Annotated in this window: 105 protein-coding genes and 2 pseudogenes (1 of these 107 only partly in view); 53 read left to right on the forward strand and 54 right to left on the reverse strand. The window is 73.3% G+C overall.

What is annotated here, in order from left to right; translation table 11 throughout:
• On the reverse strand, window positions 1–185 hold a 185-nt coding region (locus ABD332_RS60145; RefSeq protein WP_425552309.1), incomplete at its 3' end, for a helix-turn-helix domain-containing protein.
• Between ABD332_RS60145 and tnpA the strand changes: the two are divergent.
• A pseudogene (tnpA, locus tag ABD332_RS30140) lies at window positions 150–567 on the forward strand (IS200/IS605 family transposase). The gene ABD332_RS60145 and the pseudogene tnpA sit on opposite strands and share 36 nt — an antisense overlap.
• On the opposite strand, the gene ABD332_RS30145 reads toward tnpA, so the two are convergent.
• The 4 genes from ABD332_RS30145 to ABD332_RS30160 form a co-directional block, all read right to left on the reverse strand.
• Entirely contained in the window at window positions 564–1,043 is a 480-nt protein-coding gene (locus ABD332_RS30145) for an SMI1/KNR4 family protein (RefSeq protein ID WP_344505711.1), read from the reverse strand. The pseudogene tnpA and the gene ABD332_RS30145 sit on opposite strands and share 4 nt — an antisense overlap.
• 335 nt (window positions 1,044–1,378) lie before the next feature.
• Window positions 1,379–1,810 (reverse strand): GntR family transcriptional regulator, encoded by a 432-nt coding sequence (locus ABD332_RS30150; RefSeq protein WP_344505712.1) that lies wholly within the window; start codon window positions 1,808–1,810, stop codon window positions 1,379–1,381.
• Entirely contained in the window at window positions 1,807–2,595 is a 789-nt protein-coding gene (locus ABD332_RS30155; RefSeq protein WP_344505713.1) for a hypothetical protein, read from the reverse strand. The genes ABD332_RS30150 and ABD332_RS30155 overlap by 4 nt, the downstream gene beginning before the upstream one ends.
• A 56-nt stretch (window positions 2,596–2,651) precedes the next feature.
• Entirely contained in the window at window positions 2,652–3,023 is a 372-nt protein-coding gene (locus tag ABD332_RS30160; RefSeq protein ID WP_344505714.1) for a winged helix-turn-helix transcriptional regulator, read from the reverse strand.
• A gap of 154 nt (window positions 3,024–3,177) precedes the next feature.
• Here ABD332_RS30160 and ABD332_RS30165 point away from each other — a divergent pair, with 154 nt between their 5' ends.
• From ABD332_RS30165 to ABD332_RS30180, 4 genes are all read left to right on the forward strand, one after another.
• Window positions 3,178–3,735, forward strand: a complete 558-nt coding sequence (locus ABD332_RS30165) for an NADPH-dependent FMN reductase (RefSeq protein WP_344505715.1) — start codon at window positions 3,178–3,180, stop codon at window positions 3,733–3,735.
• A 176-nt stretch (window positions 3,736–3,911) separates the two neighbouring features.
• On the forward strand, window positions 3,912–5,195 hold the full coding sequence (locus ABD332_RS30170; protein ID WP_344505716.1) for an ABC transporter substrate-binding protein: 1,284 nt from the start codon (window positions 3,912–3,914) through the stop codon (window positions 5,193–5,195).
• 2 nt (window positions 5,196–5,197) lie between these two features.
• The gene (locus ABD332_RS30175) at window positions 5,198–6,040 is read left to right on the forward strand and encodes a carbohydrate ABC transporter permease (RefSeq protein ID WP_344505717.1); all 843 of its coding nucleotides are present in this window, start codon (window positions 5,198–5,200) and stop codon (window positions 6,038–6,040) included.
• On the forward strand, window positions 6,037–6,828 hold the full coding sequence (locus tag ABD332_RS30180; protein WP_344505718.1) for a carbohydrate ABC transporter permease: 792 nt from the start codon (window positions 6,037–6,039) through the stop codon (window positions 6,826–6,828). Before ABD332_RS30175 ends, ABD332_RS30180 begins: the two co-directional genes overlap by 4 nt.
• A gap of 50 nt (window positions 6,829–6,878) precedes the next feature.
• On the opposite strand, the gene ABD332_RS30185 is transcribed toward ABD332_RS30180, so the two are convergent.
• From ABD332_RS30185 to ABD332_RS30205, 5 genes are all read right to left on the reverse strand, one after another.
• The gene (locus tag ABD332_RS30185) at window positions 6,879–7,325 is read right to left on the reverse strand and encodes a hypothetical protein (protein ID WP_344505719.1); all 447 of its coding nucleotides are present in this window, start codon (window positions 7,323–7,325) and stop codon (window positions 6,879–6,881) included.
• A gap of 66 nt (window positions 7,326–7,391) precedes the next feature.
• Entirely contained in the window at window positions 7,392–8,732 is a 1,341-nt protein-coding gene (locus ABD332_RS30190; protein ID WP_344505720.1) for an ABC transporter substrate-binding protein, read from the reverse strand.
• Window positions 8,733–8,968: 236 nt separating this feature from the next.
• Window positions 8,969–9,604, reverse strand: coding sequence for an SRPBCC family protein (locus ABD332_RS30195; protein ID WP_344505721.1), 636 nt, complete (start codon window positions 9,602–9,604; stop codon window positions 8,969–8,971).
• Window positions 9,601–9,948, reverse strand: a complete 348-nt coding sequence (locus tag ABD332_RS30200) for an ArsR/SmtB family transcription factor (protein WP_344505722.1) — start codon at window positions 9,946–9,948, stop codon at window positions 9,601–9,603. Before ABD332_RS30200 ends, ABD332_RS30195 begins: the two co-directional genes overlap by 4 nt.
• Window positions 9,949–9,981: 33 nt before the next feature.
• Window positions 9,982–11,922: an amylo-alpha-1,6-glucosidase gene (locus tag ABD332_RS30205; RefSeq protein ID WP_344505723.1), complete on the reverse strand. Its 1,941-nt coding sequence runs from the start codon at window positions 11,920–11,922 to the stop codon at window positions 9,982–9,984.
• 122 nt (window positions 11,923–12,044) lie between these two features.
• Here ABD332_RS30205 and ABD332_RS30210 point away from each other — a divergent pair, with 122 nt between their 5' ends.
• The 4 genes from ABD332_RS30210 to ABD332_RS30225 are packed head-to-tail and all read left to right on the forward strand — an operon-like array spanning window position 12,045 to window position 16,184.
• Window positions 12,045–13,037: a LacI family DNA-binding transcriptional regulator gene (locus tag ABD332_RS30210; protein ID WP_344505724.1), complete on the forward strand. Its 993-nt coding sequence runs from the start codon at window positions 12,045–12,047 to the stop codon at window positions 13,035–13,037.
• A 29-nt stretch (window positions 13,038–13,066) separates the two neighbouring features.
• Window positions 13,067–14,290, forward strand: coding sequence for a sugar ABC transporter substrate-binding protein (locus ABD332_RS30215; protein ID WP_344505725.1), 1,224 nt, complete (start codon window positions 13,067–13,069; stop codon window positions 14,288–14,290).
• Between the two features lie 48 nt (window positions 14,291–14,338).
• Window positions 14,339–15,346: a carbohydrate ABC transporter permease gene (locus tag ABD332_RS30220; protein WP_344505726.1), complete on the forward strand. Its 1,008-nt coding sequence runs from the start codon at window positions 14,339–14,341 to the stop codon at window positions 15,344–15,346.
• 1 nt (window position 15,347) lies between these two features.
• Complete coding sequence (locus ABD332_RS30225) at window positions 15,348–16,184, forward strand: carbohydrate ABC transporter permease (protein ID WP_344505727.1); 837 nt, start codon at window positions 15,348–15,350, stop codon at window positions 16,182–16,184.
• Window positions 16,185–16,221: 37 nt separating this feature from the next.
• Here the strand turns inward: ABD332_RS30225 and pth2 are convergent, their stop codons facing one another.
• Genes pth2 through ABD332_RS30240 form a run of 3 tightly spaced genes read right to left on the reverse strand, consistent with a single transcriptional unit; the run spans window position 16,222 to window position 18,667 of the window.
• Window positions 16,222–16,575, reverse strand: a complete 354-nt coding sequence (pth2, locus tag ABD332_RS30230; RefSeq protein WP_344505728.1) for a peptidyl-tRNA hydrolase Pth2 — start codon at window positions 16,573–16,575, stop codon at window positions 16,222–16,224.
• An 11-nt stretch (window positions 16,576–16,586) separates the two neighbouring features.
• Complete coding sequence (locus ABD332_RS30235) at window positions 16,587–17,714, reverse strand: carboxylate-amine ligase (protein ID WP_344505729.1); 1,128 nt, start codon at window positions 17,712–17,714, stop codon at window positions 16,587–16,589.
• Window positions 17,714–18,667 carry a methyltransferase gene (locus ABD332_RS30240; RefSeq protein ID WP_344505730.1) on the reverse strand — a complete coding sequence of 318 codons (954 nt, stop codon included), beginning with the start codon at window positions 18,665–18,667 and terminating at the stop codon, window positions 17,714–17,716. Before ABD332_RS30240 ends, ABD332_RS30235 begins: the two co-directional genes overlap by 1 nt.
• A 62-nt stretch (window positions 18,668–18,729) precedes the next feature.
• Here ABD332_RS30240 and ABD332_RS30245 point away from each other — a divergent pair, with 62 nt between their 5' ends.
• Window positions 18,730–19,755 carry an iron-containing redox enzyme family protein gene (locus ABD332_RS30245; RefSeq protein WP_344505731.1) on the forward strand — a complete coding sequence of 342 codons (1,026 nt, stop codon included), beginning with the start codon at window positions 18,730–18,732 and terminating at the stop codon, window positions 19,753–19,755.
• A gap of 91 nt (window positions 19,756–19,846) precedes the next feature.
• Here the strand turns inward: ABD332_RS30245 and ABD332_RS30250 are convergent, their stop codons facing one another.
• The 3 genes from ABD332_RS30250 to ABD332_RS30260 are packed head-to-tail and all read right to left on the reverse strand — an operon-like array spanning window position 19,847 to window position 24,177.
• Complete coding sequence (locus ABD332_RS30250) at window positions 19,847–20,080, reverse strand: CDGSH iron-sulfur domain-containing protein (RefSeq protein WP_344505732.1); 234 nt, start codon at window positions 20,078–20,080, stop codon at window positions 19,847–19,849.
• A 37-nt stretch (window positions 20,081–20,117) separates the two neighbouring features.
• A complete protein-coding gene (locus tag ABD332_RS30255) occupies window positions 20,118–22,838 on the reverse strand; it encodes a hypothetical protein (protein WP_344505733.1) in 2,721 nt (906 codons plus the stop codon).
• A complete protein-coding gene (locus ABD332_RS30260) occupies window positions 22,831–24,177 on the reverse strand; it encodes an SWIM zinc finger family protein (protein ID WP_344505734.1) in 1,347 nt (448 codons plus the stop codon). The genes ABD332_RS30255 and ABD332_RS30260 overlap by 8 nt, the downstream gene beginning before the upstream one ends.
• Window positions 24,178–24,341: 164 nt before the next feature.
• Here ABD332_RS30260 and ABD332_RS30265 point away from each other — a divergent pair, with 164 nt between their 5' ends.
• Together ABD332_RS30265 and ABD332_RS30270 are read left to right on the forward strand one after the other, a co-directional pair.
• A complete protein-coding gene (locus ABD332_RS30265; RefSeq protein ID WP_344505735.1) occupies window positions 24,342–24,542 on the forward strand; it encodes a hypothetical protein in 201 nt (66 codons plus the stop codon).
• A 106-nt stretch (window positions 24,543–24,648) separates the two neighbouring features.
• Window positions 24,649–25,857, forward strand: coding sequence for a globin domain-containing protein (locus tag ABD332_RS30270; protein ID WP_344505736.1), 1,209 nt, complete (start codon window positions 24,649–24,651; stop codon window positions 25,855–25,857).
• 43 nt (window positions 25,858–25,900) lie between these two features.
• On the opposite strand, the gene ABD332_RS30275 is transcribed toward ABD332_RS30270, so the two are convergent.
• Window positions 25,901–26,647: an SDR family oxidoreductase gene (locus tag ABD332_RS30275; protein WP_344505737.1), complete on the reverse strand. Its 747-nt coding sequence runs from the start codon at window positions 26,645–26,647 to the stop codon at window positions 25,901–25,903.
• Window positions 26,648–26,656: 9 nt separating this feature from the next.
• The gene (locus ABD332_RS30280; protein ID WP_344505738.1) at window positions 26,657–27,922 is read right to left on the reverse strand and encodes an EAL and HDOD domain-containing protein; all 1,266 of its coding nucleotides are present in this window, start codon (window positions 27,920–27,922) and stop codon (window positions 26,657–26,659) included.
• A gap of 128 nt (window positions 27,923–28,050) precedes the next feature.
• Between ABD332_RS30280 and ABD332_RS30285 the strand changes: the two genes are divergently transcribed.
• The 6 genes from ABD332_RS30285 to ABD332_RS30310 all read left to right on the forward strand — a co-directional run bounded on the left by ABD332_RS30285 (window position 28,051) and on the right by ABD332_RS30310 (window position 33,049).
• A complete protein-coding gene (locus ABD332_RS30285; protein WP_344505739.1) occupies window positions 28,051–28,953 on the forward strand; it encodes an anti-sigma factor RsbA family regulatory protein in 903 nt (300 codons plus the stop codon).
• A 161-nt stretch (window positions 28,954–29,114) separates the two neighbouring features.
• Window positions 29,115–30,323 carry an inorganic phosphate transporter gene (locus ABD332_RS30290; RefSeq protein ID WP_344505740.1) on the forward strand — a complete coding sequence of 403 codons (1,209 nt, stop codon included), beginning with the start codon at window positions 29,115–29,117 and terminating at the stop codon, window positions 30,321–30,323.
• A gap of 12 nt (window positions 30,324–30,335) precedes the next feature.
• Window positions 30,336–30,620 carry a hypothetical protein gene (locus ABD332_RS30295; protein WP_344505741.1) on the forward strand — a complete coding sequence of 95 codons (285 nt, stop codon included), beginning with the start codon at window positions 30,336–30,338 and terminating at the stop codon, window positions 30,618–30,620.
• Between the two features lie 9 nt (window positions 30,621–30,629).
• A complete protein-coding gene (locus tag ABD332_RS30300; RefSeq protein WP_344505742.1) occupies window positions 30,630–30,947 on the forward strand; it encodes a DUF3349 domain-containing protein in 318 nt (105 codons plus the stop codon).
• A gap of 43 nt (window positions 30,948–30,990) precedes the next feature.
• The gene (locus tag ABD332_RS30305) at window positions 30,991–32,244 is read left to right on the forward strand and encodes a phytase (protein WP_344505743.1); all 1,254 of its coding nucleotides are present in this window, start codon (window positions 30,991–30,993) and stop codon (window positions 32,242–32,244) included.
• A 7-nt stretch (window positions 32,245–32,251) separates the two neighbouring features.
• On the forward strand, window positions 32,252–33,049 hold the full coding sequence (locus ABD332_RS30310; RefSeq protein WP_344505744.1) for a DNA topoisomerase subunit B: 798 nt from the start codon (window positions 32,252–32,254) through the stop codon (window positions 33,047–33,049).
• Between the two features lie 117 nt (window positions 33,050–33,166).
• On the opposite strand, the gene ABD332_RS30315 is transcribed toward ABD332_RS30310, so the two are convergent.
• Complete coding sequence (locus ABD332_RS30315; protein ID WP_344505745.1) at window positions 33,167–33,670, reverse strand: GNAT family N-acetyltransferase; 504 nt, start codon at window positions 33,668–33,670, stop codon at window positions 33,167–33,169.
• A gap of 83 nt (window positions 33,671–33,753) precedes the next feature.
• On the reverse strand, window positions 33,754–34,902 hold the full coding sequence (locus ABD332_RS30320) for a PucR family transcriptional regulator (RefSeq protein WP_344505746.1): 1,149 nt from the start codon (window positions 34,900–34,902) through the stop codon (window positions 33,754–33,756).
• A gap of 114 nt (window positions 34,903–35,016) precedes the next feature.
• Between ABD332_RS30320 and ABD332_RS30325 the strand changes: the two genes are divergently transcribed.
• On the forward strand, window positions 35,017–35,820 hold the full coding sequence (locus ABD332_RS30325) for an alpha/beta hydrolase family protein (protein ID WP_344505747.1): 804 nt from the start codon (window positions 35,017–35,019) through the stop codon (window positions 35,818–35,820).
• Between the two features lie 29 nt (window positions 35,821–35,849).
• Entirely contained in the window at window positions 35,850–36,716 is an 867-nt protein-coding gene (locus ABD332_RS30330) for an alpha/beta hydrolase (RefSeq protein WP_344505748.1), read from the forward strand.
• An 82-nt stretch (window positions 36,717–36,798) separates the two neighbouring features.
• Here ABD332_RS30330 and ABD332_RS30335 read toward each other — a convergent pair whose 3' ends face one another.
• Window positions 36,799–37,074, reverse strand: a complete 276-nt coding sequence (locus tag ABD332_RS30335) for a GlsB/YeaQ/YmgE family stress response membrane protein (protein WP_344505749.1) — start codon at window positions 37,072–37,074, stop codon at window positions 36,799–36,801.
• A 220-nt stretch (window positions 37,075–37,294) separates the two neighbouring features.
• On the opposite strand from ABD332_RS30335, the gene ABD332_RS30340 reads away from it, so the two are divergent.
• Together ABD332_RS30340 and ABD332_RS30345 are read left to right on the forward strand one after the other, a co-directional pair.
• Window positions 37,295–38,287, forward strand: coding sequence for a proline racemase family protein (locus ABD332_RS30340; RefSeq protein ID WP_344505750.1), 993 nt, complete (start codon window positions 37,295–37,297; stop codon window positions 38,285–38,287).
• Complete coding sequence (locus ABD332_RS30345; RefSeq protein WP_344505751.1) at window positions 38,284–39,195, forward strand: ornithine cyclodeaminase family protein; 912 nt, start codon at window positions 38,284–38,286, stop codon at window positions 39,193–39,195. Before ABD332_RS30340 ends, ABD332_RS30345 begins: the two co-directional genes overlap by 4 nt.
• Here ABD332_RS30345 and ABD332_RS30350 read toward each other — a convergent pair.
• Window positions 39,164–40,198, reverse strand: a complete 1,035-nt coding sequence (locus tag ABD332_RS30350; RefSeq protein WP_344505752.1) for a pyridoxal-phosphate dependent enzyme — start codon at window positions 40,196–40,198, stop codon at window positions 39,164–39,166. The two genes, ABD332_RS30345 and ABD332_RS30350, sit on opposite strands and share 32 nt — an antisense overlap.
• Entirely contained in the window at window positions 40,195–41,361 is a 1,167-nt protein-coding gene (locus ABD332_RS30355) for a M20 aminoacylase family protein (protein WP_344505753.1), read from the reverse strand. The genes ABD332_RS30350 and ABD332_RS30355 overlap by 4 nt, the downstream gene beginning before the upstream one ends.
• 77 nt (window positions 41,362–41,438) lie before the next feature.
• Between ABD332_RS30355 and ABD332_RS30360 the strand changes: the two genes are divergently transcribed.
• Window positions 41,439–42,371 (forward strand): LysR family transcriptional regulator, encoded by a 933-nt coding sequence (locus tag ABD332_RS30360; protein ID WP_344505754.1) that lies wholly within the window; start codon window positions 41,439–41,441, stop codon window positions 42,369–42,371.
• A 67-nt stretch (window positions 42,372–42,438) separates the two neighbouring features.
• On the opposite strand, the gene ABD332_RS30365 is transcribed toward ABD332_RS30360, so the two are convergent.
• Window positions 42,439–43,395 carry an SMP-30/gluconolactonase/LRE family protein gene (locus ABD332_RS30365; protein WP_344505755.1) on the reverse strand — a complete coding sequence of 319 codons (957 nt, stop codon included), beginning with the start codon at window positions 43,393–43,395 and terminating at the stop codon, window positions 42,439–42,441.
• A 104-nt stretch (window positions 43,396–43,499) separates the two neighbouring features.
• Between ABD332_RS30365 and ABD332_RS30370 the strand changes: the two genes are divergently transcribed.
• Window positions 43,500–43,940, forward strand: coding sequence for an Lrp/AsnC family transcriptional regulator (locus ABD332_RS30370; RefSeq protein WP_344505756.1), 441 nt, complete (start codon window positions 43,500–43,502; stop codon window positions 43,938–43,940).
• A gap of 9 nt (window positions 43,941–43,949) precedes the next feature.
• Here the strand turns inward: ABD332_RS30370 and ABD332_RS30375 are convergent, their stop codons facing one another.
• A complete protein-coding gene (locus ABD332_RS30375) occupies window positions 43,950–45,023 on the reverse strand; it encodes a nuclear transport factor 2 family protein (RefSeq protein WP_344505757.1) in 1,074 nt (357 codons plus the stop codon).
• 152 nt (window positions 45,024–45,175) lie between these two features.
• On the opposite strand from ABD332_RS30375, the gene sigJ reads away from it, so the two are divergent.
• The 4 genes from sigJ (at window position 45,176) to ABD332_RS30395 (ending at window position 49,708) form a co-directional block, all read left to right on the forward strand.
• Complete coding sequence (gene sigJ, locus ABD332_RS30380) at window positions 45,176–46,063, forward strand: RNA polymerase sigma factor SigJ (protein WP_344505758.1); 888 nt, start codon at window positions 45,176–45,178, stop codon at window positions 46,061–46,063.
• 74 nt (window positions 46,064–46,137) lie between these two features.
• On the forward strand, window positions 46,138–46,497 hold the full coding sequence (locus ABD332_RS30385) for a hypothetical protein (RefSeq protein WP_344505759.1): 360 nt from the start codon (window positions 46,138–46,140) through the stop codon (window positions 46,495–46,497).
• 146 nt (window positions 46,498–46,643) lie between these two features.
• Complete coding sequence (locus ABD332_RS30390; protein WP_425552310.1) at window positions 46,644–48,845, forward strand: ricin-type beta-trefoil lectin domain protein; 2,202 nt, start codon at window positions 46,644–46,646, stop codon at window positions 48,843–48,845.
• Between the two features lie 68 nt (window positions 48,846–48,913).
• Window positions 48,914–49,708: a Rossmann-fold NAD(P)-binding domain-containing protein gene (locus tag ABD332_RS30395; RefSeq protein WP_344505761.1), complete on the forward strand. Its 795-nt coding sequence runs from the start codon at window positions 48,914–48,916 to the stop codon at window positions 49,706–49,708.
• A gap of 4 nt (window positions 49,709–49,712) precedes the next feature.
• On the opposite strand, the gene ABD332_RS30400 is transcribed toward ABD332_RS30395, so the two are convergent.
• Together ABD332_RS30400 and ABD332_RS30405 are read right to left on the reverse strand one after the other, a co-directional pair.
• Window positions 49,713–50,717: an arabinan endo-1,5-alpha-L-arabinosidase gene (locus tag ABD332_RS30400; RefSeq protein WP_344505762.1), complete on the reverse strand. Its 1,005-nt coding sequence runs from the start codon at window positions 50,715–50,717 to the stop codon at window positions 49,713–49,715.
• The gene (locus ABD332_RS30405; RefSeq protein ID WP_425552313.1) at window positions 50,717–52,273 is read right to left on the reverse strand and encodes an alpha-L-arabinofuranosidase B; all 1,557 of its coding nucleotides are present in this window, start codon (window positions 52,271–52,273) and stop codon (window positions 50,717–50,719) included. Before ABD332_RS30405 ends, ABD332_RS30400 begins: the two co-directional genes overlap by 1 nt.
• 209 nt (window positions 52,274–52,482) lie before the next feature.
• Here ABD332_RS30405 and ABD332_RS30410 point away from each other — a divergent pair, with 209 nt between their 5' ends.
• Window positions 52,483–53,298, forward strand: coding sequence for an NAD(P)H-binding protein (locus ABD332_RS30410; RefSeq protein ID WP_344505764.1), 816 nt, complete (start codon window positions 52,483–52,485; stop codon window positions 53,296–53,298).
• 18 nt (window positions 53,299–53,316) lie between these two features.
• On the opposite strand, the gene ABD332_RS30415 is transcribed toward ABD332_RS30410, so the two are convergent.
• From ABD332_RS30415 to ABD332_RS30425, 3 genes and pseudogenes are all read right to left on the reverse strand, one after another.
• A complete protein-coding gene (locus tag ABD332_RS30415) occupies window positions 53,317–54,552 on the reverse strand; it encodes an MFS transporter (RefSeq protein WP_344505765.1) in 1,236 nt (411 codons plus the stop codon).
• Entirely contained in the window at window positions 54,549–55,190 is a 642-nt protein-coding gene (locus tag ABD332_RS30420; protein WP_344505766.1) for a GntR family transcriptional regulator, read from the reverse strand. The genes ABD332_RS30415 and ABD332_RS30420 overlap by 4 nt, the downstream gene beginning before the upstream one ends.
• Window positions 55,191–55,272: 82 nt before the next feature.
• Window positions 55,273–55,701 (reverse strand): annotated as a pseudogene (locus ABD332_RS30425) (GNAT family N-acetyltransferase); the annotation flags it as partial.
• A 76-nt stretch (window positions 55,702–55,777) separates the two neighbouring features.
• Between ABD332_RS30425 and ABD332_RS30430 the strand changes: the two are divergent.
• Entirely contained in the window at window positions 55,778–56,533 is a 756-nt protein-coding gene (locus ABD332_RS30430; RefSeq protein WP_344505767.1) for a DinB family protein, read from the forward strand.
• Between the two features lie 76 nt (window positions 56,534–56,609).
• Here the strand turns inward: ABD332_RS30430 and ABD332_RS30435 are convergent, their stop codons facing one another.
• Window positions 56,610–58,739 carry a glycoside hydrolase family 183 protein gene (locus ABD332_RS30435; protein ID WP_344505768.1) on the reverse strand — a complete coding sequence of 710 codons (2,130 nt, stop codon included), beginning with the start codon at window positions 58,737–58,739 and terminating at the stop codon, window positions 56,610–56,612.
• Between the two features lie 137 nt (window positions 58,740–58,876).
• On the opposite strand from ABD332_RS30435, the gene ABD332_RS30440 reads away from it, so the two are divergent.
• Together ABD332_RS30440 and ABD332_RS30445 are read left to right on the forward strand one after the other, a co-directional pair.
• Window positions 58,877–59,806 carry a TIGR01777 family oxidoreductase gene (locus tag ABD332_RS30440; RefSeq protein WP_344505769.1) on the forward strand — a complete coding sequence of 310 codons (930 nt, stop codon included), beginning with the start codon at window positions 58,877–58,879 and terminating at the stop codon, window positions 59,804–59,806.
• A gap of 161 nt (window positions 59,807–59,967) precedes the next feature.
• Window positions 59,968–61,932, forward strand: coding sequence for an SGNH/GDSL hydrolase family protein (locus ABD332_RS30445; protein WP_344505770.1), 1,965 nt, complete (start codon window positions 59,968–59,970; stop codon window positions 61,930–61,932).
• Between the two features lie 26 nt (window positions 61,933–61,958).
• Here the strand turns inward: ABD332_RS30445 and pflA are convergent, their stop codons facing one another.
• Together pflA and pflB are read right to left on the reverse strand one after the other, a co-directional pair.
• The gene (gene pflA / locus ABD332_RS30450; RefSeq protein ID WP_425552314.1) at window positions 61,959–62,744 is read right to left on the reverse strand and encodes a pyruvate formate-lyase-activating protein; all 786 of its coding nucleotides are present in this window, start codon (window positions 62,742–62,744) and stop codon (window positions 61,959–61,961) included.
• A 5-nt stretch (window positions 62,745–62,749) separates the two neighbouring features.
• Window positions 62,750–65,014: a formate C-acetyltransferase gene (gene pflB, locus ABD332_RS30455; protein WP_344505772.1), complete on the reverse strand. Its 2,265-nt coding sequence runs from the start codon at window positions 65,012–65,014 to the stop codon at window positions 62,750–62,752.
• A gap of 233 nt (window positions 65,015–65,247) precedes the next feature.
• On the opposite strand from pflB, the gene ABD332_RS30460 reads away from it, so the two are divergent.
• From ABD332_RS30460 to ABD332_RS30485, 6 genes are all read left to right on the forward strand, one after another.
• Window positions 65,248–66,000, forward strand: a complete 753-nt coding sequence (locus ABD332_RS30460) for a DsbA family protein (protein WP_344505773.1) — start codon at window positions 65,248–65,250, stop codon at window positions 65,998–66,000.
• Window positions 65,997–66,614, forward strand: a complete 618-nt coding sequence (locus tag ABD332_RS30465; RefSeq protein ID WP_344505774.1) for a vitamin K epoxide reductase family protein — start codon at window positions 65,997–65,999, stop codon at window positions 66,612–66,614. The genes ABD332_RS30460 and ABD332_RS30465 overlap by 4 nt, the downstream gene beginning before the upstream one ends.
• A gap of 30 nt (window positions 66,615–66,644) precedes the next feature.
• A complete protein-coding gene (locus tag ABD332_RS30470) occupies window positions 66,645–66,914 on the forward strand; it encodes a hypothetical protein (protein ID WP_344505775.1) in 270 nt (89 codons plus the stop codon).
• Between the two features lie 61 nt (window positions 66,915–66,975).
• Window positions 66,976–67,593 (forward strand): CBS domain-containing protein, encoded by a 618-nt coding sequence (locus ABD332_RS30475; protein ID WP_344505776.1) that lies wholly within the window; start codon window positions 66,976–66,978, stop codon window positions 67,591–67,593.
• Window positions 67,594–67,752: 159 nt separating this feature from the next.
• Window positions 67,753–69,366 (forward strand): RICIN domain-containing protein, encoded by a 1,614-nt coding sequence (locus ABD332_RS30480; protein ID WP_344505777.1) that lies wholly within the window; start codon window positions 67,753–67,755, stop codon window positions 69,364–69,366.
• A gap of 186 nt (window positions 69,367–69,552) precedes the next feature.
• Complete coding sequence (locus ABD332_RS30485; RefSeq protein WP_344505778.1) at window positions 69,553–71,094, forward strand: S8 family serine peptidase; 1,542 nt, start codon at window positions 69,553–69,555, stop codon at window positions 71,092–71,094.
• A gap of 55 nt (window positions 71,095–71,149) precedes the next feature.
• Here the strand turns inward: ABD332_RS30485 and ABD332_RS30490 are convergent, their stop codons facing one another.
• Complete coding sequence (locus tag ABD332_RS30490) at window positions 71,150–71,845, reverse strand: CBS domain-containing protein (RefSeq protein ID WP_344505779.1); 696 nt, start codon at window positions 71,843–71,845, stop codon at window positions 71,150–71,152.
• Between the two features lie 187 nt (window positions 71,846–72,032).
• Here ABD332_RS30490 and ABD332_RS30495 point away from each other — a divergent pair, with 187 nt between their 5' ends.
• From ABD332_RS30495 to ABD332_RS30510, 4 genes are all read left to right on the forward strand, one after another.
• Window positions 72,033–72,479, forward strand: coding sequence for a CBS domain-containing protein (locus ABD332_RS30495; RefSeq protein ID WP_344505780.1), 447 nt, complete (start codon window positions 72,033–72,035; stop codon window positions 72,477–72,479).
• Window positions 72,460–75,123 carry a pyruvate, phosphate dikinase gene (gene ppdK / locus ABD332_RS30500; protein ID WP_344505781.1) on the forward strand — a complete coding sequence of 888 codons (2,664 nt, stop codon included), beginning with the start codon at window positions 72,460–72,462 and terminating at the stop codon, window positions 75,121–75,123. Before ABD332_RS30495 ends, ppdK begins: the two co-directional genes overlap by 20 nt.
• A 10-nt stretch (window positions 75,124–75,133) precedes the next feature.
• Window positions 75,134–75,985, forward strand: a complete 852-nt coding sequence (locus ABD332_RS30505; protein WP_344505782.1) for a universal stress protein — start codon at window positions 75,134–75,136, stop codon at window positions 75,983–75,985.
• Between the two features lie 84 nt (window positions 75,986–76,069).
• On the forward strand, window positions 76,070–78,682 hold the full coding sequence (locus ABD332_RS30510) for a cation-translocating P-type ATPase (RefSeq protein ID WP_344505783.1): 2,613 nt from the start codon (window positions 76,070–76,072) through the stop codon (window positions 78,680–78,682).
• A gap of 42 nt (window positions 78,683–78,724) precedes the next feature.
• Here the strand turns inward: ABD332_RS30510 and ABD332_RS30515 are convergent, their stop codons facing one another.
• Window positions 78,725–79,204, reverse strand: a complete 480-nt coding sequence (locus ABD332_RS30515) for an ArsI/CadI family heavy metal resistance metalloenzyme (protein WP_344505784.1) — start codon at window positions 79,202–79,204, stop codon at window positions 78,725–78,727.
• 350 nt (window positions 79,205–79,554) lie between these two features.
• On the opposite strand from ABD332_RS30515, the gene ABD332_RS30520 reads away from it, so the two are divergent.
• Window positions 79,555–80,823 (forward strand): MFS transporter, encoded by a 1,269-nt coding sequence (locus tag ABD332_RS30520; protein WP_344505785.1) that lies wholly within the window; start codon window positions 79,555–79,557, stop codon window positions 80,821–80,823.
• 32 nt (window positions 80,824–80,855) lie between these two features.
• Here ABD332_RS30520 and ABD332_RS30525 read toward each other — a convergent pair whose 3' ends face one another.
• The 5 genes from ABD332_RS30525 to ABD332_RS30545 all read right to left on the reverse strand — a co-directional run bounded on the left by ABD332_RS30525 (window position 80,856) and on the right by ABD332_RS30545 (window position 87,397).
• Complete coding sequence (locus ABD332_RS30525; protein ID WP_344505786.1) at window positions 80,856–82,280, reverse strand: hypothetical protein; 1,425 nt, start codon at window positions 82,278–82,280, stop codon at window positions 80,856–80,858.
• A complete protein-coding gene (locus ABD332_RS30530) occupies window positions 82,277–82,714 on the reverse strand; it encodes a SigE family RNA polymerase sigma factor (RefSeq protein WP_425552315.1) in 438 nt (145 codons plus the stop codon). The genes ABD332_RS30525 and ABD332_RS30530 overlap by 4 nt, the downstream gene beginning before the upstream one ends.
• A gap of 189 nt (window positions 82,715–82,903) precedes the next feature.
• Window positions 82,904–83,890, reverse strand: coding sequence for an Acg family FMN-binding oxidoreductase (locus ABD332_RS30535; protein WP_344505788.1), 987 nt, complete (start codon window positions 83,888–83,890; stop codon window positions 82,904–82,906).
• Window positions 83,887–86,289 carry a phosphoketolase family protein gene (locus ABD332_RS30540; RefSeq protein WP_344505789.1) on the reverse strand — a complete coding sequence of 801 codons (2,403 nt, stop codon included), beginning with the start codon at window positions 86,287–86,289 and terminating at the stop codon, window positions 83,887–83,889. Before ABD332_RS30540 ends, ABD332_RS30535 begins: the two co-directional genes overlap by 4 nt.
• 124 nt (window positions 86,290–86,413) lie before the next feature.
• Window positions 86,414–87,397 (reverse strand): Acg family FMN-binding oxidoreductase, encoded by a 984-nt coding sequence (locus ABD332_RS30545; protein ID WP_344505790.1) that lies wholly within the window; start codon window positions 87,395–87,397, stop codon window positions 86,414–86,416.
• Between the two features lie 155 nt (window positions 87,398–87,552).
• Between ABD332_RS30545 and ABD332_RS30550 the strand changes: the two genes are divergently transcribed.
• Window positions 87,553–87,732 (forward strand): hypothetical protein, encoded by a 180-nt coding sequence (locus tag ABD332_RS30550; protein ID WP_344505791.1) that lies wholly within the window; start codon window positions 87,553–87,555, stop codon window positions 87,730–87,732.
• Between the two features lie 46 nt (window positions 87,733–87,778).
• Here ABD332_RS30550 and adhE read toward each other — a convergent pair whose 3' ends face one another.
• The 3 genes from adhE to ABD332_RS30565 are packed head-to-tail and all read right to left on the reverse strand — an operon-like array spanning window position 87,779 to window position 92,034.
• Entirely contained in the window at window positions 87,779–90,430 is a 2,652-nt protein-coding gene (adhE, locus tag ABD332_RS30555; RefSeq protein ID WP_344505792.1) for a bifunctional acetaldehyde-CoA/alcohol dehydrogenase, read from the reverse strand.
• Between the two features lie 57 nt (window positions 90,431–90,487).
• Window positions 90,488–91,345, reverse strand: a complete 858-nt coding sequence (locus ABD332_RS30560) for a universal stress protein (RefSeq protein WP_344505793.1) — start codon at window positions 91,343–91,345, stop codon at window positions 90,488–90,490.
• A gap of 5 nt (window positions 91,346–91,350) precedes the next feature.
• Window positions 91,351–92,034 (reverse strand): CBS domain-containing protein, encoded by a 684-nt coding sequence (locus ABD332_RS30565; protein WP_344505794.1) that lies wholly within the window; start codon window positions 92,032–92,034, stop codon window positions 91,351–91,353.
• Between the two features lie 218 nt (window positions 92,035–92,252).
• Between ABD332_RS30565 and ABD332_RS30570 the strand changes: the two genes are divergently transcribed.
• Together ABD332_RS30570 and ABD332_RS30575 are read left to right on the forward strand one after the other, a co-directional pair.
• Complete coding sequence (locus ABD332_RS30570; protein WP_344505795.1) at window positions 92,253–93,464, forward strand: EAL and HDOD domain-containing protein; 1,212 nt, start codon at window positions 92,253–92,255, stop codon at window positions 93,462–93,464.
• 42 nt (window positions 93,465–93,506) lie between these two features.
• Entirely contained in the window at window positions 93,507–94,007 is a 501-nt protein-coding gene (locus ABD332_RS30575; protein WP_344505796.1) for a hemerythrin domain-containing protein, read from the forward strand.
• Here ABD332_RS30575 and ABD332_RS30580 read toward each other — a convergent pair.
• From ABD332_RS30580 to ABD332_RS30620, 9 genes are all read right to left on the reverse strand, one after another.
• A complete protein-coding gene (locus ABD332_RS30580) occupies window positions 93,970–95,109 on the reverse strand; it encodes a hypothetical protein (RefSeq protein WP_344505797.1) in 1,140 nt (379 codons plus the stop codon). The genes ABD332_RS30575 and ABD332_RS30580 overlap by 38 nt on opposite strands.
• Complete coding sequence (locus ABD332_RS30585) at window positions 95,096–95,671, reverse strand: SigE family RNA polymerase sigma factor (RefSeq protein WP_344505798.1); 576 nt, start codon at window positions 95,669–95,671, stop codon at window positions 95,096–95,098. Before ABD332_RS30585 ends, ABD332_RS30580 begins: the two co-directional genes overlap by 14 nt.
• Before the next feature lie 58 nt (window positions 95,672–95,729).
• A complete protein-coding gene (locus ABD332_RS30590; RefSeq protein ID WP_344505799.1) occupies window positions 95,730–96,062 on the reverse strand; it encodes a cupin domain-containing protein in 333 nt (110 codons plus the stop codon).
• A gap of 12 nt (window positions 96,063–96,074) precedes the next feature.
• A complete protein-coding gene (locus tag ABD332_RS30595) occupies window positions 96,075–97,307 on the reverse strand; it encodes an MFS transporter (protein ID WP_344505800.1) in 1,233 nt (410 codons plus the stop codon).
• 29 nt (window positions 97,308–97,336) lie between these two features.
• Window positions 97,337–98,095: a respiratory nitrate reductase subunit gamma gene (gene narI, locus ABD332_RS30600; protein WP_344505801.1), complete on the reverse strand. Its 759-nt coding sequence runs from the start codon at window positions 98,093–98,095 to the stop codon at window positions 97,337–97,339.
• Entirely contained in the window at window positions 98,092–98,718 is a 627-nt protein-coding gene (gene narJ, locus ABD332_RS30605; protein ID WP_344505802.1) for a nitrate reductase molybdenum cofactor assembly chaperone, read from the reverse strand. The genes narI and narJ overlap by 4 nt, the downstream gene beginning before the upstream one ends.
• Window positions 98,715–100,361: a nitrate reductase subunit beta gene (gene narH, locus ABD332_RS30610; RefSeq protein WP_344505803.1), complete on the reverse strand. Its 1,647-nt coding sequence runs from the start codon at window positions 100,359–100,361 to the stop codon at window positions 98,715–98,717. The genes narJ and narH overlap by 4 nt, the downstream gene beginning before the upstream one ends.
• Window positions 100,361–104,023 (reverse strand): nitrate reductase subunit alpha, encoded by a 3,663-nt coding sequence (locus ABD332_RS30615; protein WP_344505804.1) that lies wholly within the window; start codon window positions 104,021–104,023, stop codon window positions 100,361–100,363. Before ABD332_RS30615 ends, narH begins: the two co-directional genes overlap by 1 nt.
• A gap of 235 nt (window positions 104,024–104,258) precedes the next feature.
• Window positions 104,259–104,522: a pyridoxal-phosphate dependent enzyme gene (locus ABD332_RS30620; RefSeq protein WP_344505805.1), complete on the reverse strand. Its 264-nt coding sequence runs from the start codon at window positions 104,520–104,522 to the stop codon at window positions 104,259–104,261.
• A 214-nt stretch (window positions 104,523–104,736) separates the two neighbouring features.
• Between ABD332_RS30620 and ABD332_RS30625 the strand changes: the two genes are divergently transcribed.
• A complete protein-coding gene (locus ABD332_RS30625) occupies window positions 104,737–105,111 on the forward strand; it encodes a group I truncated hemoglobin (protein WP_344505806.1) in 375 nt (124 codons plus the stop codon).
• Between the two features lie 85 nt (window positions 105,112–105,196).
• On the opposite strand, the gene ABD332_RS30630 is transcribed toward ABD332_RS30625, so the two are convergent.
• Window positions 105,197–105,526 (reverse strand): DUF2249 domain-containing protein, encoded by a 330-nt coding sequence (locus ABD332_RS30630; protein ID WP_344505807.1) that lies wholly within the window; start codon window positions 105,524–105,526, stop codon window positions 105,197–105,199.
• A 50-nt stretch (window positions 105,527–105,576) separates the two neighbouring features.
• On the opposite strand from ABD332_RS30630, the gene ABD332_RS30635 reads away from it, so the two are divergent.
• Genes ABD332_RS30635 through ABD332_RS30655 form a run of 5 tightly spaced genes read left to right on the forward strand, consistent with a single transcriptional unit; the run spans window position 105,577 to window position 110,543 of the window.
• Window positions 105,577–106,254 (forward strand): helix-turn-helix transcriptional regulator, encoded by a 678-nt coding sequence (locus ABD332_RS30635; protein ID WP_344505808.1) that lies wholly within the window; start codon window positions 105,577–105,579, stop codon window positions 106,252–106,254.
• Entirely contained in the window at window positions 106,251–107,339 is a 1,089-nt protein-coding gene (locus ABD332_RS30640; RefSeq protein ID WP_344505809.1) for a hypothetical protein, read from the forward strand. Before ABD332_RS30635 ends, ABD332_RS30640 begins: the two co-directional genes overlap by 4 nt.
• Window positions 107,336–108,556, forward strand: coding sequence for a hypothetical protein (locus ABD332_RS30645; protein ID WP_344505810.1), 1,221 nt, complete (start codon window positions 107,336–107,338; stop codon window positions 108,554–108,556). Before ABD332_RS30640 ends, ABD332_RS30645 begins: the two co-directional genes overlap by 4 nt.
• A gap of 2 nt (window positions 108,557–108,558) precedes the next feature.
• Window positions 108,559–109,821 (forward strand): multicopper oxidase domain-containing protein, encoded by a 1,263-nt coding sequence (locus tag ABD332_RS30650; protein ID WP_344505811.1) that lies wholly within the window; start codon window positions 108,559–108,561, stop codon window positions 109,819–109,821.
• Entirely contained in the window at window positions 109,818–110,543 is a 726-nt protein-coding gene (locus ABD332_RS30655) for a YwiC-like family protein (protein WP_344505812.1), read from the forward strand. Before ABD332_RS30650 ends, ABD332_RS30655 begins: the two co-directional genes overlap by 4 nt.
• 12 nt (window positions 110,544–110,555) lie before the next feature.
• Here ABD332_RS30655 and ABD332_RS30660 read toward each other — a convergent pair whose 3' ends face one another.
• Window positions 110,556–110,981, reverse strand: a complete 426-nt coding sequence (locus tag ABD332_RS30660; RefSeq protein WP_344505813.1) for a pyridoxamine 5'-phosphate oxidase family protein — start codon at window positions 110,979–110,981, stop codon at window positions 110,556–110,558.
• A gap of 155 nt (window positions 110,982–111,136) precedes the next feature.
• Here ABD332_RS30660 and ABD332_RS30665 point away from each other — a divergent pair, with 155 nt between their 5' ends.
• On the forward strand, window positions 111,137–111,429 hold the beginning of the coding sequence (locus ABD332_RS30665; protein WP_344505814.1) for an acetyl-CoA hydrolase/transferase family protein. The gene runs 940 nt beyond the window's last position; 293 of the gene's 1,233 nt are visible here — the first part of the coding sequence; its start codon is at window positions 111,137–111,139; the stop codon falls past the right edge of the window.

Here is a 111,429-nt window from a genome sequence, read left to right on the forward strand (position 1 = left end):
TCACGGGCTTGCCGGCGCAGCCTGAGCGCGTCGTTGAACACCACCCGCGCGCACCCGAACGCCCGCGCCAGCTCGATCTGCTGGCCAGGCGTCGGATACACGCGGAAGTTGTAACGGAGCTGCACGACAAGCACGGTACATGTTGGTCTATGGCTGAACTCGCAGGCATCCGCACAGACAGGCACTGTGTTTTTTGCGATGCATGTCCACTTGGTTTTCGTCACGAAGTTCCGGCACAAGGTGTTCACCGACCGGCACCTGACCCGCATGGAAGCGATCATGCGAGACGTGTGCGCCGACTTCGAAGCCGAGCTGGTCCAGTTCAACGGCGAGGACAACCACGTCCACCTGCTCGTCAACTTCCCGCCCAAGGTCGCGGTCGCCCGGCTGGTCAACAGCCTCAAGGGCGTGTCCTCCCGCCGCCTACGGCAGGAGTTCCCCGATCTCGCGCGGCACTACTACCGGGCCAACAAGCTGTGGTCGGGCTCGTACTTCGCCGGCTCCGCCGGCGGCGCACCACTGAACGCCGTACAGCAGTACATCGAACAGCAGAACCGTCCCGGCTAAAGCACTGCCCGGGCCTGGCAGCCCTCCCAACACGGGCCTTCACCCCCGGCCTGAAGGCCGGAGCACCGGCCCGCATTCCGGTAGCAGGCGTCCGCGTCGGCGGACACCAGCAGCGCCCGCGCCATCAGCTCGTCGTCCTCGTCGCCCGCGTCGCACATGTCGGGCTCGAGGTCCCGCAGCCAGCCGACGTCGGCGGTGGTCCGCATCGTCCACACGAACGGCCCCATCTCCAGCCACCCGTCAGAGGCTTCCAGGAACGCCCGGTACCCGGGCGGGAGCGCCACCCCGAGCCGCTCCTCAACGGCGGCGAGCGCGTCCTCGCCCGCACCGTCGAACCCGAGCCGCCCGGAGGCCCGCCGTTCCTCCCCGAGCCGGTCCAGCCGATCGGCGTCGGCGACGCGGAAGAAGTCCGCGCTATACCCGGCGAGGTAGACCCGCCACTGCTCGGCTGTGTGGGGCCGCCCGGTCGAAGTCACGCCCCACTTTAGGCACGGTACGCCGGGCGCCGCCGTCACGATGGCACAGAAGGGACGCATGCAGCGGTCACGCCGGCTGCGTGAAAGCTGAGCTGGTCAAAGGCTGGTCGGCCGGATCGTCCACCGGCCGGTCGCACGGCCCGATCGCACGGGCCTGCGCCCCGGACCGCGAACCGCGAGCCGAGGCGCTTGCGACGGCACCCGACCGGCCCGCCTTTCGTGACGCCGCAAGGGCACTCAACCTGGCCGCCTGCCGTGACACGGCGAAGGCACTCGACCAGGCCGCCTCCCGCGACACGGCGGGGGCGCTGGCGGCCTCCACGACGGAGCGCCGGTCACGTGGCGGAGGTGGCGCCTGGACCGGGGGCGCTCGGCCGGGCCAGCGGCGGGGCAGGCCGGGTGGCGGTCGGGGCGGACGCGGTGAACGCCGCCTCCACGATGTGCAACGCCTCGTCGAGGTCGATGCCGACGCTGATCGCCACGGCGGCGTAGTCGGCGGCGGCCTGCCGGGCGCGTTCCCGGCCCGCCTCGCCCGCGGCGGACACGAACGAGCCGGCGCGGCCGCGGGTCTCGATCAGGCCGGCCTCCTCCAGCTCCCGATACGCGCGGGCCACCGTGTTCGCGGCCAGGCCCAGGTCCGTCGCCAGGCTGCGGATCGGCGGCAGGCGGAACCCGACCGGGAGCGTGTGGTCCTGGATCTGCCCAGCGAGCTGGGCCCGTAACTGCTCGAACGGCGGGACGGCCGAGGCCGCGTCGATGACGATCATCGGACGATCATCGCCTGCCGGGCCGTGGCGAGGCTCCCCGGCGTCCGGACGTGGATCAGGACGAGCGCGGCGACGCCGAGGACGACGGCGGCCACCGCGGCCGCACTCCACCAGGCGGGGGCGAGGCCGAACAGCAGGACGACCGGCAGCGACCACAGCACGGCCGGGGCCGTCGCGTCTCTGGCGTCCTCGATCCGCATGATGACGTCGGTGGTCAGTGACATCTCGTCCTCGGCCACCACGGGCCGGGTCAGCAGCTGCCGCAGCTGCACGGCGCTTCCCGCGCCGACGCCGAGCACGGCCACGAGCAGGATCACCGCGCCCTGCCGGACCGTCGGCTCCTCGACGGTCAGCGCGCCGAGCGCGAGCACGACCGCTACCCCGAGCGTGGCGAGGTCGAACACGGCGTGCGGAAGGCCGAGCACCACCCGCCAGCCGGGCTTCACGGAGTGGGCCGCCCGGCGCGGCAGCGCCGCCCCAGCCCGCCGGTCGGCCGCGGCCAGCCATCGCGCGATGAGCAGCCGGGCGACCAGCAGCCCCGCGGTCGCCGCGGCCAGGACCACCAGCAGCACAGGCCGGCCCGACGACGATCCGGCGTCGGCCGAGAAGTCGGCCACGTGCGCCAGCGCCGCCACGATGAACACCGCGGCCAGCACCACGTGGTCGGCGAGGCGCGCCCGCCGCCGGGCCGCGAGCCGGGCGACCAGCAGCTCGCTCACGGGCGCGTCGGGCAGCCCGTTGCCGACCAGCCAGGCGCGCGCGGCCCGCTCTTCTGCCGTAGTCATGAGCACTCCCGAAAGATTGTCGCAAGTGTTGTACCGCCATCATGGTACAACACTTGCTACAACGTCAAGCGGGCCCGGTTGGCCAGCACGGTCCGGCCGTGCTCCCCCACCCAGCGGACCAGCCCGTCGACGGGGTCGAGCAGCGTGCGGCCGAGGGGCGTCAGCTCGTACACCACCCGCGGCGGCACCTCCGCATGCGCCTCGCGTGACACGAGGCCGTCGCGCTCCAGGTCGCGCAGCGTCTTCGCGAGCATCCGGTGCGAGATGCCGTCGATCCCCCGCTGGATCTCCGTGAACCGCCTCGGCCCGGCGACCAGCGTGGCGATGACCACGAGCGTCCACTTGTCGCCGATCGTCGTCAACAACCCACGGACCACCACCCGAAGGTCGTCGTCCTGACATGTGGACAGGTCATCGGAAGTGGTCATTCCAGTTCCCCCTGAGAGAAGCCAAGACGCACTTCAAGGTGCGCGACGCACCCCAAAGTGCCGAATTCAGACCGGAAATGCAGCGTATTGCAGAACCGCTGACACCACACAGAGGCCGCGACAGGCGCGGCGTCGAACGTGAGGAGTGCAGCCCGTGACCAGGATCGCCATCATCGTCGGGAGCGTCCGGCCCGGCCGGTACAGCCGGCTCGTCGCCGACTGGGTGCTCGAGACCGCCGCCCGGCGGGACGACGCCGAGTTCGAGATCGTCGACCTCGCCGACCACCCGCTGCCGCACCTCGACGAGCCCGTCCCGGCGTCGGCGGGCCAGTACGCCAACGAGCACACGAAGGCGTGGTCGCGGGTCATCGACGGCTTCGACGGCTACGTGTTCGTCACGCCGGAGTACAACCACTCCACGACCGGGGTGCTGAAGAACGCCATCGACTACCTGTACGCCGAGTGGAACAACAAGGCCGCCGGGTTCGTCGGCTATGGCGTGGTCGGCGCCGCCCGTGCGGTGGAGCACCTGCGGCTCATCGCCGCCGAGCTGCAGCTCGCCACGGTCCGCTCGCAGGTCGCGCTGTCGTTCTACACGGACTTCGAGAACTTCACCCGGCTCACTCCGGGGCAGGCGCAGCTCGACGCCCTGGACGCCACGCTCGGCCAGGTCGTCGCCTGGTCCGACGCCCTGGCGAAGCTGCGCGTCTGACCCACCCCGGCCCGGCGGCACGAGGGGCGCCGCCGGGCCACCCCGGCGACCCGACCAACGCGGGTTATCGCTCACATCGCCACAAACCCAGTGCATCGCCGAGATTTAACGTCCAGACGGTGGTGTTGACAACGTCGATGTGACCGCTAACATGCCGCGAGGAGCGGAGGCGATCAATGGGCTCATGCAAGGCCGGAGTGGTGGGGCTCGTCGCCGTGCTCGCCCTGGCCGGGTGCCAGCGGGCGCACGACGTGCCGGTGCCGGCGGGGACCGCGGCCACCGACGACGGGACGGTGCTGACCATGTGGACGCGCTCGCTCACCGGGGCCTTCAGCCGGGCCCTCATCGACCAGTACAACCGCAGCCACCGCAACAAGGTCAAGCTCACGGTCATGCCGGGGGACTCCTACCAGCAGCGCGTCGGCGCGGCCGCCGGCACCCGCCAGCTGCCGGACCTGCTCGCCGTCGACGTGGTGTACGCGCCGAACTACGCCGCCCAGGGCGTGTTCGCCGACATCACGGCGCGGGTCGCCACGCTGCCGTTCCGGGAGGACCTCGCGCCGTCGCACATGCGGGCCGTCCGGCACGCCGGCCGCACCTACGGCGTGCCGCACGACATCGACCTGGCCGCGTTGTTCTACAACAAGGACCTGTTCATCCGGGCCGGGCTCGACGGCGACCGGCCGCCGGCCAGCCTGCGGGAGCTGCGCGAGTTCGCCACGAAGGTCAACGGGCTCGGCGGCGGCGTGCACGGGTTCAACTTCGGCGGCGCTTGCCCGGACTGCATGTTCGCCACTGCGTGGCCGATGATCTGGGCGTCCGGGTCGAAGGTCCTCAACGAGGACGGCACCGCCGCGATGCTCGACAGCGCCGACGCGACGCGGGTCTTCCAGTTCTACCGCGGCATGTACGCCGACGGCCTCGTCCCCCGGTCGGCGAAGAACGAGAGCGGCCCGTCGTGGACGCAGGCGTTCAGCGAGGGGCTGATCGGCATCCAGCCGATGGGCGCCACCGCCCTGCGCAACATCGAGGAGGCGTCGCGGCTGCAGGTCGGCGTCGCCGCGATCCCGGGCCTCGAAGGCGGCGCGTCGTCGTTCGTCGGCGGGGACGTGCTCGGCATCGGCTCCAACAGCCCGCACGCGGACCAGGCGTGGGACTTCATCGCCTGGACGCTGTCGGAGCAGGCGCAGGTCGACGTCGTGGCGAAGAACCGCTACGTGCCCGTCCGCAGCGACCTCGACAACAACGTCCACGCCCAGCAGGACCCGCGGCTGGTGACGTTCACCGCGATCGCGCGGAAGGGCCAGACACCGTACGCCGTCGCGTTCGGCAAGACGTTCAACGACCCCAACGGCCCGTGGATCGAAGCGGTCGCCGACGCGGTGTTCGGCCCCGGTGACGTCGGCGCCGCCCTCGACCGGCACAACGGGAGCATCACCGCCTCGTTGGAAGAGGGCTAACCATGCGGCGCACCGGAGGTCTCCTCTACGCCGTGCCGATGGCGCTGCTGGTGGCGGTGCTGTTCGTCGGACCGCTCGGCCTGATGGCGTGGATGTCGCTCAACCACTGGCCGCTGCTGGGCGATTCGGCCCCGAACGGTGTGGCGAACTACGAGGCGCTGCGCGAGCCCCTGTTCACCCGGGCGATCGTCTTCAGCATCAAGTACACCCTGGTCGCCACCGTGCTCGTCGGGCTGATGGCGTTCGGGCTCGCCCTGCTCGTGCAGCGCCCCGGGCCGGCCGTGACCGTGTTCCGGACCGTGTTCTTCCTGCCCGCCGCGGTGGGGCTGGCCTCGGCGAGCCTGCTGTTCTACGGCATGTTCAACCACGACGCGTCGCCGCTCAACGCGTTCGCCGCGCTGTTCGGCAGCGACGGCGTCGACTGGCTCGGCGACGGCGACAACGCGCTCTACTCGACCGCGGTCATGATCACGTGGAAGTTCGCGGGCTACTACATGGTCATCATCATGGCCGGGCTGCAGTCGATCAATCCGCTCCTGTACGAGGCGGCGACCATCGAGGGCGCGACCCGCTGGCAGATGATGCGGCGGATCACGCTGCCGCTGCTGCGCCCCACCATCGCCCTCGTCCTAGTGCTGCTGGTGACCAGCTCGCTGCTCGCGTTCGACCAGTTCTTCATCCTCACCGGCGGACGCCACGGCACGGCGACCGTCGTCATCGGCATCTACCGCGAGGCGTTCACCTCCCAGGACCTCGGCCGCGCCGCCGCCATCTCCGTGGGCATTCTCGCCGTCCTCTACGCCGTCAACGGCGCACAGGTCCGATTCCTCAGGAGCGCCCGATGAAGGCCCGCATCACCACCTGCGCCGCGCTCGCCGTGCTGTTCCTGACCCCGATGCTGTGGGCGCTCTGGGCGTCGGTGCACGGCCGCACCGGCACCGGGCAGCTGGGGCTCGACAACTACCGGCGGCTGCTGGTGTACGGCAGCGGCCTGCCCGTCTACATGCGCAACACGGCGTTCGTCGCCCTCGTGACGGTCGCCGTCACCGTGGTGGCCACGACCCTGGGCGGCTACGCGATCGCCCGCTTCTCGTTCCGCGGCCGGAACCTGCTCTTCATGGCCACCCTGAGCATCCTCATGGTGCCGCACAGCACGATCCTGATCCCGCTGTACATCATGCTCGACTGGCTCGGCCTGCAGAACTCGCTGGTCGGCCTCGCGCTCGTGCTCGCCATGTTCCAGCTGCCGTTCGGGCTGTTCATGATGCGCAACTCGTTCGAGGCGCTGCCCGTCGAGCTCGACGAGGCGGCCCTCATCGACGGCTGCGGCCCGGCCGGCGTCCTGCGGCACGTCCTGCTCCGCGGCGTCGTCCCCGGCATCGTGACGGTCGCGCTGTTCTCGTTTCTCGCCTCGTGGAACGAGTTCGTCGCCCCGCTCATCTTCATCACCGACGACGAGAAGTTCACGCTGCCGGTCGCCCTGTTCAACCTGCAGTCCGGCAGCCTCGGCGCCGTCGACCACGGCACCCTGCTCTCCGGCGTCGTCACCGCCGCGGTGCCATGCGTGCTCCTGTTCCTGTTGCTGCAGCGGTACTACGTGCGCGGCTTCGTCAAGGGTGCCCTGAAGGGCTGATCGGGTACCGTGGCCCTCACCTTCGTCGCCGGCGGCCGCTGAGCCCGGGGTCAGCCCGTCCGGTCGGGGGCGGACCTGGCCAGGAGCAGGCCGGTCGTGAGGGTGGCGAGGACGGCGAGGCCGAGCATGATGCCGGGGGTGTCGTCGATCGTGCGGTACACGGTGAGGAACTGGTCGCCGAGGGTGCCGGCGACGACGCCGAGGAGGGCGCCGGCGGTGACCACGCCGCCCTTCCACACGATTGTGGCCGGGATCGCGACGAACACCAGGAGCATCAGCCACTGGTCGCCGCGGTCCAGGCGGTTGTACGGCACGGCGGACGTGGTCCACATGATCAGTAGCAGGCACGCGGCGGCGACGGCGAGGTGCGGCCAGGACAGCCGGGTCGGCACGGAGCGGATCAGCACGGCGGCGAGCACCAGCGTCGCGGCGCCGAGCAGGACCAGGCCGACGCCGTTGTTCCAGTTCAACGCGTCGGCGGTCGGGCCGGCGAGCACGCTGACCGGTCCGGCGGCGGCGCCGACGAAGTACGTTCGGCCGCACGTGTCCGGGTCGGGCCGCGGTCACCTGTTCAGGGCGCCGGCCGTGCCGATCTTCTGCGCGTAGAGGGCCGTCACGATGAGGGCCGTCTCGTCGTAGCCGAGGATGAGCACGGCGTCGGGGGCGGCGGACCGGACGCGGGCGGCCAGGCCGGCGAAGTCCTGGCTGGTGCCGGGGTAGGTCACGAGCTGGACGGCATCCTCGGGCACGCCGGCGGTGACCAGGTTCGCCTTCACGTTCTTCTGCAGGCCGAGGCCGTAGGCGTCCTCGCGGGCCAGGATCATCACCTTGTGGGGGCCGTCGCGCATGATGACGTCGGTGAGGGCGCGGGCCTGCAGGGTGTCAGCGGGGGCGGTGCGGAAGAACAGGCCGTTGTCCGCGACGGTGCTCAGCTCGTCCGATGTGGACGATGGGGAGATGAGGATCCGGCCGGCCGCGGCGATCTTCGGGATGACGGCCTTCGTCACGCTGGAGGACGACGCGCCGATGATGACCTGCACGCCCAGGCCGACGAACCGGTCCACGGTGGCGGCGGCGACGGTGGCGTCCGTGCCGTCGTCGCCGTCGACCCACTCGACCGGCTGTCCCAGCACGCCGCCGGCGGCGTTGATGTCCATGACGGCGAGCTTGGCGGCGGCGAAGCGCGGCGGGCTGCGGAACGCGAGCCGGCCGGTGTGCGGCATGAGCCCGCCGACCTTCAGCGGGGCCGGCTTCTTCGCGCCCGCCCCGAAGTTCGGATAGGCGGTGAACGGCGGGGCGGGGGTGGTGGAGGCGAGCGACTCGTCGCCGGCGCCGATGTACTCGGTCATGTTGGCGTTGATGGTGTTGTCCCGGCCGAAGTGCAGGGTGCCGTACGAGGCCGAGGAGGGCTCGCCGCTGTCGCTGAGGCCACTGCGGCGCATCGACACGCCGCGGTAGGCGAAGTCCTTGCCGGCCTTGGCCAGCGCCAGGCAGGCGGCGGCGGAGTCGCAGGTCGTGCCGGAGGTCGAGGCGCCCACGACGTACTTCGCGACGGTCAGGGGCTGGGTGGTGCGGGCCGACTCGGCGGCGAGGGCGGCGAGCATGACCGCGTCGTAGGCCTCGGCGGCGTACCCGTAGTCGACCAGCGTCGGGTCGACCCCGCGCAGCCGTTCCTGGAACGACTCGGGCAGCGCGAGCAGCGGGGTGGTGCCGACCATTCCGGAAAGTATCCCGGGATTTCCGGCGAGCTTTTCCTTGAGCGAGTTGGTCATGTTCGCGTCGGATCCGTAGAGCCGCACGACCAGTGGCCGGCCCGCGTCGGCGGCGGGGGTCGTGCCGCAGCCCGCCGCGAGGGCGACCACCCCGGCCAGTGCCACGACCGTGCGGGTCGTCCTGGATCCCACGACATCTGCCTCTCGTCCGCCTACGGGCCCCGCAGACCATAAGCAGTTCGCGGCGCCCGCCCGAGCGCGAGAAACGGACCTTGAGGAAAACTTGCGCTAGGCGGGCGTCGCATTACCAGAGGGTGGCCAGTGACATCACTAAACGTCAATATGAATTCGCTGTGACGATTCCGCTACGCGACTACCCGCCGCCGGCGTAGTTACCGTTGTCGATGACCGCCCGGCGGTCGCCGCGCTCAGAGAGCGAACTGCTGCACGCCGAACGCGACCGCCGCGGCGATGTCGTCGTCGCTGGTGCCCCAGGCGGCCTGGATCGCCGCGCCCCAGGCATGGCAGGCGCGGGTCCCGAACTCCTTCGCCTCGGGCGAGCCCTCCCAGGTGGCGGGGTCCAGCTCGATGCCGCGCAGGTGCAGGTCGAGGCCGAGCAGCGCGAGGTCCCAGCCGCCGCCGACGCCGATCGTGCCGCCGGGGCCGTACTGGCGGACGAGCTCGTCCACGACCTCCGCGGGCGAGGAGTGCTCCAGCTCCAGCACGGTGTCACCGTCGGGACCGGGCGCGAGCCGCAGCTCGACCTCGGTGTCCATGCCGCCGCCGAAGGACCAGGTCACCGCGAGCAGCCGCGGCTCCTCGCAGCGCACGATCCGGCCACCGGCGTTGTCCTTGATCTGGAACGTGCCGCCCAGGCGCAGGTCGCCCTCGACCTGCCCGAGCCACCGGCCGAGCCGCCCGGGATCGGTGCAGGCGTCCCACACGTCCGCGACGTCGGCGTCGTACGTGCGGCGCAGCAGCAGCGAACGCCCCTCGCCGGTGCTGACCGGGTGGCTGCCGACCTCGCGGTGGACGGCGTTGATCTGGTTGACGATGTCGATCACGACGAAGGCCCTTCTGTTGAGGATCGCGAGCGCTTGCCCCGGGCGAGCTCGGTGCCGAGCGCGTCCAGGCGCTGCTCCCAGAAGCCACGGAACCGGTCCAGCCAGGCGTCGACCTCGCGCAACGGCGCGGCGTCGACGGCGTACAGGCGCCGGGTGCCGTCGGCCCGGACGGTCGCGAACCCCGACTCGCGCAGCACCTTCAGGTGCTGCGACACCGCCGGCTGCGAGATCCCGAACTCGGCCCGCACGGTCTCGCTGACCGCGCCGGCGGGCTGCTCCCCGTCGGCGAGCAGCTCCAGGATCCGGCGCCGCACGGGGTCGCCGAGCACATCGAACGCATGCACGACACGTACAATGTCATCCGCGGCTTATATAAGTCAAGCCTTAAACGGATCGTTGTGGACCGTCGCCGCACCGGCCGCGGTGACGGTCACATCGAGCGAACCGCCGGCGATCCGCAGGCCGCGCACCTGATAGGCGCCGACCGGGGACGGGGACAGGGGGTCGAGCGTCAACCGGCCCGAAGGGGCGTCGACGTCGAGGCCGAGCAGCGCGGTGACCAGTGCGGGACCGGCGGCGGCGGCCCATGCCTGGGGGCGGCAGGAGGCCGGGTACGGCGTCGGCGCGTCGTCGCCGCCGAAGAGCTCCGGCAGCCGGGCGTCGAAGCGTTCGCCGGCGGCGAGCAGGGCGCGGATCACCTCGGCCGCCTCGGCGCGGTGGCCGTCGCGAACCAGGCCGAGCAGGGCGATCGCGGTGTCGTGCGGCCACACCGAGCCGAGGTGGTAGGACAGGAAGTTGTACCCGCCCGACGAGGGCGCGATGGTCCGGATGCCGAACGGTGAGCGCAGCTCGGCGAGATGGCCGGCGACCCGGGCGCTCTCCTCCGACGAGAGCAGGCCGGTGCCGAGCAGGTGACCGATGTTGGACGTGAGGCTGTCGACCTGCGCGCCGTCGCCGTCGAGGGCGACCGCGGGGTAGCCGCCCGGGCACCAGAACGCCGCCCGGAACCGCGCCGCGAGCGCCGAGGCCCGGTCGCGCCAGTGCGCGGCGCCGTCGCGGCCGAACGACTCCAGGAGCCAGGCACCGTCCAGGAAGGCCCGGTAGGCGTACGCCTGCACCTCGGCGAGCGCGAGCGGCCCGCGCGCGATGCGCCCGTCGGCGTGCTGGATGCCGTCGCCGGAGTCCTTCCAGCCGTGGTTGGCCAGGCCCTTCGTGCTGGACCGGTAGGCGATGAAGCCGTCGTGCCCGGCCAGCCACATCAGCGCCCGCTCGACGTGCGGCAGCAGCGGCTCGACCTCGGCGGCCGGCAGCCCCCACCGGTAGGCGTCGGCGGCGGTGCTGACGAACAGCGCGGTGGCGTCGACGGTGCCGTAGTAGACCGGCGGCAGCCAGTGAGCGGCGTCGACGGGACGGACCTCGTGCAGGATCTTGCCGGGCTCCTCGTCGGTGTCCGGGTCGTGCTTCGTGCCCTGGCGGCGGGCGAGGGCGCGCAGCGTGCCGGCGGCGACGCCGGTGCCGAGCGGGAGGGCCAGCCGGGCCGCCCACAGCGAGTCGCGGCCGAAGAGGGTGAGGTACCAGGGGCTGCCGGCGGTGTAGTAGTCGTCGTCGCCATCGGCGTGCCGCAGCGCCGCGAGGTCATCGACGCTCGCGCGCACCAGCGCGTCGAGGCGCCGGTCGTCGGCGGTGACCCGCAGCCCGGCCGGTGCGGCGGAGCGGGTGATCGGCGCGGCGTCCGCGCGGGTGAAGCGCACCGTGGCGGTCCAGCTCGCCCGCGGCTCGACCGTGACCAGCCAACGCATCGGCCCGGCACCCGGCGGCTGGTCCGGCGGCGGGTCCGCCGTCACGGCGACGCGCATCCCGTTGGCGTCGGCCGCGTCGGTACCGACGCCGACGACCTCCACTGTGGACACTGACGGGTGCCCGTCCTTCACGGCGCCCATGGTGGCGAAGTCGGTGCCGGCGACGATCTCGATCTCCACGGCCAGGGTGGCGTGGGACAGGTTGGTCAGCGTGAGCGTCTCGGTGCCACCGCGGGGCGACGTGCGGCGGTCGCGCACGAGCGTGACGGTCGGGTCGGGGCCGTCGTCGCCGAGGCCCGGCAGCACCGCGGCGAACCGGGCCGACGCCGCACCCGTCCGGGTGACCTGGACCGGGACGGGCTCGGCGCCGTCGACGGTGACGACCAGCCTCGACAGGACCCGGCGGTCGTCGACGTACAGGCCGTCGGCGCCGCCCCGGAGCTGGCCCGATGGGCCGGAGAGCCACGTGGCCGGGGCGGCGACACACGTCACGTGCTCGTGGAGGTAGGGCTGCCCCATATCGCTCCTCTTGACAAGCCGTTGGCGGGGTGAGAATGTCCGAACACCCATGTTGAACGTTCAAACGGGCATCCCGCAAGACCCGATTTGAACGTTCAACACCATCTCCCGTGGGAGGTCCCGTGCATCCGCCGACCGTCGAGGACGTCGCACGAGCCGCCGGCGTCTCCCGGCAGACCGTGTCCAACGTGCTCAACGCGCCGCAGCGGGTGCGGCCCGAGACCCGGCAGCGGGTCGAGGCGGCGATCGAGCAGCTCGGCTACCGGCCCAACCGGGTCGCGCAGTCGCTGCGGGCCGCCACCTCACGCATGATCGGCTACCGGATCGAGCCGATGCACCCGCACGCGCTGGGCAGCATGCACGACCGGCTGCTGCACGCGCTCGCCGAGGCTGGCCGGGCCGCCGACCACCATCTGCTGCTGTTCACCGCCGACGACCCGCTCGACGAGGTCGCCAACGCCGACGCGCTGCACCGCGCCGGCGCCATCGACGGCGTCGTGCTCTACGGCATCCAGTCCGCCGACCCGCGCCCGGCGGGCCTGCGGCAGCTGCGGATCCCGTTCGCCGCGTTCGGCCGTACCGGCGCCGACGACGCCCACCCGTGGGTCGACATCGACAACACCGCCGGCACGGCCGCCGCCGTCGATCACCTGGTCACCCGCGAGCACCGGCGCATCGCGTTCCTCGGCTACCCCGAAGGCGTCGCGGTCGGCGACCGGCGCGCCGACGGGTGGCGCACCGCCCTCGACAAGCACGGCCTGCTCGACGGCTCCCGCCACCTCGACCTGCGCGGCGAGGACTCCCTCGCCACCGGCGCGCGCCTCGCGGAGGCACTGCTGGACCACCACACCCCACCGACCGCCGTCGTCGCCGCCACCGACACGCTCGCCGCGGGCGTGCTGCGCACCGTGCGGCAACGGCACGCCCGGCTCGCCGTCGTCGGCTTCGACGACACCCCGACCGCCGGCGCGCTCGACCTGTCCAGCGTCCGGCAGCCGATCGAGGCCGTCGGACACGCGATGATCCGTGCCCTGCTGGGCCCCGGCGGCAACGAACCCGCCGGGCAACTGCTGGCACCCGAGCTGATCGTCCGGGCCTCCAGCGCTCTGCCCTGAGTTTCCCCGACCCCCCTGGGAGCGACATCATGTTACGAACACCCCGCCTCCTGACCGCTCTGATCGCCACCGTCCTGCTGGTCGCCGCGTGCGGTGACGACGGCAGCGGCACCGGCACCGAAGGCAGCGCCACCGGCGCGAAGCTGACGATGTACGCGTTCTCCTCCTCCCCCGCCGAGGACGCCGTGCTGCGCAAGGCCGTCGAGGACTACAACAAGCAGGGCCGCAACACCGTCGAGCTGAAGGTGCTGCCCGAATACGACACGGCCCTCACCACCGCGCTCGCCGGCGGCGAACCGCCGGACGTCTTCTACGTCAACGACAACAAGCTGCCCGACTTCGGCAAGAACGGCGTCCTGGAGCCGATCGGCGACAAGGTCGACAACCCCGGCGACTTCTACGAGACGCTCAAGCAGTCCTTCACCTACAAGGGCACCTACTACTGCGCGCCGAAGGACTTCTCCACGCTGCAGCTGGTCTACAACACCGCCGACTTCACCGCCGCCGGCCTGAAGCCGCCCACGACCTGGGACGAGCTGACCGCGACGGCGAAGGCGCTCACCAAGCCGGGCCACCCGGGTCTGGTGCTCGCGCCGGAGTTCTACCGCTGGGGTGCGTTCATGGCCCAGGCGGGCGCCTGGCCGACGAACGACGACGTCACCAAGATGACGATGGACACGCCGGAGATGCGCACGGCGCTGCAGTACGTCACCGACAACCACAAGGCGGGCTGGTTCGGCACCCCGGCGTCGGTCGGCGCGGGCTGGGGCGGCGAGGCGTTCGGCAAGGCCGCGACGTCGATGACGATCGAGGGCAACTGGATCGTCGGGGCGATGAAGAACGACTTCCCCAACGTCAAGTACGCGGTCGCCGAGCTGCCCGCCGGCCCGAAGGGCAAGGGCACGATGTCGTTCTCCGTCTGCTACGGCGTGGCGAAGGCGGCGAAGAACAAGGCCGCCGCGCTCGACTTCGTCAAGTTCCTCACCTCGCCGGACGAGCAGTTCGCGGTGACCAAGGAGTTCCCGGTCATGCCGTCGCGCAAGTCCCTGGCGGACAAGTGGCTGGCGGACAAGCCGGAGCTGAAGGCGTTCGTCGCCGGCGGCGACTACGCGAAGAAGTCGGTGTTCGTGCCGGGCTTCAGCACCGCGATCGACACGTTCAACGACGGCATCCAGGGCCTCGCCAAGGGCAACAAGCAGGTCGCCGACGTCGTCACCAGCACGCAGAAGGCCGGGACCGACATCCTCGGCTGACGTCACGGAGAGGGGCCGCCCCGGCGGCCCCTCCACTGAGGAGTCCGCATGTCACGCATTCACGGCCGGCAGGGGCTGGCCGGCTGGCTCTTCGTGTCGCCCGCGCTGATCGGGCTCGGCGCGTTCATGGTCGCGCCGATCCTCCTCGCGCTGTGGGTCAGCTTCCGCGACTGGAGCGGGCTCACCCCCCTCAGCGCCTCCGACCCCGCCGGCGCCGCCAACTACCAGGACCTGCTGACCGATCCCGGGATCGTCCGCGGCGACTTCGCCAAGAGCCTGCGCAACAACCTGTACTACGTGCTCGGCGTCGTCCCCGCGCAGACGGCGCTCGCGTTCCTCCTCGCGCTCGTCGTCAACGCCCGGCTGCTCAAGGGCCGCACGTTCTTCCGCACCGCGTTCTACTTCCCGTCGGTGACCAGCTCGATCGCGGTCGCGTTCATCTTCATCTTCCTGTTCAGCCCGACCGGCGTGGTCAACACGGTGCTGTCGGCGGTGCTGCCGGGCAAGGTCGACCTGGTGTGGCTCGACGACTCCGACGGGCTGCTGCACCTGCTGCTGGGCGCGGCCGGCGTCGACAGCCCGCCGGGCGCGCTGCGCGGCGAGTTCATGGACCTGTCCTGGTGGGACTGGCTCGCCGGGCCCAGCGTCGCGCTCAGCTCCGTGATGATCCTCGCGACCTGGACCACGACCGGCACGTTCATGCTGATGTTCCTCGCCGGGCTGCAGAACGTCCCGGAGGAGCTCGAGGAGGCCGCCTCCATCGACGGCGCCTCCGCCCGGCAGCGCTTCTTCCGGATCACGCTGCCGCTGCTGAAGCCGACGCTGTTCCTCGTGCTGACCCTCGGCGTGATCGGCACCTGGCAGGTGTTCGACCAGGTCTACGCGATGACGTCCGGCGGGCCGCAGAAGACCACGCTCACCCCCGCGTACCTCATCTACCGCGAAGGCTTCCAGAACAGCGCGATGGGCCGGGCCGCGGCGATCGCGTTCATCGTGCTCGTCATCATCCTGGTGTTCACCGGCGTGCAGCGGCTCGTGCTGCGGAAGGAGCGCTGACATGCCGTTCTCGTTGCGCCGCGTGCTGCGGTACGCGCTGCTGCTCGGCTTCGCCGTCATGTTCATCTACCCGTTCGTGCTGTCGCTGGGCACGTCGTTCAAGTCGCGGCCCGAGGTCGCCACCCATCCGGTGTCGCCGTGGCCGCGCTCCTTCGACCTGCGGGCGTGGTCGGACGTGCTCGTGCACAGCGACTTTCCGCTGTGGACCTTCAACTCGATCCTCGTCACGGTCGCCGCGACCCTCGGGCGGGTCTTCATCGACTCCCTCGCCGGCTACGCCCTGGCCCGGCTGCACTTCCGCGGCCGCGGCGTCCTCTTCGCCGGGATCATCGCGGTGCTCGCGGTGCCGCCGATCGTGCTGACCGTGCCGCGGTTCCTGGTGCTGAAGGAGCTGAGCCTGCTCAACTCGTACACCGGCCTCATCCTGCCGCTCGCGGTCGACGCCATGGGGATCTTCCTGATGCGCCAGTTCTTCGCCGAGCTGCCCAAGGAACTGGAGGAGGCGGCCCGCATCGACGGCGCCTCGATCTTCCAGGCCTACTGGCACGTGGTGCTGCCGCTGGCGCGGCCCGCGCTGCTGACGCTGACGATCCTGTCGTTCCAAGGGGTGTGGAACGAGTTCCTGATGCCGCTCATCGTGGTGCGGGCCAGCCCCTCGCACTGGACGCTGCCCTTCGGCCTGTCGACGCTGGGCCGCGGCGGCGCGGGCGGGCAGAGCTTCGACTACCCGGTGATGATGGCCGGCTCGATCCTCACCATCATCCCGGTGGCGATCGTGTTCATCGTCTTCCAGCGGTACTTCGTCCGCAGCGTCGCCAGCAGCGGCGTCAAGGGCTGACGTCCCGCCGGGGGCCGTCCGGGTCCACAGTGGACCGTCACAGCAGGCTCAGCACCGCCGTCACCGGGTCGACGTCGGCCGGGAGGGCGGGGCCGATGGCGCAGCAGGTGGCCGTGCCCGCGGCCACCTGCGTGCGTCCCGCGTCGTGGATGACCTGCACCGGCAGGCCCGCCGCGACGGCGTGCCCGCACAGCTCGGCGAGCTCCGCCGCCCCGGCGACCTTCAGCACCACCTTCGGCTGCCCCGCCTGCAGCCACGCCTCGAACACCGCCCCGTGCGGCCCCTGCAGCACCGCGGACACGGCCGCGTGCGCGACCTGCGCCGCGATCTTGCCCCGGCCCATGCCGAGGTCGGTGCGCACGACAAGGACCATCTTCGGTTCGGTCTTCACGACCAGCGATGTTAGTGCGTGGTCAGGTCCGCCAGCAGGCGCATGGCGCCGGGCACGTCGCCGGCGACGCGCTGCCGGTCGGCGCCGGTCCCCTCCTCGCGGAGCCGGGCCAGCTCCTTGGCGACGACGCCGTCGTCGCCGTGCCGGCGCAGCGCCGGGCCGGTGATGTCGGCGAGCAGGTCGACCAGGTCCCAGGCCGGCACCGCGCGGCGGCCGCACAGGTCCATGAGGGTGCCACCGAGGCCCTGGTGCGCGGCGTTCCAGTGCGCGGCCCGCAGCAGGTGCTCGGGCGGGCTGACCGCCGGGCGGCCGGCGGCGATGTCGTCCAGGACGGTGGCGACGAGCCCGCGGACGAGCCCGGCGACGAGGACCGTGTCGCCGGCGGTCGGGCACACGTCGCCGACGCGGACCTCGACGGTCGGGTAGCGCCGCGACGGTCGTACCCACCACAACACCATCGACTCGTCCAGCATGACACCGCTGCCGACCAGCTCCGCGACCGTGCGCTCGTAGTGGGCCACCGACGTCAGGTAGGGCGCCGGGCCCAGGCTCGGCCAGCGGTCCAGCTGGATGCTGCGCCAGCTCGCGTGGCCCGTGTCCGCCCCCGCGTGGAACGGCGAGTTCGCGGTCAGCGCCTGCACCACCGGCAGCCACGGCCGAAGGTGGTTGCAGACCTGCACGGCGACCTCCCGGTCGGGGACGCCGACGTGCACGTGGCAGCCACACAGCGCCGGGTCGTGCGCGATCGGCCCGTAGTGCCGGGAGATCGCCCGGAAGCGGGGCGTGTCCTCGACGGTGAGGTCGGGCTCGGCGACCGGGGTGGCGGCGACGGCGACCAGCCGCGCGCCCACCGACTGCGCGGCGAGGGCGGCCGCGGCCCGGTTGGCGGTCAGCCGCCCGCGCAGCTCGGACAGGGACGTGCAGACCGGCGTGACCATCTCCATCATGCTGCGCCGGAACTCGACCCTGGTCTGCTGCCGGGCCGGGTCGGGCAGGCGCGCGCGGGCGTCGTCGGCGACCGGGACGTTGCGCCACGTGCCCGGGTCCAGCAGGAGGAACTCCTCCTCCGCACCGACGGTCAGGGTCTGCCGGGCGAGCGCGCCGGCGAGGTCCGCGGGGCTGGACGCGGTCAACGACATCAGCGGCGCCTTTCAGCGATGAGGACACACACGGCGATGCGTTCGGCGTGCGCGTAGGACGGGTCGTCGAGGTTCTCGCTGTACACGTCGGGGTCGATCTCCCGGTAGGTCCAGTCGAGGCCGGTGCCGACGAGTCTGGTCGCGGCCCCGGCGAGCAGCGGGTCCCGGCCGTCGACGACGCCGGTGCCGCTGAACAGCACCAGCGATCCGCCGGGCGAGAGGCGGTGCACGGCGGTGTCGAGCACGGCCAGGGGTAGGTCGTGTCCGTGTCGGCCGCCGCCGTCCCGGTACCGCCGGCGCTGCGGGTCGATCATGAACGGCGGGTTGGAGACGATGAGGTCGAACTGGCCGTCGACCTCGGTGAGCAGGTCGCTGTGGACGGGCGTCACCCGCGCCCCGGCGAGGTCCGCGTTGACGGCCGTGTACCGCAGCGCGACCGGGTTGATGTCGACGCCGACGACCTCCGCCTCGGGTGCGTGCCGTGCCACGGTGACGGCGATCGCGCCGCTGCCCGTGCCGATGTCGACGGCCCGCCGCGGCGCGACCGGCAGCGTCCGCAGGTGCGCGGCGACGGCGTCGCAGGCGCGCAGCGTGTCGGGGCCGAAGAACACCGCGTCGGGCCCGGCCGGCGGGTACGCGGAGTGGAAGAACAGGCCGCCGTCGAGCGTGGAGCAGCGGATCCGGCTGCGCCACGTGTCGCCGTCGCGGTCCAGGACGCCGGCCTCGTCGAGCAGCGTGACGAGGCCGTCGGGGAGCACGCCGGGCCCGAACGGGCGGCTCCAGCCGAGCACGTCGCGCAGCGTTCTGGCGCGGGCGTTCGCTGGCCGCCGGTTGACCCGCTCGTGCGTGGCCTCGGTGACGGGGACGAACCGGTACCCCGTCTCCTTGACGGCCTCGCCGAGGCGGCGCAGGGCGGCGTCAGCGTAGACGGGCGCTTCGGTGGCCGCGGTCATGCCGAGCCCTTTCCCCACAAAGTTCCTGCTTAACCGGCCCGTCCTGAGGGAAGACGGTGACCATGCGCCTGCCCCGACCGCGAGGACCGGTCTCCGACACGCTCGTCGCCATGCTCGCCGGCCCACCGCGCGACCTGCCGGGCGGCGCCTGGCGGGAGCTGGTAGCAGGCACCGACGCGTGCACCGACGAGGACCTGCAGCTGAGCCTGCACATCTGTTACGAGCTGCACTACCGCGGCTTCGACGGCGTCGACGAGCGGTGGGAGTGGCAGCCGTCGCTGCTGGCGTTGCGTCAGGCCGGCGAGGAGCGGTTCGAGGACGCGTTGCGCGCGGCGGTGCCCGTGCCGACGCCGCCGGCGCCGCACGAGGTCCCGCACGCGCTCACGGCGCTCGTCGACGCCGACGACGCCCCGTCACTGTCGAAGTTCCTGAAGGGGCGCGCGACACTCGAGCAGTTCCGCGAGTTCGTGCGGCACCGCTCGATCTACCACCTGCGGGAGGCCGACCCGCACACGTGGGCGATCCCGCGCCTGGCCGGCCGCCCGAAGGCCGCCCTCGTGGAGATCCAGTCCGACGAGTACGGCGGCGGCCGCGCCGAACGCATGCACGCCGAGCTCTTCCGCGCCACGATGCGGGAGCTGGACCTGGACGACACCTACGGCGCCTACCTGGACGTGGTCCCGGCCGTCACGCTCGCGACCAACAACCTCATGTCGCTGTTCGGCCTGCACCGCCGGCTGCGCGGCGCGACCGTCGGCCACCTCGCCGTCTTCGAGATGACGTCGTCCCTGCCCAACCGCCGCTATGGCGACGGCCTGCGCCGCCTCGGCCTCGACGCGACCGCGACCCGCTTCTACGACGAGCACGTCGAGGCCGACGCCGTCCACGAGCAGATCGCCGTCCACGACCTCGCCGGCGGCTTCTGCGCCCAGCACCCTTCACAGGCGGGGCAGGTGCTGTTCGGCGCGGCGTGCGCCCTCGCGCTGGACGGCCGCTTCGCCGCCCACGTCCTGGACCTGTGGACCGCCGGCCACTCGTCCCTGCGGCCGGCCCCTGCCCCGGTAGGCGCCCTCGGCCCGCCTTCCTGAGCCCCGACGCGCACGATCGAACGGCGGATCCGGTCGCGCGGACGGCCGGATCCGCCATTCGATCAACGGCGTCGGGGAGCTTGGTGGTGGGTCAGGCGCCGGCAGCGGGGCGGTCGCCGGTGGAGGCGCTCGGGGCCTGGAAGCCGATCACCTTGTGCGTGCCGTCGCAGAACGGCTTGATCGTCGACCGGCCGCACCGGCACAGCGCGACGGTGGCCCGGCCCGGGTCCACGACCTCGCCGTCCTGCGTGAGCAGCGTGAACTGGCCGCGCACGAGCAGCGGCCCGTCCTCGCAGACGGTGACGGAGGCGACCGGCTCTTCCATGCTCACTGGTTGCCCTCGCCGCGGCGGAGGCAAACGGTCAGCGGCCGCCCACCAGGGCGGCGAGGCGGCGGGCGGACTCGGCCAGGCGGCTGCGGCCGGGGCGGGCCGCGAGGGCGTGCAGCTCCGGCAGGTCCAGGCGGGCGCCGGCCGGCCGGGCGTCGGCGGCCAGGGTCAGCAGGTCGGCGAGGCCGGGGCGCGGGGCGGCGGCGAGCAGTGCCGGCAGGGCCGCCGACGTCGCCTGCCACACGGCGGTGTGCGCGCCGGCCTTGAACGCCTCGGTGAGCGGCTGGACGGTGCGCTGCAGCACGATCCGTTCGTCGCTCGACAGGGCGCCGACCTCCGCGCCGGTCGTGGTGCTGTCCCAGCCGGGCCGGGCGGCGAGAGTGATGAGCGCGTCGGCCGCGGCGAGCCGCATCTCCTGCCGCGACGAGCCGAACACGTACGCGAGGACCAGCGACATCGCCGGGCCGGACGGGCCGTCGGCGGCGACGAGCCCCTCGAGGAACTGGGTGCCGGGGCTGCCGTGCGGGGTGACCAGGTACGGCTGGATGTGCGCGGCCGCCACCTCCCGGTGCGACGGCGTGACCATCGGCCACAGGGCCATGCGCGGCTGGTGGTAGACGGCGGCGACGCGCTGTGTCGCGGTGCGCGGGTCGGCGACGTCAGCCGGCTGCCCCGCCGCGTCCAGCATCGCGATCCGGCGGCCGGAGTGGTACGCCTGGCCCGGCACCTCCTCGACCCAGGTCCGCGGCTCGGCCGCAGCCGTGCGGAGGTGGTCCGCGAACCGGCGGCCCGCGGGCGAGGCGAGCCCCGCGGCGCCCTCGACGACCGCGGCGTCGACGGTCCGCGGCAGCCGCAGCAGCGCCTGGGTCAGGTCGGCGGGGCCGGGCTGCCAGCCGTCGCGGTCGGCCTGGCGCAGCAGCGACAGGACCCGGTCGGGGTCGACGTGCCCCGCGACCGTGGCCGGCGTGGCGAGCAGCGCGGGCGGCGGGTCGGCGGCCAGTCGCGAGGCGAGCTCGACGGACCGGCGCTCGACGAACGTGCCGAGCGTGGTGACGTACAGGTGGGCGAACGGGCTCTCGTACGGTGGCGGCGCCGTCAACCCGGTCGCGGCGGCGATCAGGTCGGCCCATGTGCCCGCCCACTGCGGCATGACGGCGGCGAGGACCCGGGCGGCGGCGGCCCGGTCGCCGCGGGCGGCGCGCAGCAGCCCGTCGAGCATGAGCTCGTGCCGGACCGGGTCCTCGTCGCCGTGGCGCAGGACGGTGGCGAGCTCGCCGGCGAGGGCGCCGAGGTCCAGCGGCGCCGGGAACTCCGCCGGCAGCGCCGCGACGAGGACCGGGACCGGCTGCGGCGGGGGTGCCGCCGTGCCGAGCAGCGCGGCCAGGCGCTGACCGACGGCGCCGTCGAGCGCCGGCACCTCGTCGCGGAGGCGGTCGCGGGCGGCGGCCGGCAGGTGCGGCAGCCGCGGCTCGATCAGGTCGAGGGTGCGCCCGGCGAGCTCCGCCACCGGGTGGTGCAGGCCGGTCACCAGACCGTCGAGGAGGTCGTCGAGGGGCAGCTGCCGCAGCCAGCCGAGGTGGGCGCGGACCAGCTTCTTCTCCGGCCGGCTGAGCATGCCGGCGGTGATCTCGGCGAGGGTCGCCGGGTCGAGAGGCGCCTCGTCGTGCAGGGCCCGCAGCGACGTGTACGCCCAGTCCGCGACCGTCGACAGCGGCGCGCCGAGCAGCCCGGTCAGCTCCTGCCGGTGCCCGGTGAGCTCACCGGCGGCCGGGGCGAGCTGCTTGAGCATGGCGAGGAACGGCTGCAGGATCCCCGGCCGGCCGCCGGCGCGCAGGCGGCGCAGGCACCCGGCGATCACGGTGCCCCGCTCGACCCGGCCGGTCGCGGCCAGCTCCAGCAGCGCCTCCGGCCAGGCCGACTGGTCGGCGAACGCGGTGGCGACCTGGACCTCGTCGAACAGGTGCGGCAGCATCCGGTCGAACCACGGGTCCGCGGCGAGGAACCCGGCGAGCCGCTGCCCGTCGCGCCGCATCCGGACGTAGCAGGCGACGGCGGCGGGCTCCTCCGGCGGTGGCGCGCCGACGGCCCGCAGCAGCGCCTCCGTGAACGGCCACAGGGTCGCCAATGCGCGGGACCGCGACCGGCGCAGCATGCCGCGGCCGAGGGTCGCGCACCAGTCGGCGCCGCGCAGCCGCAGCAGGTGGGGCAGGGCGTCCGGCGCGAGGTGCGGCGGCCGGTGATTCGTCCACGGCGCGTGCAGCCGCTTGACCGCGTCGGCGGCGGCGCCCACGCAGGCGATGACGGCAAGGGAGTAGGCGGCGTGCCGCTGCTCGTTGCGCCTCCGGGCGACCGCTTCGGCCTCGTGCCGCAGGAACCAGATGTTGCCGCGGTTGCGGCGCAGCCGCTCCTGCTGCCGCACGGACTCCCCGTCCAGCACCACCTCCTCCCCCGGCGCCCGCGCTCCGTCCGCCGCTTGCTCTGCGTCCGGCGCCGCGAACATGGCCGTCGCCACGAGCCGCCGGGGTGCCGCGCCACCGATCGCCGGCCCGCCCGCATGGGCGCGCAGGACCATGACGCCGGGGTGCACCTCAGGTTCCGGCTCCGGCTCCGGTACCGGCTCCGGCAGCACCGGCGGTGGCGTGTAGCCGTCCAGCAGCGGCAGGAGCGCGGCCCGGTCCCCGGCGGACAGCCCGGCGAGGACCTCGGCCAGCGCCTCGAGGTCGCCGTCCTCGATCCGCGCGAACACCTCACGCATCCCGTTCCCCCGTCCGCTCGGTGATGACGGCCGCGACGACGTGCTTGCACGGGCCGCGGCGGCCCTGATGCTCCGCCCACCAGGCGCAGGTGCACGCGTGCTCGTCGCCGCGCCGGTGGACGAGGTACGTGCGCTCGCCGGAGACCACCTCGAAGCCGTCGGCGGTGGCCACGACCCGGCCCGCCGTGGCGAGCATCCGGGCGGCGGCGAGCCGCGGGTGCAGCGCGGCGACGAGGTCCGCCCGGTAGGGCAGCGGCCGGTGGAACGAGGACGCCGCCGCGACGTCGTACCCCACCTGACCGGCGGTGGCGAGGGCGGCCAGCGCGGCGGTGACCCGGGACCGGTCCCAGCCGGTGCGGTCGGCGACCGCCGGGCGGTCGAGGACGGGGTCGGCGACGAGCAGCCCGTCGAGGGTCTCGGCGTCCCCGGCCGGGTCTCCCCCGCCGCTCAGGTCGGCCAGGAGCCGCCCGTCGCCGGCGAAGCCGTGCTGGGTCGCGGTCGACAGCAGCAGCGTGAAGCGGGCCGTGCCGAAGTCCAGCACCCAGCCGCTGACCTGCGCGGGTGCGCCGGTGGCCGGCGGCGAGTACAGGGTGAGGGTGCGCGCGAGCGGCAGCAGCGGGCGCAGCGGCGCGAGCCGGAACCCGTCGGCGACGCACACCGCCCCGGGTGCCGGCCGGGTCGTGAACCGCCAGCCCGGCCCGGCCGGCATGAGCCAGCGGACCTGCCGGCTCCGCGCGGCAACCTCGGCCAGCAGCGTGACGGCCCGCCCGGCGGGCAGCTGGAGCCGCGCGTCCAGCGGCAGCGCGTGCGCCGCGACCTCGGCGAGCCCGCGCAGCCACCGGGCCGGCAGCGGCACCCGCTTCTCGACGATCCTGCCGTCGAGGGTGCCGACGGCGAGCTCGTCGGCGCCGACGGACAGCCGCAGCGGGTCCTGCCCGCCGACCCGGGTCAGCGCCTGGTAGAGCGGCGGGTTGACGTCGACGTTGGTGGTGCCGCGCCCGACCGGCGCGTCCTGCAGCTCGGCGGGGTCGAGGTCGAGCCGCCCGTACACGCCGCCGCACGTCGACAGCGCCTCGAACCGCAGCCGCTCGCCGTCACCGGTGACCACCGGGTCGCGGCCGCCGCCGGCGCGGGCGGTGCGGACCCCGCGGAAGTCGGCCCCGGCGATGTCGGCGAGGGCGAGCAGGCCGCCGGCGACGACCCGGGGCGTGCCGACGAACCCGGCGAAGAACGCCTGCTCCCGGATCCGCTCCGGCGTGGAGGTGGCGAGGGCCAGGTGGCCGCCGGCGAGCCCGGACGGCCGCGGGTACACCTGCGTGTCGACTGAGGTCTCCGGCACTCTGGGCATCCTGCCACGCCCTGCCCCCGCCCACTGTCCCCGCCGGGAGGCCGTTTCATCCCTCCGGGTGAGCGCCGGTGTGACGCCCGCGGAGAACGCTTGTCGGGTGGGCGGTGCTTCCTTCCACGCTCCGAGCCGGAATCGGAGGCGCGATGACAACCGCGATGACAGCTCTGTACAGCGAGCCGACGTTCCTGCACGATCTCAAACTCGTCGTCCTGGCCGAGTTGGAGATCGCCGGACGCCCGGAGCAGTCCGCCGGCGTGCCACTCGACGAGCTCCTGTTCGAACGGGTGGACGCCGACCGCTACGAGCTCGGCCTGCACGGCCTCCTCGACGCGGTCGTCGCCCTCGAGCGCAGCTGACCGCAGCAGCCGGGGCGACGAGATCCAGACGTGCCGGTCGTCGCCCGGCTGTGAGCCGTCGGCGCTGAGCAGGTTTGACCCTCTGCGAACCGGTGAGAACGCAGCGGTGTTGTCGAACCAGGCCCGGCGGGTCGTCAAGGCCACGCTTCCCGTCGTCGGCCAGCACATCGGGGAGATCGCGGACCGCTTCTACGCCCACATGTTCGCCGCCCGGCCGGACCTGCAGGACGGGCTGTTCAACCGCGGCAACCAGGCGGAGGGCTCGCAGCCCAAGGCCCTGGCGGGGTCGGTGGCGGTGTTCGCCTCGACGCTGCTGGACGACCCGCTGCGGCCGCCGGGCCGGCTGCTGACGCGCATCTCGCACAAGCACGCGTCGCTGGGCATCCGGCCCGAGCAGTACGGCATCGTGCACGAGCACCTGATGTGGGCGATCGGTGACGTCCTCGGCGCCGCCGTCACCCCGGACGTCGCGGCGGCCTGGGACGAGGTGTATTGGCTGATGGCCTACGCCCTGATCAACCAGGAGCGCGGCCTGTACAGCGCCCGCGGCGTCACCCCGGAACGGGTGTGGCGGCAGTGGCGGGTCGCCGGCAAGTACCGCGAGACCGGCGACGTCATGGGCTTCGTGATGCGCCGCACCGACGACCGGCCCGTCAGGACGTCGCTGCCCGGGCAGTACGTCAGCGTCAACCTCCGCATGCCCGACGGTGTGCGCCAGCCGCGCCAGTACAGCCTGACCCGCGCCGACGACGGCGAGCACCGCTACTTCGCGGTCAAGCGGGTCCACGGCGGCGGCAAGCCCGACGGCGAGGTGTCCAACCTCCTGCACGACGGCGTCCAGGTCGGCGACGAGATCGCCATGAGCGTCCCCTACGGCGACGTGGTCCTGGACGACTCCGGCCGGCCGGTCGTCTTCGCCAGCGCCGGCATCGGCATCACCCCGATGGCCGGCATGCTCTCCCACCTCGTCGCCGCCGGCTCCCGCATGCACGTCACCCTGCTGCACGCCGACACCGACGAGGAGTCCTTCCCGCTGCGCCGGCAGATCGTCGGGGACCTGTCCCGCCTGCCCTCGTCGGTGCTGCACGTGTGGTACGAGCAGGGCCCGCACACCGACCTGCCGGGCGCGGGCGTCTCGGCCGGCATGATGGACGTCTCGCGGATCCCGCTGCCCGACGGCGCCGTCTTCTACCTGTGCGGCCCGCTGCCGTTCCTGCAGAGCGTGCGCAGCCAGCTGATCGACCGCGGCGTGCCGGCCCGCGACGTCCAGTACGAGATGTTCGGCCCCGACCTGTGGCAGGCCGACACCGAGTGACCTTCGCGGAGGTACACCGCGTCCCGTGGCGGCCGCACGACCGTCAGCCGATGGTGTGGCCGCCGTTGACGGTCAGGCGGTCGCCGGTGATGAAGGCGCCCTCGTCCGACAGCAGGAAGCGCACCGCGCCGGCGACGTCGGACGGGTGGCCGATGCGGCGCAGCGGGACCTCGGCGGCGTACGAGTCCAGCGCCGTGGAGGGCACGTCGGCGTGGCGTTCGACGGGGATCCAGCCGGGGGCGACGACGTTGACGGTGATGCCGTGCGGGCCGAGCTCGCGGGCCCAGGTCCGGGCCAGGCCGACCTGGGCCGCCTTCGCCGCCACGTACGCGGACCAGCCGGGCAGGGCCCGGTCGACCATGTCGGAGCCGACCAGCACGACCCGGCCGCGGCCGGCGGCGCGCATCGCGGGCAGGGCGGCCTGGACGAGCAGGGTCGGGCTCTTCACGAAGAACAGCAGCTGCCCGAGGTGGTCGTCCCAGGTGAGGTCTTCGACGGGGACCGGGGGCTGCGGGCCGGTGGCGTTGGCGACGACGGCGGTGACCGGGCCGAGCCGGGCGGTGACGTCCGCCATGAGCGCGGCGACGGAGGGCTCGTCGGTGACGTCGGCCTCGAAGGCCTCGGCGGTGCCGCCGGCGGCGCGGATGTCCGCGACGACCGCCGCGGCGGGTGCGGCGCCGTGCCGGTAGTTGACCGCGACGGCCCAGCCGCCGGCCGCGAGTGTCCGGGCGATCGTCGCGCCCAGTCCGCGGGACGCGCCGGTCACCATTACCACACCCGCTGCCGCCACGGCGTGAACCTACACGTCGGCGGTCAGCTCGGCGAGGGTGGCGTTGGTGGAGCGCACGGCCGACAGGTAGGCCATGACCATGTCCTCGGTGCCGGTCGTCTGGGTGGGCAGGCTGCCGGCCGGGGGCATCTCCGCGGACTGGGTCATGTACGCGCGGGCCGTGGCGAGCACGTCGCCGAGCGGGCCGCGGCCGGTGGTGAGGGCGTCGACGAGGACCGGGTCCAGCGGCAGCCCGTGCACCATGCGGTTGGCGGGCTCGTCGTAGAGGTCGGCGAGCGCCGAGAGCAGCCCGCCGATGTACGCGACGTCGCCGGGCACCCCCGCGGCGCCGGCCAGGAACTGGCTGAACCGGGCCCGGACGAGGACGTCGCTGAGCTGCTCGGGGTCGGCCTCGGTGAGGTCGGCGACGAGCATGAGGGTCACCCACTGCCGGATCCGGTCGAGGCCGAGCACGACGACGGTGTCGCGGACCGACGACACGGTCCGGTTGAGCCCGAGCGCGGCGGAGTTGGTGGCGCGCAGCAGCCGCAGCGTGAGCGCCGCGTCCTCGGCGACGAGCGCGGCGATCTCGTCGATGTCGGCGTCCTCGGCGGTGAGCGCCTGCAGCATCCGCAGCCGGGTCAGCCGCGCCGGGGCGAGCGTGACGGTCGAGTTGATGTGCGGGCGGCCCAGGATGTTGCCCTGGAAGAGCTCGAACCCGAGCGTGAACGCCAGGCGCAGCGCGTCGGGGGTCTCCAGGCGCTCGGCGACCAGCCGCAGGTGCCCGAAGCGGCGGCACTCGGCGACGGCGGCGCGGACCTCGGGCTCCGACGCGTGCAGCATGTCGATCTTCACGTAGGTGGCGAGGGGCAGCAGCGGCTCGTGGCCGCCGCCGGGCACGAAGTCGTCGAGGGCGACGGTGTACCCCTGCTCGACGAGCGCGGTGACGCCGTCGACGACCTCGTCGTCGACGGTGGTCGACTCCAGGATCTCCAGGACGGCCTGGCTGCCGTCGAACGGCAGCGGCAGGCGGCCGGTGAGGAAGTCGCGGGTCAGGTTGACGAAGCAGAGCCGGTCGCCGGTCAGCTCCCTGATCCCGAACTCGGTGAACGCCGCGACCAGCACGCGGGCGGTGGCGACGGAGTCGCTGCGGTCGGCGCCCGTCGCGGTCGTCCGGGCCCGGAACAGCAGCTCGCCGGCGACCATGATGCCGTCGCGGTCGTAGATCGGCTGCCGGGCGACGTGCACGACATGGTCGGTGTCCGGTCCTCTGAATGCCCCCGTGTGCTCCCTCACTCCGCCATGATCTCCCCAAAACTAGGTCGAATGGTGCGGAACGGCGTATATACCCTCACCTTCGGCGGGTGATGGCAGGGGTACGGTGGAGGCCGGCAGGCCGGAGGTCGGAAGGCGGGGTGGTGGGGATGCGGGCGTCGCTGACCCACGACGCGTTCTTCTACGACACCGACGAGGGGTTCACCGGCGGGCTCGTGCCGTTCGTCCGCGACGGCCTGCGCAGCGACCACGCCGTCGTCGCGGCCGTCACCGACGCCAACGCGGACCTGCTGCGCGACGCGCTCGGCCGCGACGCCGCCCAGGTGACGTTCATGGACCGCGACGGCTGCTTCCGGCGGCCGGCGAGCACCGTCGCCGGCTGGCGGAAGCTCCTCGCCGACGCCGCCAGCCGCGGGCACGACGCGGTCCGGATCATCGGCGAGGCCGGGTCCGGGCCGCCGGCGCGGCACGTGACCTGGGCGCGGTTCGAGTCGGCGGTCAACGAGGTGCTCGCCGACGCCCCGGCCTGGATCCTCTGCCCGTATGACACGCGCGTGCTGCCACACGAGGTGCTCGCCGACGCCCGGCGCACCCATCCCGGCAGCGACACGTACCGGCCGCCGGCGGAGTTCCTCGGCGCGGTGCCCGAGCCGGTCCCGCCCGTCGACGGCCCGCCCGCCGACGTGACACTCCTCGGCGACAGCGTGGCCGAGGCCCGCCACCTCGTCGGCCGGATCGCCGCCGCGCACGGCTGGGCCGGCACCGACCGGCTCGACGAGCTGCTGCTGGTCACCAGCGAGATCGCCGCCAACGCCGTGCTGTACGGGGGCGCCCGCCGCGAGCTGCGGGTCTGGGTCACGCCGCAGGGCATGGTCTGCGAGGTCGGCGACGACGGGCCCGGCCCGTCCGACCCGCTCGCCGGCTACCGCCCGCCGGACGACCGGCTGCTCGGCGGCCGCGGCATGTGGATCGCCCAGCAGCTGTCCGAGGCGTTCGCCGTCACCCATCACGACGGTTGGACCCGGGTTCGGTTCATGCTGTCGCACCCGTAGGCGACCGGGCCGTCGCACCCGTAGGCGACCGGGCTGTCGCACCCGTAGCTGACCGGGCTGTCGCACCCGTGGGTGACCGGGCGGGAAACTGGTAGCGAAATCCCGCCTGAGCAGGTCTTCCGCGGTGGTGGGTCGCACCGGGCGGCGTGACGATCGAGAGTGTGACCGAAACCACCGTGGTCCTCCTCCTGGTGATCGTGACGGCGCTCGGGTTCGACTTCACGAACGGGTTCCACGACACCGCCAACGCGATGGCGACCTCCATCGCCACCCGTGCCCTTCGGCCGAAGGTCGCGGTGCTCCTGTCCGGCGTCCTGAACCTGGTGGGTGCGTTCCTGTCCGTCGAGGTCGCCCTGACCGTGAGCAACGCGGTCGTGAAGATCCAGAACTCCAACGGCACACCGAAACAGGACCTCGTCGCCGACGGCGGCGCCGCGCTGCTGCTGATCATCCTGGCCGGGCTGGTCGGCGGCATCGTATGGAACCTGCTGACCTGGCTGCTCGGCCTGCCGTCCAGCTCGTCGCACGCGCTCTTCGGCGGGCTCATCGGCGCCACGATCGCCGGGCTCGGCTGGTCCGGCGTCAACTGGAACGGCAACGGCAGCAAGCTCGACGGTGTCATCGGCAAGGTCGTCCTGCCAGCCGTCATGTCGCCGGTGATCGCCGGGGCCGTCGCCGCCACCGGCACCTGGCTGATCTACCGGATCACCACCGGCGTCGACCAGCGCTTCACCGACAACGGCTTCCGCTGGGGGCAGATCGGCAGCGCCTCGCTGGTCTCGCTCGCCCACGGCACCAACGACGCCCAGAAGACCATGGGGGTCATCACCCTGGCGCTGATCGCGACGGGAGCCTGGACGGACACGACGAACATCCCGTTCTGGGTCAAGGCCGCCTGCGCGGTGGCGATCGCGCTCGGCACCGCTCTCGGCGGCTGGCGCATCATCCGTACCGTCGGCAAGGGCCTGGTCGAGATCTCCCCGCCGCAGGGGCTCGCCGCCGAGTCCGCGTCCGCGGCGGTCATCCTGGCCTCAAGCCATCTCGGGTTCGCGCTGTCGACCACCCACGTCGCGACCGGCTCGATCCTCGGCAGCGGCGTCGGGCGGCCCGGCGCGCTGGTCCGCTGGGCGGTGGCCGGGCGGATGGTCGCGGCGTGGCTCATCACGCTGCCCGCCGCCGCGGTCGTCGGCGCACTCATGTGGTGGCTCGGCAACGGCGTCGGCGGCCTCGCCGGCGCGGTCACCATCTTCCTGGTCCTCCTCGCCGCGGCCGCGTTCATGTACCTGCGGTCCCGCCGGGCGCCGGTCGACCACACCAACGTCAACGACGACTGGGACGCCCGGCGCGAACTCGCCGACGCGGACCGCTGAGAGGACCGCGAGATGCACAACTTCGGATTCGCGCTCGAGGCGGCCTGGCGGGTCCTGCTGGCCGGCCTGATCCTGGGCGCCGGCCTGCCGGCCCTGTTCGCGCTCGGCGTCCGGTCGCTCGCGTACGGCGCGGGCGGCCCGGGCCGGGCACCGCACCCGCTGGGCACCGCCGGCGGCTACCTCTGCTTCGCGATCGTGCTGCTCGGCGTCGCGCTGGGCATCACGTTCATCGTCGCGTCGGGCTTCGGCAAGGAGCTCAGCTTCGAGCACGTCTACCCGACCGTCGTGGACAAGTGAGAGGAAACCATGGGTGAGCCCAGCTCGAACTTCCTGACCCGCACCGTGGAGTGGCTGCGGGCCGGCTACCCGTCCGGAGTGCCCCGCCAGGACTACGTGGCGCTGCTCGGGCTGCTGCGCCGCAAGCTGACCGACGACGAGATCCACAGGATCGCGCGGGCGCTCGCCGGGGAGTCGCAGCGCACCGCCGACCCGGTCAGCACCGCCGACATCGAGAGCATGATCAACGACTCCGTGCTGCAGACGGCGTCCGCCGAGGACGTCGCCAGGGTGTCGGCGCGCCTGGCCGCCGTCGGCTGGCCACTGGCGGATCCGCCGGCCGACTGAGTGTGTTCACCTGACGGATCGACACGCACCATAGCTTCGGCGGATGCGACGACTCATTGTCCTGGCGGCGGCCACGGTGCCGCTGCTGCTGGTCCCCACGGCCGCCCACGCGGCGCCGTCCCTGAAGACGGTGACCGCGGCCGTGGAGACCCCGCCCCTCTACGACGACGAGGCCGGCGGCGACGCCAACGCCGACGACCCGGCCATCTGGGTCAACGAGCGCGACCGCGGCGCGAGCCGGGTGCTGGCCACCGCCAAGAACGGTGGTCTTCGCGTGTACGACCTCGCGGGCCGCGAACGGCAGGCGATCGCCACCCCGCCCGCGCCCGGCGAGGACGACGCCGCAGGCCGGTTCAACAACGTCGACCTGGTGCCCGGGTTCCGGCTCGGCGGCCGCACCACCGACCTGGCCGTCGTCACCGACCGGGGCCGCGACCAGCTGCGCTTCTACCGCATCGACCCGGCCACCGGCACCCTCACCGACGTGACCGCGCCCGGCGTGCCGTTCGCGTTCAGCACCGACCAGGCGCAGGTCAACGAGCAGCGCACCGCCTACGGCCTGGCCACGTTCCGCGACTTCGACGGCACCGCCTACGCCGTCGTCAGCCGCCGCAGCACCTCCGAGGTCGGCCTGTTCCAGCTCGTCGCGAGCGGCGGCACCGTCACCTACCGGCGGGTGGACCTGCTGACGCTGCCGTCGACGTTCCGGCTGCCGAACGGCTCGGCCTGGTCGCCGTGCGCCGACCCCGGCGACGGCCCGCAGGTGGAGGGCAGCGTCGTCGACCCGACGACCCGGATCGCGTACCTGGCGCAGGAGACCGTCGGCCTGTGGCGGATCCCCGTGTGGGGCGGCCAGTTCCGCGGCGCGCCGCAGTCCGTGGAGCGGACCCGCGAGTTCGGCGTCCCGGCCCGGTTCGACGAGGCCGAGGACGACTGCGTCGTCGACTACGCCGCCGACCCCGGCTACGGCGGCCGCATCGCCGCGGACGTCGAGGGCCTCACCATCCTGCAGACCGGCGCGCTCACCGGCACCCTGCTCGTGTCGAGCCAGGGCGACGACACCTTCTACACCTACGACCGGCTGACCCTGCGCCCGACCGGCCACTTCGCGGTCGTCGCCGGCGCCCGCACCGACGGCTCCGAAGGCTGCGACGGCGCCGCCGTGACCGCGACCCCGCTGCCCGGCTTCCCGCACGGCCTGCTCGTCGTGCACGACGGCGCGGACACGCCCACCGACGGCGACCGGGAGACCACCAACTTCAAGTTCCTCGACGCCGGCTTCCTGCGCCAGCGCTGACCCGGCCATGACCCGCGAGGACCTCCAGGCCACCGTCTTCACCGACCCCCTGGAGGTCCTCGCGACGGCCACCCCGCCGCCTGCCCCTTCGACGCCCCGCGAGGACACTTCCACCGCCGCGACGCACCGGTGGCGTGTCCAGGTCGGGGATGATGTTGTGATGACCAGTCATGACGGACGTCAGCTGACGGCCAGTGGCATCACTGTCTGGCCGAATCTGATGGCCGTGCGGAGCCGTCCGCTGATGTACTTCGGAGTCGATCGGCACGACCCGGCGCTGCCCGGACAGGTTCTGCGTTGGACGGTCCACCAGGCCGCGGCCGATCCTCAGAGCCTGGTCTCCCGGGTCGATGTCGTGATCGAATCGGACCTGGTGTTCTCCGTGCGGGACAACGGCGTGGGTCTTTCCGTCGATCGGATTCGGCCACAGCGGGAGCCGTGGGTGGCCGAGGCGTTGACCGCGTTTTTCGGTCCCGGGCCATGCCCGGCAGGCACTGGCCTGGCCATGGTGACGGCCCTGTGCACCGCGGTCGTCGCGGATGTCTGGCGGGACGGGCGGCATTACCGGCAGTGGGCCGACTGGCGATATCCACCCCCGCAGCTGCAGGTGCTCGACGAAACCGAGGAACACGGCACCGAGGTCCTCGCCCACCTTGACGGCGCGTACTTCGGTCCCCACGCGCGGCTGCCCCTCGACCCGGCCGAACTGCTGTCCGACCCCTCCGGAGACTTCACTGTGCCGAGCGGCGTCGACGTGACCGTGATCGATCGGCGTCGCGTCCGAGCCGCCGACACCGACGCCTGACGCTGCTGCGTCGACGGTCAGGACATCCTCGCCGGCGAACCGTTCCAATGCATGGATGACGGCGTTCTTGACGATCGCGGTCTCGATGCGCTTCGAGGCTTCGGCCCCCCAGTGGTGTCAGAGCGCCCGGACGTAGTGGCGGATCGGTTCGCCGTGCTCGTCGGTGTTGGTGCGGCCCGACAGGGTCCAGCCGAGGCGGCGGTACAGGCGGTCGGCCCGCGCGTTGCTCTGCTGCGTCCACAGCTGCGCCTGGGTGTAGCCGAGGCCGCGGGCCTCGGCCTGCGCGCGGGTGACGACGGCGGCGCCGAGGCCGAGGCCCCAGCGGGACGGGTCGACGGCGACCATCGTGACGTGGGCCAGCCCCGGGATCGGGTCGCCGGCGCCGTCCCGCGCGAGGGCCTGCACGACCACGGTCATCGCGGCCGGCTCACCCTCGTCCTCCGCCACCACCAGCAGCGACGCGGTTCCCGCCAGCATCCGCAGGGTCCTCGCCTCCGCGGTGGTCTCGTCGTGGCGCCCGCCCTCTGTACCGGCATCGGCGCGGCGGGCGGCGTCCGCGGCGGCCCACAGCCGGGCGACGACCGGCGCGTCCGACGGTCCCCCGACACGTGTCGTCAGCATCCGTTCACGCTACCCGCGATCGGGGCGGCGGCGTTCAGTGCCGTGGAAGGCGTTGATCCACGATGTCCCCGGTTCGTAAGAAGTCAGCCGGGACCGGCCTCCGGCGGGCGGTCGTGCAGCGCCGTGGCGGTGAGGGCGGCGTCCAGCAGGCGGGCGTGCTCGGGGACCGCCGGGTCCAGGCCGGTCATCGTGGTGATGCGGTGCAGGCGGTAGTCCAGCGTGTTGCGGTGGATGTGCAGGTCCAGCGCGGTCTGCCGACGGTTGTGCCCGTGCGCGACGAAGCTGCGTAGCGTGTCGAGCAGGTACGGGTGCCCCCGCAGCGGGTCGAGCTTCGCCGCCAGCCGCTGCAGGCCCGGCCCGGGGCGGGAGAGCTGGTACTCCACGAGGACGTCGTCCAGGCGGTACACGCCGGACGTGCGGCCGATCCGGGTCACCAGGTCCATCACCTCGCGCGCCTCGGCGGCAGCGGCCGGGATGCCGGCGGGCGTGTCCGCCGCCGCGGCGGCCGCCAGCACGGTGCTCGACAGCGCCTCCCCCAGGCCCGCGGCCATCGCCGCCGCGGTGACGCCGTCGGGCAGCAGCACGATGCCGGCGGCGTGGTCGGCGAGGACGGGCGTGCCCGCGTGCGCGTCGAGGGCGACCTGCACGAGCCGGTCCGGCGGGCGTGGCGCGAACCGCACCAGCAGCACCGTGTGCCGCTGCCCGACCTCGACCCTGACGTCCTGCGCGAGGGCCGCGACGACATGGAACGGCTGCCCGTGCAGCAGCGCGGCGAGCAGCTCCCGCCGGGCCCGCGCCGACTCGCCCCGCAGGTCCTCCTGCGCCTGCAGGTGCGCGACGACGACGGCGGGCATCATGCCGGCCAGGCCGTCCAGCAGCAGCGCGCCGGCGGCGGGCAGCTCCGCTGGGGCGGCGACGGCCGACAGCGTGCGCCACCAGGTGCGGGCGCCGATGAGGTACGCCGCGAGCGCCGCCTCCAGCGGCACGTGGTCCCGGGCCCGGCGGGCGGACAGCTCCACCACCCAGGTCAGGTCGCCGGGCCGCAGCGTCTCCTCGTCGCGGAGCATCCTCAGCAGAAGGCCCAAGACGGTGCCGACCGACTCGCGGACCGGGCCGTCCAGGACCTCGGCCGGCAGCCCTCGGTAGAACGGCACGTCGGAGGCGCATCCGGCGACGATCTCACCGGTCAGCTCGGCGAGCCTGGGCGCCATCCGGTCGTGCAGGTCCCGCATGCCGGCATCGTCACATCGCCCAAACCCGCGCGTCAATCATTGCCGCAAGTGCGCACAGACACCGGCCGCGGCCGGCGCGACGATTCGAGGACCCCCAACCAACGAGGAGGCACGATGTCTCACCGTTACGGCCTCGCCGCGCTGCTGTGCGTGGCCGCGCTGCTGGTCCCCGCCCGACCGGCCGCCGCCGCGGACGCCTGGGACGCGCCCGGCCCCTACGCGACCGCCGTCCAGGTCGGCGTCGTCAACACCCTGTACTACCCGCGCGACATCGCCACCAGCCCCCGCCGGCACCCGGTGATCGTCTGGGGCAACGGCACCGGCGGCGTCCCGCTCGTCTACCGTGACCTGCTGCTGTACTGGGCGAGCCACGGCTTCATCGTCTCCGCCGCGAACACGCCCACCTCCAACCTCGGCGTCTCGATGCGCCTCGGCATCGACGCCCTCGCCCAGGCAGACGCCGACCCCGGCAGCGTCTTCCACCACCACGTCGACCTCGCCCACATCGGCGCGTCCGGCCACTCCCAGGGCGGCGCCGCGGCGATCGTCGTCGGCGCCGACCCGCGCATCGACGCGATCCTGCCGATCCAGCCCGGCCCCCTCGCCGACATCGACGCCGTGCACGTCCCCGCGCTGCTGCTCGCCGGCCAGTACGACAGCATCGTGTTCCCGGCGCTGGTGAAGGCGTTCTACAACGACGCGGACCACATCCCGGCGATCTACGCTGAGCTGCGGGGCGCCGACCACTTCACCGTCGTCGGCGACCCCGGCCCGTTCGCCGCGCCGACGACCGCCTGGTTCCGGTTCCAGCTCATGGGCGACACCGCCGCCGGCGCCGAGTTCACCGGTCCACGCTGCGGCATCTGTACCGACACCCGCACCTTCTCCGACGTCCGCCGCAACGCCCTCGCCCCGTAACCCTGCACAGTTCGGAGGAACCACACCACATGGACAGCGTCGAGATCCCCACGCCGGACGGCCCGCTGCACGCCCTGCGGTCCGGCTCGCAGGACCCGGCGGCGCCGGTCGTGCTCGCCGCCCACGGCATCACCGCCTCGGCGATGGCGTTCGCGGCGCTCGCCCGTGCCCTGCCCGCCGGCTGGACGCTGCTCGCCGTGGACCTGCGCGGCCGGGGACGCAGCAACGGCCTCCCCGGCCCGTTCGGCATGGACCGCCACGCCGAGGACCTCGCCACCGCCGCCCGCCACCTCGGCCGCCCCGTTGTGCTCGCCGGCCAGTCGATGGGCGCCTACGCCGCGCTGCGGGCCGCGGTCCGGGAGCCCGGCCTGTACCGGCGCCTCGTGCTCATCGACGGCGGCCTGCCGCTGCCCGTCCCGCCCGGCGCGGACCCCGCCGCGGTCCTGGAGGCGACACTGGGCCCGGCCATCACCCGCCTGAGGATGACGTTCCCGACCGAGGACGCCTACGTCGACGTGTTCCGCAACCACCCGGCGCTCGCCGCCGACTGGAGCGCCGACCTCGACGCGTACGCCCGCTACGACGCCACCGGCGACCCCGGCTCGATCCGCTCCCGGGTGTCCCCGGCAGCTGTGGCGGAGGACGGCCGCGACCTGCTCGTCAACGCCGGCAGCTTCGGCGACGACCTGCGCGCGCTGCGCCTGCCGGCCGCCCTGCTGCACGCCCCGCGCGGCATGTTCGGCCAGGAGCCCGGCCTGCTCCCGCAGCCCGTGGTCGACCACTGGACCGCGCAGACCGCCCTGCGCGCCGAGCTCATCCCCGACTGCAACCACTACACGATCCTCACCACCCCCCGGGCCACCGCGAGGCTCGCCGAGGTCCTCACCGCCTCGTGACGACCGGAGCTGCGACGTCGTGGACCCGTCTGGTCCGCGACGTCGCTTCCGGTCATGCAGCTCCCTGGGCGATTCCGGGTCACTAGACGTGGTGGTGACGGCGGCCGTACATGCCCGCGACCAGCCACACGCCGGCCGCGGCCAGCACGACCTGGATGGCGAGCTCGATCCAGTCGATGCCCGAGGTGTTCGCCACGCCGATCGCACCGGCGATGACGGTGCCGATCAGGGCGGCGACGATGCCGATGACGATGGTCAGCCAGATCGGGATGTTCTGCTTGCCGGGCACGACCAGGCGCCCGAGCGCGCCGATGATCAGGCCGACGACGAGCGCGGAGATGATGCCGCTGACGGTCATCTGATGCCTCCAGGTTCCCGGGATTGTGCTACGTCGGCGTACGTTCCCGGCGGAGGAGCCACCAAACCGCCCGCGGCTGACCCGGCCGCTCATTCCTCGGGCGGGGTCACTCACCTGTCCGGGGCCGGCGCCCATGAGCCTGCTGGCGTGCGGCGACTCCGCACCTGGGGCACCCGGCCGGTGGCCGGTGGTCCAAGATGGGGTGGTGATCGTGCCTGCTGTGTCGACGGTTGACTACCACACGGCCGGGGAGCCGTTCCGGATCGTGGCGGAGCCACCGGTGGCGCTGCCCGGACAGAGCGTCGCGGAGCGGCGGGTGCGGGCGATCGGCAGCCCCGACGCGCAGCGGCTGCGGGAGCTGCTGTGCTTCGAGCCGCGCGGGCACGCCGACATGTACGGCGGGTTCGTCGTGCCGCCCGACGACGACGGGGCGCATCTCGGGGTGCTGTTCTGGCACAAGGACGGGTTCTCCACCGCGTGCGGGCACGGGACGATCGCGCTCGGGGTGTGGGCGGTGGACACCGGGATCGTCGAGGCACCGCGCGACGGCACGGTCGACGTGGTCATCGACGTGCCGTCGGGCAGGGTCACGGCGCGGGTGCACCGCGACGCCGGCCGGAGCGTCGCCGTCGACTTCGTCAACGTGGCGAGCTACGTCATCGCCCGGGACGTGCCGCTCAACACGTCCCGGGGAGAGCTCGCGGTGACCGTCAGCTACGGCGGGGCGATCTACGCCTGCGTCGACGCGGCGTCCGCCGGGCTGCGCGTCGACCCTGGCCACTACCAGGACCTGATCGCGCTGGGGCGGGAGGTGAAGTGGGCGCTCAACGACAGCCCGCACGCCGTGCACCCCAGCGACCCGCGGCTCAGCGGCGTGTACGGCACGATCCTGTTCGAGGACCTGGGGGTGGCCGACGGCCAGGTGCACCAGCGCAACGTCACGGTGTTCGCGGACGGGGAGGTCGACCGGTCGCCCTGCGGGTCGGGCACCTGCGCCCGGCTCGCCGTCCTCGCCGAACGGGACAGCGCGGTGACGCTGCGGCACGAGTCCATCGTCGGGTCCGTGTTCGCCGGCACGGTGGTCGCCACCACCGCGGTCGACGGACGGGCGGCGGTCATCCCGCAGGTGACGGGGATGGCGTACCGGACGGGTGAGCACACGTTCGTCGTCGACCCCGCCGATCCCCTCGTGCCCGGGTTCGTGCTGCGGTGACCGGGCCGCTGATCCTCGACGCCGACGCCGTGCGGGACGCGTGCGGGCCCGCCGCGGCCGTCGCCGCGATCACCGCCGCGCTGCGGGCCGGTCTCGACCCGGCCGCCGACCCGCCGCGGCACGCCGTCGCCGTGCGGGCGGGCCAGTTCCTGCTCATGCCGTCGGAGGCGACCGGCACCCACGCCGGCATCAAGGTGGCGACCGTCGCGCCCGGCAACCCGGCCCGGGGGCTGCCCCGCGTCCAGGCGTCCTACCTGCTGTTCGACGCCGAGTCGCTGGGCCTGGTCGCGGTGCTGGACGGCACGGCGCTGACGACGCTGCGCACGCCGGCGGTGTCCGTCGCCGCCGTCCTGCCGCGGCTGCAAACGATGCCGGACCCGCTGCGGGTGGCGGTGTTCGGGGCGGGGCCGCAGGCGTACGGGCACGCCGAGACCCTCGCCGCGGTGCTGCCCATCGCGACCGTCACGCACCTCACCCGCGGCCGTCCGGGCAGCCGGCCGGTCGGGGACGTGCTGCGCGAGGCCGACATCGTCGTCTGCGCCACGACCGCGCGGGAGCCGCTCTTCGACGCCGGCCTGATCCGCGACACGGCGACCGTCATCGCGGTCGGCTCGCACGAGCCCGACGCCCGCGAGGTGCCGCCGGCGCTGTGCGCCCGGGCGACGGTCGTCGTCGAGGACGCCGCCACCGCCCTGCGCGAGGCCGGCGACGTCGGCATGGCCGTACACGAGCGGCGACTGCGGCCCGAGGACCTGGTCCCGATGCGTGACGTCGTCACCGGCCGCGCCCACCCGCCCGCCGACCGGCCGCTGCTGTTCAAGAGCGTCGGCATGGCCTGGCAGGACCTCGTCACCGCGGAGGCCGTCCTGGCCGTCGTCAATGCGCGTTCGCGGCGCGGCCCTCGGTGACCAGCAGGACGACGGTGCTGTCCGGGGCGGCCCGTAGCGACCGCAGCGCGGCGAGGGGCGCGGCGCCGCAGGGGCCGGCGTCGACGCCGTGGGCGGACAGGTCGCGCATCGCCGCGGCGGCCTGGGCGTCGGTGACGGTGGTGCACGCGTCGAGGCCGCCGCGGATGTACGGCCATGCGAGGCTCGACACGGTGCCGCAGTTGAGCCCGGCCATGCTGGTCGTGCCGGTCGCGACGGTGACCGGGTGGCCGGCGGCGACGCTCGCCAGGACGCACGCGGCGGAGTCCGGCTCGACGCTCACCACCGCCGTGCCGGGCGGGGCGGTGCGGCTGCGGTAGTGGGTGAGCGCGGCCTGCAGCAGCGAGCCGACGCCGGCGGGGACGACGACCAGGTCGGGACGGACGGGCAGCTCCGCGAACAGGGTGGAGTACCCGTCGACGATCCACCCCGGCACGTCCTCGTAGCCGTCCCACGCCATGTCCTGCACGAGCAGCCGGTCCCCGCCGACTCCGCCGACTCGGCCGACTCCGCCGTCCCCGCCGCCGGACGAGGCGGCGGCGGCCGCGACGGCGGTGTCGTAGTCGCCGGGGACGTGGGTGACGTCGGCGCCCTCGTCGCGGATCGCCCGCACCGCCGCCGGGTGCACGCCGTCGGGCACGTAGACGGCGGCGCGGTGGCCGAACTGCCGGGCGAAGCGGGCGACGGCGCGGCCGTGGTTGCCGTCCGTCGCGGTGACGATCGTCGCCTGCCCCGCACCGCGCCGTGCGCGCAGCGCCCGGTGGATCGCCCAGGACGCGCCGAGCGCCTTGAACGCCGGCAGCCCCAGCCGCGTCGACTCGTCCTTGGCGTAGAGCCGGGCGACACCGGCCGCGGCGGCCAGCTCGGGCAGCTCGGTGAGCGGGGTCGGGGCGTACCCGGGAAGCCGCCGGTGGAAGTCCAGCACCTCGGCGGGTGCGGGCTCGCAGCGCCAGGCCGGGTCGCGTTGCCGGTTCGCGGCCGTCATGTGGTGGCGGCCGGCAGCGCGGTGCGGACCAGGTTGACGTAGTACGCGACGCCGGTGCTCAGGACGTCGTCGTTGAAGTCGTAGTCGGCGCTGTGCAGCGACGGGCCGCCGGCGCCGTTGCCGAGCAGCGCGAAGCAGCCGGGCACCTGGTTGCTGAACGCGCCGAAGTCCTCGCTGGCGGTCCACGGCGGGGTATCGCCGTCGACGCGGTCCGCGCCGACGGTGAGCCGGGCCGCGGTCAGCGCGGTCGCCACGGCGGCGGGGTCGTTGACGGTCGGCTCGAACTCGTGCGTGTACGTGACCTCTGCCGTCGCGCCGTGCGCGGCGCAGATCCCGTCGGCGAGCTGCCGGATGCGGTGCTCCAGCGTCGCCTGTACGGCCGGCGTGAAGCTGCGCGTGTCGCCCCGGATCACGGCCCGGGAGGGGATCGCGTTGCGGGCCCCGTCGGTGGTGATCTCCGTGCACGACACGACGGCCGGGTCGGTCGGGTCGAGGTTGCGCGCCACGATCGTCTGCAGTGCCAGGACGAGCTGCGCGGCGACCACGATCGGGTCGACGACCATCTGCGGCCGGGCCGCGTGCCCGCCCCGCCCGGCGATGCGGATCTCGAAGTTGTCCTCGCTGGCCATCAGCCCGCCGGTCCGGGTGGCGATGCCGCCGGCTGGGTGCCCCGGCATGTTGTGCAGCCCGAAGATCGCGTTGACGGGGAACCGTTCGAACAGCCCGTCGGCGATCATCGCCTTCGCGCCGCGGCCGTGCTCCTCGTCGGGCTGGAACACGAAGTGCACGGTCCCGTCGATCCCCGTCGCGGCCCCGGCCCCGGCCAGTGACCGGGCCGCGCCGAGCAGCATCGCCATGTGGCCGTCGTGCCCGCAGGCGTGCATGACGCCGTCGTGCTCGGACCGGTACGGGCGCTCGCCGCGCTCCGTCAGCGGGATGCCGTCCATGTCTGCCCGCAGCGCGATCGCGCCGCCACCTGTGCCGGACCTGCCGGATCTCAGCGTGGCGACCACGCCGGTGCCGCCGACGCCGCGGGTGACCGCCAGGCCCATCCCTTCCAGCGCCGCGGCCAGGTAGTCGCTGGTGCGGTGCTCCTGGAAGCCGAGCTCCGGGATGCGGTGCAGGTCGTGCCGCCACTGCCGCAGTTGCGCGTCGAATTCCACCGGTCCAGCTTTCGCGCCGCGTGACACGTTCGTCCAGCGGATCGTTCCGAGCGGTATCGTTCGGTTCTGTCGACGGTTTGAGGTTTCGGGTTGTCGACGGTCTGGAGGGACGGGTGCTCGACCTGCGCCGGCTGCGGCTGCTCCGCGAGCTCGCCCACCGCGGCACGCTCGCCGCGGTCGCCTCCGCCCTGTCCTACAGCCCTTCGACGGTGTCGCAGCAGCTGTCACAGCTGGAGGCGGAGACCGGCACGGTGCTGCTGGAGCACGTCGGGCGCCGGGTCCGGCTCACGCCGCAGGCGCAGATCCTGGTCGCCTGCACCGACCGCATCCTGGCGGAGCTGGAGCGCGCCCAGGCCGACATCGCCGCCGCGAGCGCCGCCGCCGCGGGCGTCGTCCGGGTCGCGGCGTTCCAGACGGCCGCGCTCGCCCTCGTCCCGCCGGCGATCACGACCCTCGGACGCGGTCACCCGCGGCTGCGCGTACACCTGACGCAGGCCGAACCCGAGACGGCCATCCCGGCGCTGCTCGCCCGCGACTTCGACCTGGTCATCGTCGAGGAGTACCCGGACAGCCCGCAGCCCCCGGCCGCCGGCATCGACGTCGCGCCGCTGTGCGTCGACCCGATCAGGCTGGCGCACCCGCGGACGGTGCGCACCCCGCAGAACCAGGCGGCGGTCGCCGCCCTCGCCGGTCACCCGTGGGTGCTGGAGCCCGCGGGGACGGCGGCGAGGGCGTGGGCGGTCGCCGTCTGCCGCAAGGCCGGCTTCGAGCCCGACGTCCGTTACGAGAGCAGCGACCTGCTGCTGCACGTCCGCCTCGTCGAGTCCGGCCACGCCGCCGCGTTCCTGCCCGATCTCACCTGGCGCGGCCGCCGCCCCACCGTCGCGACCCGCCCGCTGCCGAAGCCCCAGTCCCACCGCCGCATCTCCACCGCCGTCCGCCAGGGGCACGCCGACCACCCCGCGATCCGCTCCCTCCGCCAGGCCCTCACCTCGGCGCTGCCCACCTGACCGGATCCGTGCGCGGGTGGCTCTGGACCTGGGCCGGCGGCCGGGACGTGTGGGGCGGGGCGCCCGGCTACCGCTGACCGTCCAGCCAGGGCCGGCGTCCCGGTCCGGTCGGATGTGTGCCGGTGACGCCCATGACGACGGAGTAGAGGCTTGTCTCGGCGGCGATGAAGAGGCGGTTGCGTTTGGCGCCGCCCCAGGAGACGTTGGCGACCGCTTCGGGGACCCGCAGCCGTCCGAGCAGCGTGCCGTCGGGGTCGTAGCAGTGCACGCCGTCGTTCATCGCGGCGGCCCAGAGCCGGCCGGCGTCGTCGAAGCGGAGGTTGTCGAAGCGGGCCCGGTCGCGGGTCGCCGCTTCGGCGAAGATGCGGTCCTTGGACAGGGTGCCGTCGTCGCGGACGTCGAAGACCCGGATGACGCCCGCCCGGGTGTCGGAGACGTACAGTTGCCGCTCGTCGGCGGAGAAGACCAGGCCGTTCGGCGCGCCGAAGCAGTCGGCGACCAGCCGCACCTCGCCGGTCGCGGGGTCTATCCGGTAGACGTTGTTGGATCCGATCTCGCTGTCTGCCCGGTAGCCCTCGTAGTCGCTGGTGATGCCGAAGTCCGGGTCGGAGAACCAGATCGACCCGTCGGACTTCACCGTGGCATCGTTCGGGCTGTTCAGGCGCTTGCCCTGCCACCGGTCCGCCAGCACGGTGACGGTGCCGTCGGATTCGGTCCGGGTCACCCGGCGGTTGCCCTGTTCGCAGGTGACCAGCCGGCCCTGACGATCGAGGGTGTTGCCGTTGGGGTGCCCGGCGCCGCGGCGGAAGACGCTGACCGTGCCGGTCTCCTCGTCCCAGCGCAGCATCCGGTCGTTGGGGATGTCGCTCCAGATCACCTGCCGCCAGGCGGGGAGGTAGATCGGCCCTTCCACCCACCGGCAGCCCGTGTGCAGGACCTCCAGCCGTTCGTCACCGTTCATGCACCGCCCCGCACGGAACCGGTCGTCGAACATCTCGTACAGCGCGGGGGAATCACCGCTCATGGAAACTTCCTCCCAGTTCCTGCAAACACCGAACCGAATCCTGTCTTCAGTTCAGAGTGCAGGATGCAGTACGGTGAATGCAAGGAACCGCCGAACGGAGGACCGTGGACCAGATCGACAGGACGCTGCTGGGGAAGCTGCAGGAGGACGCCGGCCAGCCCTACGCCGAGCTGGGCCGGGCCGTCGGGCTGTCCGCCGGCGCGGCCCACGAGCGCGTGCGGAAGCTGCGCGAGCGGGGCGTCATCCGGCGCACCACGGTCGAGGTCGACCCGGCCGCCGTGGGCGGCGGCGTCCTGGCCTTCGTGATGGTCGACTCGGACGCCTGGATGGGCGACTCGGCGGACGCGTTCGCGGCGCTGCCCGAGGTCCTGGAGGCGCACGTCATCGCCGGCAGCGCGTCGGTCATGGTGAAGGTCAGGACGACGACCACCGCACACCTGCAGGACGTGCTCCGCCGGATCTACGCGATCGACGGGGTCAGCGGCACGCAGGCCACCGTGGTGCTGGAGACCTTCTTCGAGCGCCCCGTCTCGCCGCAAGCCTGACGACCCGGTTCAGAATCCGATGGGTTCGCGCAGCAGCAGGACGGTGCCGCGGCCGGGTTCGAGCTCCGCGTTGAGGATGAGCACGCGGTTGGCGGCGCTGGGCCGGCCGTAGGCCGCCTGGGCGCGGGCGCTCTCCAGCGGCAGGCAGTGCACCTCGACGCGGTGCAGGGCGGCGTTCAGGTCGGGCACGACCTTCTGCGCGCCGACGATCCAGATGGCGTGGCCGGCGGCGCCGGCGTAGCCGGGCAGCTGGGAGCCGCTGGCCGAGGCGACGACGAGGGAGCCGGTCTCGGTGACCGCGGCGACGCTGCCCACGATGACGTCGGGGCTGGCGATCAGCCGCCAGATGTCGCGGGTGCCGGTGGCCCGGTCCATCGTCAGGGTCCGTGACTTGACCGCGTCGTAGCGGCCGCCGCCGTTGATGTCCGCGTCGATGCCGGACACCCGCAGCGTCTCGCTGGCACCGGTGAACACGCTGGCGCCCTCGGGGATCAGCTCCTCGACGCGGGCCCGGGCCGCGGCGGCGTCATCGAGGACCTCGACGGCGAAGTTGTTCGCCCGCAGCGCCGCCGCGGTCCGCTGCAGCCGCGCCTCGGACGCCGCACCGGTGAAGGTGGAGGCGTCGGCGTCCCTGGAGGCGTCGGTGGAGGCGGGCGCCGAGCCGGCCAGTGGGCTGGTGTCCAGGTACCTGACCTCGTAGACCCGCTCCGCGAACTTCCAGCCGTCGCCGGTGCGCCGGTAGCGGTCGTGGTAGATGGCGTAGTTCTGCCCCTGGCGGCCGTCGCGGGTGCGCACGATCTCCTGGATGTAGGTGCGGCCGGTCGCGGTGTCGCCGTCGAGCTGGACCGTGCCGGGGTGGGTGTTCTGCACGAAGAACTCCCACTGGGCCTGCAGCCGCTCACCCCCGGCCCGGATCTGCGCCGGCCCGACCAGCTCGACGGGGATGTTCGGCATCCGCAGCACGCCGTCGTCGGTGAACAGCGCGGCGAGGCGGGCGCGGTCGCGCATCATCGCCGCGTCGGTGAACTCGCCGCGCAGCGCCTCGATCTCGACGCGGTCCGCGATCGCCTGGAAGTCGGTCATCGGTGTCCCCTGCCCGTTGGATGATGGGTTCGTCTCACCGGGTTCGACAGCACAGCGCACCGGAGTGTGAGGCGACGAGGCCGACCTCACAATCCGGGAGGCTGCCGTGTCGTACCGGTGAAGCACCTGCCACCGAGGGAGCCGTTGCGGCCATGACCACCCCAGCGATCATCAACGAGCGCCGTCAGCTGATCAATCTGGCCTACCGGCTGCTGGGCTCCCTCGCGGAGGCCGAGGACGCCGTGCAGGAGACGTATGCCCGCTGGTACGCCATGCCCCGCGAGCAGCAGCAGGCCATCGAGTCGCCCGGCGCCTGGCTGACGACGGTCGCCAGCCGCATCTGCCTCAACCTGCTCGGCTCGGCCCGGGCCCGGCGGGAGCGCTACGTGGGCGAGTGGCTCCCGGAGCCGCTGCCCGACCGCACGGAGTGGACCGGCGGCGCCCCGGCGGACCCCGCCGACCGGGTCACCCTCGACGAGTCCGTCAACATGGCGTTTCTCGTGATGCTCGAGTCGATGACGCCGGCCGAACGGGTCGCGTTCATCCTCCACGACGTCTTCCGCTACCCGTTCGCCGAGATCGCCGAGATCGTCGGCCGCACCCCGGCGGCGTGCCGCCAGCTGGCGTCCTCGGCCCGCCGCCGCATCCGCGCCGCGCAGGCGCCCGCGACCCCGCCGGCCCGGCAGGCCGCCGTCGTCCGGGCCTTCAAGGCGGCCTGGGAGGCCAAGGACGTCGACGCGCTCATCGGCCTGCTGGACCCCGGTGCCACGGCGGTCGCCGACGGCGGCGGGCTGGCCACCACGTTCCTCCAGCCGATCGAGGGCGGCGCGCGGATCGCCCGCGCCTGGGTCGAGATCGCCGAGCGGGTCCCGCGGGGCACGACGTTCCTGGAACGCACCGTCAACGGGCGGCCCGGCCTGGTCGCCCGGCACGCCGGCCGGACCCTGACGGTGTTCGCGTTCACCGTCACCGGCGACCGGATCACGCGCATCTGGGTGGTCCGCAACCCGGAGAAGCTCCGGCAGTGGATGACCGCCTGAGGCGGCCTGAGGCGGCACAGCCGGCCGGCATGTGGTACTCCTGTCGATGATCGCATCGACGGAAGGGGCACCCCTTGATCGAAGATCAGGTCACCGCCGGCACCTTCGCCGGGCGGCTCCTGGACGACGGACTGTCGCCCCGGGCGTTCGGCGAAGGCCCGCCGGCGAGCGCGTGGGCCGGGTCGGGTGACGCGCTGCGGCAGCTGGGGCTCGGTCCCGGCGCCGAGGTCCGCGTGCGGGACCTGGTCGCGGTCCTCGAGGGGCGGCACGCCGGGACGTCGGCGCGGGTGCTGCGCGAGCCGGTCTTCTACCAGGTCAGGAACACCGCCCTCGCCGGCACCGGCCACGCCTTCGAGCTCGACGGGGTGCCCGCGGCGCTCATCGACGACGAGGCGTACTGGAGCAACACCGGCTGCGCCGCCGGCGCGTCCTGACCCGTCGCACGCAGGCCCCGGAACCATCGACGGCGGATCGAAGCACTTGACATGCCGGAGACGCCGACGTGACACTTCGGGCAGTGCTGAGAGCGCTCTCACCGCCATGACGGCGCCCGGCAGATGAGCAGAGGGAGCTGGTAGGCATGCGTGCCATACCGAGATCGCTGTACTACGCGGCGATTGTGACAACGTTGACAGGGGTGACGGCGGTCGGGCTGGCCATGGCGAGCGCGAACGCGGCCGTCGTGGGCAACCCGATCATCGGGCCCGGCGGCAAGTGCGTCGACGTGTCCGGCGACGACACCGGCGTCAACGGCACCGCCGTCCAGCTCTGGGACTGCCAGAGCGGCGCCGCCGACCAGCACTACACGTGGAGCGGCAGCGCGCTGACCGCGATCGGCCGGTGCCTCGACATCACCAGCGGCGGCACCGCCAACGGCACCAAGCTGCAGCTGTGGGACTGCAACGGCACCGGCGCGCAGCAGTGGGTCGCCCAGGCCGACGGGTCGCTGCGCAACCCGCAGTCCGGGCGGTGCATGGACTCCCCCAGCGGCGCCACCGCCAACGGCACCCGGCTGCAGATCTGGGACTGCAACGGCACCGGCGCCCAGAAGTTCGCCATCACCACCACACCACCGCCGAGCGGCACGTGCCCGACCTACTCCGACACCCCGGACCTCGGCCCCAACGTCCACGTGTACGACCACGGGATGAGCGACGCCGCGATCCAGTCCTCGCTCAACAGCGTCTTCGAGGCGCAGAAGAGCACGCAGACCGCGCAGTTCGCGACCAGGCGCGACGCGCTGCTGTTCAAGCCCAGCGCCACCCCGTACAACGTGGGCGCCAACATCGGGTTCAACACCTCGATCGCCGGTCTCGGCCTCAACCCCGACGACACCAGGATCAACGGCGCCGTCACCGTCGACGCCTTCAACGCCAGCGACGCCGGCAACGCGACCCAGAACTTCTGGCGCTCGACGGAGAACCTGTCGGTGAACACGCTCGGCGGCACCAACCGGTGGGCGGTCGCGCAGGCGGCGCCGTTCCGGCGGATGCACATCATCGGCGGGCTCAACCTGTTCCCCGCCAGCTACGGCTGGGCCAGCGGCGGCTACATCTCCGACTCGAAGATCGACGGCAACACCGAGTCCGCGTCGCAGCAGCAGTGGTACACCAAGGACAGCACGCTCGGCAGCTGGAGCGGCTCGAACTGGAACATGGTCTTCTCCGGCACGCCCGGCGCGCCGGCGACGAACTTCAACACCAACCCGGCCGCCGGCCCGCGGTACACCACCCTCGGCACCACGCCCGTCTCGCGGGACGTGCCGTACCTGTACATCGACGGCGCCGGCAAGTACCGGGTGTTCCTGCCGTCGCTGCGCACCAACGCGTCCGGGCCCAGCTGGGCCGGCGGCTCGACGCCCGGCTCGTCGCTGCCGATGAGCACCTTCTACGTCGCCAGGCCCAGCGACTCCGCCGCGACGATCAACACGGCGTTCGCCAACGGCTGCAACGTCCTCTTCACCCCCGGCGTGTACCACGTCAACCAGACGCTGCACGTCACGAAGGCCAACACGGTCGTGCTCGGCCTCGGGTACGCCACCATCATCCCCGACAACGGCGTCAACGCGATGGACGTCGCCGACGTCGACGGGGTCCGGCTCAAGGGCCTGCTCTTCGACGCCGGCACCACCAACAGCGACACGCTGCTGAAGGTCGGCCTGGCCAAGACCGGGGTGTCGCACGCCGCGAACCCGACCACGATCCAGGACGTGTTCTTCCGCATCGGCGGCATGGTCGCCGGCAAGGCCACCAACAGCCTGGTCGTCAACACCAACAACACGATCATCGACCACATCTGGGCGTGGCGCGCCGACCACGGCAGCGGCGTCGGCTGGACCGTCAACACCGCCGACAACGGCCTCACCGTCAACGGCGACAACGTCCTGGCGACCGGCCTGTTCGTCGAGCACTACCAGAAGAACGAGGTCGTCTGGAACGGCGCCGGCGGCAGGATCGTGTTCTTCCAGAACGAGATGCCGTACGACCCGCCGAACCAGGCCGCGTGGATGAACGGCTCCACCCAGGGCTACCCGGCGATCAAGGTCGGCTCCGCGGTCACCACGTTCGAGGCGTGGGGCCTGGGCAGCTACTGCTTCTTCAACGTCAACAACAGCGTCGCGTCCGCCCGCGCCTTCGAGGTCCCGGCCGTGGCGGGCGTCAAGTTCCACAACATGGCGATCGTGTCCCTCGGCGGCGTCGGCACAATCTCGCACGTCATCAACAACACCGGCGCGGCCGCGAACTCCACGACCAACAACGTGTACCTGCTCAACTTCCCGTAAGACGCCTGGACATGCATCCGCGAGTCCCAGCCATGGAAGACCGCCGGTCCGCGCGCTGAGATGGGTGCATGACAACGCTTGTCCTCGGCGGCACCGGCAAGACGGGACGCCGCGTCGCGCAACGCCTGCGCGGCGCCGGCGTCCCGGTCCGTATCGGCTCCCGCACCGCCCCGCAGCCCTTCGACTGGACCGACCCGGCGACGTGGCAGCCGGTCCTGTCCGGCGTCCGCAGCGTGTACGTGTCGTATCAGCCGGACCTCGCCGCACCCGGCGCACCGCAGGCCATCCAGGCGTTCACCGACCTCGCCGCCGCCTCCGGCGTCACCCGCCTCGTGCTGCTGTCCGGCCGCGGCGAGGACGAGGCGGCCGTGTGCGAGCAGATCGCGCGGTCCGCCGGCGTCGAGTCGACGGTCCTGCGCTGCAGCTGGTTCAACCAGAACTTCAGCGAGGATCACCTCCTGGAGCCGGTCCTCGCCGGCGAGGTCGCGCTGCCCGTCGGCGACGTCCCGGAGCCGTTCGTCGACGCCGACGACATCGCCGACGTCGCCGTCGCGGCGCTCACCGAGGAGGGCCACGACGGCCAGGTGTACGAGCTGACCGGCCCGCGCCTGCTCACCTTCGCCGGCGCGGTCGCCGAGATCGCCGCCGCGACCGGCCGCGACATCACGTTCGTCCAGGTGCCGGCCGCCGACTACGCGGCGCAGTTGCCGCCGGAGCTCGCCGACCTGCTGATGTACCTGTTCACGACCGTGCTCGACGGCCGCAACGCCCACCTGACCGACGACGTGCGGCTCATCCTCGGCCGGGAGCCCCGGGACTTCGCCGACTACGCCAAGCAGACGGCCGGCACCTGGATCATGTGACCGTTCAGTACACGTACGGCCAGCCCGCCGCGTCGTAGCCGAGGCGGTTGATGCCCAGCAGCGACGCGCCGTTGTCGGCGTAGTAGTGGTACACGAGCTGGTCGCCGTCGCTGTCGGCGAGGACCGCCTCGTGGCCCGGACCGTGGACGCTGCCGTGCGACGCCAGCACCTGCGTGCCGCCCCCGGACGTCATCGCGAGACCGGCCCTGTCGACGTACGGGCCGGTGGGGCTCGCCGAACGCCCGGCCATCACCCGGTACGTGCTGCTCGCACCCTGGCAGCAGCGGTCGAACGACACGTACAGGTAGTACCAGGCGCCGCGCTTGACGATGAACGGCGCCTCGATACCCGGGCCGTAGCTCGCGAGGCTGTGCATCGTCGTGCCGGACCGCTTGCCGGTGGCCGGGTCGAGCGGGATCAGCTTGATGCCGGTCCAGAACGACCCGAACGACAGCCACCACCGGCCCTGGTCGTCGACCAGCAGGTTCGGGTCGATCGCGTTGAAGTTGTCCGACGTCCGGGACTCGACGACGAGACCCTGGTTGGTCCAGCTGCCGGACGCGCCGGTGGTGCTGGTCGCCAGGAAGATCGCCGAGTGGTTGGAGCCGAACGTCGACGCCGAGTAGTACAGGTAGTAGCGGCCGTTGCGGAACGAGAGGTCCGGCGCCCACAGGTTCCGGGAGCCGCCCGTGTACGGGGTGGTCCACGACGCCCCGCCGGGGAAGACGGACCCGGCGTTGCGGAAGGCGACCCGGTCGGTGGACGTCTTCAGCGCGATGTTGGTGCCGGTGTGCGCGACCAGGTACGTGCCGTCGGGTCGCTTGACCACGGTCGGGTCGTGCACGCCGGTGTCACCGGTCACCCGCGCCGGCATCGGGTACGAGGGCACGGCGGCACCCACGACGGACCCGCCCGTCCTGGGTGCCGCCGCCGCCGACGCCGGTGGCAGCGCGTACACCACCCCCAGCAGCGACACGGCCGCCGCGAGCGTGACCAGTCGCGTCCCCATCACGCCCACGCCGGCGCGGGGACCCAGCTCACGTCGTCGGCCCACAGCCCGGTCGCGTCCCAGGCGTTCGAGCCGCCGTTGCTGGCGATGTACACGTTGTTGCTGTAGTGCCGGATGAACCGGTCCGGGAAGTTCGCCGACGCGAACGAGTTGCCCTGCCCGTTGCGGCCCGTCTGCGGGCAGAACGTCGCGTCGGAGGCGAACAGCGCCGAGCCGTCGTTGGCGTGCAGGAACAGCTGGTAGTTCTGGTGCCGCAGGTAGCTGCCGGCGGCGTTGCGCGCCTCGAACGAGACGCAGGCGCTGTTGGCGAGGCCGGCGCGGACCGTGAACGACGCGTTGCTCTTGTCGGTGGCGGAGCTGGACGCGCTGACCACCTGGGTGGAGACGGTCGCGCCGGAGTGGCTGATGTACCGGGTGGTGCAGCACGCGGTGGTGGCGCGCAGCGACACGTTCGACCCGACCGCCGGGCCGCTGGTGGAGCCGGACGTGCCGTAGCCGGCGGCGACGATGTTGGCCTGCACGGCGTTCTCCGTCGCGTCCGACGGGTAGCCGGACGTCATCACGCCCTCGTAGAACGTGCCGGCGGCGCCGACGCTGTTGTCGCCGCCGATGCCGAGGATGATGGCGCCCTCCTTCTTCATCGGGTTGTAGCCGGCGACGTTCGGCCGGGCGCCGTTGTAGAACGTGCCGAGGCTGCCGGACTGGGCGTTGCCGCCGCGGATCGCCCAGTGGTTCGGCTCGCCCTTGACGATCGCGGTCAGGAACCGGTGGCTGATGCTCGGGTCGCCGGCGTTGTAGCGCTGGTTCACGCCGGAGAACAGGCCGTTCTCCAGGTCGGCCATGATCCACGGGCCGTTGCCTGCGCCGTAGCCCCAGACCTTGTTGCTGCCGAAGTAGATGGCCTCCATGGTGCCGTTGCCGTTGTCGCGGCTGTTGGTCTCGGCGTTGCCGTAGTCGAAGCAGCAGCCGCCGTTGTAGTGGGTGCCGTCGAAGATCGCGTACATGCCCTCCGGCTGGTCGCCGCGGGCGATGCCGTTCGTGGCGTTGTTGCGGTACCCGGTGCCGGGCGCCACGAAGACGCCGTACACCTTGTGCCCGCCGACCGTGACCGGCGCGGCCGTGGCGTTGGCCAGGTTGTCGTAGCCACCCGCGGCCGGGCCGTTGAAGCCGCCGGGCGGTGCCTGCGTGAGCCGGTTGTTGCGGCCCGTCTGGTCGTAGATGATCGTGATCAGGCACGACGTGCCGGCGCAGAAGCTGTCCTGCGTGGCGGCGTCGGCGTAGCTGCCGGCGCTGACCGGCGCGATGTCCCTGGTGGTGTTGTCGGAGGCGCGGCGGACCTGGTAGAGCGGGCCGCTGTACGTGCCGTAGAGCGCGCGGGTGGTGCTGTGCGCCGCGACGCACGGGGTGCCGCCGGCGGCGTAGATGTCGCACGGCTGGCTGGTCGCCGCCTGCGAGGTGCCGGCGCCGGCGACGAGGACGCCGGTGAGCAGCGCCCCGGCGAACGCTCCGGCGAGGGCGGCGCGGCGCAGGCGCCGCCGGGTCGGTCGTTGAGTCATCATGACCCCTTCCATCAATGGTCGCCAACGCGCGGCGGACGGTTGGCGGATGCGATGTTATCGCTCACATCGATGATGTCAAGTACATCGATCTTCGCACCTTGAGCTGCTCACGAAGGATTGGTGAGCGCCAACATCCGTGGCCGTGAAACTTTCCACTTTCGGAAATTCGCTGGCGCCGGACGGGCCACCGGTGTTGCCTGGCGCGCGTGATCATCATCGGCGCCGCGAACGGCGCGCTCGGCCGGCTCGTCATCGACCACCTGCGGACCCACCACCCGCACCTGCCCCTCACCGCCGCGGTCCGCGACCCCACCCGCTGCACCGACCTCACCACCCGCGGCGTCGACGTCCGCCACGGCGACTACGACGACCCCGACACGCTGCGCACCGCCTTCCAGGGCGCGGACCGGCTGCTGCTCATCTCCTCCCCCGAGCTCGACCCCGACCGCCGGACCCGCCAGCACCGCAACGCCCTCGACGCGGCCGTCGCCGCAGGCGTACGGACCGTCGCCTACACCAGCTTCCTCGGCGCCGACCGGTCCGGCGACGGCCTCAACGCCGCCCACCACGCCACCGAACGCGCGATCGCCGACAGCGGTCTCCCCGCCACGATCCTGCGCAACCCCTTCTACTCCGAGGCGTTCGTCAACCCGACCCTCCGCGACGCCACCACCCTGCCCGATGGCACCGGCGGCCGCGCCCTCAACACCGCACCGCGGTCCGACCTCGCAGCCGCGGCGGCGTCGGTACTGGTGGACGACGCGCACCTCGGCAGGTCCTACGACCTCACCGGTCCACTGTGGACATACGCGGACCTGGCGGCGGCCGTCACCGACCTGACCGGCCGCCACGTCGACGCCGTCGCCACCGACGACGTGCCCGGCCCGCTCGGCTTCCTCATGCGCCTCGCCAAGGCCGGCATGCTCGAACACCAGACCCCCGACCTCGAACACCTCCTGGGCCGCCCGCCCACCACCCTCCGCGAGGCCACGGCCGCCGCGCTCGGCGCCGCCCCCGCCTGACCACACCGGCCCCGGCCCTCAGCGGGAGGGCAGGTGCCGACGGTAGGAGCGCACGAGCAGCAGCCCGCACACCACACCCACGCCCGCGAGGCCGAGCAGCAGGGCGGGAACGGCGACGCCCGTCCGCCCCGCGACGAACGACAGGACGGTGGGGGCGAGGAAACCACCGTAGGCGACCGCGTAGAAGACGCCGGTGAGCCCGGCCAGGCCGGCGGGGCCCGCGATGCGCTGCACCTCCAGGACGCCGGAGACCATCGCGACCCCCATACCGGCACCCGACACCGTCGCCGCCACGATGCCCAGCGGCCAGGAGTGCCAGTGCACGGCGACCGCGACCAGCACCGTGGCGGCGACGATGACCGCCACGCCGGTGAGCAGGCCGCGCGCGCTGTCCAGCGCGTCGAGGCGCTTGGCCCACGGCTGCACCAGCGCCGACGCGGCGAGGGCCACCGCCGTGAGCAGGGTCGCGTACGCGATACCGAGCCCGCCGGTCACGCCGGCGAGCAGGACCGGCAGGTAGCCGTACCCCAGGCCCGCGGCCGCGAACGTCCACGGCGCGGCGACCACCACGACGCGGGTGAACCGGCGATGTCCCGCCGCGGGCACGCGCAACCGGCTGCGCAGCGGACCGGGCACTCCCCCGGTCGTGACGGTCTCCGGCGCGCGCGGCACCAGCCACAGCAGCGGCGCCGCCAGCACCACGTGGATCAGGAACGGCAGCCGCTCCGGCCACGGACCCCACTGGGCGATCAGGCCGGCGGCGACAGCCCCAGCGGCCGAGCCCAGGGAGAACGCCAGGGCGGCGCGACGCGCTCCCGTGCCGGCGTCGGCGCCGAGATCGAACGGAGGCTGGGAAAGCTCCTTCAGCCAGCTGGTGCCGACGCACGTGGCCGTGCCCACCGCCACGCCGGCCAGGAACCGGCCCAGGCAGATCATCCACGGCCCGGACTCGCCGAAGGTGAGGGCGGCGCTGGTCGCCAGCGCGGCGGCGGCACCGGCCGCCATCACCGGCCGGCGGCCGAAGCGGTCGCTGAGCGCGCCGCTGAGCAGGAACGCCGGGACCAGCCCGAGCACGTACACGCCGAGGAAGCCGTTGACCGCGGCCGTCGAATAGTGCTGCCGCTGCTGGTAGAGCAGCAGCAACGGGCTGAACTGGTTGCCCGACCAGGTGCACAGGAACATGACCGCGAACACCGGCACCCAGGCCCGGGTCCGGGCCGGCGCGGCCGTCGGCCGGGCGGCGACCGCGGTCACAGCAGTCCCTGATGTCGGGCGAGGTGCCGCGCCAGCACCGCGTCATACCCGGCGGCGTCGTGCTCGCACAGGCACCGCGCCAGCTCCCGGTGGTCGGCGTACGACGCGGCCGGCGCGACGTCGGTGCTGGTGAGCACCACGTACGCGAGCCGCAGCTGCCGGTCGCGCAGCAGGTCGTAGAAGTGCTCGGCGATGGGGTTGCCGGACAGGGCGACGACCGCGGTGTGGAAGTCGATGTCGGCCACGACGAACGCGCCGACGTCCCCGGCCGCCATGGCCGCCTCCTGCCGGGCGAGCGGGCCCTCCAAAGCGCGCGACACCTCGTCCGGGTCACGGCGGCGGGCGGTGATCCGGGCGGCCGCTGTCCGCTCCAGGGCGCCGCGCATCTCCAGCACGTCGGCGGCCTCGCTCATGGGGATCGGCGACACCGTCGCGCCCTGCCGCGACGAGAGCCGGATCAGCCGCTCGGCCTCCAGCCGCAGGAACGCCTCGTGCACCGGGGTCCGGCTCAACCGCAGATCGGCGCAGATCTGCCCCTCGCTGAGCCGGTCACCGCCCGCCAGCTCGCCGCGGATGATGCGGCCCTTGGTGTACGCGTACGCGCGCTCCGCCGCCGACCCGGTCGTCTCGATCGTCACAGCGGCCAGGCTACCCCGTTGCATGCATCGTTGCATGCAACGGGAGTGACGGCCGGCACGTCGCGTAGGCTTTCCTAGGATGCTAGGAACCGAGGTACATGAGGGCCTCGGCGGCGACGGGGCGGAAGCCGGCGGCCTGGAAGGCGCGGACGCTGCGGGCGTTGCCTGCCGCCTGCTGTGACCAGACGGACTCCCCCGCCGGGACGAGGTGCCGGGCCGCGGTGGCCAGCGCGCGGCCCAGCCCCCGGTCCTGGGCGTCCTCGTCGACCTCGATCGCCGTCTCCCAGCGGCCCGCCACTCCCCGGCCGAGGACGACGATCCCGCCGTCGGCGGACCACACCCGCACCTCGTCGCGGTGGTGCAGCGCGCGCCGGACCCGGGGGTGGTCCGGATCGGTGAGCTCGCGGAGCCGTACCGGCGGATCTCCGGGCAACGGGGCGGCCACGGTCAGCAGGTCGATCGTGTCCATGGCGCGCGACGTGCGCTCGAGCAGCGCCGCGAGGAAGCGTGGTGGGCACGGGCGTAGGGTCGGGCGTGGCACACGCCAGTTGCCGCCATGAGCGGCGGTCGATTACGGGGGGACAGCGATGGCGACATTCGGCCGTGACGACGAGCTGCGGGGAGCGCGGTTCACGGACGCGGACCTGCGGGGCGCCCGGTTCGCCGGGGCGGACCTGTCCGGGGCCGTGATGCGGGGCGTCGAGCTGCGGGGCGTGGAGCTCGACTCGCCGTGGCTGTTCGAGGACGGCAACGTCCTGCTGGTCAACGGGGTCGACGTGCTGCCGTTCGTCGAGGCGGAGCTCAACCGGCGGTTCCCGGGGCGGGCCGCACGACAGGCGGAGGACCCCGACGGGCTGCGGGCGGCGTGGACAGCGGTCGAGGGCGCGTGGGCGGCGACCGTCGCGCGGGCGGCGGCGCTGCCGGACGGCACGGTCGACGAGGCGGTGGACGGCGAGTGGTCGTTCGCGCAGACCCTGCGACACCTGGTGGTCGCCACCGACATCTGGCTGGGCAAGGCGATCCTGCGGGTCGAGCAGCCGTTCCACCCCATCGGCCTGCTGTACTCCGGCGCGGAGCAGGACGGCCACGACACGTCGGTCTTCACGGCCGGGACGCCGCCGTTCGCGGAGGTGCTGGAGGCCCGGGCGGGCCGGGTCGCGATGGTCCGCGACTTCCTCGACGGCGTCACGGCCGACGAGCTGGCCGCGACCCGCCACAACCCGCACGCGCCCGAGCGCGAGAAGACCGTGCGCTCGTGCCTGCACGTGATCCTGGAGGAGGAGTGGGAGCACCACCGCTACGCCGTGCGCGACCTCGACGCGATCGAGGCCCGCGCGTCATGACGTGAGACCGGCGGGCGCGGGTGGCGGCCAGGCCACCCGCGCCCGCCCGGCTGCTCGACCCGGGTGCAGGTGCTCATCAGGGCAGGTACGCGATCTGCGGCACCCACACGGTGGTGTCGTAGCCGTTGTTGCCGTTCCTGTTGACGTTGAAGTACAGCCACTCGCCCTTGGTGACGGGGATGTCGACCGGCGCGAACGGCAGCGTGGTGCCCGGCGCGACGATCGCGGCGGGGCTGTCCCATGCGGGCCACACCGTGACGACGGGCGACTTGAAGGACGACGTCGACCGGTTGATGGTGATCCGGACGCCGTCGGCGCCGCTGCCGCCGGCGGTGAAGATGCCGCCGCCGGCGCTCACCCGCACCGTCCCGGTTCGTGGGGCCTGCCAGGCGCGGGCGACGTCGTAGGTGCTGCCCGGGTGCATGCCGACCGAGTCGATGAGCGCGAACTGCTCATCGCCGTGCCAGCGCAGGTCCTGGTCGTTCCAGTTCATCATGAAGTAGCGCATGCCGGGGGCTGGGAACCGCTGCACGTAGTCCAGGCCGTTCTCGCCGTGCTTGCCCGTGTAGTCGGTGCCGAGGCTCACCGCGCTCCGGTTGAAGCCGGCGGCGTTCAGGGTCACCTTCTGCCGGTACAGCCAGCGGAACTCCTTGGCGATGTCCGTGGTCGGCTCGTCGCGCGGCCAGACGAAGTAGTAGCCGAAGTAGACGTAGAACTCCCGGCCCACCTCGCCGTTGTCGGAGCCGTCGAGGTTCACGATCGTCTCGTAGGGCGACAGCGTCGGCTTGTTCACCGCGTCGCTGTTGAGCAGCCAGGTCGGCGTCTCGAAGTGCGTCGGGTCGTCACCGAAGGCCAGGAAGACGCCCCGCCCTGCGCCGGCGCTGCCGCCGGCCATCAGGTACTTGCCGAGGTAGGTGCTGTAGGCGGCGTCGCCATGGGTGCCGTAGTCGTTGGTCTCGCCCGCCGGCATGACCCAGCCCCCGACGCCGTTCATGCCGGGCGAGGTGAAGCCGCTGTTACGGTCGAGCTTCATCCACGTGCTGACGGTGCCGCGCCGGGCGGCGTCCAGGACCTCGGTGACCGGCGCCCGGGCCACCGTCGGGACCCCCGGCTCGGTGAAGTACACGTAGAAGTAGCCGTCCTTGACGACGAACGGCATGCCGCCGATGTTGCCGTTGGCGCCGGTCTGCTGCTTGACTTCCGCGGCGATGGTCTTGCCGAGGATCTGGAAGTGTTCCCCGTCGTCGGTGGAGTACGCGAGGCCGCCGGCCCACCAGCCGGACGTGGCCGGGTTGGCGTTCTCGATGTGGCAGAACGCGAGCAGGTGCCCCTCGGGCGTGCGGTAGATGTTCTCGATCCACCAGGTGCCGTCGAACTGGTTCAGGTTGGTGAACCGGACACTGGCCTGGTCGTGGTAGACGGGGGTCTGCGCCGGGTGCCTGAGGTCGCCACGGAACTTCTGCAGCCGGCCGCCGGAGGAGTGGTAGAAGTCGAAGGAGCCGTTCTTCGGCACCACCGAGACGCTCGCGTCCAGGGCGTCGTTGATGCCGATGTGCTCGAAGTCGTCGGGGCCCATCACGAGCTCGGCCTGGTCCAGGGCGAACTTGGGGGTGTAGCCGTAGCTGATCCGCGGGAACCACGAGGTCGAGTCGTTGTATGTGGTGCCGTTCTTGTTCACGTGGAACAGCAGCTGGTCACCGGCGGCGACGGTGGTCTGGAAGATGTGCTGGGCCATGAAGCCCGGCCGGATCTCCTGGTACGCGTCGGACGGCCAGACCTTGGTGAGCGTGCTGCCGCTGCGCTGGCGCACGAACGCCCGGACGCCGTCGATGTCGTGGTTGGCCGGGTCGCCGTAGTCACGGCTGTCGATGGTGCCGCGCACCGTGACCGTGCCGGCCCGCGGCGCCGTCCAGCCGATCACCGCGTCGTTGACGTCGGGGTGCATCCCGCTGCGGGCGATGATGCAGAACTCGCAGTTGCCGCGCCAGCGGTGCTCGAGCGGCTTCCAGTCCATCTCGCTGTAGGCGGTGCCGTCCCATTGCAGATAGGACCATTCGTTGGTGTTCTTCGTCTCGGCGAAGCCGATCGCGTACTGGTAGTCGTCGGGTAACGCCTCGACGGCCGCGGCGGCCGGAAGTGGTCGCAGGATCTGGAGCAGCATCAGCGCGCAGGTGACGAGCGCGAGCATGCGGAACCGTCTGTTCAACGTGAGCCCCCGTGGCTGCCGAACCGAATGCGTGCACCGTACTGAAGGCGGTCGAAGTCAGCAACCCCGCCATTGAGCGATCGCTCAAACCGTGTCAGACTCCCGTTTGAGCGATCGCTCAATGGGGAGGAGCAGTCATGAAGGTCGTCGTCGCGGGCGGGTCCGGCGGGCTCGGGCGGGCGGTGTCGCGGGACCTGACCGCGCGCGGGCACGAGGTCGTCGTGCTGAGCCGCTCGCCGGCCGCGCCGGGGTCGGGGCGGTGGGTGCGCTGGGACGGCGCGACCGTGGGCGCGTGGGCCGGTGAGCTGCGCGGCGCCGCCGTCGTCAACCTGTGCGGCGCGCTGGTGGACCGGCCGCCGACCGCGGCGAACGTCGCGCTGCTGACCCGCTCCCGCGTCGAGCCGACCCGGGCGCTCGCCCGCGCCGCCGCCGAGGTCGACGCCCGGGTGCCGGTGTGGGTGCAGATGAGCACCCTTGCCATCTACGGCGACGCCGGCGAGGCCGTGCTCGACGAGACCGCGCCCGCCGCCGACGGCCCGGCGCAGATGGCCGGCGTCGCCCGGGCCTGGGAGGAGGCGGCGGCGGACGTGCCGGCGCGGCGCAGGATCGTGCTGCGCACCGGCATCGTCCTGGAGCCCGGCACGCCGGCGATGCGGCGCCTGACGGGGCTCGTGCGGTGGGGGCTCGGCGGCCGGGTCGGCGACGGGCGGCAATGGATCAGCTGGCTGCACGTCGCCGACCTGCTCGCCGTCATGCGCCGGTGCCTGGACGACGACCCGGCGCTGAGCGGGGTCGTCCACGCGACGTCACCGCGGCCGGTGCGCAACGCGGAGCTCATGGCCACCCTCCGGCGGGCGCTGCACCGCCCGCCGGCACCGCCCACCCCGGCCACGCTGGTCCGGCTCGGGGCGCGGGTGCTGCGGACCGACCCGGCACTCGCGCTGACCGGCCGTCGGTGCGTCCCGGCGCGGCTGGAGGCGGCGGGCTTCCGGTTCGCCCACCCCGAGCTGCGGGGCGCGGTCGCCGACCTGCTGGCGGGCGGCCCGCGCCCGGCCCCGCACCGCTGAGGACGGTCGCGCGGGTCATGCCCATGTGTCTCGGCGAGCCCGGCGGCCGGCCGGCGGCCGTCCGGCGGCCGTCCAAGCCCGATCGGTTGACGGTGCGGGTGGTTCGCCGCACCGGCTGACGCAGGCGTTTGGAGCGCCGCGGCGCGGGCAGCGGGCCCGCCGTGCCCACGACTGCGCCGACGGCGGCTCCGGCGCGGTCGCCCCGCCTGCCGGCACTCGACGGCGTCCGGGCCGTCGCGCTGTGCGCGGTCCTCCTCGTGCACGGCATGCCCGGCCTGCTGCCGGGCGGGTTCCTCGGCGTGGACCTGTTCTTCGTCCTGTCCGGCTTTCTCATCACCTCGCTGCTGCTCCGCGAGGCCGAGACGACGGGCCGGATCTCGCTGGGCGGCTTCTGGCTGCGCCGGGCCCGGCGGCTGCTGCCCGCGCTGCTGCTCATGGTCGCGTTCGTGCTGCTCACCGCCCGGTGGCTGCTGCCCGCGCAGGACCCGGCGCCGCTGCGGACCGACGCCGTCGCGGCGCTCACCTACTGGGCGAACTGGCGGATGGCGGACCGGGGCGGCGACTACTTCACCGAGACCGCCGCCGCGTCGCCGTTGCAGCACACCTGGTCCCTCGCCATCGAGGAGCAGTTCTACCTGCTGTGGCCGCTGCTGCTGATCCTGGCGCTGCGCCTGCCGCGGCGGCGGCTCGTCATCGGGATCGGCGCGCTGCTCGGCGCGGCCGCCTCGGCGGTCGCCGCCGCGTCGCTGCCGGCCACAGACGGCACCGACGGCACGGACCGGCTCTACTTCGGCACCGACACCCGTGCCTGCGCGCCGCTCATCGGCTGTGCGCTCGCGGCGGCCCTGCCGGTGCTGACCCGGCACACCACCCTCCGCCGTTGCGCCGCGGCCGCCGGTGTACCGGTGATCTGCGCCGGCCTGGCTGCCGCGCACGGCGACTCCCCGTGGCTGTTCCACGGCGGGCTGGCCCTGTTCGCGGTCGCGGCCGCCGCGGTCGTCGGCGAGCTCGCCGCCGCGCCGTCCTCCCCGGCCGCCCGCCTGCTGAGCGGCCGTGCCATGGTCCTGCTCGGGCGGGTCTCGTACGGCGCGTACCTGTGGCACTGGCCGCTGTTCGCGGTCCTCGACGCCGACCGCACCGGGCTCACCGGCGTCCGGCTCTTCGCGGCCAGGGTGACCACGACCCTGCTCGTGGCCGCGGTCAGCTTCGTCCTGGTGGAGCAGCCGATCCGCCGTCCGGGCGCGGTCGCCGCCGGCCGGCGGTGGCTGCTGCCGCTGGGCGCCACGGCGACGGCGTCCGCGGCAACGGTCCTCGCCCTGCTGGCGGGGCCGCCCGCCGTTCCGCCGCCCTCGAACGCGGTCGCCGCGCCCCCACTGGCCACGGTCGCCGCCCCGCAGGGCACGGGCTCCGCGCCCGCCGGCGGCCCGGTGACGGCCCGCCCCGGCCGGCGCGCCGGTCCCCCGCGGGTGATGGTCATCGGCGACTCCGTGTCGTGGACCCTCGGCGCGTACTGGCCCGGCGACCCCCGCTTCGAGCTCGACAACCAGGGCGTCCAGGGCTGCGGGATCGCGGTCCTGCCGGAGTTGCGCTACGGCGGCGACCCGCACACCAACCTCCCGTACTGCGCGACGTGGCAGTACCGGTGGGGCAGCTCCGTGGCGAAGGCCGAACCCGACGTGGTGGTCGTGCTGCTGGACCGGTGGGAGCTGATGGACCGCCGGCTCGACGGCCGGTGGACCCACGTCGGCGAGCCGGACTACGACGCATACCTCGCCGGCCAGCTCCGGACCGCGATCGACCTCGCCGCCGGGCGCGGCGCCCGGGTCGCGCTGCTGACCGCCCCGTACACGCGACGCCAGGAACGACCGGACGGCGGTCTGTGGCCCGAGGACACCCCGGAGCGCGTCGACGCGTGGAATCGTCTGCTGCGCGCCACGGCCGCCGATCACCCGGGCCACCCGGTCGTGCTCGACCTCAACCCCGTCGTCTGCCCCGACGGGAAGTTCACCTGGCAGGTGGGCAACGTCCGCGTCCGCAGCGACGGCCTCCACCTCACCCCCGAGGGTGTCCGCAGCGTCGTCGCCCCGTGGCTCGCCCCGCGGCTCGCCGCCCTCGCGACCGGCTGACTGGTCGTCCTCCTCGATGGTGGTCGTCAGTACACGGTGAGGCCGGCGGCGGCGAAGGTGTCGCGGACCCGGGTCAGGAGCGCCTCGCCGGGAGGCGGGGTGTCCCGCAGGGTGAACGGGATGCCGAGCCGGTCGTACTTGGCGGCGCCGAGGCGGTGGAACGGCAGGACGTCGACGCGTTCCACGTTGCCGAGGCCGGCGGCGAACCCGGCGACGCCCTCGACGTCCGCGGGGTCGTCGGTGAGGCCGGGGACGAGGACGTACCGCACCCAGACCGGCGTGCCGCGGCCGGCGAGGCGGCGCGCGAAGTCCAGGGTCGGGGCGATGGACCCGCCGGTGAGCCGGTGGTAGCGGGCCGGGTCCCACGCCTTGATGTCGAGCAGGACGAGGTCGGTGACGTCGAGGAGGTCGTCGCCGGCGCGGGCGCCGAGCGCGCCGGACGTGTCGAGGGCGGTGTGCAGGCCGAGCTGCCGGGCGCCGGTGAAGAGCGCGTGGGTGAACGCGGGCTGCAGCAACGGTTCGCCGCCGCTGACGGTCATGCCGCCGCCGGTGGTCCGGACGAAGTCGGTGAACGTGCGGACCTGGTCGACGACGCCGCCGGCGGTGGTCGCGGTGCCGTCGCGCATCCGCCAGGTGTCGGGGTTCTGGCAGTACAGGCAGCGCAGCGGGCACCCGGCGAGGAACGCCACGAAGCGGGTGCCGGGCCCGTCGACGCCGGTGGAGACGTCCCACGAGTGCAGCCGGCCCGGGACCGGACGCCACCGTTCGGGGGGAAGGACGGTGGCGTCCGGCCGGGTCTGGGAGGAACGCATCGGGGTCATGCCGATCCGTGGAAGGTCCGGTTGACGACGTCGCGCTGCTGCTCCGGGGTGAGCCGCACGAAGTTGACGGCGTAGCCGGACACGCGCACGGTCAGCTGCGGGTACCGCTCTGGGTGCTCCATCGCGTCCAGCAGCGTGGCGCGGTCGAGCACGTTGACGTTGAGGTGGAACCCGCCGGCGCCCATGTAGGCGTCGAGGATGCGGGCCAGGTTCGTGACCCGTTCGGCGTCGGCGCGGCCGAGGCCGTCGGGGGTGACGGTGCTGGTGAGGGAGATGCCGTCGCGGGCCGCCGCGTAGGGCAGCTTCGCCACCGACAGGGCCGAGGCGACCATGCCGTGGGTGTCGCGGCCGTTCATCGGGTTGGCGCCGGGCGCGAACGGCTCACCGGCGCGGCGGCCGTCCGGCGTGTTGCCGGTGTGCTTGCCGTACACGACGTTGGAGGTGATGGTGAGCACCGACTGGGTGTGGATCGCGTCGCGGTAGCTGGGGTTGGCGCGGACCTTGTCCATGAACGTCTCGACCAGCCACACGGCGATGCTGTCGGCGCGGTCGTCGCCGTTGCCGTAGGCCGGGTAGTCGCCGTCCACCGTGTAGTCGACGGCGAGGCCGGTGGCGTCGCGGACCGGCGTGACGCGGGCGTAGCGGATCGCGGCGAGGCTGTCGGCGGCGACGGAGAGCCCGGCGATGCCGCAGGCGAGGAACCGGCGCACCGGGTAGTCGTGCAGCGCCATCTCGATGCGCTCGTAGGCGTACTTGTCGTGCATGCAGTGGATGATGTTGAGCGCGTCGACGTACGTGCGGGCGAGCCAGTCGAGGGTGCGGTCGAACGCCGCGAGCACCTCGCCGTAGTCCAGGACCTCGCCGGTGAGCGGTGCGGTCGCGGGCGCCACCTGGACGCCGCTCATCTCGTCGCGGCCGCCGTTGATCGCGTACAGCAGGGCCTTGGCGACGTTGACGCGCGCGCCGAAGAACTGCATGTCCTTGCCGACGCGCATCGCCGACACGCAGCACGCGATCGCGGTGTCGTCGTCGCTGTGCCGCCGCAGCAGGTCGTCGTTCTCGTACTGGATGGCGCTGGTGTCCATCGACACCTTCGCGCAGAAGCGTTTGAACGGCTCGGGCAGCGCCGGCGACCACAGGACGGTCAGGTTCGGCTCGGGCGCCGGTCCCAGGTTGTACAGCGTCTGCAGGTACCGCAGCGACGTACGGGTGACGAGGGTCCGGCCGCCGGCGCCCATCCCGCCGATCGACTCGGTGACCCAGGTCGGGTCGCCCGAGAACAGCTGGTCGTACTCGGGGGTGCGCAGGAAGCGGACGATGCGCAGCTTCATGACGAAGTCGTCGACGAGCTCCTGCGCGCCGCTCTCGGTGAGGACGCGCTCGTCGAGGTCGCGTTCGAGGTAGATGTCCAGGAACGTCGAGGTGCGCCCGAGCGACATCGCGGCGCCGTTCTGCTCCTTCGCGGCGGCGAGGTAGGCGAAGTACAGCCACTGCACGGCCTCCCGCCCGGTGCGGGCGGGACCGGCGATGTCATACCCGTAGCTCGCGGCCATCGTCTTGAGCTCATCGAGGGCGCGCAGCTGCTCGGCCAGCTCCTCGCGGTCGCGGATGACCTCGGCGGTCGACGGCCGGTCGTCCAGGGACGCCTTGTCGCGGCGCTTCTCGGCGATGAGGAAGTCGACGCCGTACAGCGGGACCCGGCGGTAGTCGCCGATGATGCGGCCGCGCCCGTACGCGTCGGGCAGGCCGGTGATGACGCCGGCCTTGCGCGCGGCGAGGATCTGCGGCGTGTACGCGTCGAACACGGCGGCGTTGTGCGTCTTGCGGAACCGGGTGAAGATCTCCTTCACGAGGGGGTCGAGCTCGTACCCGTAGGCCTTGAGCCCGTTCTCCACCATCCGCAGCCCGCCGAAGGGCATGATCGCCCTGCGCAGCGGCGCGTCGGTCTGCAGGCCCACGATCAGCTCGTGCTCGCGGTCGATGTAGCCGGGCGCGAAGGCGGTGATCGACGCGGGCGTGCGCGGGTCGACGTCGTGGATGCCGCGCTCGCGCTCCTGCGGGAACATCGCGGTCAGCAGGCCCCACACGTGCGTGGTCCGCCGCGTCGGCCCGGCGAGGAACGTCTCGTCGCCCTCGTACGGGCGGACGTTGGCCCGCACGAACCCTGCCACGTCGACCTGGTCCCGCCACGATCCGCCACGGAAGCCGCGCCAGGCGGCGAGCCCGGCGGTGGTTTCGGCGGGGGCGCTGATGGTGGTCATCGGTTCCTCCTCGGCTCGGTTCCAGCCTTGTCCGCGGCGGCCGGAGACGGCAGGGCCGTTGGTCCCGCCGCCTCCGGGACGCCCGTTACCGCGCCCGCCGTGCTCCGTGGACGAGGGCCGCCGGTCCTGGGCCGTCGGTCCCGGTCAGTACGGGTCTTCCGCCTCATCCGCCGCCTCGCGGTACGGGCGGAGGCTGACAGCGCGTACACGCATCCGACAGGGGGACCGCCGACATGGGGACACAGGCACGCACGCCGGCACGGCAGGCACGGCAGGCGCGGGCGGAGGCGCTGCGGCGCACCCGGCGGCGGCACCGCAACCTGGGTGTCGCCGGTGGGGTCGTCATCGTCGCGCTGCTGGCCGCGATCGCGTTCGTCCTCGTCGACGCGGCCGGCGGCGACGCGCCAGCACCGCCCACCGCGCAGTCGACGGCGGCCCCGGCCGGCGCGACCGCCACCGGCGCGATCGTGACCGGGACGGGTCCGGTCACGGTGACGATCTACCTGGACTACCTCTGCCCGTACTGCGGGCGGTTCGAGCGGGCGAACAGCGGCGACCTGGAGCGTCTCGTCGCCGCCGGCACGATCCGCCTGGAGCTGCACCCGCTCGCGTTCCTCGACCGGGCGTCGCAGGGCACCCGGTACTCCACCCGCACCGCCAACGCCGTCGCCACCGTCGCCGACCGGAGCCCGGCGAAGGTGCTCGCGTTCAGCGCCGCGCTGTTCGAGCAGCAGCCCGCGGAGGGCGGCCCCGGCCTGACCGACCAGCGGATCGCGGCGATCGCCACCGGCGCGGGCGTCCCCACCGACGTCGCGGCGTCGTTCACCGAACGCCGCTTCGAGCGCTGGGTCGCGACGTCCACCGACTGGGCGTTCCAGCACGGCGGCGTCACCGGCACGCCGACGGTCCTGGTCAACGGCAAGGTGTTTGAGGGCGACCTGTACACGGCCGGTCCGCTGGCCGCGGCCGTCGCGGCCGCGGCATGACCGCCCTGGAACGGGTCCGGCGGCTGCGGCACAGCAACGGCTGGATCTACGGCACGATGCTCGTGTCGGCCGTGCTGAGCCTGGTCGCGTCGTTCGTGCTGTCGGTCGACGCGGTCCGCCTCGCCGCCGACCCCGCCGCCGACCTGACCTGCGACATCAACGCCGTGCTGTCCTGCGGCACCGTCGGGCGGTCCTGGCAGGCGCAGCTGTTCGGCTTCCCGAACGCGTTCTTCGGCCTGGTCGCCGAGCCCGTCGTCATCACCGTCGCGGTCGCGAGCCTCGGCGGCGTGCGCTTCCCGCGCTGGTTCATGCTGGCGGCGCAGGTCGTCTACACCCTCGGCGTCGGGTTCGCCTACTGGCTGTTCTACCAGTCGTCGTACGTCATCGGCGCGCTGTGCCCGTGGTGCCTGCTGGTCACGGTGTCCACGACGCTGGTCTTCGCCACCCTGACGCACGTGAACCTCCGCGACGGCCACCTGCCGCTCCCCCGCCGCGCCGGACCGGCCCTGCGCGCCGCGATCGACGCCGACCTCGACGCCGTCGCCGTCACGATCTGGCTGCTCGTCCTCGCGCTGCTGGTCGTCGTGAAGTACGGCAGCGCACTGGTCGCCTGACCGAGCACCCGCCGAGGACGGAGCCGACCCATGACACACACGCTGATCGTCACCGCCGTCGTCCTGATGGCGTACGGCGCCGCCGCCGCCACCGTGCTGACGATCTACCGCGCGGCCGACGTGAAGGCCCCGCGCCTGGCCCGCATGGAGTCCGACGCCGCCCGGCGCCTCGTCGCGGGTAGCCTCGACCAGGTCGGATACCGGCGGACCATGGCCGTCCTCGCCGCGCTGGACGACGTCGCCCATCCACTCACCGTCCCCGGACCGCCCCGTCAGGACGACGGCCCGGCGACCAGGTGACCTTCGGCCCGTGCGGCCGCAACGGCCACGGAGCAGCGTGGACCGTGAAGGGGGTAGGGCCATGAAAGACCTATGTGTCCGTGACGTGATGAACCCGTCGGTGGTGGTCGTGACGGCCGACTGCACCGATCGGCACGTCGCCGACGTCATCACCGAGTTCGGGGTGAGCGGCGTGCCGGTCGTCCGTGACGACGACCGGGTGATCGGGGTGATCTCCGAGGCGGATCTGCTGCCCCTGCTGCGCCCGGGCGCCGGCGACGCGCCGGCGGGCACCGCCGGCACGATGATGTCCACGCCGCCGGTCACGGTGACCGCCGGGTCGCGGGTGAGCGCCGCCGCCGGGCTGATGGAGCGGCACCGGGTGAAGCGGCTGCCGGTGCTCGACGACGACACCGGCACCCTCGTCGGGATCGTGACCCGCCGGGACCTGCTGCGCGGTGCGCTGCGCTCCGACGAGGCGATCGAACGGGAGCTCATGGACGAGCTGCTCATCCACGGGCTGTGCCTCGGGGACGACGGCGTCACCGCCGACGTCCACGACGGCACGGTGACCTTGTGCGGCGCCGCCGCGCGGCGGCGGGACGCCATGGTCGCGGCCAGGATCGCCGGCGGGCTCGACGGCGTGGTCTCCGTGGTCGACCACATCAGCGTGCCGGCCGCCCCGCAGCCCCGTGGATGACCGCCGACCGGACGGCGGACTGCCTGCCGGACGGCAAGGTCGTCCGGGTCCGGACGATCGCGGTCGCTGAAAGTTACAGCGGCGTTTGACTTCATTGATGTACTCCGATAGCTTCGCCGACACCCTTGGGAAAGCCCTTTCCCCGTGAGGAGTCGCGTCATGAAGCGTCGCTGGCGCATCAGTGTGCTCATCGGGACGGCGGTGACCACGCTGCTGGGCGTGGGCGTCGTCGTCGCCCTGCCGTCCGCGTCGGCGGCCACGGTCGACACGTCCGCCTGGTACGTGATCGTCAACCGCAACAGCGGCAAGGCTATGGACCTGTGGGAGTGGTCAACCGCCGACGGCGCCCCGGTCAACCAGTTCACCCGCAACGACCTCGCCGTCCAGCAGTGGCAGTTCGTGCCCACCGACAACGGCTACTACCAGATCAGGTCGCGGCACAGCGGCAAGGTCCTCGAGCTCGCCAACGCGAGCGACGGCGCCGGCCTGTACCAGCAGACCGCCGCCGCCGGGAACAACCGGCAGCAGTTCACGCTGAAGGACTCCGCCGGCGGCTACGTGCGGCTGCTCAGCCGGCACAGCGGCAAGGCCCTCGACGTCTGGGAGTGGTCGACCGCCGACGGGGCCCGCATCTCGCAGTACACCGACACCGACGGCGCCAACCAGCAGTGGACCCTCGCCCGCGTCGGCAGTGGCACGCCGACGACGTCGCCGCCGTCCGGCGGGTGCGGCACCGGCTCCTTCAACGCCGAGGCGGTGCTCAACGGCGGCACGTGGACGGCGCGCAACGGCGGCACCACCGCATACACGGGCACCGACATGCGCGCGGCCGTGCAGGCCGCCGTCAACAGCCTGACGGCCGGGCGGACCTCGAAGCAGCGCGTCGTCGTGCGCGGCTCCGGCACGATCAGCGCCGGCGCCCGCATCTCGCTGCCCAGCTACACCACGATCGACGTCTGCGGCACGATCAACGTCACCGGCACGGGCTCAGGCGACCAGGCGCCGATCTACTCGCGCGGCACCACCGACGTCGAGGTGCAGCACCTCACGCTGACCGGCGCCCCGCTGTACGGCATCTTCATGCGCAACGTCACGAACGTCGTGCTCGGGCAGATCGACATGCGGCTGTCCGGCGGCCTCGGCGTGCGCATCGACAACCGCGGCGACACCAGCCAGTGGACCCGCAACGTCCGGATCGGCACGGTGTACGTGTCGGGCGCGAGCTCGCACGCGGTCGAGACGTACGGCGTCGACGGCATCACCATCGGCACGGTGACCGCGCGCAACGTCGGCGAGTCAGGCCTGCTGCTCAACCAGACCGTCAACGCGACGGTCGGCACCGTCGACGCGGAGAACGCCGGGACGGGCACCGGGTACGCGGCGTTCCGGATGGCCAACCGCAACGGGCGCATCGGCAGTTCGTACACCACGAACATCCGCGTCGGGACGGTCCGTGCGCGCGGCGGCGGCCGGGGCATCTTCTGCGTCTCGGAGAGCGGCGGCGCCGTCGTCGACCGGGTCGACATCGCCGACACCGGCAACAACGCCGTCCTGATCGAGAACTGCTACAACGTCACCGTCGCCACGAACGGCGGCACGATCAGCGGCGGCGGCGAGGTCCGGCTGGCCGAGCGGACCGAGTTCCCCGGCAACACCGACATCACGCTGCGCAACTTCACGCTGACGAACAACCGGATCGTCGAGAACCCGTGCACGGACCGGCTCACGATCTCCAACGTGACGCTGAACAACTCGACGATCACCCGCTGCTGAACCCCGCCCGGCGCCTGCCGGGTCATCGGTCGCCGCCGCGGCCGACCGGCCGATACGTCCGGCGGGCGGCTGACAGGCGCCGGGTGCGGTTCGGTGGCGCTCCCGGTCCGGGCCCTGCCGTCCGGCGGCTCCGGCCCGAATGATGGGGCGGGCCCGTCGATCACGGGCAGCCGGAAGGAGTGCAAGGTGCGCAACACACGCAGGCGGGGCAGGCAGGAGCTGCTGCGGGCGGCGGCCGCGGCGGCGGCGCTGCTGCCGGTGGTCATCGGCGGCACGGCCGGCGGCACCCAGTCGATCGCGTCGGCGGCGCACCGGGCATCGGACGCCTGGGCGTCGAACATCTGGATGGGCACCGCCGCCTCGGGCGCGGGCCTCTCGCTGGCCGACGTGCGCAAGACCATCGGCGCGGCCACCGGCACGGCCGCCGGCCTCACCGGCGCCGGGGTCGGCGTCGCGCTGATCGACACCGGCATCGCGCCGGTGCCCGGGATGCCCGCCGCGCAGATCATCAACGGGCCGGACCTGTCGTTCGAGTCGCAGTCGTCGAACCTGCGCTACCTCGACACGTACGGGCACGGCACGCACATGGCCGGCATCATCGTCGCCAACGACAGCACGACCGGCACCGTCGGCCTGGCCCCCAAGGTGAAACTCACCTCTGCCAAGGTCGGCACGTCCAACGGCGCCGTGGACGCGTCGCAGATGATCGCCGCGATCGACTGGGTGGTGGCGCACCGCAACGACGACCCCGCCAACCCGATCCGGGTCATCAACCTGTCCTACGGCACCGGCGGCACGCCGAACTACTGGACCGACCCGGTGGCCTTCGCCGCGGAGCAGGCCTGGAAGGCCGGCATCGTCGTCATCGCCGCCGTCGGCAACGACGGCAAGCAGATGACCGACCCGGCCACCGACCAGTTCATCCTCAACGTCGGCTCGGCCGACACCCGCGGCACACTGTCCACATCGGACGACACCATCTCGGCGTTCACCAGCCTGACGTACAACGGCCCGTCCAACCGCCGCACCGACCTGCTGGCACCCGGCCAGTCGATCCTGTCGCTCGCCGACCCCGGCTCCAACATCGACGTGTCCTACACCTCCGCCCGGGTCGGGACGACCCTGTTCCGCGGCAGCGGCACCTCCCAGGCGACCGCGGTCACCAGCTCCGCCGTCGCGCTGCTGCTGCAGGCCCGCCCGTCGCTCACGCCGGACCAGGTCAAGTACCTGCTGATGGCCAACGGCGACGTCCTGACCAGCGGCAACGCGGCCGGGCTCGGATACCGCGAGCTCAACCTCGGCAAGGCCCTGGCCGCGCCGACGCCGAACGTGAAGCAGAACTTCACCTGGTCCAACGGGTCCGGCCCGATCGAGGACGCCCGCGGCGGCAGCCACGTCGTCCGCGACAACGTCGCCCTCACCGGTGAGGCCACCATCTGGGGCACCCTCAGCACCGGCGCCTGGGCGTCGCGCAGCGCGTCGCAGAGCTCGTGGTCGGGCGGGCAGTGGATGGGCCACCAGGTGACCGGCAGCGGCTGGACCGGGACGTCCTGGGCGTCGAAGACGTGGGCCGTCGCCGCCTGGTCCGGCACGCCGTGGGGCGCCGCCAGCACCTGGTCCGACCCGGGCTGGTCGGGCCACTACTGGTCCGGGCACTACTGGTCCAGCGGCACGTGGAGCGGCCACTACTGGTCCAGCGAGGACTGGTCCACCGCCAGCTGGGACTGAACCCCGGCAACGAGGACGCCCAGGCGCTGCATGCCTGGGCGTCCTCGCGCATTCGTCAGAACATGACCGGGGCGCGGTAGGGCTTCGGCTGGTCGGCGGTGTCGTCCCGGTCGAACGACAGGTGGCTGACCACGTCGACGACGCCGTCGACGCGCTCGATCTGGCGGACGAGCGGCGCGACGAGCGAGCCGCGGTCCACCTCGCCGAGCAGGGTGACCACGCCGTCGTCGACCTCGACCCGCAGCTGCGACCGGTCGATGCCGACCAGGTCGTCGACGGCCTCGGTGAGGATCTCGCGGCGGATGTCCTCGTCGGTGCGCAGGAACACCTTCAGCAGGTCGCGGCGGGTGACCATGCCGATGAGGCGGCCCAGGTCGTCGACGACCGGCAGGCGCTTCAGCTCGTCGGTCTCCATGATGCGGGCGGCGGCGACCACGGACGTGGTGCTGAGCACGGTGACGGCCGGGGCGTTCATCAGCTCGCCCGCGGCGGTCGCGTGGGCCTTGCCGCGCGCCTGGCGGGTGTGCCGGCCCTCGAACAGCCGCGGGTGGTCGTCGTCGCCGGCGAACTCGATCTTCGGCACCAGGTCGGCCGACGACACGACGCCGACGACCCGGTCGTGCGCGTCGACCACCGGCACCGCGTTGATCTCGTGCGCCTCCAGGAGGTCGACGATCTCCTTGAACGGCGTGTCCTCCTGCACGGAAATCGCGCCGATCGTCATCACGTCGGCGACGTTCCAGCGTCCCATGGCCTGCCTCCTGCTCAATCCGTCGCTGTCTGCTGAGCCGAACGTATGGCCCGCCGGCACCCCGCGGCAGGGCACAACGGCACCTCCACGGGTGCCGTTCGACCGGCCCGTGCCACCGGGTCCAACGGCCCTGTCCGCGGCCGGAAACCGTGCCTAGCGTCGAGTCGGAATATCGTGGAGGTGCACCGTGACCGTGCCGACCATCGGCGAGCGCGCCAGCCTGCAGCACCTCGTGGACGTCGTCGAGGCGTCCCGCGCGTCGCACATCGCAGTCGTCGACGAGTTCGGCCGGCTGCTCGGCGCCATCGACACCGCCGACCACCCCGACCTGTTCGGCGGCCTGTTCGGCGGCGAAGACGGTCCCCGCGTCGCGGGCACACCCCGGCACCGGCGCCGCCGGGACGCCAGGCGCCACGCGGCGGCCGGCGACCTCATGGCCGACGCCGTCGTGGTCGGCGAGGCCTGGTCGCCGGCGCGGGCCGCGCACACGCTCACCACCGCCGGAGCGGACGTCGCGTACGTCGTCGACGACCTCGGCTGCGTCCGGGGCACCGTCACCATCCGCCAGTGCCGACCGGCGCCGGCGGCGCACACCGTGCCGAAGGAGGCCGGCCGTGACCAAGTACGTGTATGACTTCGCGGAGGGCAGCAAGGAACTCAAGGACCTGCTCGGCGGCAAGGGCGGCAACCTCGCCGAGATGGCGAACCTCGGGCTGCCCGTGCCGCCCGGCTTCACCGTCACGACCGACGCCTGCCGGGCGTACCTGCGCGGCGGCGACGAGCCGTTCGGCCTGGCCGACGAGATCGGCCTGCACCTGGAGCGGCTCGAACGGCAGGCCGGCCGGCGGCTCGGCGACCCGGACGATCCGCTGCTGGTGTCGGTGCGCTCCGGCGCGAAGTTCTCGATGCCGGGCATGATGGAGACCATCCTGAACGTCGGGCTGAGCGACGCGACCGTCGCCGGCCTCGCCACGCAGACCGGCGGCGACGAGCGGTTCGCCTGGGACTCCTACCGGCGGCTGATCCAGATGTTCGGCAGGACCGTGTGCGGGGTGCCCGGCGAGGCGTTCGAGCGCGCCCTCGACGACGCCAAACGCGCCGCGGGCACCACCGACGACCTGGGCCTCGACGCTGCCGCGCTGCGGGGGCTCGTCACGCGGTACCGCGAGATCTTCCGCGAGCACACCGGCCACGACTTCCCGCAGGACGCGCGGGAGCAGCTCGACCGGTCGATCCGCGCCGTCTTCGACTCGTGGAACGGCGAGCGGGCCGTGCTGTACCGCCGGCAGGAGCACATCCCGGCGGACCTCGGCACCGCCGTCAACATCGTCGCCATGGTCTTCGGCAACCTCGGCCCGGACTCCGGGACCGGCGTGGCGTTCACCCGCGACCCGGCCACCGGCGCGACCGGCGTCTACGGCGACTACCTCGCCAACGCCCAGGGCGAGGACGTCGTCGCCGGCATCCGCAACACCGTGCCGCTGCAGCAGCTCGCCGCCGTCGACAAGCACGCCTACGACGAGCTGATGGTCATCATGGCGAAGCTGGAGGCGCACTACCGCGACCTGTGCGACATCGAGTTCACCATCGAGCGCGGCAAGCTGTGGATGCTGCAGACGCGCGTCGGCAAGCGGACCGCGGCGGCCGCGTTCGTCATCGCCACGCAGCTCGTCGACGAGGGCGTCATCGACCTCGACGAGGCGCTGCACCGGGTGACCGGCGCCCAGCTGGCGCAGCTGATGTTCCCGGCGTTCGACCTCTCCCGGGCGCCCGAGCGGCTGGCCCGGGGGGTCGCGGCGTCCCCGGGCGCCGCGGTCGGCGCGGTGGTCTTCGACGCGAAGCGGGCGGCGGCGCTGGCCGCGCGGGGCGAGCGGGTCATCCTGGTGCGCCGGGAGACCAACCCCGACGACCTGCCCGGCATGATCGCCGCGCAGGGGATCCTGACCAGCCGCGGCGGCAAGACCTCGCACGCGGCGGTGGTCGCCCGCGGCATGGGCAAGACGTGCGTGTGCGGCGCCGACCGCATCGATGTCCACGATGGACACTTCACAGCGGACGGCCGGACGGTGGCCGAGGGCGACATCGTGTCGATCGACGGCAGCGCCGGCACCGTGTACCTCGGCGCCGTGCCGGTGCAGGAGTCGCCGGTCGTCCGGTACTTCGAAGGCACCCTCTCCCCCGGCGCCGACCCGCTGGTCGCGGCCGTCGACCGGATCCTCACCCACGCCGACAAGGTCCGGCGCCTCGGCGTGCGGGCCAACGCCGACACCGCCGACGACGCCGCCCGCGCCCGCCGGTTCGGCGCCCAGGGCATCGGGCTGTGCCGCACCGAGCACATGTTCCTCGGCGAGCGGCGGCCGCTGGTCGAGCGGCTCATCCTCGCCGGCACCGACGACGAACGCGACAAGGCCCTCGCCGATCTGCTGCCCTTGCAGCGCGCCGACTTCGAGCGGCTGTTCGAGGCGATGAACGGGCTGCCGGTGACGGTCCGGCTCATCGACCCGCCGCTGCACGAGTTCCTGCCGCCGCTGGACGAGCTGGCCGTGCGGGTCGCGCTCGAGGAGTCGCGCGGCGAGCCGGACGGGCACGACCAGGCGCTGCTCGACGCGGTCCACCGGATGCACGAGGAGAACCCGATGCTCGGCCTGCGCGGGGTCCGGCTCGGCCTGGTCGTGCCCGGACTGTTCGCGATGCAGATCCGCGCCGTGGCCGAGGCGACGCTCGCCTGCCGCGAACGCGGGGTCACGGTCCGGCCGGAGATCATGGTGCCGCTCGTGGGCGCCGTGCAGGAGCTGGAGGCCGTCCGCGAGGAGGCGCAACAGCTGCTGGGGGCGCTCGGCGTGCAGGCCCGGGTCGGCACGATGATCGAGGTGCCGCGCGCCGCACTTACCGCCGGCGAGATCGCCCGCGCGGCCGACTTCTTCTCCTTCGGTACCAACGACCTCACCCAGATGGGGTGGGGCTTCTCCCGCGACGACGTCGAGGGCGCGTTCTTCACCCGCTACCTGGAGCTGGGCATCTTCGGCGTCTCGCCGTTCGAGTCGATCGACCGCGACGGGGTCGGCAGGCTGGTCCGCATCGCCGTCGACGAGGGCCGCCGGACCCGGCCGGACCTGCACATCGGGGTCTGCGGCGAGCACGGCGGCGACCCCGCCTCCATCCACTTCTTCCACGACGCCGGGCTCGACTACGTCTCCTGCTCGCCCTTCCGGGTGCCGGTCGCCCGGCTCGAGGCGGGCCGCTGCGCGGTCGTCGCGACCGGTTCCGACTCACGGTAAGGGAGCTGAGATGAACATCCAACGAGTCGTCGTCGGGTACGACGGATCCGACGAGGCACGCAAGGCGGTCGACTGGGCCGCCGCCGAGGCCGCGCGGGCGCGGGCCCAGCTGCGGATCGTGCACGGCTACCAGGTCGTGTGGCCCGGCGTGTACTACGACGTCACGGCCGAGCTGATCGAGGCGGCGGAGCGGGCCGGCGAGCAGCTCGTCGCCGAGGCCGTCGCCCGTGTCCGCGACCGCCACGACGGGCTCGACGTCGTCGGCGTCGCCGTCCACGCGCCCGGCGCGGCGACGCTGCTCGACCTGGGCGAGGCCGCCGGCCTGCTGGTCGTCGGCAGCCGCGGCGCCGGAGGGGTCAGCAACCTGCTGCTGGGCTCGGTGAGCCAGCAGGTCGCCACGCACGCCCGCACGCCCGTCGCGGTCGTGCGCGGGCACTCCGACACGGTCACCGGCCCGGTCGTGGTCGGGGTCGACGGCTCGCCGTCGGCGGAGACGGCGCTGCGGCTGGCGTTCGAGGCGGCCGCCGCGCGAGGCACCGAGCTCGTGGCGGTCCGCGCCTTCGTGCCGCCGTCACCGGTGCTGGTCCCGCGCGAGGCGGCCGAGGCGGCGGAGCGGGCGGCGCTGGAGTCGTCGCTGGCCGGGTGGCGCGAGCGGTACCCCGGCGTGAAGGTCGAGGCGCTGCTGGCCGCCGGACGGGCCGCCAAGGTGCTCATCGGCGTGTCGCACACGGCACAGCTGGTGGTGGTCGGCAGCCGCGGGCACGGCGGGTTCGCCGGGCTGCTGCTGGGGTCAGTCGGGCAGCAGCTGATGCAGCACGCCGAGTGCCCGGTGCTGATCGCGCACGCGCCGTCGGCCACCTGAGCCGCTGGTCCTACGGCGAAGGTCCCGCCCTGCGCGGGACCTTCGCCGCTGGGCGGTGGGGGTGGACGGTGGGAGGGTCGAGGCATGACCACGACGTTGACGGACCCGGCCGGGCTCAGCGCCAGGGAGGTCACCGTGCTGCGGGAGCGGCACGGGCGCAATGAGCTTCCGGCCGCGCCGCCACCGTCCATCGTCGCGCGGATCGGCGTGCAGCTGCGGGACCCGCTGATCGTCGTGCTGCTGGTCGCCATGGTCGTGACCGCGGCCCTGCGGGACGTCAGCGACCTGGTCGTCATCGCGCTGGTGATCGTCCTCAACACCACCGTCGGCGTCGTGCAGGAGCTGCGCGCCGACCGGGCGGTGGCGGCGCTGCGCCGCATGGCCGCCCCGCACGCACGGGTCCGCCGCGACGGCGCCGACGTCTCCGTCCCCGCCGCCGAGCTGGTGCCCGGCGACGTCGTGCGGGTCGAGGCCGGCGACATCGTCCCCGCCGACCTGCGGGTCGTCGAGGCGGTCCGGCTGGCCCTGGACGAGTCGGCGCTCACCGGCGAGTCGATGACGGTGGCCCGGTCCGCCGGTGACGAACTGTCCGCGGGCACCGTCACCGCCACCGGGCGCGCCACCGGTGTCGTCGTGCGCACCGGCGAGCACAGCGCGCTGGGCCGCATCGCCGCCCTGGTCGCCGGGCAGCCACGGCGGCAGACGCCGCTGCAGCGCCGGCTCGTCGGGCTCGGCAAGGTCCTCGCCCTGACCGCGGTCGCGCTGTCCGGGGTGGTGTTCCTGGTCGGCGTGCTGCGCGGCCAGCCGGTCGCCGAGATGCTGCTGGCCGCGGTGAGCCTCACCGTCGCCGCAGTGCCCGAGTCGCTGCCGGCGGTCGTGACCCTGGCCCTGGCCCTCGGCGCGCACCGGATGGCACGGCGGTCGGCGATCGTGCGCCGGCTGCCCGCCGTGGAGACCCTGGGCTCCGTCACCGTCCTCGCCACCGACAAGACCGGCACGCTCACCGAAGGGCTGATGAGCGTCGAGCGGCTCCTGCTGCCCGACGGCGGCGAGATCACTCTGACCGGCACCGGCTACGCCCCTTCCGGGACCGCGACACCCGAGCCGGGCGCCGCCGGGCTCGAGCTCGCCCGGGCGCTCGTGCTGTGCAACGACGCTGACCTCGACCACGCCCGGCCTGCATGGGCGCCGGTCGGCGACCCGATGGAGGCCGCCCTGCTCGCCGCCGCCGGACGGTGCGGCATCGACCTGGCGGTGCGGCAGGAGTTCCCCCGCGTGGCCGAGGTCCCGTTCGATGCCGTGCGCCGCCGCATGACCACCGTCCACACCGACCCTGCCGGCGGATACCTGGTCGTGTCCAAGGGCGCGCCCGACGTGCTGCTCACCACCACACCGCCGGTCTCCACCACCGACGACCACCAGGCATTCGCCACCGACGGCTACCAGGCCCTTGCCATCGAGGGCTACCGTGCGCTTGCCGCTGAGGGCTATCGGGTGCTCGCCGTCTCGGGTGCGCACCGGGACTCCATACCGACGCCTGAGGACGCCGAACGGGACCTGCGGCCGCTCGGGCTGGTCGCCCTCATCGACCCGGTGCGGAAGGCGGCGCCGGCGGCCGTGGCCGCGTTGCGGGACGCGGGCATCGAGGTCATCCTCATCACCGGGGACCACCCGGCGACTGCTGCTGCGATCGCCGAGCGGGTCGGCCTCGCCACCCCCGGCGCAAGGGTCGCGCTCGGCACCGACCCGACCAGCCACGCCACGCCACCCCACGGCCCGGACGGCGCCGCGCCTCCCCACAGCCTGGGCATCGATGCGCCGCAGAACGGGGCGGGCGGTGCGGTGCCCGTCGTGTATGCGCGGACCAGTCCCGAGCAGAAGCTGACCATCATCGAGGGGCTCCAGCGCCGTGGTGCCGTCGTGGCCATGACCGGCGACGGCGTGAACGACGCGCCGGCTCTGCGGCGGGCCGACATCGGGGTCGCGATGGGCCGTGGCGGCACCGAGGCCGCGCGCCAGGCCGCGGACCTCGTCCTCGCTGACGACAACCTCGCCACCGTCGCCACGGCGGTGCGTGAGGGGCGGCGCATCTACGCCAACATCCGCCGCTTCCTCGTGTACGCGCTGTCCGGCGGTGCCGCCGAGGTGCTCGTCATGCTCGCCGGGCCGTGGCTGGGCATGCCCGTGCCGTTGCTGCCGGCGCAGATCCTGTGGATCAACATGATCACGCACGGGCTGCCGGGTGTCGCGCTGGGCGGCGAGCCTGCCGTACCCGACCTGATGCGGCGGCGGCCGCGCCGCCCGGACCAGGCGATCCTCGGTGGGCTGGCCGCGCCGATCGCCGTCACGAGCGCGCTGATCACGGCCACGGTCCTGGCCGCGGCGCTGTGGACGCGGCACGCCGGCGGTCCGTGGCAGAGCGTGCTGTTCCTGGTGCTCGGCCTCGCCCAGCTCGGCGTCGCCCTCGCCCTGCGGGCCCGTGGCGGCGGGCAGCGCAACTGGAGCCTGGACGCCGCCGTCGGCCTGTCCCTCGTCCTGCAGCTCGCCGCCGTCTGGCTCCCGCCGCTGCAGTCCCTGCTCGGCACGACGCCGCTGACCCTGACCCAGACGCTGGCCTGCGCTGCGGCGGCCGCCGTCCCGGGCCTGGTGACCTTCCTTCTCGGCCACCACGTCCGGCGGGCCGCTCCGACCGGATAACCGCTGTGTCCGGCCGGACCGCCTGCTATGCCGGGCCGCCTGCTACGCCGGTCCGGCAGGCGCCACAACAGGCGACGGCACGACGGCGGGCGCGCTGTCGGACGGCTGGGTGCCGGTGCAGCAGGTCTCCACGACGATGGGCTTGTCCCCGACGTCGGAGTCTCCCTTGACCACGTACACCTCCCATGGCTCGTCGCCCGGGCCCCGCACCCAGACCTTGTCCTGCAACGCGTAGCAGCACTCGGTGTCGCCCTCGGCCAGGGTGATGAGTCCCGCCCCGGTCAGCCGGCCGGTCGCGGCGTCGACGGCCTCGGTGGTCTCGACCTCGACGCCGAGGTGATCCAGTGCGGTCGGCCGGCCGGGTTCGCCTTCCAGCAGGACGAGCTTCAACGGGGGTTCCGCGATCGCGAAGTTCGCATAGCCGGGGCGGCGCTTGGCCGGTTCGGTGCCGAACAACTTCGAGTAGAACGCCACTGACGCTTCCAGGTCCGGGACCCGGAGCGCGAGCTGGACACGGGACATCGCACACCTCCACACGGTTGCTCAGGCCTACCTCCAAGCAGCATGCCCCACCGCGCCGCCGCGATGGCGACCGCCACACCAGTCCTGGGCGTTCGTATCGCGTTGCGCGCCGGGCCGTCGATGGTTACCGTCTGCTTGCCGACTGATCCTTCCAGGAGTTGAGATGCCCGGTCGTTCGAGCACGCGTTGACGTTTGGGCCGTGAGCGGCCCCGGTCATCGCGTGCTGCCTTCGAAAGCGCGGCACAGCGAGCACTCCCCGCCTGAACCCGTTCACGCGTCTGCGGAACGGGCGGCGGGCCGTTGTCTTCGGCAACCCGAGGGGTCTTCCGTGCCGTCCGCGTCTTCCGCTGTGCCCGATTCCGAACCCGCCGCTCCGTCCGCTCTCTGGCGCGACGCCGACTTCCGCAGGCTCTGGGTGGGGCAGACCGCCTCGCAGCTCGGCGAGCACGCGAGCCTGGTGGTCCTGCCGCTGATCGCCGTGCTGACGCTGCATCTCGACGTCGGCGGGCTCGGTGCGCTCCGGGCCGTCGGGCAGGCGCCGTTGCTGCTGCTGTCGTTGTTCATCGGCGCCTGGGTGGACCGGTGGCGCGCCCGGAACGTCATGATGCTGGCGGACCTCGGCCGCGCGTTGGTGCTGGCCGGGGTCGCCGCGGCCGCCCTCGCCGGCGGCCTCGACCTGCCGATCCTCCTGGTCGCGGGGTTCGCGCTGGGGACGATGTCGGTGTTCTTCGACGTGGCGTACCAGGCGTTGCTCGTACGGATGCTGCGGCGCGACCAGTTGCTGCGCGGCAACAGCGCGCTCGAGGGCAGCCGGTCCGCGGCGCAGATCGGTGGTCCGGCGCTCGGCGGGGCGTTGGTGTCGCTGCCGTCGGCGTCGATCGCGGTGGTGGCCAACGGGTTGTTGTTCGCGCTGTCGTTCGGGTCGGTCTCGCGGATCCGGCACCGCGAGCCGGCCCCGGAGCGCGCCGGCCGGGCCCCGCACGTGTGGCGGGAGGTCAGGGAAGGCGTCCGCTTCGTCGCCGGTGAGGCGTCGCTGCGGGCCGTGTGCCTGGCCTCCGGTGCGTTCCAGTTCTCGTTCGCGGCCGTGATGACCGCGTATCTGGTCTACCTCACCGAAGACCTGCGCCTGCCGGGCGGCGCGGTCGGGCTGGTGCTCGCGGCGACCGGACCCGGGGCGCTCGCCGGGGCGCTGCTCGCCGCCCGCCTGCCCGGCAGGTTCGGCCACGGCGTGGTGCTGGTGTCCGCAGCGACGATCGGCAACGGCGCGCTGCTGCTCGTGCCGGCGGTGCAGGGCACCCCCACGGTGACGGTGCCGGCGCTCGCCGCGATCAACCTCGTGGCCGGGGCCTTCGGACAGCTGGTCAACGTCACCGTCATGGCCATCCGGCAGGCCGTGACCCCGGACGGGATGCAGGGCCGCGCCGCCGCGACGATCACGTTCGCCGGCATGGGCCTGACCCCGCTGGGCTCGCTGCTCGGCGGCTTCCTCGCGGGCGAGCTGGGGTTGCGCACCGCCATCCTCGTCGCGGCCGCCGGCATGATGGTGTCACCGCTGGTGATGGTCCTGTCCCCGCTCGTACGCCTCGGACGGGAGCTACCCGTGCCGGAGGACCGCTGAGCCGCGGCCGACAACGGTCCGAGACGCCGCCGCTACGGCCGGGCCGTGCGGCGGCGGCGACGGACCAGCCGGATGACGAGGGCGGCGATCAGCAGCACCGGTGACAGCACGCAGAGCGCGAGCACGCCTGCCTGCGCGATCACCGACCAGCGGGCGGGCAGCGCCGCCGGCGCTGGCACCGGGCCACCGAACCGCCCGTCGCGGAGCAGGTCCTGCGCGATGTCGATGGAGCTGACGTCGCCCGGCGGGTCCAGCACGACGCTCACGGTGCCGTCTGGTCGCAGCGCCAGCACGCGGACGTGCCGGGTCTCTGACCAGCCCGTATCGTCCGGTTCCAGCAGGATTTCGTCTTCGAGTTCGTATTGCACGACGATGAGGGTGTCGCCGTGCCAGCCGAGCGCTCGTACCGCCGGACCGGTCACCGTCGGCAGCGCCGGCCCTTCGCGGTCCGCGCCGGTGGCGGCGTCTGCGTAGGAGACGCGCCATCGCCGGGCGGCGAGCCGATCGTGGTCGCACTCCTTTGTGTTCGTGCAGCCGTCGATGGTCAGCAGTGCCACGGCCGAACTGTCCGGTGTGTAGGCGCCCGCGCCGGCCAGCCGCCGGTCGCCGAGGTCGCGGGTCCACAGCCGCCGGCCGGCGGCGTCGTAACCGCGCAACTCGGTGCCGCCCGCGGAGGGCCTCGTCGCGACGAACCCGTGGCCGTCCGGCGCGAACGCCGCCACCCACGCTGAGGCGACGGGGTCGCGCGCGAACACGTCGTCGACCGGGACCAGCGCGCCGCTGGCCAGGTCGACCAGAATGTACTGTGCCCGTCGGCGGTCGGTTCCTGGATCAAAGTCGTTGTTGTCGCCGTGCAGTACCAGGACGGCGCCGCTGTCCGGCCGCCACGCCGCGACCTCGAAGCAGCAGGCCGGCGGCCCGTCGCCGTAGCCGCGGCTACGGCCGGTGCGCAGGTCGGTGACCACCAGCCACCCGGCCGGACCGCCGGTCAGCATGCTCTGCGCGACGAGGTTGCCGTCCGGAGACAGCCGCACATCCTGCCCGGCACGCAGCTTGTCGTCCGGATAGCGCAGCATACGGTAGGCGCCGTTACGGCCGACAACGGCGAGCTTGCCGCCCTCTTCCTCGAAGGGGTAGGGGTCGCTGCTCAGCCCCCAGCTGTAGCCGCCGAACAGCACCGTGGCCGGGCCGGGCGGCGCCATGCCGACCGTCGCCTGCCAGAAGTACGGCAGCTCGATGCCGGCGGGGACGGCCGGGTCGCCCTGGGCGGGCCGGGACTCCAGGTGTACGCCGGGCAGGACGGCCACGGCCGCGCAGAGCAGCGCCACGACGACGGCCGCGACGACCCTGCTCCGGCGCCGCTGCCGCCGCCCGCGCCGCCACGGGTCGTCGGACAGCCGGGCGGGCGGCATCCGCTCCCCCAGCTCACGCAGCGTGTCACGCAACGGCACGGTCATGACATCACCTCGGCCAGCTCGGGCGCTTTGACACGGAGGGCGGCGAGGGCGTCCCGGGTCTGGCTCTTCACGGTCGACACCGAGCAGCGCAGCGCCTCGGCGGTCGCGGCCTCGGTCAGGTCCTCGAAGTACCGCAGGACCAGCACGGCCCGCTGCCGGGGCGCCAGCTTCGCCAGCGCGGCCTGGACCGCGAGCGCGGTCGTGACGGCGTCCGCCCGGTCCGGCACCGCGCGGTCCGGCAGCTGATCGCTCACGTGCACCTGCCGCCAGCGCCGCCGCCACAGCGACACGTGCTGGCTGACCATCACCCGCCGCACGTACGGGTCGGGGTCCCCGCCGGCCACCACCCGCTCCCAGTGCCGGGCGACCCGGACCAGCGTCACCTGCACGAGGTCCTCGGCGGCGTGCCGGTCACCGCACAGCAGGTAGGCCATGCGGGACAACGCCGCCAACCGGCCCGCCACGTACGCACGGAACGACTCCTCAGCCTCCACGACACCTCCCTACCGGGACACACGCCCGCAGTCCCGCGCGCGGACGGGTGCGTGGGGGGATGCATCGTAACCACGACGAGTGGGCGGCGGGCCCGGACCGGCCCGCCGCCCACCGTGCCGGTGGTGCTGTCAGTCGAGGATCTCGACGACCTGCTCGACGGGCAGGCGCGGGGTGTGGGCCGGGCCGGCGTGGTCGGGGTCCGTGGTGCCGAGGCGCAGGACCAGGTACGGGTAGCCGACCTCGCCCAGCATGCGCCGCAGCGCCTGGCGGGTGAAGTCGAGCTCGACGGGGCTGCTCAGCGGCAGGACCGCGGCGCCGTGCTCGGTCGCGGCGAGCCAGATCTCGCTGAGGGCCTCGCCGGCGCGGAGCCAGTCGGAGGGTTCGTCGCCGTCGCCGTACAGGACGGCGTAGGCGGCGGCCTCGTCGTGGCCGGAGCCGGCCGGGAGGTTGCCGCTGACGCCGAAGTCGCGTTCGGCGACCGTGGTGAGCGGCAGCTCGGCGGGGATCACGGTGTCGGGCAGGCCGGTGCCCGACGGGCGGTCGCCGCCGACCCACTCGGCCGTCTCGGCGCGCATCCGTTCGTCGTGCCGCTCCGCGTCGCCGGCGTGCTCGATGACGACGGCGAGCTGGAGGACCTGGTCGCGGGTGAGCAGGTGCAGGCGGGAGCCCTCCTGCCCGGCCGCGGCGACCAGCGCCTCGCGCACGGCCGCGGACACCGGCTCGTCGCTGACCACCCGCCGGTCGGTGCGCCGGACCTGCAGCAGTTGCAGGCGCCGCATCGCGCCGGGGTCGGCGGGCCCGGCCTGCGAGGCGTGCACGACCGCGAGCGGCGTCGCGTCGTCGGCCGTGGTGGACCCGTCGCCGGCGGATCGCGCGACGTCGTACGTCCAGCCGGAGGCGTCCAGGGCGACCCGCGCGTGGTGCAGCGCCGCGCCGCAGCTGACCAGCAGGAGGCGCCCCGCCGGGTCCTGCTCGCGCAGCTGGCGGCCGGGCACGGCGTACAGCGACAAGGACGAGCCCTGCACGACCCAACGCCACGGCTGGGTGTTGTGCACGGAGGGCGCCAGCCGGGCGGTGTCCGCCGCCCGGGCCAGCGTTTCGGTCGCCGTGCTCATCCCTGTGCCGCCCAGTCGCCGAGGGTCCAGTCGCGGACCTCGGGCAGGTCCTCGAGGTGCTCCACGACGTAGGTCTCGTGCTCGGCGAGTTTCTGCTCGCACCACGCCTTCAGCTCGGCGGCGCCGCGCGGCAGCCGCTTCGCGTTGTTGATGGCGTCGATGACGAGGTGGAAGCGGGAGGCGCGGTTGCGGACGGTCATGTCGAACGGGGTCGTGGTGGTACCCTCCTCGATGAAGCCACGCACCCGGAACCGGTCGGCGTCGGGGCGGCCGTGGACGAGCTGGTGGATGGCGCCCGGGTAGCCGTGGAAGGCGAAGACGACGTCGACGTGGTCGGTGAACAGCTCGGTGAACCGGGTCGGGCTCATCCCGTGCGGGTGGTCCTTCGGGCGGGGCAGCGTCATGAGGTCCACGACGTTGACGACCCGGACCTTGAGCTTCGGCAGCCGCTCGCGGAGGATCTGCGCGGCGGCGACGGTCTCCATCGTGACGACGTCACCGGCGCAGGCCAGCACGATGTCGGGGTCGGTGGAGCCGTCGTCGGTGCCGGCCCAGTCCCAGATCCCCGCGCCCGCCGCGCAGTGCTCGATGGCCTGGTCCATGCTCAGCCACTGCAGCTGCGGCTGCTTGTCGATGACGATGAGGTTGATGTACGAGCGGGAGCGCAGGCAGTGGTCCGCGACGGACAGCAGCGTGTTGGCGTCCGGCGGCAGGTAGACGCGGGCCACGTCGCCGCGCTGGGTGAGCACGACCTGGATGAGCCCGGGGCCCTGGTGCGAGAAGCCGTTGTGGTCGTTGCGCCACGCGGTCGAGGTGAGCAGCACGTTCAGCGACGGCACCTTCGCCCGCCAGTCGAGCCGTTTCGCCTCCTGCAGCCACTTGCCGTGCTGCACCGTCTGCGACGCGGAGACCATCGCGAACGCCTCGTACGTGGCGAACATGCCGTGCCGTCCGGTGAGGGTGTAGCCCTCCAGCCAGCCGTGGCAGTTGTGCTCGGAGAGCACCTCCATGACCCGCCCGTCGCGACCGATGGCGACGTCGGCGTCGGTGACCCGCTCCATGAAGGCGCGGTCGGAGACCTCGAAGACGGCGCCGAGCCGGTTGCTGTTGGTCTCGTCGGGGCAGAAGAGGCGGAAGCGGTCGGGGTTGCCGCTGTACACGTCGCGCAGCATCTCGCCGAGGCGCCGGGTCGACTCCGCGCGGGAGGCGCCGGGCTCGTCGACCTCGACCGCGTACTTGCGGAAGTCGGGGATGTCGAGGTCCCGGGTGAGCAGGCCGCCGTTGGCGTGCGGGCTGGCGCTCATCCGCAGGTCACCGCCGGGGGCGAGGCCGGACACGAGGGCGACGGGTGCCCCGGCGTCGTCGAACAGCTCCTCCGGCCGGTACGAACGCAGCCAACGCTCCAGGATCGCCAGGTGCTCCGGGTTGTCCTTGACGCCGGACAGCGGCACCTGGTGGGACCGCCACGTGCCGGTGACCTTGACGCCGTCGACCTCCTCGGGCCCGGTCCAGCCCTTCGGCGACCGGAGGATGATCATCGGCCAGCGGGGCCGGGTGCCGTCCCAGTCGGTGCTGCGGGCGGCGGTCTGGATGGCGTGGATCTTGCCCCACGCCTCGGCGAGGGTGGCGGCGAAGCGGTGGTGCATGCCGGGCAGGTCCGAGCCGCTGACCTCGAGGACCTCGTAGCCGTGGCCCTCCAGCAGCGAGCGCACCTCGGCGGGTTCCTTGCGGCCGAGCACCGTCGGGCCGGCGATCTTCGCGTCGTTGAGGTGCAGGATCGGCAGGACGGCGCCGTCGCGGGCCGGGTTGATGAACGAGACGCCCTTCCACGAGCCTTCGAGGGGGCCGGTCTCGGCCTCGCCGTCGCCGACGACCGCGACGGTCAGCAGGTCGGGGTTGTCCATGACGGAGCCGAACGCATGGACGAGGACGTAGCCGAGCTCGCCGCCCTCGTGGATGGAGCCGGGCGTGGTGACGGAGACGTGGCTGGGGATGCCGCCGGGGCTGGAGAACTGCCGGAACAGCCGCAGCAGGCCTTCCTCGTCCTGCGACACCGCCGGGTAGACCTCGCTGTAGGTGCCCTCCAGGTAGCCGGCGGCGACGAGCGCGGGGCCGCCGTGGCCGGGACCGGCGAGGTAGATCGCCTGCTGGCCGGTGAGCCGGATGAGCCGCGACACGTGCGCGTAGATCAGCGACAGGCCGGGGCTGGTGCCCCAGTGACCGAGCAGCCGGGGTTTGATGTCCTCGGGGGCGAGCGGGCGGCGCAGCAGCGGGTTGCCCTGCAGGTAGATCTGGCCGATGGTGAGGTAGTTGTTCGCTCGCCACCACGCGTCCAGCTGGGCGATCTCGTCGTCAGTGGGCCGGCCGAGGGCAGAGGTGCGGTCCGCGACAGTGGTCACCGGACGTCCTTTCTCCGATATGCGTGTTCAGGTTTGCGGTCGCAATGTCAACATTCCATCCCGGGCATATGAGGCCGAGGCTACGCGAGCTGCCGCGGCCGTGCATGCGGGACGCGTCAGAAGATCACGGTTGACCGGGCAGGCCGATGGTGTCGGTGCCGGAGCGGCGGACGGACGGCGGGACCGGTTCCAGGTCGTCGACGGGCACACCGACCCGCATCGCGATCGCCGGGTGACCGACGCCGCCGAGCAGCCGCCGCAGCGCCACCCGGACCGCCGGCACCTCGACGACCTCGCTGATCGGCGAGGCGGCCAGCCCGCGGGCGGTGAGGGTGAGCCAGACGTCGGAGAGTGCCTCGCCGGCGGCGACCCAGTTCGAGGGTTCCTCCTCCTCGACGGTGAGAATGACGTACGCGGTGCCGCGGTCCGACCCGGTGCCCGGTTCGAGTGCCGCCGGGCGCGCCAGGTTGAAGTCCCGGGGCGCGATGGTGCGGTGGGTGTCCGGGACGGTGCTGCGGGGCGAGACGCCGTCCCGGTCGTCCCGGTCGCGGGTCGTCCAGGCGAGCAGGTCCTCCCGGATCCGCGCGTCGCCGTGCTCCGCCTCCCCCGCGTGCGCGACCGCGGAGGCGAAGGCCGTCACCTGGTCGTCGCGCACCACGTGCAGGTGGGTGCCGTGCCGCTCGGCCGCGGCGCGCAGCTCGTCGAGCACGGCGTCGCCGGGGCGGGTGTCGCCGAACGGTCGGCGGTCCGTGCGGCGCTGGTAGATCGCCCGGTACAGGAAGGCGTCCGCGGTGCGCTGCCGTCCCTGACGGATCCGGGCGACCAGGTCCGGCCGGTCCGGGTCCGGCAGCCGGACGATGCCGGCGTCGTAGCCGGCGGCGAGCAGCGCCACGGTCGCATGGTGCAGCGCGGTGCCGCAGCTGAGCAGCAGGAGCCGGCCGTCGGGGTCGATGCCGTCCAGGCGGCGGGACCGGTCGGCCCACAGCTCGGCGTTGTTGCCGGCGAGCCGCCACCGCCACGGCTGGGTGTTCAGGATCGACGGAGCGCGCAGCGCCGCGATCGAGGCCTCGGCGACCTGGTCGATCTCGGCTCGCAGGTGCGGTGTCATGGCGGCCTCCCGTTCAGTGGGCTCACATCGACTCTCGCCCACGCCCGGGTTCCGTGGCAGGGCCGGTGGTCCCGTCCCGGCGGGACCCCCGGCCCTCACGGCCGTCAGCCAGTCATTGCACGAGCCTGAGGCTGGTGATGGGGTGGCAAACCGCAATGAGTGCGGCGGAGCTCAACCCCGACGACGCCGCGCAGGCGCCGGCGCTCGTCCGCGACCGGCAGCAGCAGGTCCTCGCGGTCCCGCCGCTGCCCGGCTGGTTCTGGGCGCGCGCCTGCGGGCGATCGTCACCCGGTCCTGACCGTCACCGGACCGGCCGCGTCGGGCTGACAGCCTGAGGCGGTGGCGCCGGCAGACCGCCCGGCGCCACCGCCCGCACTCCGGTCACTGGTGGGCGGCGCCGTAGTAGGCGGTCCGCATGATGGCGCGGAGGTCGTCCAGCATCGGCATGCGCGGGTTCGCCGGGGCGCACTGGTCCAGGTAGGCGTTCATCGCCTGCTGCGGCAGCGCGTCCAGGAACGTCTGCTCGTCGACGCCGACGGCCTGGAACGACGGCTCGATGCCGACCTCGGCGCGGAGGCGCTCCACGGCGGCGGCGTAGGACTCCACGCCCTCCTCGGGGGTGCCGGCCGGCAGCCCGAGCGCCTGGGCGATCTGCTGGAAGCGCTCCGGGGCCACGTACCGCTCGTACTTCGGCCAGGCGGTCAGCTTCGCCGGCACCGTGCCGTTGTGGCGGATGACGTGCGGTAGCAGGATCGCGTTGGTGCGCCCGTGGGCGATGTGGAACGTGGCGCCCAGGGTGTGGGCCAGGGCGTGCACCATGCCGAGGAACGCGTTGCCGAAGGCCATGCCGGCGATCGTCCCGGCGTTGTGCATCTTCTCCCGCGCGGTCGCGTCGGTGCGGCCCTGGTGCACCGCCGCCGGCAGGTACTGGAACACCAGCTTGATCGCGTGCAGGGCGAGGCCGTCGGTGTAGTCGTTGGCGTACACGGACACGAACGCCTCGGTGGCGTGGGTGAGGCAGTCGAAGCCGCTGTCGGCGGTGACGTTCGCCGGCAGGTCGGCCGTCAGCACCGGGTCGATGATCGCGACGCTCGGGGTGAGCGCGTAGTCGGCCAGGGGGTACTTCATGCCGGTCTTCGTGTCGGTGATGACGGCGAACGGGGTGATCTCCGCGCCGGTGCCGGACGTGGTCGGGACGCAGACGAGCCGGGCCAGCCGGCCCAGGGCCGGGAACGTGAACGCCCGCTTGCGGATGTCGAAGAACTTCTCCCGCATGTCGGTGAACTCGGTGCCGGGGTTCTCGTACAGCAGCCACATCACCTTCGCCGCGTCCATCGGCGAGCCGCCGCCGAGGGCGATGATCGTGTCGGGGCGGAACGAGCCCATCAGCTCGGCGCCCCGCTCGACGGTCGCCATCGTCGGCTCCGGCTCGACGTCGTCCAGGATCTGCACGGTGACCGGGTTGGCGCTGCCGCGCAGGACGCCGCGGATGCGGTCGACGTAGCCGAGCCTGGTCATCGTCGGGTCGGTGACGATCGTGACCCGGTGGACGTCGGGCATGTCCGCCAGGTACCGGATGGCGTTGGGCTCGAAGTAGATCTTCGGCGGGACCTTGAACCACTGCAGGTTGTTGGTGCGCCGGCCGATCCGCTTGATGTTGAGCAGGTTCACCGCCGAGACGTTGCCGGACACCGAGTTGCGGCCGTAGCTGCCGCAGCCGAGCGTCAGCGACGGCAGGAAGGCGTTGTAGACGTCGCCGATGCCGCCCTGCGACGACGGCGAGTTCCAGATGATCCTGACCGCCTTGACCCGCCGGCCGTAGGCCTCCGCGGTGGCGGCGCCGGCGGTGTGGATGACCGCGCTGTGCCCGAGCCCGTCGAGCTCGACCATCTGCTCGGCGAGGCGGAAACCCTCCTCCGTCGAGCCGGCGCGCAGCACGGCGAGGACCGGGCACAGCTTCTCCCGGGTCAGCGGCTCGTCGGGGCCGACCCCGCCGACCGGCACGAGGATGACCGAGGTGTCCGCCGGCACGTCGAAGCCCGCCCCGGCCGCGATCCACGCCGCGGAGCGGCCCACCACGTCGGGGTTGAGCCTGGCCCCGGCGCAGTTGGAGCCAGCGGCGGCACCGAAGATGAACCGCTCCAGCAGCTCCTTCTCCTGCGGGGTCGCGATGTGCGCGTGCAGCCGCTCGAACTGGGCGAGGGCCTCGCCGGCGATGGCGTCGTCGAGGATGACGGCCTGCTCGGAGGCGCAGATCATGCCGTTGTCGAAGGTCTTGGAGACCACGACGTCGTGCACGGCGCGCACCACGTCGGCGCTGCGTTCGATGTACGCGGGGACGTTGCCGGGCCCGACGCCGAGCGCTGGCTTGCCGGCCGAGTACGCCGCGCGGACCATGGCGCCGCCGCCGGTGGCGAGGATGACGGCCACCCCGGGGTGCCGCATGAGGGTCTGGGTCGCCTCGATGGACGGCGCCTCGATCCACTGGATGCAGTCGCGGGGCGCGCCGGCGGCGACGGCCGCGTCGCGGACCACCCTGGCGGCCTCGGCGCTGCACCGCTGGGCGGCGGGGTGGAACGCGAACACGACGGGGTTGCGGGTCTTCAGCGCGATCAGCGCCTTGAACACCGTCGTCGACGTGGGGTTGGTGACGGGCGTGACGGCGCAGACGACCCCGACCGGTTCGGCGATCTCGACGATGCCGTTGATCTCGTCGCGGGCCACGATCCCGACGCTGCGCAGGCCGGCGAGGCTGTGCGCGATGTGCTCGGAGGCGAAGACGTTCTTGACCGCCTTGTCCTCGAAGACGCCGCGCCCGGTCTCCTCGATCGCGAGCTCGGCGAGGCGGCCGTGCTGGCTGAGCGCCGCGACGGAGGCCTTCTTGACGATGTGGTCGATCTGCTCCTGCCCCAGTGCCGCGTACGCGTCGAGCGCCCGCAGCGCCCTGGTCACCAGGCGGTCGACGGCCGGTGCTGTCCCTTCGACGGCCAGGACGGGCACGTCGAGCGGGGTGAGGGTCCCGGTCACCGTCATCACTTCCTTCCCGAGGGCGGCGCGGACCGCACGGCCCGCGCCTCCATCCTTCGGCGGTCAGGGCATCGATCCCAGTGCCCGACGTCCCGCCCGGGGATGACCAAGGTCCCGCCCACCGACGACGGCGACCGGGCACGACGCATTGCGCACGAGCGTGCCGGTCCCCTCGCCGGCGCCCACGACGACGAGCGACGCGGCCCTCGCGGCGTCGAGCAGCCGGGCGGCGGGGTCGACGCCGTGCAGGGCGTCCAGCGCGACGGCGACGTCGGGGTGCGCGGCGCGCCGGTCGGCGATGGCCCGGCTGAGCAGCAGCCGGGTGGCGGGGTCGTCGCGCGGGTCGTCGGGTCCGCTGACGGCGCACACCCTGACGCCCGTGCCGCGGCGCTGCGCCGTCTCGAACGCGTGGTGGATCGCCGCCGCCGACGGCGCGGCCGGGTCGAGCCCCAGCAGGACCGGGCCGTGCCCGGTGTCGCCGGCGCTCACGACGACGACGGGGCACGAGGCGTACGCCATCACGTGCGCGGTGACGGCGCCGACGTGGATCCGTCCGGCCCCGCCGCGCGCCGGGGGCCGTCCGTGCCCGCGCCGGCCGAGCACGACGACGTCGGCCGAGCGGGCCACCCGTACCAGCGCGGCGGCCGGCGCCCGTTGCACGACCGCCGCCTCGACGTGCACGCCGGGGTGGGCCGCCGCCAGCTCGTCGCGGACCGTGTCGAGCAGCCGCCACGCCTCTGTGTGGGCGTCGGCGGTGAGGTCGGGCGGCAGCAGGCCGGCGTACGCGACCCGGTCCAGCTGGGAGTGCACGAGCCGCACGACGCCCCGCCCGGCGGCGGCCTCGGCGGCGGCGTGGCGGGCCGCCGCCCAGCCGTCCGCGGAACCGTCGAAGCCGGCGACGACCCTGATCCGTGTCGGCATGGCGGTCAGGCGTCGATGTGGCCGAGCCGGGCCGTCGTGTCGTCGAAGCCCCATTCGAGCGCGTCGTCGGTGACGCCGACGACGCCGTCGACGCGGTGGATCAGGCGGACGGCGATCTGGGCGCTGCTGCGCCGGTCGATCTTCCCGGCGAGGGTCACATGGCCGTCCGCGACGGCGACGTCGACCTCGACCGGGTCGATCCACATGATGCCGCGCAGCACCGACTCGATGATGTCGGTGCGGATGGCGGCGTCCTCCCGCAGGTACCGCCGCAGCAGGTCCCGGCGGGAGACGATGCCGACCAGGTTTCCGGCGTCGTCGACGACGGGGAGCCGCTTGACGTCGCGGAGCTCCATGAGCCGGGCGGCTTCGGTGAGCGTCGCGGTCGCGGTGACGGTGACCGCGGGTGCCGTCATCAGCGCCTCGGCGTGCTCGCCGGAGGCCTTCTCCTTCGCCAGGCGCTGCCGGCGGCGTTCGAAGAGGCCGGCGTGCGCGCCGGCGCCCCACTCCACCTTGTGCAGCAGGTCCGCCTCCGAGACGACGCCCAGCACCCGGCGGTCGCCGTCGACGACCGGCACGGCGCTGACCCCGAACTCGACGAGGAGGTCGACGATCTGCTTGTACCCGAGGTCGGGTGCGACGGTGACCACGCCGGTGCTCATCACATCACGTACCAGCAGCGCAGACATCGACCTGCTCCCTCCCGGACGACGGTGGTCTCCCCTCCACCCTCCGCCGGGTCCGGTCCCGGCACATGGGCCGAAAGTCCCCCGGTCGCGGGCCCACGGCCCCGACCGGTGGACGCCGGTCGGCGGCGCTGGTGGACGTTCGGCGGTCGCCGTCAGGTAGCAGGAAAGGTCACTATCGGTGACGCAGGGTGTTCTGCCGCACACGGATCGGGAAACGCATGTCCAACGTCATACCTGAGGTCGCGGACGTCCACGTGGGTCGCCAGGCCATCTACGACCGGCAGGGCGACGTCGCGGCGTACGAGCTGCTGTTCCGCGACGGGCCCCGGGCCGGCGCCGCGACGGACGGCGGGTCGTTCGCGACGAGCCAGGTGATGGTCGCCGCGTTCACCACCGTCGGCGTCGAGGAGCTCGCCGGCGGGCGGCCCTGCTTCATCAACCTCACCGCCGACTTCCTGCTCGGCGAGCTGCCGGTGCCGTTCGCCCCCGGGCACGCCGTCCTGGAGGTGCTCGAGACCGTCGACGTCGACGACCGGCTCGTCGAGGGCGTCGCCGCGCTGGTCGGCCGCGGGTACGTCATCGCCCTCGACGACTTCGTCCCCGGGTCGGGGCACGAGCGGCTCTTCGCCCTCGCGTCCTACGTGAAGGTCGACTTCCTGGGCACGACGGACGCGCAGCGCCGGGCGATCCTCGCCGCCCGGGCCGCGCACCCGCACCTGCGGTTCGTCGCCGAGCGGCTGGAGACCGCCGACGACGTGGCGGAGGCGAAGGCGCTCGGGTTCGAGCTGTTCCAGGGGTACGCGCTGAGCCGGCCAGCGGTCGTGTCGGCCCGGACGCTGAGCGCCTCCCGGCTGCGCTGCGTGCACCTGCTCGGCCTGCTGATGGCGCCCGACGTGGGGCTGGACCGGGTCGTGTCGATCGTGTCGGGCGACCCGGCGCTGAGCTACCGGATGCTGAAGGCGGTCAACGCCGCCGCGGCCGGCGCCGCGCACCGGGTGTCGTCGGTGCACGAGGCGGTCGTCATGCTCGGCACCGCCCAGATCCGCGACTGGGTGACGCTGATGCTCGTCGGCGACCTCACCGAGGCCGGCGAGGAGCAGACCGCCGACATCCTCGTCCACGCGCAGCTGTGCCGGCTGATCGCGGAGAGCACCGGCGTCGACGGCGACGAGGCGTTCACGGCGGGCCTGCTCGACGCCGTCGCGGGCCTGCTGGGCCTGCCGATCGAGGCCCTCGCCGGCTCGCTGCCCCTGGCCCCGGCGGTCCGCGACGGGCTGCTGCACGGCGCGGGCGCGCTCGGCGACGTGCTCGCCGCGGTCGGCGCCCACGAACGGGGCGCCCCGACCCGCGGCGGCGGCAACCTCCTCATCAAGCACCTGGCGGCCCTCGCGTGGGCGACGAGGACGACGCAGGCCGTCCGCTCCGCCTGATCCGGGACCAAGGTCCCTGGTCAGGAGGGTGACAGCGGACGGATGCTCGGAAGCGTGTGCGAATACTGCGGCTGCCAGACCCTGGCGGCGATCGATGAGCTGACCCGCGAGCACGACACGGTGGTGAACCTGATCGGCGAGGTCCGCGCGGCCCGCGCCGCCGCCGACACCGGCGGGATGGCGGACCTGGCCCGGCGGATCGCCGCGGTGCTCGGCCCGCACACCGAGGTCGAGGAGAAGGGGCTGTTCCCGCTGCTGGCGGGCGAGTTCCCGGACCAGGTCGCCGCCCTGGAGGCGGAGCACGACGCGATCGAGGCGGTGCTCGGGCAGGCCGCCGCCGGCACGCCCACCGACCCCGCGTGGCCCGACCGGTTCGTGCGGATCCTCGACGTGCTGCGCGACCACATCCTCAAGGAGCAGGACGGCGTGTTCCCGGCCGCGCTGATCAGCCTCAGCGGCGCCGACTGGGACGCCGTCGACGCGGTCCGCGCCCGCGTCGGCTCCCCTACGGCCTCCCCAGCAGGCGGTCCAGCACGGCGTTGAGGGCCGGCGACGGCGGGGCGCCCTCGAAGTCGAAGGTCACCACCGGGCAGGCGTCGCGGGTGACCCGCACCTCGCGGGTCTCGCCGAGCACGTCGCGCAGCACGAGGACGTCGACCGTCCCCGGCGGCGCCGAGCAGTGCAGGTACGGGATCTCACCGGCGGTCGCCTCCGCCGCCGCGTTCACCGCCGTGGCCGCGTCACCGGCGGCGCCCCGGTCGGTGACCTGGCGGGTGCGGTCCCACGCGTCCCCGTCGCCGCGCACGTACCGGCAGGCGGTGACGACGGCGAGCGGCGCCGACAGGTAGCGGCGGTCGGCGCCGTAGGTGACGGTCCAGAAGTCGGCGACGGGGTCCGGGCTGAACCTGCCGTCGGCGGGCCCGGTCGTGAGCCGCTGCGCGCAGCCCGCGGCGGGCACGTCACCCGGCCGCGCCGCCGCGAGCGCCTGCGCCACGAACCGGCGGTCGAACGCCTCGACCGCCCGGTCGCCCTGATACCGGGTGACCGTCCCGCGCCGCACGAACCCGCACGCGCTCGCGAACTCGACCGTCGCGCGGCCGCCGTCGCCGTACTCCAGGGTGAGGTACCCGCCGCCGAGGCCCACGGTGAAGCACGGGTCGATGTCGCTGGTCGGGAGGGTGTTCAACGCGGTGACCAGGCCGCCGACGTCGCGGGTCAGCACGAGCCGCCGCGGCGGGCCGGGCCGCCGCACGTGCAGTTCCGGGACCTCGATGTACCGGCAGAACACGGCACGGACCGCGCCGGCCCGGGCGAGGTCGCCGGCCGCGCTGGACGGCAGGTCCCCGTTGCCCCCGCCGAACCGCGCCGGCGGCGCCGCCGGGCAGTCGCCGGCGCCGGGCCGGCCAGGAACCGCCGTGTCCGGCCCGGCCGGCACGCTGGGACCGGGCCTGGCGGTGGCGAAGGCGGCCGCCCCGCCGATCAGCACGGCTGCCACGGCCACCGCGGCCAGCACCCCGGTGAGCCGCCGCCGGCGCCGCACCTTCCGGCCGACCGCCGCGAGCCGGTCCGGCGGCGTCGCGAGCTCCGGCACGAGACCGTCGAGGAGTCGGCCGATGGCCCGGCCGTCGCCGTCAGGACGCGTCATGGTGTCGCACTCCCCCGTCGATTCCCTCGCCGATTCCCTCGTCGATTCCCTCGTCGATGAGCAGCGCCCGCACCGCGTCGTCCTCGCGCAGCGCCCGCAGCGCCCGGAAGGCCAGGGTCTTCACCGTGCCCTCGGTGCAGCCCAGCAGCTCCGCCGTCTCCGCGACGGTGCGGTCCTCCACATAGCGCAGCACGACCACGGCCCGCTGCCGGCCGGTGAGCCGGGCGAGCGCGCGCCGCACCCCGTCCCGCCCGGCCGACTCGGCGGCGACGTCCTCGCCGCTGGCCCGCTCCGGCGGCGCCGCGCTCGGCAGCTCGCCGCGCCAGCGCCGCTGCCACCAGCTGGAGTAGGTGGTGTAGAGGACCCGCCGCACGTACGCCTCGGGGCTGCCGCCGACCGCGATCCTGTCCCAGTGCTGCCAGCTGCGCGCGAGCGCCGTCTGCAGGAGGTCCTCGGCCCGCCCGGCGTCGCCGGTCAGCAGCCACGCCGCCCGCAGCAGCACGTGCGACCGCGCCGCCACGAACTCGGCGAAGCCTTCCGGTGGTGCGGGTGTTCGCGTCATCCGGCCCTCCCGCCGAGTAAACCGGATGGCCGGCACCGGCGGTTGACAGCCGGGTGGCTCAGTGCGGCTTGGCGACGGTGAGGAGGACGGCGGCGTCGTCGAGGGCCTCGAGGGTGTGCCGGGCGTCCGGGATGGCGAGCAGGTCGCCGGCGGCGGCCTCAACGGCGTCGGTGGCGGTGGCGAGCCGGACCCGGCCGTGCAGCACGTGCAGGGTGGCCTCGCCGGGGTTCTCGTGCTCGTCGAGCTTGCGGCCGGCGGCCAGGGCGATGAGCGTCTGGTGCAGTGTGCGCTCGTGACCGCCGTACAGGGTCTGGGCGCTGCGGCCGCTGGAGGCGGTGCGGGCGGTCGCCAGGTGCTGTTCGACGAGTGCGGGCAGCGATGACGAGGACATGTCGGGTTCCTTTCAGGTGGTGCGGCGGGCCAGGGTGCTCATCTTGACGGCGGTGTAGACGGCGGCGGCGAGGGCGACGTCCGACAGCAGCATCAGGCCGATGGCGTAGGAGCCTTCCACGCCGTACACCCAGCCCATGACGAGTGGCGGGACGAACCCGCCGAGGCCGCCTGCCGCGCCGACGACGCCGGTGACGGCGCCGACCTTGTCGGCGGGGGCGACCTTGCCGACGAGGGCGAAGACGGCGCCGGCGGCCGCGCCGAGCAGGGCCGCCAGGCCGAGGAACGCGATGGTGGCCACCGGCATCAGGGCCGGCTGGAACGCCTGCACGACGGCGAAGAGCGCGGTGCCGGTGAAGCACCAGACGAGGACCGGCACGGGGTGGAACCGGTCGGAGAGCCAGCCGCCGGTGGGCCGGGCGATCACGGCGAGGACGACGAACCCGGCGGTGCGCAGCGCGGCGTCGTCGGCGGTGAGCCCGTAGACGGTCTTCAGGTAGGCGGGCAGGTACACGCTGAAGGCGACGAACCCGCCGAAGCCGACCGCGTAGAGGAAGCACAGCTGCCAGGTGACGCCGAGCCGGCTCACGGCCAGGACGCGGGAGACCGCAGAGCCGGCCGGTGGCTGCCGGCCCGGCGCGTCCCGCATCAGCAGGAAGGCGAGCACCGCGTAGACGGCGAGGACGGCGGCCACGATGAGGAACGGCGTGTCCGCACCGTACGCGTCGGCGAGCTTGACGGTGCTGAAGTTGGCGATGGCGGTGCCGCCGGTCCCGATGCCGAACACGCCGAGCGCGAAGCCTTTGCGGGCCGGCGGGTACCAGCCGGAGACGAGCGGGACGCCGACGGCGAAGGTGGTGCCGCCGAGGCCGAGGAAGAACCCGGTGACGATGAGCGCCGGGTAGGACGACACGACGGTCAGGGTCAGCACGGGCACGATGGTGGCGAGGCTGACGAGCGGGAACATGACGCGCGCGCCGTACCGGTCGGTGAGGGCGCCGACCGGGATGCGGCCGAGCGATCCGACGACGACGGGCACGGCGACGAGCAGCGACTGGGCGGCGAAGCTCAGCCCGAGGCGCTCCTTGACGCCGGGCCCGAGCGGGCCGAGCAGCGCCCAGGCCCAGAAGTTCACGGTGAACCCGATCGTCGCCAGGATCAGGTTCCGCCCGGCGCCGGGCGGGGTCACCGCCGGCGCCGGTGGTGCGGCCGCCTTCTTGGTGGCGGGTCTGCCGGTTCTCGCCATCTCATACCTCGGCGGTGGTCGGGCCGGCGTTACCGCCGGCGGGCGGAGGCGTCGTCGGTGGTGGGCAGCTTCGGCGGGCCCTCCCAGCCGGGGCGGGCGGGGCGCAGCCCGGGCCTGGCGTCGCGGCTGCGGTACACCACGTAGGGGCGGGTGAGGTAGCCGACGGGGGCGCTGAACGCGTGCACGAGCCGGGTGAAGGGCCAGAACGCGAACAGCGCGAACGCCATGATGATGTGGACCTGGAACGACGTCGGCACGCCCGCCATGAGGTCCGGGTCGGGCTGGAAGACGAACAGCGACCGGAACCAGGGGGAGATCGTCTCGCGGTAGTCGTAGCCGTCGCCGGCGATGTTCGCCTTCACGGTGGCGAGCAGGCCGAGGACGATGACGGCGGCGAGCACCAGGTACATGCCCTTGTCGTTCTTCGTGGTGGCGGCAAAGACCGGCCCGGTGAGCCGGCGGCGGGCGATGAGGATCGCCATGCCGATCAGGGTGCAGAGGCCGGCGACGGTACCGATGAACACGGCCGACAGGTGGTAGGCGTGCTCGGTGATCCCGACCGCCTCCGTCCACGCCTTCGGCACCACCAGACCGCCGACGTGCCCGATGAGGACCATCAGGACGCCGAAGTGGAACAGCGGGCTGCCCCAGCGCAGGACGGCGGTCTCGTACAGTTGCGACGAGCGGGTCGTCCAGCCGAACTTGTCGTAGCGGTAGCGCCAGATCAGGCCGCCGGCGAGGATCGCGACGGCGACGTACGGATACACGACCCAGAGCAGGACGTTCATCGGCGGCCTCCGGTGGTGTCGACGAGTCCGAACGGTTCGAGGCCGACCTGCTCGACGGGCGGGCCGGTGCGGGCGAGCCGGACGGCGGCGGCGAGGTCACCGGGCTGGGCCGGTGGCAGCATCGCGCGGACCGCCTCGATCGCGTGCCTGTACACGGAGCCGTCGAGGGCCCCGCTCAGCAGGTCGAGGCCGATCCGGTTCTCCCGCAGCAGCCGCCAGCCGTGGTCGGCAGCGGGATCGGGCGCGGCGGCGAGGTCGAGGACGGCGGGCAGGTAGTCGGGCAGCTCCCCGTCGACCAGCTCCAGACCGGCGGCCTTGTACCCGGCTGCGAACAGGACCAGGGCCTCGCCGCGCCGGCGGGTGTCGCCACAGGTGTAGTACGTCAGGTGCAGGCAGCACCGGCGCCGGAAGTCGAACAGCTCCACGTACTCGGCGGTGAGCCGGCCCGCGTCGCCGCCGCGGTGTTCGGCGACGAGCCGCAGCGGCGCGGCGACGCCCGGTGGGAGCCCGTCGAGGGCGGCGGTGATCGTCGGCACCGCGGCCAGCACCTCGTCATCGGGGTAGCGCAGCAGCAGGGACGCCGCGCGGGCGGCGACGGGACGCCAAGCGGTGCGGGCGGTCACGGGTCACCGCCGTCGTTCTTCGGCGGGAACAGGCCCTCCGGGGTGCCCTTGCCGTCCCAGTTGAGCAGGTTCACCCGGGTCTCCTTGTCCGAGGGCGCGGCGCCGGTGTCGGCGGTCTGCCGGTTGCGCAGCATGTGGAAGTTCTCGATCGCGATCGGCGCCGGCGTGCCGGATGACTCGCCGAACGGCCCGTCCTCCAGGCTGCATTCGGTGCCGAGCCGTTCGAGCCGGTGCGCGTCCTCGATCAGCTCGGGGTGGGCGGCCGGGATGACGTACCGCTCCTCGTACTTGGCGATCGCGAGCAGGCGGTACATGTCGTCCATCTGTGTGCCGGTCATGCCGACGGTGGCGGCGATCGACTCGTCGCGCTCCTCGCCGAGGTTGATCCGCCGCTGATAGGAGCGCATCGCGGCCAGGCGGCGCAGCACGGCGGTGACCGGTGCGGGGTCGCCGGCGGTGAACAGCCCGGCGAGGTAGTCGACGGGGATGCGCAGCGCGTCGACGGCGCCGAACAGGTTCCCGACCTCCTCGCCGTCGTGGCCGGTCCCGGTGAGCGCGTCGACGACCGGCGACAGCGGCGGGATGTACCAGACCATCGGCATGGTGCGGTACTCCGGGTGCAGCGGCAGCGCCACCTCGTACTTCATGATGAGGTCCCAGATCGGGGAGCGTTGCGCCGCGGCGATCCAGTCCTCGGGGATGCCGGAGGCGCGGGCCGCGGCGGCGACCTGCGGGTCGTTCGGGTCCAGGAACACCGACCGTTGCGCGGCGTAGAGCTCGCGCTCGTCCTTGACGGCGGCGGCCTTGCCGACCCGGTCTGCGTCGTACAGCATCAGGCCGATGTAGCGCAGCCGCCCGACGCACGTCTCGGAGCAGATGGTCGGCTGGCCGATCTCGATCCGCGGGAAGCAGAACGTGCACTTCTCGGCCTTGCCGGTGCGGTGGTTGAAGTAGACCTTCTTGTACGGGCAGCCGGTGACGCACATCCGCCAGCCGCGGCAGCGGTCCTGGTCGACGAGCACGATGCCGTCCTCGGCCCGCTTGTAGATCGCGCCGGACGGGCACGACGCGGCGCACGACGGGTTGAGGCAGTGCTCGCAGATGCGCGGCAGGAAGAACAGGAACGCCTTCTCGTACTCCTGGCGGACCTGGTCGGACAGCTGCGCGAGGATCGGGTCGCCGGCGGCGACCTCGTTGCCGCCGGCGAGGGAGTCGTCCCAGTTCGCCGACCAGGTGACCTTCGTGTCCCGGCCGGTGAGCAGCGACTTGGGGCGGGCGACGGGGGTGTCGTCGCCGGCGGGCGCGGTGAGCAGGTGCTCGTAGTCGTAGGTCCACGGCTCGTAGTAGTCCTGCATGGACGGCAGCTTGGGGTTGGCGAAGATGCTGAGCAGCTTCTTCACCCGGCCGCCGGCGCGCGGCTTGAGCCGCCCGGTCCGGGTGCGGGTCCACCCGCCTTCCCAGCGTTGCTGGTTCTCGTACGTGCGCGGGTACCCCTGCCCGGGGCGGGACTCGACGTTGTTGAACCACACGTACTCGACGCCGGACCGGTTGGTCCACGCCTGCTTGCAGGTGACGGAGCAGGTGTGGCAGCCGATGCACTTGTCGAGGTTCATCACCATCGCCATCTGGGCCATGATGCGCATCAGTACTCGACCTCCTGGGACCGGCGGCGGATGACGGTGACCTCGTCGCGCTGGTTCCCGGTGGGGCCGAGGTAGTTGAACGCGAACGACAGCTGCGCGTAGCCGCCGATGATGTGGCTCGGTTTGATCAGCAGCCGGGTGAGCGAGTTGTGGATGCCGCCGCGGCGGCCGTTCGTCTCGGCCTTCGGCACGTCGATGACGCGTTCCTGGGCGTGGTACATGTACACGGTGCCCTCGGGCATCTTGTGGGTGACGACGGCACGGCAGACGACGACGCCGTTGCGGTTGACCGCTTCGATCCACTCGTTGTCGGTGACGCCGATCTTCGCGGCGTCGGCCTCCGACATCCACATCGTCGGCCCGCCGCGCGACAGCGTGAGCATGATGAGGTTGTCCTGGTACTCGGAGTGGATCGACCACTTCGAGTGCGGGGTCAGGTAGCGCACGGTCAGCTCCAGCTCCCCGGTGCGCCCGAGCCGCGGCTCGCCGAAGAGCTTGTGCATGTCCAGCGGCGGGCGGAAGACCGGCAGTTCCTCGCCGAGCTCCTGCATCCAGTCGTGGTCGAGGTAGAAGTGCTGCCGCCCGGTGAGCGTGTGCCAGGGTTTGCGGCGTTCGACGTTGATGGTGAAGGGCGAGTAGCGCCGCCCGCCGTGCTCGCTGCCGGACCATTCGGGGCTGGTGATCACCGGTACCGGCCGGGACTGCGCGTCGGCGAACCGGATCTGCTTGCCCTCGTGCTCGCGGGCGAGGTCCGCGAGGCGTTGCCCGGTGCGCCGCTCGAGGAACTCGAATCCTTCGGTGGCGACGCGGCCGTTGGTGGTGCCGGACAGGGCGAGGATCGCCTCGCACGCGCGGATGTCGGTGTCGAGGCGCGGGCGGCCGTCGGCGACGCCCCCGCGGACGGTGCCGTTGATCTTCTTCAGGAACTCGATCTCGGGTTTCACGTCGACGGTGACGGCCTTGGTGGTGGTGCCGAGCCGGTCCAGCAGCGGTCCGAGCGAGGCCATCTTGTCGGCGACCGTGCCGTAGTCGCGTTCGACGACGATGAACTTTGGCATCGTGCGGCCCGGCACGGCGGCGGTCTCGCCGGCCTTCCAGTCCCGCACGATCCCGCCGGGGGTGGCGAGCGCGTCGGGCGTGTCGTGCTGCAGGGGTGCGGCGACGATGTCCTTGCGGACGCCGAGGTGCGGGCCGGCGAGGTCGGAGAACGCCTTGGCGATGCCGTGGAACGCGGTGAAGTCCGTCCTGGTCTGCCACGGCGGGTTGATCGCCGGCGTGAACGCGTGGATGAACGGGTGCATGTCGGTGGTGTTGAGGTCGTGCTTCTCGTACCAGGTGGCGGCGGGTAGCACGACGTCGGAGAACAGGGTGGTCGACGTCATCCGGAAGTCCAGCGACAGCAGCAGGTCGAGCTTGCCCTCGGGCGCCTCGTCGTGCCAGACGACGTCCCGCGGCCGCTTGTCCGGTGGCGCCTCGGCGGCGCGCAGCGACGCGTCGGTGCCGAGCAGGTGCCGCAGGAAGTACTCGTTGCCCTTCGCCGACGAGCCGAGGAGGTTGGCCCGCCAGACGGTGAGGACGCGGGGCCAGTTCTGCGGCGCGTCGGGGTCGGCACCGGCGAACCCGAGCCGGCCGTCGACGAGCTCCTGGGCGACGTGCGCGGCCGGGTTCTCCGGGTTCGCGGCGAGGGCCTCGTCGGCCACGTCCAGCGGGTTGCGGTCGAAGTTCGGCATCGACGGCATCCAGCCGAGCCGGGCCGACTGCGCGAGGAGGTCGGCGGTGTGCCGGCCGGCGAACGCGCCCTTCGCGAGGGGTGAGGTGAGCACGTCGGCGGTGTACTGGTCGTAGCGCCACTGGTCGGTGTGCAGGTACCAGAACGCGGTGCCGATCATCTGCCGCGGCGGCCGGGACCAGTCCAGGCCGAACGCCAGGTGCGCCCAGCCGGTGACGGGCCGGCACTTCTCCTGCCCGACGTAGTGCGCCCAGCCTCCGCCGTTCACACCCTGGCAGCCGGTGAGCGTCGTCAGCGTCAGCATCGCCCGGTACGTGGCGTCGGAGTGGAACCAGTGGTTGGTGCCGGCGCCCATGAGGATCATCGAACGGCCGCCGGAGCGTTCGGCGTTGTCGGCGAACTCCCGCGCGATCCTCGCGACCTGCGCTGCCGGCACGCCGGTGATCGGCTCCTGCCACGCCGGGGTGTACGGCTCGGCCGGGTCGTCGTAGCCGGCGGGCCACTGCCCGGGCAGTCCGGGGCGGGCCACGCCGTACTGGGCGAGCATCAGGTCGTACACGGTGGTGACGAGCCGGCCGCCGACGGTGGCGGTCGGCACGCCGCGGCGCAGCAGCTCGGGCGTGTCGTTGTCGAAGCGGGGCAGCACGACCTCGACGGCGTCGCCGCCCTCGCAGCTCAGCCTGGGCGTGATCGCGCCGAGGTCGAGGTTCCACCGGCCGACGCCGGCCTCGCTGAACCGGTGGCCGAGCGAACCGTTCGGCACGGCCGGCGCGCCGGTCGTGGTGTCCCACAGCGCCGGGCGGAACGCGGCCTCGGGGTCGGTCTCCCCGAGGTCGGCGGCGGTGATGAACTTCCCGGGCCGGTAGCCCTGCTCGCACGGCTCCAGTGCGACCAGGTACGGCAGGTCGGTGTACCGGCTGACGTAGTCGGCGAACCGGGGGACGGTCCGTTCGACGAAGCACTCCTTGAGCACGACGTGCCCCATCGCCATGGCGAGGGCGCCGTCGGTGCCGGGCTGGGCGGGCATCCACTCGTCGGCGAACTTCACGTTGTCCGCGTAGTCCGGGGACACGACGACGACCTTCTGCCCGCGGTAGCGGGCCTCGGCCATCCAGTGCGCGTCGGGGGTGCGGGTGACCGGGACGTTGGAGCCCCACATCATCAGGTAGGACGCGTCCCACCAGTCGCCGGACTCGGGCACGTCGGTCTGGTCGCCGAACATCTGCGGCGACGCGACGGGCAGGTCGGCGTACCAGTCGTAGAACGACAGCATCGTGCCGCCGATCAGCGACAGGAAACGCGCCCCGACCGCGTGCGACACCATCGACATCGCGGGGATCGGCGAGAACCCGGCGACGCGGTCCGGCCCGTACTGCTTGATGGCGTGCACGTGCGCGGCGGCGACGAGCTCCTGCGCCTCGTCCCACGAGACCCGCACGAGCCCGCCCTTGCCGCGCGCCCGCTGGTAGGCGCGGCGGCGCTGCGGGTCGGCCTGGATGTCGGCCCACGCCGCGACCGGGTCGCCGAGGCGGGCCTTCGCCTCCCGGTACATCTCGACCAGGATCCCGCGCGCATACGGGTAGCGGACCCGGGTCGGCGAGTACGTGTACCAGGAGAACGCGGCGCCTCGCGGGCAGCCGCGGGGCTCGTACTCCGGCCGGTCCGCGCCGACGCTCGGGTAGTCGGTCTGCTGCTGCTCCCAGGTGATGATGCCGTCCTTGACGTACACCTTCCACGAGCACGAGCCGGTGCAGTTGACGCCGTGCGTGGAGCGGACGACCTTGTCGTAGGACCACCGGTCCCGGTAGAAGCTGTCCGCCTCCCGCCCGCCGATCTGGTGCAGCGTCCGCCCGTCGGTGGACACCTCCGCCCGGCGCACCAGCCCGCCGACGCCCAGCAGCGCCCTGCCCGCTTTTTCGGTCGCGCTCGTCATCGCCACGTTCCTCCGTATATGACCTTGAGAATCAGATTCGTCCTATTCGTGCCGACGGGCAAGCCGAACGCGTGATCCCATGCCATCTGACCGCACCGAAATCCCGGGCGACCGTGCCGAAGGTCCCGAGTTGATCGGGACCATCAGACCGAAGCGGGCGCGCGGGACCCCCGCCCCGGCGGACGGCACGCCGCCCCTGCTACCCGGCCGGGTCCGTGCCACACCCGGCGAACGGTCACCGGCCAGGCGTGGCAGGGGCCCGCGCCGGCCGTGGCGCCGCGGGGGCAGCGGCGGCCTCGAACAGCGGCGTGCTCAGGTACCGCTCACCGGTGTCGGGCAGGATGACCACGACGGTGCCGCCGGCGAGCTCCGGGCGCCGGGCCACCGTGTGCGCCGCGTGCAGCGCGGCGCCGCCGGACACCCCCACCAGCACGCCCTCGGTCCGGGCGAGCCAGCGGGCGGCGGCGCGGGCCCGTTCGACGTCGACCCAGGCCGGCACCACGAACGTTTACCGAGTCCTGACCGCGCTCGACGCGTGGAAAAAGATTTATATCAGTAACTCTATCTATGTGATTTCTGATTTACTTGTATAGTTTCTGAGCAGCTGTTCGGAGGTTTTGCCACCGTGACTGTTCGGTCGCTTGATCCCCTACGGCCGGCCGCGTGATCACCGGCGCCGCACCCCGCGCGGCGCCCGGAAGGCAGGAGGCGACATGAGCATCTACGACACCATCGGCGGAGCGGCAGCGGTCCAGGCCGCCGTCGAGCAGTTCTACGCCCGCGTCCTCACGGATCCCCGCCTCGAAAGCTTCTTCACCGGCGTCGACGTCCAGCGGCTCAAGACGCACCAGCGGGCGTTCATCACCGCGGCGCTCGGCGGCCCGCAGATCTTCGCCGGCCGCGACATGGCCGCCGCGCACGCCGGGCTGGGAATCACCGACGCCGACTTCGACGCGGTCGTGGCCCACCTGGCCGGCACGCTGACCGACCTCGGCGTGGCCGACGATCAGGTGGCCCAGATCGGCGCGGCACTGGCCCCGCTGCGTGGGCAGATCGTCACGACGACGGACTCAGTCGTCGCTCCGTAGCCGCATCGGGCACGGTGGCGACGACGAAGTCCGAGCGGGTCCTCAGCGCACTCGCGAGCGCCACCTGATCGCGTGCCGGGACCTGTCAGGCGGGGACCGGCGTGCGGTGCAGCCGGATCTGCCAGGTGTCGGGGCCGGACTGCAGCCATTCGGCGGCGAACCGCCCGGCGTAGCGCCGGTCGATCTCGGCCAGGAGCGGTCGCGGGGCGTGCGGGGCGACGAGGACGAGGGCACCGTCCTCGGGCAGCGCGTCCAGCGCGTCGAGGACCCGGCCGTGGCGCTCGCCGTGCGGCAGGTCACGGACGTCGAGGCGCGGGTCGATGGACAGCAGCGGCGCGTCACCGGCGCCGCCGGCGGCATCCCCGCCGCAGCCGCAGCTCCCTCCGCAGCCCTGCGTCGCTTCGTCGTGTGACATGGAACCCTCCACTGGTTTTGAGGTCGTTTGACGTTATAACGTTAAGCACCATGGAAACCCCTTCGGTAGGGCCTTCCGGCGAGACGATCGACACGCCGCAGCACCGGGCGCTCGGCTCGGCCAGCCGGGTGTCGATCCTGCAGCTGGTCCGCGCCGCCGGCGGCGGCCTCACCGCCGCGGACGTCGTCGCCGAGACCGGCCTGCACCTGTCCACGGTCCGGGCCCACCTCGACCGGCTCGCCGAGACCGGGCTGCTGGTCAAGGCCCGCGCCAGCGGCGGGCAGCCGGGCCGGCCGGCCTGGCGCTACCGGGCGGCGACCGCGGACCCCGCGCCCGCCCCGGCCGCCTACCGGGTCCTCGCCGCCGCGTTGCTGGACCACCTGTCCAAGGCCGGCGGCGACACGCGGGAGGCCGCGGCCCAGGCGGGCGAGGGCTGGGGGCGGCAGCTGGCCACGGCCGCCCGCGAGCACGCCGACCCGGTCGACACGGTCGTGGAGGTGCTCGACGGCCTCGGGTTCGGGCCGCGGCGGGTGCCGGCCGAGCCGGGCACGATCCACCTGCACACCTGCCCGTTCCTGGAGCTCGTCGGGCAGAACCCCGACGCGATGTGCGGCCTGCACCTCGGGGTCGTCCGCGGCATCCTGGAGCAGCGGGGCGGGGCCGGCAGCGGCACGGTGCTGGAGCCGTTCGGCGCGCCCGCCGCCTGCGTCGTGCGCGTGCCGTCGTGAACCCGCGGGTGCCGCTGCTCGCCGCCGGCGGCGGTGCGCTGCTGGCCGGCCTGTATGGCGGGCTGCTCCTGCTCGGCACCCCCGTCCCGGCGCCGGCGCTGCCCCTCGAGGCGGTGCACGGGCCGCTGATGGTCCTCGGCTTCGCCGGCACGCTCATCGCCCTGGAACGGGCGGTCGCGCTGGGCGCGCGATGGGCGCTGCTGGCGCCGGCCTGCTCCGGGCTCGGCGTCCTGACGCTGCTCGTGACCGGTCCGGGCCTGGCCGGCAAGGTCCTGCTGATGGCCGCCTCGGTGGTCCTGCTCGGCGTGTACCGCGCGCTGTGGCGCCGCCAGCCGGAGGCCGCGCTGCTCGCCCAGGCGGCGGGGGCGTTCGCCTGGTACGCCGCGACCCTGCTGTGGCTGGCCGGCTTCACCGTCGCCGAGATCGTGCCGTGGCTGACCGTGTTCGTCGTCGCGACCATCGCCGGCGAACGCCTGGAGCTGGCCCGCGTCGCCATCTTCGAGCGGCACGCCGAGCGCTGGTTCCTCGCCGCCCTGGCCGCTCTGTTCGCCGGTGCCGCCGCCGTCACGGTCCGGCCCGCCGACGGCACGCAGCTGTTCGGCGCGGCGCTGCTGGGCGTCGTGGCGTGGCTGCTCGTGTACGACGTGGCCCGCCGCACCGTCCGCGCCACCGGTCTGCCCCGGTTCATCGCCGTGGGGCTGCTCGCCGGCTACGCCTGGCTGGGCGTCGCCGGGGTGCTGTGGGCCGGCGCGGGCGCCACCGGCGGCGGAGCCCGCTACGACGCCACCGTGCACGCCGTGTTCCTCGGCTTCGTCATGTCGATGATCTTCGTGCACGCCCCGGTGATCCTGCCGGCCGTCCTGCGCGTGCCGTTGACGTTCCACCCGCTGCTGTACGCGCCCCTGGCCCTGCTGCACGCCTCGCTGCTGGTCCGCGTCATCCTCGGCGACGCCTTCGGCGCGGCGGCGGTGTGGCGCTGGTCCGGCGTCGCCAACGTCGCGGCGGTGCTCGGCTTCGCCGCGTGCGCGGCCCTCTCCCGCCGCGCCCACCGCCGGCCGCCGGTCGCACGAGCGGCGCTGTCGTGACCGCCGTCGCGGTGGGCGCGGACGCCGCACCGACCGGGCGGGCGGCGTGGCACCGCCGGGTCGCGGCGCTACCCCTCGCCTACCTTGCCGGGATCGCCGCGGTCGGGGTCGGGCACCCGTTCCTGCCCGGCTGGCGCTGGCTGGTCATCCACCTGCTGCTGCTCGGCGCGGTCACCAACGCCGTCGTGGTGTGGAGCGCCCACTTCACCGCCGCGGTCCTGCGCATCCCCGCCCCGCCGCGCCGCCGTGCCGAGGCGGTCCGGCTGGCCGTGCTCAACGCGGGCGTCGTCGCGGTGCTCGCCGCTGGCGTCGCGGACCTGCCGTGGGTCGGCGTCGCCGGGGCCGGGGCTGTCTTCGCCGCGGTCGCCACGCACCTCGCCTGGCTCGCGCGGCAGGTGCGGACCGCGCTGCCAGCCCGGTTCGCCGTCACCGCCCACTACTACCTCGCCGCGTCCGTCGCACTGCTCACCGGCGTCCCCGCCGGCGCCTGGATGCTGGTGGTCGACGACGACACGCGGCCGCGGCTGCTGCTGTTCCACGCGCACGTGAACCTGCTCGGCTGGGTCACGCTGACCGTCCTGGGCACGCTGCTCACGCTGTGGCCGACGGTGCTGCGCACCCGCATGGCCGACGGCGCCGCCCGGGCCGCCCGCACCGCGCTGCCCACGGCGGTGACCGGCCTGGCGCTGCTCGCGGTCGGGGTGCTCGCCTGGTGGCCGGTCCTCGCCGCGGGCGGGCTCGCCGTCATCGCCGCCGCCGTCCTGATCACCGCCGCGCCCGCGGTACACACCGCCGGGCAGCGCCCACCCGCGTCGTTCGCCACCTGGTCGATCGCCGCCGCGGGCGGGTGGCTGCTCGTCGCGCTCGGCGTCGACGCATGGACCCTGCTGTCGTCCGCCACCCCGGCCGCCGCGGCGGACCGCTTCGGCGCCGTCCTCGTCCCGCTGCTCGCCGGCTTCGCCGCGCAGGTCCTCCTCGGCGCGCTGACCTACCTGCTGCCGGTCGTCCTCGGTGGCGGCCCGGCGCTCGTACGGCAGCGGTCGGCGCGACTCGAACGGCACTGGCCGCAGCGGGTCGCCATGGGCAACGCGGCGCTCGCCGTGTTCCTGCTGCCGGTCGGCGCGTACGTCCACATCACCACGTCACTGCTGGTCCTCGCCGCACTGCTGCAGTTCCTCGGACCGGCGGCGCGCGTCCTGCTCACCGCCCGGAGGTAACGATGCCCGCAGAGCACGCCCGCCCGCTCGGCGGCGTCGCCGCCGGCCTGGCGCTGGTCGTCCTCGCCACCCTCGTCGGCGTCGCGGCGCAGCGGGTCGCGGGCGCCGGCACCGGCGCCGACACCAGGTCCGCGGCGACGACCGGCGAGGTGACGCCGACCGGGCACACCACCACCGTCACCGTGACCGCCGAGGACATGCGCTTCCACCCCGACCACATCGCGGTTCCCGCCGGCGACCGGCTCGTCGTCGAGCTCGCCAACCGCGACCGCCGCCGCCACGACCTCGTCCTGGACACCGGCGCGAAGACCGGCACCGTCGCCGCCGGCGGCACCGCCCGCCTCGACGCCGGCGTCATCGGGGGCACCGTCGAGGGCTGGTGCTCGCTCCCGGGCCACCGGCAGGCGGGCATGACCCTCACGATCACCGTCGACGGCACCCACGACCACCCGGCCGCCCCCGCGGAGTTCACGGCACGGGATGCCACGGCGCCGCCCGTACCCCCGGAACGCGTCCACAAAGTCGAGCTGCGGGTGCGGGAGGACGCACGGCAGCACCTGTGGACGTTCAACGGCACCGCCCCGGGACCGACGCTGCGCGGCCGGGTCGGCGACACGTTCGAGATCACGCTCATCAACGACGGCACCATCGACCACGGCGTCGACTTCCACGCCGGCGCGCTCGCCCCGGACGAGCCGATGCGCCCGATCGAGCCTGGCGAACGGCTCACCTACACGTTCACCGCGACCCGTGCCGGCATCTGGATGTACCACTGCTCGACGATGCCGATGCTGCTGCACATCGGCAACGGCATGTACGGCGCCGTCATCATCGACCCGCCCGACCTGGCACCGGTCGACCACGAGTTCGTCCTCGTGCAGTCCGAGCGGTACCTCGGCGGCGACCTGGCGAAGATGCAGGCGGACCAGCCGGACGCGGTCGTGTTCAACGGCCACGCCGACCAGTACACCCACCGGCCGCTGCAAACCCGTGCGGGCCAACGGATCCGTGTCTGGGTCCTCGACGCCGGCCCGAGCCGCGGCAGCGCGTTCCACATCGTCGGCGCCCAGTTCGACACCGTCTACCGTGAAGGGCAGTGGCTGCTGCGCCCGGGCGACCCCGGCGGCGCGCAGGTCCTGGACCTGTCCCCCGCGGCCGGCGGCTTCGTCGAGACCACCCTCGCCGCGGCCGGCCACTACCCCTTCGTCACGCACGCCATGGTCGACGCGGAACGCGGCGCCCGCGGCATCATCGAGGTCTCGTGAGCAGGAACCGGTTCGTGCCGCCGCAGCACGGCGCGTGGGCGATGCTCCTGCTGCCGTGGCTCGCCGGGGTCCTCACCGCCGGCTTCCGCTGGCCGCACCTGCCGCTGCTGGTGGCGTGGCTGGCCGCCTACCTGTTCAGCTACTACTTCCTGCAGGCGGTCAAGACCCGCCGCCTCGCCCGGGTCCGCGCGCAGCTGCTCCTCTACGGCCCGGCCGCGGCCGTGTCGGGTGCGCTCGTGCTGCTCGTGCGGCCGCAGCTGCTCTGGTACGGGCCGGCCTTCGCCGCACTGTTCGCGGTCAACGTCGCCTACGCCCGGCGCCGCGACGAACGCGCGCTCGTCAACGATCTCGCGTCGGTCGTGCAGAGCTGCCTGATGGTCTTCGTCTGCGCCACCGTCGCCGGCCGTCCGCTGGCGGAGGCCGTGCCGGTGTTCGCGGCCGTGACCGCCTACTTCACCGGCACGGTGCTCTACGTCAAAACCATGATCCGTGAACGCGGCAGCGCCGGCTACTACCGCGCGTCGGTGCTGTTCCACCTCGCCGCGCTCGGGGCGGCCTGGTGGGTCGGCGTGCCGGTGCTGGTCGTGTTCGCCCTCCTGCTGGCCCGCGCGGCCCTGCTGCCCAGGCGCCGCCTGACCCCGAAGCAGGTCGGCCTGATCGAGATCGCCGCCACCGTCCTGCTGCTGGTCCTGCTGCTGGTCATGGTGCCGGTCGCGGGGTGAACCGCTCGCGGCTCAGGCTCCCGTGCCGGCCGGCACCTCGTCGTGGAGCACATAGCCGGTGACGAGGTCGCAGTCGATGGTGATGACGCAGTTCATCTCCTCGTCCACCCAGGGGTGCAGGAGCCGCTCGTAGCGGGCCTGGCGGGCCGGGTCGAGGACGAGCCTGGCGGTGCCGGTGACGACCACCGTCCAGCCGGTGTGGGTGTCCGGGTCGAGGACGTCCGCCTCGTACGCCACGACGACCCCACCGCCCTGCGTGGCCGCTGAGGCCAGGGCGCCGCCCAGGTTGCTGCGGATCACGACGGAGTCGCCGTCGACGAGGTGGTTGACCGGTCGGATCGCCGGGAGCGCACGCATGCTGAAGACCACCCGGCCCACCGGCACCGACGCCAGCAGCTCCAGGCAGCGGTCACGGCCCAGGGCCCGCATCGACACCATCCCTGAACTGTTCCCCTGTCGTCCCGCCGCGGCCAGGGCCGTTGGACCCGTGTCCGGCGGGACCTTTTCCCCTGTACGTCACCGCCCGCCGGCCCTGCTGTACACCCCTGGCCGCCGCCTAGCGTGATCCACGGAGCTAATTGAAGGAGCGCGGCATGCGAACAGTGACCGAACCGGAGCTCGCACGGATCCTTGGCGCGCTGCCGGGCATCCCGCGGATCGTCGCCAGCGGCAACTACGCCGCCCCGCGCCGCCTGCTGTCCGTCGCCGACGCGGCCGTCGCGGAGTTCCGGCTGTTCATGCTCAACGCCCAGCACGGCCTGCCGGACCGCGACGGCGTCGTCTACGAGTCCGCGTTCGTCGGGCCGGGGATGCGCGCCCACCCGCGGCTGCACTACTTCCCGTGCCGGCTGTCGCTGGTGCCGCACCTGTTCCGGCAGCGGCTCGC

Origin of the sequence: Dactylosporangium maewongense (assembly GCF_039531485.1) — a bacterium.
In the GTDB taxonomy this organism is placed as follows: domain Bacteria; phylum Actinomycetota; class Actinomycetes; order Mycobacteriales; family Micromonosporaceae; genus Dactylosporangium; species Dactylosporangium maewongense.

What these genes read in the sequence shown, in the direction of transcription:
- ABD332_RS30175 (WP_344505717.1), top strand. Translation starts at nt 5,198, where the DNA reads ATGCGGCGCACCGGAGGTCTCCTCTACGCCGTGCCGATGGCGCTGCTG.
- ABD332_RS30560 (WP_344505793.1), bottom strand. Translation starts at nt 91,345, where the DNA reads ATGCCGACACGGATCAGGGTCGTCGCCGGCTTCGACGGTTCCGCGGAC.
- ABD332_RS30545 (WP_344505790.1), bottom strand. Translation starts at nt 87,397, where the DNA reads ATGACACCGCACCTGCGAGCCGAGATCGACCAGGTCGCCGAGGCCTCG.
- ABD332_RS30480 (WP_344505777.1), top strand. Translation starts at nt 67,753, where the DNA reads ATGAAGCGTCGCTGGCGCATCAGTGTGCTCATCGGGACGGCGGTGACC.
- ABD332_RS30440 (WP_344505769.1), top strand. Translation starts at nt 58,877, where the DNA reads ATGAAGGTCGTCGTCGCGGGCGGGTCCGGCGGGCTCGGGCGGGCGGTG.
- sigJ (WP_344505758.1), top strand. Translation starts at nt 45,176, where the DNA reads ATGACCACCCCAGCGATCATCAACGAGCGCCGTCAGCTGATCAATCTG.
- ABD332_RS30300 (WP_344505742.1), top strand. Translation starts at nt 30,630, where the DNA reads ATGGGTGAGCCCAGCTCGAACTTCCTGACCCGCACCGTGGAGTGGCTG.
- narH (WP_344505803.1), bottom strand. Translation starts at nt 100,361, where the DNA reads ATGCGCATCATGGCCCAGATGGCGATGGTGATGAACCTCGACAAGTGC.
- ABD332_RS30510 (WP_344505783.1), top strand. Translation starts at nt 76,070, where the DNA reads ATGACCACGACGTTGACGGACCCGGCCGGGCTCAGCGCCAGGGAGGTC.
- ABD332_RS30465 (WP_344505774.1), top strand. Translation starts at nt 65,997, where the DNA reads ATGACCGCCCTGGAACGGGTCCGGCGGCTGCGGCACAGCAACGGCTGG.
- ABD332_RS30395 (WP_344505761.1), top strand. Translation starts at nt 48,914, where the DNA reads ATGACAACGCTTGTCCTCGGCGGCACCGGCAAGACGGGACGCCGCGTC.
- narI (WP_344505801.1), bottom strand. Translation starts at nt 98,095, where the DNA reads ATGAACGTCCTGCTCTGGGTCGTGTATCCGTACGTCGCCGTCGCGATC.
- ABD332_RS30565 (WP_344505794.1), bottom strand. Translation starts at nt 92,034, where the DNA reads ATGTCTGCGCTGCTGGTACGTGATGTGATGAGCACCGGCGTGGTCACC.
- ABD332_RS30180 (WP_344505718.1), top strand. Translation starts at nt 6,037, where the DNA reads ATGAAGGCCCGCATCACCACCTGCGCCGCGCTCGCCGTGCTGTTCCTG.
- ABD332_RS30285 (WP_344505739.1), top strand. Translation starts at nt 28,051, where the DNA reads ATGCGGGCGTCGCTGACCCACGACGCGTTCTTCTACGACACCGACGAG.
- ABD332_RS30630 (WP_344505807.1), bottom strand. Translation starts at nt 105,526, where the DNA reads ATGTCACACGACGAAGCGACGCAGGGCTGCGGAGGGAGCTGCGGCTGC.
- ABD332_RS30585 (WP_344505798.1), bottom strand. Translation starts at nt 95,671, where the DNA reads ATGACGCGAACACCCGCACCACCGGAAGGCTTCGCCGAGTTCGTGGCG.
- ABD332_RS30225 (WP_344505727.1), top strand. Translation starts at nt 15,348, where the DNA reads ATGCCGTTCTCGTTGCGCCGCGTGCTGCGGTACGCGCTGCTGCTCGGC.
- ABD332_RS30615 (WP_344505804.1), bottom strand. Translation starts at nt 104,023, where the DNA reads ATGACGAGCGCGACCGAAAAAGCGGGCAGGGCGCTGCTGGGCGTCGGC.
- ABD332_RS30470 (WP_344505775.1), top strand. Translation starts at nt 66,645, where the DNA reads ATGACACACACGCTGATCGTCACCGCCGTCGTCCTGATGGCGTACGGC.
- ABD332_RS30155 (WP_344505713.1), bottom strand. Translation starts at nt 2,595, where the DNA reads ATGACTACGGCAGAAGAGCGGGCCGCGCGCGCCTGGCTGGTCGGCAAC.
- ABD332_RS30240 (WP_344505730.1), bottom strand. Translation starts at nt 18,667, where the DNA reads ATGACCGCGGCCACCGAAGCGCCCGTCTACGCTGACGCCGCCCTGCGC.
- ABD332_RS30515 (WP_344505784.1), bottom strand. Translation starts at nt 79,204, where the DNA reads ATGTCCCGTGTCCAGCTCGCGCTCCGGGTCCCGGACCTGGAAGCGTCA.
- ABD332_RS30475 (WP_344505776.1), top strand. Translation starts at nt 66,976, where the DNA reads ATGAAAGACCTATGTGTCCGTGACGTGATGAACCCGTCGGTGGTGGTC.
- ABD332_RS30350 (WP_344505752.1), bottom strand. Translation starts at nt 40,198, where the DNA reads ATGACGGCCGCGAACCGGCAACGCGACCCGGCCTGGCGCTGCGAGCCC.
- ABD332_RS30150 (WP_344505712.1), bottom strand. Translation starts at nt 1,810, where the DNA reads ATGATCGTCATCGACGCGGCCTCGGCCGTCCCGCCGTTCGAGCAGTTA.
- ABD332_RS30170 (WP_344505716.1), top strand. Translation starts at nt 3,912, where the DNA reads ATGGGCTCATGCAAGGCCGGAGTGGTGGGGCTCGTCGCCGTGCTCGCC.
- ABD332_RS30660 (WP_344505813.1), bottom strand. Translation starts at nt 110,981, where the DNA reads ATGGTGTCGATGCGGGCCCTGGGCCGTGACCGCTGCCTGGAGCTGCTG.
- ABD332_RS30250 (WP_344505732.1), bottom strand. Translation starts at nt 20,080, where the DNA reads ATGGAAGAGCCGGTCGCCTCCGTCACCGTCTGCGAGGACGGGCCGCTG.
- ABD332_RS30635 (WP_344505808.1), top strand. Translation starts at nt 105,577, where the DNA reads ATGGAAACCCCTTCGGTAGGGCCTTCCGGCGAGACGATCGACACGCCG.
- ABD332_RS30570 (WP_344505795.1), top strand. Translation starts at nt 92,253, where the DNA reads ATGTCCAACGTCATACCTGAGGTCGCGGACGTCCACGTGGGTCGCCAG.
- ABD332_RS30235 (WP_344505729.1), bottom strand. Translation starts at nt 17,714, where the DNA reads ATGTCGTTGACCGCGTCCAGCCCCGCGGACCTCGCCGGCGCGCTCGCC.
- ABD332_RS30330 (WP_344505748.1), top strand. Translation starts at nt 35,850, where the DNA reads ATGGACAGCGTCGAGATCCCCACGCCGGACGGCCCGCTGCACGCCCTG.
- ABD332_RS30490 (WP_344505779.1), bottom strand. Translation starts at nt 71,845, where the DNA reads ATGGGACGCTGGAACGTCGCCGACGTGATGACGATCGGCGCGATTTCC.
- ABD332_RS30305 (WP_344505743.1), top strand. Translation starts at nt 30,991, where the DNA reads ATGCGACGACTCATTGTCCTGGCGGCGGCCACGGTGCCGCTGCTGCTG.
- ABD332_RS30205 (WP_344505723.1), bottom strand. Translation starts at nt 11,922, where the DNA reads ATGGGGCAGCCCTACCTCCACGAGCACGTGACGTGTGTCGCCGCCCCG.
- ABD332_RS30580 (WP_344505797.1), bottom strand. Translation starts at nt 95,109, where the DNA reads ATGACGCGTCCTGACGGCGACGGCCGGGCCATCGGCCGACTCCTCGAC.
- ABD332_RS30590 (WP_344505799.1), bottom strand. Translation starts at nt 96,062, where the DNA reads ATGTCCTCGTCATCGCTGCCCGCACTCGTCGAACAGCACCTGGCGACC.
- ABD332_RS30530 (WP_425552315.1), bottom strand. Translation starts at nt 82,714, where the DNA reads ATGGCCTACCTGCTGTGCGGTGACCGGCACGCCGCCGAGGACCTCGTG.
- ABD332_RS30550 (WP_344505791.1), top strand. Translation starts at nt 87,553, where the DNA reads ATGAGTGCGGCGGAGCTCAACCCCGACGACGCCGCGCAGGCGCCGGCG.
- ABD332_RS30320 (WP_344505746.1), bottom strand. Translation starts at nt 34,902, where the DNA reads ATGCGGGACCTGCACGACCGGATGGCGCCCAGGCTCGCCGAGCTGACC.
- ABD332_RS30160 (WP_344505714.1), bottom strand. Translation starts at nt 3,023, where the DNA reads ATGACCACTTCCGATGACCTGTCCACATGTCAGGACGACGACCTTCGG.
- ABD332_RS30505 (WP_344505782.1), top strand. Translation starts at nt 75,134, where the DNA reads ATGAACATCCAACGAGTCGTCGTCGGGTACGACGGATCCGACGAGGCA.
- ABD332_RS30375 (WP_344505757.1), bottom strand. Translation starts at nt 45,023, where the DNA reads ATGACCGACTTCCAGGCGATCGCGGACCGCGTCGAGATCGAGGCGCTG.
- ABD332_RS30215 (WP_344505725.1), top strand. Translation starts at nt 13,067, where the DNA reads ATGTTACGAACACCCCGCCTCCTGACCGCTCTGATCGCCACCGTCCTG.
- ABD332_RS30595 (WP_344505800.1), bottom strand. Translation starts at nt 97,307, where the DNA reads ATGGCGAGAACCGGCAGACCCGCCACCAAGAAGGCGGCCGCACCACCG.
- ABD332_RS30265 (WP_344505735.1), top strand. Translation starts at nt 24,342, where the DNA reads ATGACAGCTCTGTACAGCGAGCCGACGTTCCTGCACGATCTCAAACTC.
- ABD332_RS30535 (WP_344505788.1), bottom strand. Translation starts at nt 83,890, where the DNA reads ATGAGCACGGCGACCGAAACGCTGGCCCGGGCGGCGGACACCGCCCGG.
- ABD332_RS30525 (WP_344505786.1), bottom strand. Translation starts at nt 82,280, where the DNA reads ATGACCGTGCCGTTGCGTGACACGCTGCGTGAGCTGGGGGAGCGGATG.
- ABD332_RS30325 (WP_344505747.1), top strand. Translation starts at nt 35,017, where the DNA reads ATGTCTCACCGTTACGGCCTCGCCGCGCTGCTGTGCGTGGCCGCGCTG.
- ABD332_RS30335 (WP_344505749.1), bottom strand. Translation starts at nt 37,074, where the DNA reads ATGACCGTCAGCGGCATCATCTCCGCGCTCGTCGTCGGCCTGATCATC.
- ABD332_RS30625 (WP_344505806.1), top strand. Translation starts at nt 104,737, where the DNA reads ATGAGCATCTACGACACCATCGGCGGAGCGGCAGCGGTCCAGGCCGCC.
- ABD332_RS30295 (WP_344505741.1), top strand. Translation starts at nt 30,336, where the DNA reads ATGCACAACTTCGGATTCGCGCTCGAGGCGGCCTGGCGGGTCCTGCTG.
- ABD332_RS30310 (WP_344505744.1), top strand. Translation starts at nt 32,252, where the DNA reads ATGACCCGCGAGGACCTCCAGGCCACCGTCTTCACCGACCCCCTGGAG.
- pflB (WP_344505772.1), bottom strand. Translation starts at nt 65,014, where the DNA reads ATGACCACCATCAGCGCCCCCGCCGAAACCACCGCCGGGCTCGCCGCC.
- adhE (WP_344505792.1), bottom strand. Translation starts at nt 90,430, where the DNA reads ATGACGGTGACCGGGACCCTCACCCCGCTCGACGTGCCCGTCCTGGCC.
- pflA (WP_425552314.1), bottom strand. Translation starts at nt 62,744, where the DNA reads ATGCGTTCCTCCCAGACCCGGCCGGACGCCACCGTCCTTCCCCCCGAA.
- ABD332_RS30460 (WP_344505773.1), top strand. Translation starts at nt 65,248, where the DNA reads ATGGGGACACAGGCACGCACGCCGGCACGGCAGGCACGGCAGGCGCGG.
- ABD332_RS30405 (WP_425552313.1), bottom strand. Translation starts at nt 52,273, where the DNA reads ATGACTCAACGACCGACCCGGCGGCGCCTGCGCCGCGCCGCCCTCGCC.
- ABD332_RS30365 (WP_344505755.1), bottom strand. Translation starts at nt 43,395, where the DNA reads ATGAGCGGTGATTCCCCCGCGCTGTACGAGATGTTCGACGACCGGTTC.
- ABD332_RS30575 (WP_344505796.1), top strand. Translation starts at nt 93,507, where the DNA reads ATGCTCGGAAGCGTGTGCGAATACTGCGGCTGCCAGACCCTGGCGGCG.
- ABD332_RS30400 (WP_344505762.1), bottom strand. Translation starts at nt 50,717, where the DNA reads ATGGGGACGCGACTGGTCACGCTCGCGGCGGCCGTGTCGCTGCTGGGG.
- ABD332_RS30390 (WP_425552310.1), top strand. Translation starts at nt 46,644, where the DNA reads ATGCGTGCCATACCGAGATCGCTGTACTACGCGGCGATTGTGACAACG.
- ABD332_RS30245 (WP_344505731.1), top strand. Translation starts at nt 18,730, where the DNA reads ATGCGCCTGCCCCGACCGCGAGGACCGGTCTCCGACACGCTCGTCGCC.
- ABD332_RS30255 (WP_344505733.1), bottom strand. Translation starts at nt 22,838, where the DNA reads ATGCGTGAGGTGTTCGCGCGGATCGAGGACGGCGACCTCGAGGCGCTG.
- ABD332_RS30650 (WP_344505811.1), top strand. Translation starts at nt 108,559, where the DNA reads ATGCCCGCAGAGCACGCCCGCCCGCTCGGCGGCGTCGCCGCCGGCCTG.
- ABD332_RS30430 (WP_344505767.1), top strand. Translation starts at nt 55,778, where the DNA reads ATGGCGACATTCGGCCGTGACGACGAGCTGCGGGGAGCGCGGTTCACG.
- ABD332_RS30220 (WP_344505726.1), top strand. Translation starts at nt 14,339, where the DNA reads ATGTCACGCATTCACGGCCGGCAGGGGCTGGCCGGCTGGCTCTTCGTG.
- ABD332_RS30315 (WP_344505745.1), bottom strand. Translation starts at nt 33,670, where the DNA reads ATGCTGACGACACGTGTCGGGGGACCGTCGGACGCGCCGGTCGTCGCC.